The sequence below is a fragment of the Pedobacter sp. B4419 genome (assembly GCF_059693725.1).
Genome location: NZ_JCASSL010000002.1, coordinates 588,653 through 703,995, shown reverse-complemented (window position 1 = coordinate 703,995; position 115,343 = coordinate 588,653). Strand labels below are relative to the sequence as shown.

Here is a 115,343-nt window from a genome sequence, read left to right as displayed (position 1 = left end):
TTTAATAATACAACTAATGAAGCGCTTATTAATTCCTTTTTTTATCATGATTAGCCTAAAAGTATCGGCTCAAGAAACATTGCAGACTGTTACTGATAGGGGTAATGAAACTTCACAGAATTTGTTAATTGGAAATGTGCTTAAATTACGAGCCTCAGGGTTACCAAAGGCAGAATTTTCCTATGATAATAATATTCAGCAAATGTATGTCTTTGGATATGATCCGGCCTCCTTTTTCTCAGTATATACAGCTGGCACGAGAAAATTCGATATCACGTCCAATGGTAATGTAGGTGTCGGTATCACTGACCCAACAGATAAATTACAAGTAGAAGGTAATCAAGTCTCTCTAAGAAACTCAACAACCAATAATGGAATAATTTTCAATGTAAATACTTTTGGCCATCCTGCCATTATACCTACTAATGGAAATGGAACACTCGATAAGAGTTTATTACTAGCTCCCTTTGGTGGCAATGTTGGCATAGGCACTGTTACGCCAAACGAGAAATTAGCCGTAAACGGAAAAATCCGCGCCAAGGAAATCAAAGTAGAAACAGCCAACTGGCCAGATTATGTTTTTGAAGAAAATTATAAAATTGGAACGCTGGGAGAGTTGGAGCGTTACATCAAAGCCAATAAAAAACTACCTGAAATGCCAAGCGCCAAGGAGGTTGAAACGAACGGGATTGAACTGGGAGAAATAAATAAGCTGTTGCTTAAAAAGCAGGAAGAATTAACACTTCATCTCATTGAACAGAATAAGCAATTACAAAAGTTGATGGAGATGGTAGCCATGCAGCAAAAGGAAATTGAAAAATTAAAGTCAACAAACAAAAACTAAGATGAAAAAACTAGGCATTATTTTGTGCTTTATAAGCATGATTATTTCTACAAAAAGTCAAGCGCAAGACTACACATTTAAATGGAATGGGCTATCTCCCTATTTTACAAACGGTACAGCCAATTTAGTCTCCTATATAGATTTTGGTGAAGCGCTTATTTGGGGTAATGTAGAAATTTCAATAACAAGCGGTTATAGCTATCAGAACTCTACAGGGAAATATTCCAAACTCTATAACATTGGTAGGAACGCGGGTACGGCTGTCGGTTCGAATAGCTCAGAAGTATTAACCGCCTTTGGCCCGGTGGCAACACAGTGGAAACTGGGTGAATTTGAAGTAGATGGAGCAGGACACCTAAAAATACCAATCTATCACTTGGTGAATACCGGAAATTCAATTGTCGTTGATATTAAGGGCGTATCTGTGACACTTGTGAATACTTCGTCAATCCAAATCACAGAGCCACAGGTAATAGCCAATAGCCAAACGCGAGATTACCAATTTACAAACGAATCTATCGCTTTAGGAACAAATAAAGTTGATCCTGATACCAAACTAACTGTGGGAGGCAAAATGAGTGCGCGAGAAATCAAAGTAAGCATAAATGCAGGTGCCGATTTTGTTTTTGAGCCTGATTATAAAAACTTGAGCATCGCTGAATTGGAAGCTTTTTTGAAACAAAATAAACACCTGCCAGGGATCCCTGCTGCATCAGAAATGCAAAAATCAGGATTGGAAGTGGGCACCTTTCAAATTAAGCTGCTTCAAAAGATAGAAGAGCTCACCCTGCATCTCATCGAAAAAGATAAGGAGCTACAAAAGGAAAGAGCTCGAATAAGCAAATTGGAAGAAACAGTTAAACAGATTTTACAAAAAAAGATCAAAAAGAAATAATAAGAAGATGAAAAGAATATGCAAAGTATTTATAAGCTTAATACTACCATGCAGTGTTTATGCACAGGTTAACGAATTAAATTTTGTTCACCAAAGAATCGATTTCTCGGCTGCTCCAAGAACAACCATTAGCCCTATGTCTATAAAAATGTGGGATAATTACGGGAATGGTGGGCCAACAAATTATGGAACTGTATTGGAGTTTTATGGATTGGATAATCATCAAACAGGCCAATTGTATTTCGGAGGCTGGGATAGCTCTAAGATAAGATATAGGGAGGCATTTTATAATGAAAACGCTTGGTCAGATTGGATAACTTTATTGGATTCTAAAAATAATATTCAATCTGCTGGAAGTTTAATGGTAACTGGACAAGGGAACCATTATATAGTCAATGGCAATGTAGGCATAGGCACTACCACCCCAAACGAGAAATTGGCCGTAAACGGAAAAATCCGCGCCCGAGAAATCAAGGTAGAAGCTGCCAATTGGCCTGATTACGTTTTTGCCGAGGGTTACAAAGTTGGAACGTTGGAAGAATTGGAGTGTTACATCAAGACGAATAAGCGCTTGCCTGAAATGCCGAGTGCAAAAGAAGTTGAAACAAATGGGTTGCAGTTGGGAGAGATGCTAAAGTTACAACAGAAGAAAATAGAAGAACTCACCCTGCATCTCATCGAAAAAGATAAACAGTTAACAACACAAGCAACTATAATTGAGAACTATGGAAAACGTTTGCTTGAATTGGAGAAAAAACAAACGAATAAAAGAAAGTAATTCCTGAAAACAGCGATAAATGAAAAAAATATTTTTAATAACAGCTCTATTGGTATGTGTACGAATTGGCTATGCGCAGATCCACACAGATCCCGCTAATGGTAACGTTGGTGTCGGAACAACGAGCCCATTAAATAAATTGCATGTGAATGGAATTTTACGATGGGGTGGTGAAACTTCAAAATCAATTATTTCGGGAATTGACGCTTCTGGAGCATTCATTGAACAAGCTGGACAAAATTTAGCTGAAAGCAGAATGCGTTTTCAGACGTCTCGATTAGGGGACGGCATCAATTATTCATTTTTGATCATAGATCCAGAAAATGGCTTTCAATTTAGAACACTTGGGACAGGCAATGGAAATGTGGGGATTGGTACTGCGACGCCTAAAGAAAAGTTAGAAATAAGCTCTGGTGCTGATTATAATCAGTTAAGTCTAACTAAAAATACTATTGAAGGTGATAAAGGTGCTGGAATTCTTTTTAAGAATCTAGTGAATAATGGAACTCTTACTGAAATTGCAGGTGTTCAAGCAAAACTTTTGGATGGAGGAAATGCAAACGTTAAAGGTTCACTCAGTTTTTACACCAAATATAATGATGAAAAAATTGAAGCAGTAACAATAAATCCACAGGGTTTTATGGGCATCGGCACTACCACTCCAAACGAGAAATTGGCCGTAAACGGAAAAATTCGTGCCCGAGAAATCAAGGTAGAAGCTGCCAATTGGCCAGATTATGTTTTTGCTGATGGTTACAAAGTTGGAACGTTGAAAGAGTTGGAAAGTTACATCAAGGCGAACAAACGATTGCCTGAAATGCCAAGTGCTAAAGAAGTTGAAACAAATGGGTTGCAGTTGGGAGAGATGCTAAAGCTACAACAGAAGAAAATAGAAGAATTGACATTGCATTTGATTGAAAAAGATAAGGAGCTGAACAATGCTAATAAAAGATTAAGCAAAATAGAAAAAGAAAACAAGACCACTAATCAGTTATTGGAAAATCTTTTGAATAAAATCAATAAACTAGAAAACAAATAACCCACCTAATTATTTTATGAAAAAACTTTCCTTTTCTATTCTTGCGTTCTTTGTAGCAGGCTTGGCAATTGCACAGACCAAACTTGAGGTACAAGATACAAGGGCTACTCCAACACTGCCGAGTTCTTATATCCGTTCAGTAGAATCCCATTTTAAAGAGACAGCTGTGCTAGGGCTTTCAGCTGGCAATTACCATACTGTGTTGGGTTTAAGAGGTTGGTACGATGATTCCGGAGGGAGGGCACATGAACTGGCTTTTTCCGACGAGAGTAAAATTTACCTTAGATCGGGCTTCAACAGCACAGGTTGGGGAGCTTGGCGGTCTTTATTAGTGAGCGAAGAGAATGGCAACTTTGGCATTGGACTGAGTACCATGCCGAGTGAAAAACTTACCATTAACGGCAATATTAAGCTCGCTAGTCAGGGACAAGGTTACATGATCAGCTATGCTACTTTGTCCGAAAGTCATGGTGGTGCTTCAACGCTCCTAGGAAACAATGTAATGTCGGGTGTAGGAACAAATACAGTAAAAAAGATATATAGTGAAGCAGACCCTGGTTCGTTTGTCTCATTAAACTATTTATACGGCATTACTTTCCACACAGGTATAAGCGGAGCTTTAAATATTGACCATCCTGTAGAAAACAGCGAGAAGATGAGAATTACCCAAGCTGGGAATGTGCTAATCGGAAAAACGCAACAGATAAATAACGCGTATAAACTTGATATTAACGGAAAAGTCCGTGCCAACGAAATTGTGGTAAATACAACGGGTGCAGATTTCGTGTTTGAAAACGGCTATAAACTTCTTCCATTGGCAGAGGTGGAACGGTTTATTCAAAAGAACAGGCATTTGCCAGAAATCGCAACCGCGAAAACCATGCAAGAAGAGGGCGTGGGTGTGAGTGAGCTGCAAACTAGGCTGTTGCAAAAAGTAGAAGAATTGACTTTATACGTTATTGAGCTGAATAAGAAAAATATAGCACAAGAAGCCAGGATAAAAGAACTGGAGGCGAGGCAATTAAACAAGAAGTAATCTAAATTAAATATATCGATATGAAACATCTTTTAATCATCTTTTTTATCATTTCCAGTATAAAAGTACTTGCTCAAGAAACTTTGCAGAGTGTTACTGATAGGGGTAATACAACAACAAATTCGATTCAAGTAGGCGGAGGTTCTGTAAATGCCAATACTACCAAGGTTTTAATTAATAATCCATTTGGTAAAAATTGGGCGTTAAGTTCTGGAGCTAATATGATCAGTGAAATGGGGTTTCATATCTTTAACTGGAGCGATGATCAAGAAAAACCATTTTTTTCTATTTTGAATAATGGTAGTGTTGGTATTGGTACATTTTCGCCAGGACAAAAGTTGGACGTAAATGGAAGCATTAATGTTGGACAGTATACCTACCTTAAAAATACCGGAACTACAGATTATGTGGGTTCGTTTTTGCATAGGTTAAGAGCTGAAGATGGTTATTTGTTTATTGACGGTGATGCTGGAAGCTCAACTTATGTGCCTGCAATAAGCATCCATAGGCAAGGAAACGTAGGTATCGGAACAACCACTCCTAATGAGAAGCTTGCAGTAAACGGAAAAATCCGCGCCAAGGAAATCAAGGTAGAAGCTGCCAACTGGCCAGATTATGTTTTTGAGAAAGGTTATCAAATTGGAAAGTTGGAAGAGTTGGAACGTTACATTCAAGCCAATAAAAAATTGCCCGAAATGCCAAGCGCAAAAGAAGTAGAGACTAATGGGGTTGAGTTGGGGGAAATGAATAAGTTGTTGCTCAAAAAAGTAGAGGAATTAACCTTGCAATTAATTGAAATCAATAAAAAAGTTGATGCACAACAAAAGGAAATCAAACAATTAAGAAATAGAAATTAATTCAATTCATAAATAATTACAAAAATGAAAAAGATCATCTTATTAACCTCTCTATTAGTTGTTTCGGCAATAGTTAAGGCGCAACAAACCATTCAACAAGTACTAACATTAAGTAGTAATGGAACAAACTCGACAGAAATCTTGATGTATAAGCAAGATAATACAAGTTATTATGACATTCATGCCAATCTTAATGGATTTGGAGTCGCCAATAGTACCACTGGTCAAATTCCGTTTTTTATAAAGAATAATGATTTCGTTGGTATAGGCACTACAAGCCCTAATTATCAACTTGATGTAAGAGGACATGCCTTTGCTAATGGTTATTTAATCAGTTCAATAGCCGACGAAAATATTGGAGGTACTATTCAGATCCGTAATCCAGCCAAAACTGCAAGTGGTGCAGCAAATGATTGGAGAATATATAACATGGGCGGGGCTTATGGCAACAGTTTACAGTTTTGGGCATATGATGCAACTGGGTGTAACGGTGGTCTATGTGCAAGCAGGTTTACTTTAATGGACAATGGCAATGTAGGCATTGGTACTAGTACTCCAAACGAGAAGCTTGCCGTAAATGGAAAAATCCGCGCCAAAGAAATCAAGGTAGAAGCTGCCAACTGGCCAGATTATGTTTTTGAGAAAGGTTATCAAATTGGAAAGTTGGAAGAGTTGGAACGTTACATTCAAGCCAATAAAAAATTGCCCGAAATGCCTAGCGCAAAAGAAGTAGAAACTAATGGGGTAGAACTGGGTGAGATGAACAAATTGCTGTTGAAAAAACAAGAAGAGTTAACGCTTTATTTGATCGAGCAAAATAAACAGATTCAGCAATTGCTTAAAGAAGTTAAAGAGTTAAAACAAGAAAAAAACAAATAGTTGATGAAAAAGCTACTTTTATTTTACTGTTTATCCATGGCTTATTTATGTGCCGATGCACAAATGGATAATATAAGTTTGGACAATCAAAACCTCGATAATGTAAATCCTATTGGAAAAATGGTAGTTGGAAATGGCTACAACATGCTCAATGCGCCCTTCGGAAGCAATAATTATTGGCATATTTTGAGTATGAGACATGGTAATCCCAGTAATTTTTATGTCACCCAATTTGCTGGAGAGTTTTTTGGTAATCGCTTGGCCTTTAGAAATACGCAGGATGCATCAAACAGAGGTTGGAATGAAATTTATCATAGTGGTAACATCGCTGGATTAAAAGAAGCGTTGGGATACACCTTGAATGATATTGTTGCGAAAGACAGTAGTACTAACAAAAGTATTAACTTTTTAGGCACCAGCAAGCTTGGTATAAATTGGGCTTATGAGAGTGATGTTGCTTCATTATATTATTCTAATCCAGTCAATGGAAGTGGAAAATTGATGCTTGATATAGGCGATGATGATGCCCCAGCTCAAGGTTTTCAAATAAGAGGGGTAAAATATGATGGTTCTATCAGAGATATAGCCTATTTCAGTGCCAATGGCAATGTAGGTATCGGAACAACCACCCCTAATGAGAGGCTTGCCGTAAACGGAAAAATCCGCGCCAAGGAAATCAAGGTAGAAGCCACCAACTGGCCTGATTACGTTTTCGAAAACACTTACAAAGCTCCATCATTGCTTGAGATCGAAGCTTATATCAAAGCGAATAAGCGCCTGCCCGAAATGCCAAGTGCCAAAGAAGTTGAAGCTAATGGGGTTGAGTTGGGAGAAATGAATAAACTGCTGCTCAAAAAAGTAGAGGAACTCACCCTTTTGCTCATCGATCAAAATAAAAACAACGAAAAACAAGAACAAGCTATTGATGAGTTGAGAAAAGATTTAGAGAAAGTAAAAAACAAAAAATAGGCTTCCGAACAGCTCTTATAAGATGGGTATGGTCATGCGAATTGGCTTTCGCCTATCTTTTAATACCTAAGAATTCCGACTTTCCGATTCCTGACCTCGGACTCCCAACTTCTGCCTCCCCGCCTTCCACCCTCAACCTTTTTCCAACATCACCAAAAAGCAATAAATTGCTATGCATGCAGAATAATTTTCAAATGGAGTTGATGCAGAAAGTATAATTTATTAGATTTGATAACAACGAGTTTAAACAAATAATTCGTTGCAGCAGTTCCTGACCAAATTAAATTGCTATTTCATGTCTACAAACATCACACGGGTATTCGACCTCCTAAAATATAACCTCGAGAACTTTCCAAAAGAAGAATTCATTAGCGGAAAGATCAAGGGAGAGTGGAAAAAGTACAGCACGCAGCATTTTTGTGAAGTGACTGATCATTTGAGTCGAGGGTTAACCACTTTAGGTATCAAGAAGGGCTCTAGGGTGGCCGTGATGTCGCATAATCGCCCTGAGTGGAACATTTGCGATTACGGCATCATGCAGCTGGGCGCCTATCAAATTCCATTGTATCCCACGCTGGCCGAGCACGATGTGAAATTCATTATCGAAGATGCCGAAATCTCCATCGTATTTGTGAGCGATCAGGCATTATGTGAAAAGATTGGAGCAGTTTGCAAAGAAGTTAAACACGAAGTAAAGATTTATACCTTCGATGAGGTACAAGGTGCCCCCAACTGGCAGGAGATTGTTGATGCTGGAAAAACTGCAACTGTAGACTTAGAAAGTTATCGACAAGCGGTCACTGCCGAAGACATCCTCACCCTGATTTATACTTCAGGTACAACGGGCACACCCAAAGGCGTAATGCTTACCCACGATAACCTGGTGAAGAACTTCGAGAAATCGGCCATTATCTTTCCAAGAGAAATCAAGGTTTCCTTAAGCTTTTTGCCCCTGTCGCATATTTTTGAGCGGATGATTTCCTACCTCTATGCCTATTTCGGCGTTTCGGTCTATTATGCCGAGAGCATGGATACCATCGTAGCCGATATTCAGGAAGTAAAACCCAATGCTTTTTCTACCGTGCCGAGATTGCTCGAAAAGGTATATGATAAAATCCTTGAAAAAGGAAAAGACCTCAGTGGCATTAAACGCGGCATTTTCTTCTGGTCGCTAGCCTTGGCCGAAAAATTTGATGGCAACAACGGCTGGTGGTACAACTTTAAATTGGGCATTGCCCGTAAACTGGTATTCAAAAAATGGCAAGAAGCACTTGGCGGACGAATCGTAGTATTGGTTTCGGGCGGTGCAGCACTTAACCCACGCTTATGCCGTATTTTTTGGGCAGCAGGCATGCCGGTTTTTGAAGGTTATGGACTAACCGAAACATCGCCTGTAATTACGGTGAACCATTTTGGTGCGACCATGTTTGGAACTGTGGGTACAGTAATTGAAGGCGTGGAAATCAAGATTGCCGAAGATGGCGAAATTTTGGTGCGTGGCCATAACGTAATGAAAGGCTATTACAAACGCGACGACCTCACTGCCGAAACCATCGATGCCGATGGCTGGTTCCACACTGGCGATATCGGTGAAATATTGGAAGGAAAATTCCTGAAAATTACCGATCGTAAAAAAGAAATCTTTAAAACAGCAGGTGGCAAGTATGTAGCCCCACAAATGCTGGAAAACCGTTATAAAGAATCCCCTTTAATTGAACAGATCATGGTGCTGGGCGAAAACAGAAAATTCCCTTCGGCCCTGATTGTTCCAGCTTTTCCGGCCTTAAAAACCTGGTGTGGCAAAAAAGGCATCAATTATACTACCAACGAGGAAATGATCAAAAACGAGCAGGTGTTGGAAAAATATAATCGGATTATTGTAGCTTTAGGATCAGAATTCGGCAAGTGGGAACAGGTGAAACGTTTCGCCCTGTTGCCAAAAGAATTCAGCATTGATGGAGGCGAGCTTACCCCAAAATTGAGCTTTAAGCGCAAGGTGGTGCTCGAGAAGTATAAAGACATCATCGAAAAGATCTATAAAGATGCAGAAAACTATAAAGCGTAAGCTCGGCACAATAACCTTAAGTTTAATTTCAGTTAGCCTAATTTTTGGCTGCGTAGGCGGTCAGATAGGCAAGCGCAACAGTGAAGAATACCGCAATGGCATGGTGGTTTCGGCCAATGGCATTGCCTCGCAGGTAGGAATAGATATCCTTAAAAAAGGCGGCAACGCGGTTGATGCGGCAGTAGCTGTTCAATTTGCCTTGGCCGTGGTTTATCCAAATGCCGGCAATATCGGTGGTGGTGGCTTTATGGTTTATCGCTCGGCCAAAGGCGAAGCCAACACACTTGATTTCAGGGAAAAAGCCGCAGGCAGTGCCAGCAGAGATATGTACCTCGATGCGGTAGGCAATCCGATTGTAGATAAAAGCCTTTACGGACAATTGGCCGCAGGTGTACCCGGTTCTGTTGCAGGAATGGTAGAAGCGCACCAGAAATACGGCAGCCTGAAATGGGAAGACCTCATCATGCCGGCCTATAGATTGGCCAATGAAGGTTTCAAAATTACTGCCCGCCAAGCCAACGAACTCAATGGGCTTAAAGATAAATTAAAGACACTTAATCCCCTTGGAACAGCATTGATTAAAGAGGCCAAGTGGATGGAAGGTGATGTTTTGGTACAACAAGAACTGGCCAATACCCTTAAACTGATCGCCGAGAAAGGACGAAAAGGATTTTACGAAGGTGCAGTAGCCGATTCGATCGTGGCAGAAATGCAGCGTGGAGGTGGAATCATGACCAAGCAAGACCTGCAAAACTACCAAGCCATCTGGAGAAAGCCAGTTGTGGGCAATTACAGAGGCTATGAAGTAGTCACCATGCCACCACCTTCGAGCGGAGGTATAGCCTTGGTGCAGTTGCTGAAATCGGTTGAGCCTTATCCGCTTTCCAAATGGGGCTTTAATGCCGATTCTACTGTTCAGTTAATCGTAGAAGCCGAAAGAAGAGTGTATGCCGATCGTGCGGCACACTTGGGCGACCCTGATTTTTATCCAGTTCCCCAAAAGAAACTCATAGAAGATGCTTACATCAGACAACGAATGGGGTCTTTCAATTGGCAACAAGCCAGTGCCAGCGCAAGTGTAAGTGCAGGCGAGATTGCGCCAGCAGAACATGAAGAAACCACCCACTTTTCCATTGTAGACAGAGAAGGCAACGCAGTATCCATTACCACTACGCTGAATGGCTCTTATGGTGCTGCGGTTGTGGTAAAAGGAGCAGGCTTTTTGTTGAATAACGAAATGGACGATTTCTCGGTAAAACCGGGAGCGCCAAATATGTACGGCCTGGTTGGCGGAGAAGCCAATGCCATTGCGCCTAACAAGAGAATGCTCAGCTCGATGACACCAGCAATCCTCTCAAAAGATGGACAGTTGTTTATGGTCGTAGGTACGCCTGGTGGCTCTACAATTATTACTTCCGTGTTTCAAACCATCTTAAATGTGGTCGATTTTAACAAGTCTATGCAATCGGCCGTAAGCGCGAAGAAATTCCATCACCAATGGTTGCCAGATCAGGTTGATGTAGAAAAAGAAGCATTGGATAGCTTAACCACCGAAAAGCTAAAAGCCAAGGGCTATAAAATTGTACCTCGCGGGCCAATAGGCAGGGTAGATGCCATCCTCAAAACCAAATGGGGCTTTTACCAAGGCGGTGCCGACCCACGTGGTGATGATAGGGCTATTGGCTGGTAATATTGGACGCATTTATCTTGCTTCGATCTTACGCCTAATGATAAGTTTAACTTAATTAATACGATGAAGAAACAATTAATCGTTTGCCTGCTATTGATTATCAATAGTATGGCTTTTGCCCAGCAAGCTAACCTTAAAATTAAGTTTGTTGGCGCAAAAGAAAAAAAGGTAATGGTTCAGTTGCCAGTTAATGGCACCACTTTTTATCCGGCAAGAAAAGAAATGTGGTTCGATAAAGACAGTGTGCTCAACGTCAGTTTCAAGGTTGATCAGATAGCAAATATTTACCTTGCCAACAGCGGAAAAACATTTAATTTCTTTGTAGAGCCTGGCCAAGTATCTATTGTATTTAACTTAGGAAAGCAGCGAGAAGAGGCTTTCCAATATCAGGGTGCAAACGAAGCCGGACAATTGTTGCTCAATCAAAGGAAATATAATTTCTACCAAACAAGGGCTAACAAATATTACAAAGCAGATAGTACTGCCAATGGTATGATGGCGCTTTTGGCTGCAGACCAACAAAAAGAAATGGTACCTTATGATGAACTGTTAAAGGAAAATAAGATCACCAAAACATTCCATCAGCTTTTTAAAGAGAATTTAGCTAATGATTATGCGGCGATTGCCGCGCATGTACCTATTATGCTTTATTTTGCTACATTGAGGCCAGGCAGCAAAGCCATATTTAAACAAGAGTTTCAAGACCTGTGGACAAAAGTTTATAAAGAAAATCCAGTAAATAGCGGCAAAGGGCTCAATGCAGGCGATTTTTATTTTTATGCCCAGTACTATTCGAATAGTTATGTAGCTAAATATCTTTATGAGAAAAATGGAGGGACTGTAAAAGCAGCTGCTGGCGAAGAAAGCTATCTCAATGATTCCTATTCGGGTTTCGAAAAGAATTTTACAGGTAAAGTGAAAGAATACCTATTGGCGAGTTTTCTTTTTAACGAATTCTTTCAGAAAAAATACCAATCTACTCTGGTCGAACTCTTCAATAAGTTCAAAACAAGTTATCCTAAAAGTGCTTATACGCCTTATTTGCAACCCATGGCTGATGAAATACTCAATTTTCAGGAAAAGGCCAAAAAAGAATTTGCTGCCAACCAAAAGCTGATACCGAATTATGCTCAGGTAAACAGTTTAGACGAATTGATGGCTAAATTTAAAGGCAAGACGGTGTTTGTCGATCTGTGGGCTACCTGGTGCGGTCCATGCAAAGCAGAGTTTGAATATGGGCATGAGCTAGACAAGTTTCTCACAAGCAAAGGTGTCGAAATGCTATACATCTCTATGGATAAAGACGATGTTGACCAGCAATGGAAAGACATGGTTAAATACTATAAATTGGCTGGTAACCACATCCGGGCCAACCAGACCTTGCAAACCGATCTAATCAATAAGCTTTGGGACGGCAAGGGCTATGCTATTCCCCGCTACCTGATTTTGAAAGACGGCAAGCTCGCAGTAGCTAAAGCATTGCGGCCAAGTGATAAGGAAAAGCTTTATAAGCAGATTGAAGGCTATGTAGATTAACCCTGCAAATAGTTGCTATCTTTATACGTCGAAGGGCTTTCTTTGTTACAAATTTGCTAACCGATAGTCTAACTCAAAAGCTTTTGACACCTACAAAATGAAGAAGAGCGTATTAAATATTGCCCGAAACTACGCAGATCTGCCAGAAGTAGATTCGGCCATCTCTTTTGGGCCGTTTATCAAATACCTGCAACGAAAAATTGAAGAAGAAAAGACCGTAAAAGCGGCCATCTATATCAATGCCTTAAAAGAATTTAAAAAGCAAGGGGTTGATGACCAAGTAATAAAGCTCGAAAATATTGACCAGCACGAATTATTGCTGGAACATATCTATGCTTGCCTCTCTCCGGCACTTTTGGCAGAAGATCATCAGGCGTGGGGTCTTTGCGCGCCCATGCAGCCCATTACTTTTTATGGAACAGAGCTGATGTACGAATTGCTTGAGCAAGAAGAGAAGGACCAGAACAGCTTTGCAGGTTCAAAAACGGTGGAACAGCATCGGCGAGACCGCCTGCATTTCATCTATTCGTTTATCCTTAACGAGCTGTACACTTTTCATGCCCCATTAAAAGAAAAATACCACTCAGGCATTAAGGCAGATACCGCCTTGCCGGGCTATTTTCATATTGGTGTCAATACCAGTTTTATTGAGGTTAGCGCTAAAAAAGAATTGCCTGATTTGAGTTACCGCGAATTGCAGCAGTACTTGAGCGAAGAGGGTGGGCTGGAAAAAATGCAACAGGTTCTTCCGCTAGACCTTTTTGAGTTTAGGGGCATTGCTATCCTTACCATTACCGACGTTACCGCCAAGCAAGCGGTAGAAAACATCAAGAGCGTAAGATTGAGTCGCCTTCCAGGCAACGAAGGCGTAGCTTATACAGAGGTCATCCAGTCGCTTAAGATTTTAGTCCAAAATGCGAATATTCAGTTTGACCTTTTCCCTTTTGTAAGAGTGAACAATAAAATGGTTTATGGCTATGTGAAAGGTGGCAGTGGTTTGCTCTTCTCGGTTTGGGGCGAAGAAACTTTGAGCCCAGAAGCCTTTCAGCAGATCGCCGAAGGCTATGCCGCTAATCCCAATTCCTTTTACTCGCCAGATATCTGGGCCGAAAGCAGAGAGATGTTCCCTTGGCTGGAAAGGTTCAGGGAACTGAATGTCAAATCGATGGCGCTCCTTCCCGTGTTTCACAACCATGTATTGGTAGGAGTGCTGGGTATGCATACCTGGGTTGGCGAAACTTTCGACGAGAAAAAGATCACTTTACTGGAACCGGTATTGGCACCAATTGCCCAGCTGTTCCAGGTTTATATTGATGAATTCAATCTTGAGATCGAAAACATCATCAAAGAAAAATATACTTCTATCCAGCCGGCAGTGCAGTGGAAATTTAACGAAGCAGCCTGGCATCACCTTTACGATAAGAAAAAGAACCTGCCTTTACGTGCAGATAACATCAGTTTTACTGGTGTTTACCCTTTTTATGGCGCAATAGACATTAGAAACTCTACTATAGAGCGCAATGAGGCCAGCAAAGCAGATTTAAGTCTGCACCTGAGCATGCTCCGTGAAACTTTGGAGAAGCTCAGCAAAACCTATAGCGATGCCTTGCTGGTAGAAATTATATTTAACTGCAACAAGTGGAATGATGTTTTGCAGGGCGATGAACTGAATACCACCGAAGAGAACAGCCTCAATGTTTTTCTCAAGGAGGAAACCAGCGATTACCTGAGGCTCATTTCCCAATCGCATCCCCATACCCAAAAGGTGATCGATAAATACCTTGAACTGATTTCGGCACATCATGGCGAAGTTTACAAACACCGTCAGGCTTTGGAAACATCCATGCAGCTGATCAACACGGCCATTAACAATTATTTTGAAGTCGAACGTGAAAAATTGCAGGAGTCTTACCCTTGCTATTTCGAAAAGTTCAGGACAGATGGCGTGGAGTATGATATCTATATCGGCCAGTCTATTGCACCCGATCGGATTTTCAACCACTTCCACTTGAAAAACCTGCGCCTGTGGCAGCTTTCCTCAATGGCGGCCATAGCCAAAATGGTGCAGGAGCTCCAGCCTGAGATGCCCGTTAAGCTCGCTACCACGCAACTCATCTTTATCCACAACCATCCGATAGACATCAGTTTTAGGGTCGACGAGAGGAAGTTCGACGTAGAAGGCGCCTACAACATCAGGTACCAGATGATCAAGAAAAGGATCGATAAGGTACTCATCCGTAATTCGCAGGAGCGATTAACCCAGCCCGATAAATTGGCATTGATCTATTTCAACAAAAGAGACATAGACGATTACCTGCCATTCGTAAAATACCTGCAGGAAACTGGCGTATTGAAGTCCGAAACTGAAGACCTCGACCTGGAAGATTTGCAAGGATTAAGCGGCTTAAAGGCATTGCGCCTCACTGTTTTATAAGTTTCAGTTGTTGGTGCATCCAGTCAATAAATTGCCCGAACATTACAACAAGTTCCCAATTTGGCTTATAATATATCGCGGTTTCTTGAAAAGCAAAGACAGCATTTCATGGTTAGTCCTGCTTTCTGCTAAAGCTTTTCGCTTTGCTCAAAACTATCGCTGTCAATCAGGTTTGGGAGATAACAGGTTCTGCTGCTATGTGCTGTTGCACAGGCTTAGGTAGAATAGCCCAAATTGAAGCGGCATCCTTTTTTGCTGTTGGGCAAAAAAGATAGAGCTCAAAGTTGGACTTGCTTTAATTTGTAGCACAGACATTGCGCTTCAAAAAAAATAACTCTCATTGGCACTTTCGCTAGGAGCCAATGAAAGCTTGTTGGTGGAGCCGCAACAAACGAATAAGTTACAAGCGCTCCATGTAGCGAATACTTTGTGTTTTACTTATATTGCGTCAGCTAACCTAAAAACGCCCAACCGCTATGTGCAAACTATTTTCCCTGTTTTTGCTTTTAACAGCTGCCGTACAATTACAAGCCCAAACTAACGAAGCCAGCTTGGTAAGTCCGTTGATTAACCAATACCAATCAGACGAAACCATGCTGAACCGCAAATATACGCTCAAGCGATCGGAAGAATATTTTAAGAGAATGGCGCGTTTTTATACAGATTGGCATCAAAAATTAAAAGCATTGCCTTTTAACAAATTAACGGTAAACGAAAGGGTAGATTACATTTTGCTGAAACGTGATATCCGATCTGATTCGGCCAGTTTGCAACAAAACTATGCCGAGTTTAAAAGCAGCATCTTCACTTTGCCTTTTGCCAAAACGCTGTTGGATTTCGAGGCAAAGCGAAGAATTGGAAAACAGCAAGACGGTAAAGCCGTAGAGCAGCAGTTTACACAGTTGAAAGAAGACATCCAGAAAACCACAAAAGCTGTAGAAAACAAAGATTTGGCAGTTACACCAGTTCAGGCTTCTTGGGCGCAACAAAGCGTTAACCAATATTTAAGCGTATTTACCGAAGCCTATAAGTTTTACGATGGCTACGATCCGCAGTTTACCAAAGCCACCAAAGGGGTTTATCCCGAAGTAGTAGATGCCTTAAAGGCTTATGCTGCCGTGCTGGGCAAAATGGCCAAGCCATCAAATGCCAAAGACGATGGAAGTGGTATCATTGGCAATCCGATAGGCAGAACAGCTTTGCTCAGTAACCTGAAAGACGAAATGATTGCCTATACGCCTGAACAGATCGAGGCTATTGCCATGAGGGAATTTGCCTGGTGTGATGCAGAAATGCTCAAAGCTTCGCAACAGATGGGGTTTGGCAACGACTGGAAAAAAGCGCTAGAAAAGGTCAAAACCGATTATCCCGAATTGGGCAAGCAACCCGAACTGGTTTACGAATTGGCTAACGAAGCTATAGATTTTGTAGAAAAAAACAAGCTCATCACCATTCCGGCCATGGCCAAAGAAGGCTGGCGCATGCGGATGTTGAGCCCACAGGAACAACTATTTGCGCCGTTTTTCTTGGGTGGAGAGTCTGTATTGATTGCCTATCCAACAGAAGACATGAGCGAAGATGCCAAAATGATGACCCTACGTGGCAACAACAGGCATTTCTCAAGGGCGGTGGTTTTTCATGAGCTTATTCCAGGACATAACCTGCAGTACTTTATGCAGAGCCGTTACAAACCTTACCGCAGGGTTTTTGGTACGCCTTTCTGGACAGAGGGCTGGTCTTTGTACTGGGAAATGTTGCTTTGGGACCAGAACTTTCCAAAATCTCCAGAAGATAAAATCGGAATGCTTTTTTGGCGCATGCACCGTTGTGCGCGGATTATCTTTTCTATGAACTACCATTTGGGCAAATGGACACCTAAGCAATGCATCGACTTTTTGGTAGATCGCGTAGGCTTTGAACGGGCCAATGCCGAAGCCGAAGTGCGTCGCTCGTTTACGGGAGGCTACGGTCCGCTTTACCAGATTGGCTATATGCTAGGCGGTTTGCAATTCAGGGCATTACACAAAGAGCTGGTAGAAACTGGCAAGATGACTAATATCCAATTTCACGATCGTATATTGCATGAAAATAACATGCCTGTAGAAATGGTAAGAGCATTGCTCACCAATCAGCAACTGCCAGAAAATTTCAGTACCCAATGGAAGTTTGCAGGTGCCCTAAAATAGCCTTAAATAGAACATCGTTTCCATGAGTGCATTCGGGGTATAAATTCCGCTAAATGAAAATTTTGTATAGCAAAGTACACACTGGTTTTAACATTTTTTAACAATCTTCTATTTGGTTTTTTTAGATGTAACTATCTTTTATAGAGGTAATTGAAGCTTATTGTTGATTGTTTTCAATCTTTGGTACAGCTATTGACTAGTGTATGGAAACAAAAAAACGCTTATTAAAATCACAACTATGAAATCGAAACTTTTAAAATGTTTGCCAGTTGCATTAGCTGGTTTATTTATCGGTACGGTTGCACAGGCACAAGAGCCTGCAACTTCTTCGTCAACCTCATTTAGAACCTGGTCTATCGGTGTAAACGCTGGTGTACTTACTCCATTATCACCTTTGGGCGGCAAAAACGACTTTAGCAATAACAAGTCTGGATTTGGCTACGGTCTTTACATTAAAAAACAATTTACACCTTATTTCTCATTGCGCTTAGATGGGGTTAGAGGTAAATTGAAAGGCGATAATTCAGAGCCTTATGAAAGTGGTGTTGCAAACGGCAGTCCTGTAAGAGCATTCGATACCCAGTTGGAATATTCAGGTAGCTTAAATGCCGTAGTGAATATGTTCAATATCGACATGTTCAAAAAAGAAAATGCTTTACAATTGTATGCTTCAGTAGGTGCAGGTTTGGCTGGCTATAAACCAACTATTACTACAGCTTCTGGTACTTCATTGTATGCCGGTGACAAAACCATCAGCGAATTGATTATTCCTGTAGGTCTTGGTGCCAAGTTTAAGCTATCTGATGGCGTTAACCTTGATTTAGGTTGGACGATCAATTATGTAGATGGAGATAACTTGGATGGTTATTATGCGGGAAATAGTAACGATAAATACAATTATGGTTATGCCGGTTTAGAATTTGCCTTGGGCAAAGGAAAACAATTGGCTTTCCACAATCCGGTTGCAGCTACTTATGATGAAGCTGTTGCTGCAAAAAACACAGCTAACGCTTTAAAAGCTGATTTGGATGCGCAAAAAGGCGAAAATGCAAAATTGCGTTCAGAAATGAATGACTTGCTAAAAGACACCGATGGCGATGGAGTAGCTGATAAATTGGATAAATGCCCAGGCACTCCTGCAGGTACTGTAGTTGATGGTTCTGGTTGTCCAATCAAAATGCCAGCTCCTCAAGTAACAGAAAAAGTTATTGTTACAGAAGAAGATCGTAAAGTAGTAGCAGAGGCAATCAAAAACTTGGAATTCGATTTGGGCAAAGCCACAATCCGTTCTAAATCTTATGCTACCTTGAATAGAGTTGCGGCCCTATTGGTTCAGAAAAACTTTAGCTTGAAATTAGCTGGTCACACAGATAATACTGGTTCTGATGCATTAAACTTGCGTTTATCAAAAGACAGAGCCGAATCGGTTAAAGCTTACTTGGTATCTCAAGGAGCCAATGCCAGCAGAATTGAAGCTACTGGTTACGGAGAAGCACAACCAATTGCGACCAATAAAACAGCTGCGGGTCGTCAGCAAAACAGAAGGGTAGAATTTACCTTGTACTAAGACATCAATCTTTTAAAATAGAAAGCCTTTCCGAGCAATCGGGAAGGCTTTTTTTTTGCCCTTTTTGGGCTATTATGCCAGACACTGATCCGGCATCTAACATGCTGAACTCGCTTTGGGAAACCTATCTCTAGATAAGATCCCGGATCAAGTCCGGGATGACGACGGGAAGGAAATGGCTATGGACCAGTGACTAAAGCCTATGGATTAACCCATCTTCCATCTAAGCTCTTCCATTTTCCCGCTCTTCACCCCAAAGTCATTTCCAAAAAATATTTTAATATTCTACTTGCATCCTAAACTTTAATAGTTTAAATTTGTTATGCAAGCATAGTAATTAATGAAGCAACAGGAAACAGTAGATTATTTTTTAAAGGTAGTTTGGCAGAACATATCCAACACCTATAACCAAATTGCCTCAGGCTTTGGTATTACGCAGGCCATCGGTTATGTGTTGATCAATATAGAGGCCGAGGGTACTGCAGTATCTGCATTGGCAGGCCTGTTGGGCGTAAAAGCAACCAGTTTATCGCGAATGCTCAATAACATGGAAGAGCTTGGCCTAATTTACAGAGAAATAGCGGCCGGCGACAAACGTTCGGTCAAAGTTTTTTTAACGCCTTTTGGTGTAGAAAAAAGAAAGCTCGCCCGAAACGTAGTGGTTTCCTTCAACGAATACCTGAATGAAAAGCTTAACGCAAAAGAAAAAGAACAACTGATTGCAACGCTCATTAAAGTTAACCAATTAACCTTGGCTTATTCGCCCGCAAAAGATCATGATGAACAAAACAATAAATAAGGTAGCCGTTCTGGGCTCTGGCATTATGGGTTCACGTATTGCCTGTCACTTCGCCAATATTGGCGTAGAGGTATTGCTGTTAGATATTGCTCCAAAAGAATTAAATGCCGAAGAGCAGGCTAAAGGTTTGGCCTTAAGCCATCCGGCAGTTAAAAACCGCATTGTAAATACGGCATTGCAAACAGCGGTAAAAACCAATCCTTCGCCAATTTATTCGCAAAGCGTATTGCAGAAAATCAGTACGGGCAACTTTGAAGACGATATGTCGAAAATTGCCAATTACGATTGGATAATCGAGGTGGTAGTCGAAAATTTAGACATCAAGAAAAAAGTTTTCGAACAGGTAGAGCAATTTCGCAAACCAGGCACTTTAATTACCTCAAACACTTCGGGTATTCCGATCCATTTAATGGCTGAGGGCAGAAGCGATGATTTCAAGGCTAATTTCTGTGGCACGCACTTCTTTAACCCGCCACGATACTTAAGGTTGCTTGAAATTATTCCTACCCCTCATACCAAGCCAGAACTGGTAGACTTCCTGTTGCAATATGGCGATAAGTTTTTGGGTAAAACCACGGTACTCTGCAAAGATACACCGGCATTTATTGCCAATAGGGTTGGCGTTTATTCAATTATGGCCTTGTTGCACCTGGTAGAGAAAATGGATCTTACTGTAGAAGAAGTGGATAAATTTACTGGTCCGGCCTTAGGCAGGCCAAAATCTGCTACTTTCCGTACCACCGATGTAGTAGGCTTGGATACGATGATCAAAGTGGCCAAAGGCTTGTACGACAATTGTCCCGAAGATAAGGCTCATGATTTGTTTCAATTGCCAGGCTACGTAAAGAAAATGGAAGAAAACAACTGGTTGGGCGATAAAACCAAACAGGGTTTCTACAAAAAGACAAAATCTGCCGAAGGCAAAACCGAAATATTGGCGCTCGATTTAAAAACGTTGGAATATCGTCCGCAGGAAAAAGTAAAATCTGCGACTTTAGACCTCACCAAAAGCATCGAGAATGTAAAAGACCGCATGAAGGTTTTTGCAGCTGGAAAAGATAAAGCAGGCGAATTGTTCAGGGCTTCTTTCTTCGGCTTGTTCGAGTATGTGTCTGATCGTATTCCAGAAATTTCTGATGAACTGTACCGTATAGACGATGCCATGCGTGCCGGCTTTGGTTGGGATTTGGGACCTTTCGAGGTTTGGGATGCTGTAGGTGTTGCCGACGCGATTGAGGGCATGAAGAAATACGGACATCAGCCTGCTGCTTGGGTGAGTGAAATGTTGGGCGCTGGCCATACTTCGTTTTATAAAGTAGAAGACGGAATTAAAAAATATTACGATATCCCATCAAAAAGCTATAAAGAAATTCCAGGCACGGCCGATTTTATCATTTTGGACAACCTTAGGGCTAATAAAGTGATTTGGAAAAATGCCGGAGCTTCGATCATCGATTTGGGAGATGGTATTCTTAACGTAGAATTCCATTCGAAGATGAATACCATTGGTGGCGATACGCTGTCGGCGATTAACAAGGCGATTGACATGGCCGAAAAAGATTATCGTGGCGTAGTGATCGGCAACGATGGCGCTAATTTCTCGGCTGGTGCCAACGTAGGAATGATTTTTATGATGGCGGTAGAACAGGAATGGGAAGAGCTGAACATGGCTATCCGTTTATTCCAAAACACCTCTATGCGCATCCGTTATTCATCAATTCCGGTGGTGGTAGCGCCTCATAACCTGACCTTGGGCGGCGGTTGCGAGTTTAGTTTGCATGCCGATTATGTACAGCTCAATGCCGAAACCTATATGGGTTTGGTAGAGTTTGGCGTAGGTGTAATCCCAGGCGGTGGCGGTACCAAAGAATTTGCCTTAAGGGCTTCTGACGAGTATCATGCCGATCAGATCGTTCAAAATACCTTAAAAGATCGCTTCTTGACTATTGGGATGGCAAAAGTATCTACCTCGGCAGTAGAAGCGGCAGAACTTGGCTATTTGCAAAAAGGAAAATATGGCATCAGCATGAACAGAAGTCGTTTGATAGCCGATGCAAAAGCAAAAGCAATAGAATTGGCCGATGCGGGATACACTAAACCAGTACAGCGAAAAGACATTAAAGTGCTGGGCAAACAAGGCTTGGGAATTGTGTATGCCGGAGCCAACAGCATGTTCGCTGGCCATTATATTTCAGAACATGATAAAAAGATTTCAGAAAAACTGGGATGGGTAATGTGTGGCGGAGATCTTTCATCGCCAACAGAAGTAACCGAGCAATACCTGTTGGATTTGGAACGTGAAGCTTTCTTATCGCTCTGTAGCGAAAGAAAAACCTTAGAAAGAATCCAGTCTATCGTAACTAAAGGGAAGCCGTTGAGGAATTAGGGTTGGAGTATCGAGATTTGAGTATCAAGTATCAAGATGCAAATCCCGAAAATAAAGTAATATGTAAAATGAAGCCTGTACAAGTATCCCCACTTGATGCTCGGTATAGCTACTAATTAATATGCATAATTTCAAAGATTTAAAAGTTTGGCAAAAATCCATTGACCTTGCAGTTGATATTTATGAAGCTTCAGCTTCTTTGCCAAGCGATGAGAGATTTGGTTTGATTGCTCAAATGAAAAGATGTTCAATTTCAATTCCTTCGAATATTGCTGAAGGGAGTGGAAGAGGAAGTAATGCCCAATTTAAGTACTTTTTGAATATAGGACAAGGTTCTGCATTTGAATTGGAAACGCAGATTATTATCTCCCAAAGATTGAAATTGTTAGAAGACGAATTGTCAATCGAATTGGTAGAAAAGGTTTCGGAAGTTCAAAAAATGATCTATTCCTTAGAAAGAAAACTAACATGAAATTAAAATAAGCGATTGTCCGGCATCTTGATACTTGATACTCGCTACTAGATACTATAAAAAATGGAAGCATACATTATTGCAGGACTTAGAACAGCCGTAGGGAAAGCCCCTAGAGGCGTATTCCGTTTTACGAGAGCTGATGATTTGGCAGCCGATGTAATCAGGTCGTTGGTGGCCTCTGTTCCTAATTTGGATAAGGCAGAAATAGACGATGTAATTGTTGGCAATGCAACGCCAGAAGCGGAGCAAGGGTTAAATGTTGCCCGTATGATCAGCTTAATGGGCCTGGATACAGATAAAGTACCTGGGGTAACCGTTAACCGCTATTGTGCATCTGGATTGGAAACCATAGCTACGGCCGTGGCCAAAATCAAAGCGGGTATGGCCGATTGCATTGTGGCCGGTGGCGTGGAAGTAATGTCGGGGATGCCTTTTGGTGGCTGGAAACTGGTGCCAAATGCTACGGTTGCCAGAAATAACCCAGACTGGTATTGGGGAATGGGGCTAACGGCCGAAGCTGTAGCCAAAGAATACCAGGTGAGTCGCGAAGACCAGGACGAGTTTTCTTTTAACTCTCACCGCAAAGCTGTTGAGGCAATTAAAAATGGCCACCTTAAAGACGGCGTCTTGCCTATTACGGTAAACGAAAACTATTTAGATGCGAACCTGAAAAAACAGACCCGGTCTTATGTAGTTGACACAGACGAGGGACCGCGTGCAGATACAACTATAGAACGTTTGGCCAAGCTGAAGCCTGTTTTTGCGGCTGATGGTTGCATTACTGCAGGTAACTCTTCGCAAACTTCAGATGGAGCCGCTTTTGTATTGGTGGTTTCAGAAAAGAAAATGAAAGAATTAGGCGCGACCCCTATTGCCCGTTTGGTAAGCTACGGAATTGCCGGAGTACCACCTCGTATCATGGGCATCGGACCGATTGAAGCTATTCCGAAAGCCTTGAAACAAGCAGGAATGAAACAAGATGAGATCGATTTGATCGAGCTGAACGAAGCTTTTGCCTCGCAATCATTGGCTGTAATCAGAACATTGGGATTGGATCCGCAAAAGATAAATGTAAATGGCGGTGCAATTGCCTTGGGCCATCCACTTGGCTGTACAGGCGCAAAATTGTCTGTACAACTATTTAATGAACTGAAAAGGCAGAACAAAAAATACGGCATGGTTACCATGTGCGTAGGTACTGGTCAAGGCGCTGCTGGGATTTTTGAATTGCTTTAAAGAACAATGATAAAAGAACCAGGAATAAAGATTAAAGCAGGATGCATAATTTTAGGCAATTACAGATATGGAATGAAGCAATGAGAGCAGTTAAAGAAACATATATGGTTCTGAATGATTTTCCTGCAACAGAAAAATTTGGATTGATTGCTCAAATATCCAGATGCTCTGTATCTATTCCATCTAATATTGCCGAAGGTTCATCGAGATCCTCAAATAAAGAATTTGCACATTTTCTTTCAATCGCTTTGGGTTCATCATTTGAATTAGAAACTCAATTATTGTTATCGATTGAATTAAATTTTATTAAAGAAAAATCAGCTGAACAGTTGATAAAAGATGTGGTTCAGCTTCAGAAGAAAATAACAGCATTTAAAAAGACATTATTATAAAATATTGATTTCGGAGCTGGTCATTGTTCTTTGCTCCTTTATCCTTAATCCAAATTAAAATGGAAACTACAGAAAACAAAACAATAAAAGGTGGCGAATTCCTAATTAAAGAAACCCAATATCAGGATGTATTTATCCCTGAAGAATTTGATGAAGAGCAACAGATGATTGCACAAACCTGTCGTGATTTTTTGGCGGCCGAGGTGAATCCAATATTAGATAGGATTGATAGCCAGGAAGAAGGGCTGATGCCATCGTTGATGGACAAGGCTGGTGAACTAGGTATCTTGGGCGTATCTATTCCTGAAGAGTATGGCGGTTTCGGAAAAAACTTCAATACCTCTATGTTGGTAGCAGATGTTTGCGGTGCAGGCCATTCTTTTGCCGTGGCTTTGTCGGCCCATACCGGCATTGGCACTTTGCCAATCCTTTATTATGGCAATGAAGCCCAAAAGGCCAAATATATCCCTAAATTGGGTACTGGTGAGTGGAAAGCTTCTTATTGTTTAACCGAGCCCAACTCTGGTTCTGATGCCAATTCTGGTAAAACCAAAGCTAAATTATCGGCCGATGGCAAGCATTACATCATCAATGGTCAGAAAATGTGGATCACCAATGGTGGTTTTGCGGATATTTTCATAGTCTTTGCCAAGATAGACGACGATAGAAACCTGACTGCATTTATTGTGGAGAAGGAATTTGGAGGCATCACCATGAATCCGGAAGAACATAAAATGGGTATCAAGGGTTCTTCAACCCGTCAGGTGTTTTTTAACGATTGCCCTGTACCTGTAGAGAACATGCTTTCTGAAAGAGAGAACGGTTTTAAGATTGCAGTAAACATCTTGAATATCGGTCGAATTAAATTGGCGGCTGCGGCAATTGGAGGCTCGAAGGAGGTAGTTAGCCAGGCGGTTAATTATTCGAATGAACGGATCCAGTTTGATAGGCCGATTTCTAAATATGGTGCCATCCGATACAAATTGGCCGAAATGGCTACCAAAATCTATGCAGTAGAATCGGCAAATTATAGGGCTGGCCAAAATATTGACGATGCCTACGATGCCTTGATTGCTACAGGAATGGACGCCGGAAAAGCCAAATTGAAATCGACAGAGCAATTTGCAGTAGAGTGCGCCATTTTAAAAGTATGGGGATCGGAAGTATTGGATTATGTAACCGATGAGGGCGTTCAGATTTATGGCGGAATGGGCTTTTCAGCCGATGCGCCTATGGACAGGTCTTATCGCGATGCCCGTATCAACCGTATTTTCGAAGGCACCAATGAAATCAATCGCCTGTTAACCGTTGATATGATGCTAAAAAGGGCGATGAAAGGTGAGCTAGACCTCATGACTCCCGCCACAGCCGTAGCCAACGAGCTCATGTCTATCCCTGATTTTGGCGAAGAAGATACGACCTTGTTTGCTGCAGAAAAGAAAATCATCCAGAACCTGAAAAAAGCCACCCTAATGGTTGCCGGTGCTGCGGTACAAAAGCTGATGATGAGCCTCTCTAAAGAACAGGAGATTTTGATGAATATCGCTGATATGGCAAGTTATGTGTACGTAGCAGAATCAGCGATGCTCAGAACCGAAAAACTCGTAAGCCTTAAGGGAGAAGAAGCTTGTAAGGGACAATTGGATATGATGCGCATTTATTTTGTGGAAGCTGTTGACGGCGTACAAAAAGCCGGCAAAGAGGCACTTTGGGCATTTGCCGAGGGCGATGAACTGCGCATGATGTTGGTAGGTTTGCGCAGGTTTACCAAAATGGAGCCTTTTAACGTAAAACAAGCCCGTCAGAATGTTGCCTTGCAAATTATCGAGGCTAATAAATACTGTTTTTAAGGTTGAAGGAAATAAAGCAAAAAAGGTTTAGGGTTTGAAATCCTAAACCTTTTTTGCTTAAAATGATTGCTATTTACGCCTTGCGCCATCAATTTCCCTTCACCTTTCTGCTTTTGCCTTATACCTTCGGCATTCCCTCCTTTAGCCTTTATGAAGTGTTAAAATTGGTTAAAAATTGTGCCGTAGGCAATAAAAGCTTACTTTTGTACAATTATGTTTAAAACCAGGTTATTTTTAGGTTTCTTTTTGATAGTAGGAGCCTTTGCATCTTGTAAAAAAGACAGTTATGATGCAGAGAAACAAGCGGAGATAGATGATGGCCTGATTGTAGATTTTATAGCTAAAAACAGTATTGTTGCCGTAAAGCACAGTTCAGGAATATACTACCAAATCATTACACCGGGAAGTGGAGATGTTGCCATTGGTGCATCGTCAACAGTAGTGGTGAATTATGAAGGAAGACTGCTGAACGGAACTGTTTTCGATAAATCATCAGCTGCTACAAGCTTTGTGTTGGGTAATTTGATCCAAGGTTGGCAAATCGGCATTCCATTGATCCAAAAAGGTGGCAGAATCAGGTTGATTGTTCCATCTGGACTAGCTTACAAAAACCAATCGCCTAGCTCAGCTATCCCCGAAAATTCGGTTTTAGACTTTACCATCGATTTAATCAGCGCAAAATAAAATATGCTCATGCGTAAAAAACTTATCTTTCCGGCAATTGCTCTATTAGGCTTGTTGCTGTTGTTCAATTCTTGTAAAAAAGAATACGAAACTATCCAAAGCATTGATGATGCCAAGATCCAAGCCTATATCAAACAGAACAACCTGACCATGACGAAAGATCCGTCTGGATTTTACTATCAGGTTCTTGACCAAGGTACGGGCGGAGTATTGTTAAATAAAGATTCTGTTTTTTATAACCTGAACCTGAAATCTTTAAATGGAACAAATTATTATTCTACTGCGTCTTATGCCATAGAAGGCACTTATTTGGGATACATGAGCCCAGAAGCTTATAGAATAGCCCTAAAAGGTGTAAATAGGGGCGGAAAGGTAAGGATTATCTTGCCTTCTTACCTAGCCTATGGCAAAAATGGAACGGCAGTAGTGCCTGCCAATGAGGTAATCATGTCTGAGATTACAGTATCTCCTTTGGCAACTCAATGGGAAATTGATGACAAGGCTATCAATGATTTTGTAACTACAAATAGTATCGCAGCTGTTAAGCAGCCTTCGAGGGTTTATGTACTGTTGCGTACACCAGGTACAGGAACTACGGTTAGTGGCATCACTTCAACAGTTACGGTTAACTACACCGGAAAGCTCTTGAACGGTACCGTATTTGATCAGAATAATGGTTTGGCTTCAAGACTTGATGGATTGATCGTGGGATGGAGAAAAACGCTAGTAGGTTTAAACCAAGGTGCCAGGTTGAGGTTCTTTGTGCCATCTGATTTGGCTTACGGAACAACCGGAAGCAGAAGCCAGCTTACTGGCGAATACATTGTGCCACCAAACTCGCCATTAGATTTCGAAATAGAAATTACAGCCGTAACAAATTAATATAGAAGCCAGTTTTTAACTGGCTTTTTCATTTAATGCAGCTTTGTAAGCTTTAAGTACGCGATCTCTTGCAAACTCATGCGCTACTATTGGCACTGGAAATAAAGCCTCTTTGTATTCGGGTGCCCATTTATAAACATATTCCATTTTGGGGTCGAACTTCTTCAATTGCAGTTCGGGATTGAAAACCCTGAAATAAGGAGCCGCATCATTGCCCGAACCACAGGCCCATTGCCAGCCACCTACATTGCTCGCCTGTTCGTAGTCTAGGAGTTTCTCGGCAAAATAAGTTTCGCCCCAACGCCAGTCGATCAATAAATGCTTACACAGGAAGCTGGCCACCACCATCCTTACCCGATTGTGCATAAAACCGGTTTGGTTCAGTTGCCTCATGCCAGCATCTACTAATGGATAGCCAGTTTTGCCCTCGCACCAAGCCGTAAATTCATCTTCGTTATTGCGCCATTTGATAGTATCGTAGGCAGGTTTAAAAGCATGGTTGATAGTTTGTGGAAAATGCCATAAAATCATCATATAAAATTCGCGCCAAGCCAGCTCAGATAGCCATTTATTTGCTTTTTGAGCCAATGCTTCACCCGCAACAGCCCTAATGCTCAATGTGCCAAAGCGCAAGTGCAAGCCTATGTGTGTAGTTGCATCTAGCGCCGGAAAATCTCTTTTTTCATCGTATTGACTTAGCTTCTTTTCAAATTGTAGAGTGGGAAAGCTTTTGTTGCTTGCTTCAAAACCGAGTTCCTCAAGACTGGGAAAGGGCAAAGGGACTGTTTTGATCAGGTTTTTAAAATATTTTTCGGTTGGATAGGGTTTGATGTAAAAATCGTCAAGCTTTTGCAACCATTGCTTGTAGTAGGGCGTAAATACGGTATAAGGCTTCCCATCGGCCTTAACTACCTCCGATTTTTCGAAAACAACCTGATCCTTAAAGCTGAAAAAGCCAATTCCTTCGCTGTTAAGGTACTCGGCCAAGGCTCCATCACGCCGAGTTGCATAAGGCTCATAATCGGTATTGGTATAAACCGCCTTTATATTGTACTCTTTTAAGATTTTCGGCCAGGCCTTTTCCACTTCCTCATGTTTAACCAATAGTGCCGTGCCTTTTTGCTCGAGCTCATCTTTTAACTGGCGCAAGGTTTGGTGGATGAAATCTACCCTGGCATCAGCTTTATTGTTGAGCTTAGCTAAAATGTTTTGATCAAAAATAAAAAGACACAATACCTGATAACCGCTTTTTAGGGCATGATATAAAGCCGCATTGTCTTTTAAGCGCAGGTCTCTTCTCAGCCAGCAAATGCTGATTTCGGTTGGATTAGTGGATTGCATATTATTTAAGAGGCATAGATTGATTGGAGTGCGCTATCGAGGCTTAGGTAAGAGAACTTATAGCCTGCATCCAGTATTTTTTGTGATGAGGTATTGCTGCTCATTAAGGGCATGACGCTCATTTCGCCCAATGCCATTTTTAAGACAAAACTTGGTACATGGATAGGCCAAACAGGTCTGCCCAGTTGCTTTGCGATGCTTTTGGTAAATAGTTTATTGGTTACGGGCACTGGTGAACAGCCATTGTAAGCGCCCACCATTTCGCTGTCGTTTACGGCTTTGGCAAATATGTTTACCATATCATCGAGGTGTATCCAGGGCATCCATTGCTTGCCGCTGCCTAAAGGGGCGCCAACAAAATATTTAATGGGTTTTTCCATGGCAGCCAAGGCACCGTCTTCTTTGCTTAAAATGAGGCCAACCCTAATTTTAACTACACGAATACCCAAAGCAATGCCTTCGTTTACCGCTTCTTCCCAAAGCACGCAACAGTCTGCCAGAAAACCTTGGCCGGGTTCGCTGTTTTCGGTTAAGATTTCATCGCCTCTATCGCCGTAATAGCCAATGGCAGAAGCAGAAATAAAGCTATTCACCGGTGCTTTTGTGGCTTGGATAGTTTGGTAAAGTAAATGGGTAGATTGTACCCTGCTGTCTATCACTTCCTGTTTATGTTGGGCGGTCCATTTTTTATCGGCTATGGCTTCTCCGGCCAAGTGTACAACGGTATCAATGCCATCAAAAGCACGAGAATCAATGGTTTTTTGCTTTACATCCCAAAGGTAAACAGTGGCTCCTTCAATTGTGCTTTGCTTTCTCGACAGTACCACCACGCGATGGCCTTGCTGTACCAACGTTGGAACAAGCTTTTGGCCCACTAAACCAGTAGCACCAGTAATTAAAATGTTCTTTGCCATACTTTAAAAACCCCTTTGTTGCGCATTTGTTTTGTAGGCACCAAGATAGCAATATTTGATGTCGCTGGAGGATGAGTCATTAGTTTATCGGCTGATTAGTTATTGGTGGGATTGTTACATTGCTCCATTGTTAAAAGGGCAACTGAAAATTGCTAACCGAAATTCAGATTAAGGCCTTTTAACTTCAAGCAGAGTGTTACCGCTATGTAAAAAAGAAGATGTTAAACCCTGTAATTGCGATAAAATGTGCAATTTGCACCTCGATATAAAATGGCTACGGATATGAGCAAAAAGATTTTGGTTTGGTTTAGGAACGATCTTCGCATGCATGACAACGAAATGCTAGTAGAAGCCATCGCCAAATCGGACGAAATTTTGCCCGTATACTGTTTTGATCCCCGCCATTTTGAACCTACCCGCTACCATAGTATTAAAACAGGTGCCGTTCGTGCTCGTTTCCTATTAGAAAGTGTACAGGCCTTGCGTCGGTCTTTTCAGCAATTTGGTGGCGATATCCTGATTTTACAAGGGAAACCCGAAGAATTGTTGCCTCAATTGGTAAGCGAACATGACATTGCCGAAGTTTATCACCACAGAGAAGTAGCCAGTGAAGAAACTGCGGTTTCAGTAGCCGTTGAAGACCTTTTGTGGAAATTGCGCGTAAACTTGAAGCACTTTATCGGGCATACGCTTTACAACAAGGAAGACCTGCCTTTTCCAATCAAGGACATTCCTGATGTTTTTACGCAGTTTAAGAAGAAAACAGAGCGCGATGCCATTGTAAAACCTTGTTTTACTACACCAGAAAGCATTGCTTTTGCACAATTGGAAAACTGGGGCGAAATGCCTTCACTGAACGATTTGGTTGTGCATGAAGAACTGCAGGATCTGTCATCGGTTGCCGATTTTAAGGGTGGCGAAGAAGAAGCATTTAAACATCTATACGATTTTCTGCATACTGGTGAAGACATGGCCTTGGCCAATGCATCGCTCAAAAAGAGCGAAGTGGTTTCTAAACTTTCGCCTTGGCTGGCCTTGGGCTGTTTATCGCCACGCGAGGTATATTGGAAAATGAAAGAGGCCGAAGCTAATTATGGCCTCAAGCCTTATTTTAATCAGATTGTACTTGGCTTGTTGTGGCGCGATTATTACCGCTTCATGTTTAAGAAATATGGCAACACTTTCTTTAAACCAGAAGGTTTTAATAAAGATGCAAAAGTAATTTCCCTGTCTGATAGTGAGTTGTTGCATTCTTGGAAGACGGGAAATACCGGCCAGCCCTTGGTTGATGCCATTATGCAGGAGCTGAACCAGACTGGCTACATCAACAATGCATCGAGGTTACTGGTGGCAACCTACCTGGTTTACGAACTGAAGGTGAATTGGGTAATGGGAGCGGCCTATTTAGAAGAAAAGCTGATTGATTATTGTCCGGCTAGCAATTGGGGCAATTGGGCAAATCTGGCTGGAGTGGGCAACGATCAACGTTTAACCAGTGGCTTTGATTTTGAGAAGCAGCTAAAGGCTTTCGATCCCAAAGGGGCTTATGTACAGGCGGTTAGAGCTTAATCAAATTGTGCTTTTTTAAAAGCTTCTTAAATCTAACGGAATAGTTTTTTTGCCTTAGCTGATAGGCTATCAACCCCGATCAATTGAAATAATTGCCACTTCGTGTACCTAATGTTTTTTTTACCGTGGCAAGTTCATTTTATTGTGAAGTTTATTGCCATTTTATAAGGTAAAATCCTAATTTTGCAATACTTATCGTAACAAATACACAATGGATAATCTATCTTATCTTAATGGCGCCAATGCCGAATATGTCGAGTCTTTATATCAGAGCTATATAGCAGACCCGAATTCGGTAGAATTTGGCTGGCAGAAATTTTTTGAGGGCTTTGATTTTGGAAGGGGCGCAGGAGCCACCAATGTAAGTGCCGAAACTCCCGAACATTTTTTAAAAGAGATCAACGTTTTAAACCTGATTAACGGCTATCGTCAGCGTGGGCACCTGTTCACTAAGACCAATCCGGTAAGAGAAAGGCGCAAGCATTTGCCAACTTTGGCCATCGAAAACTTTGGCCTGGTGCAAGCTGATCTGGATACTGTTTTTAACTCGAGCATCGAGCTGGGCATCGGTCCGGCTAAGCTGAGCGATATCGTTGCCTTTTTAGAGCAAACTTATTGCCGTTCAATTGGTGCAGAGTACAAATATGTGCGTACACCAGAAATCTTGAAGTGGATAGAAACCAAGATGGAAACCGAGCGCAATACGCCAAAGCTTTCTAACGACGAGAAAAAGCGCGTACTGAAAAAATTAAATGAAGCCGTTATTTTCGAGAACTTTTTAGGTACCAAATTCTTGGGCCAAAAACGTTTTTCGTTAGAAGGTGCCGAATCGCTAATTCCGGCTTTAGACTCTGTAATTGAAAAAGGTGCCGATTTGGGCATTGAAGAATTTGTAATTGGTATGGCACACCGCGGTCGTTTGAACGTGTTGGCCAATATCATGCAAAAAACCTATAAAGATATTTTTGCCGAATTTGAAGGCAAGGGCTATAGCGCAGAATCGCCGTTTGGTGGTGACGTAAAATACCACTTGGGCTATTCGACCGATGTAAACACGAACAATGGCAAAAGCGTTCACTTGAGCTTGTGTCCTAATCCATCACACTTGGAAACTGTAAACGGTGTGGTAGAAGGGATGTCGCGTTCTAAAATCGATTTCAAATACGGTGGCGACAATAGCCGTTTGGCTCCGATATTGATCCATGGCGATGCTTCGGTTGCCGGACAAGGCATTGTGTACGAAGTGATCCAAATGGCAGGCTTAGAAGGTTACAAAACCGGCGGTACCATCCACTTGGTAATCAATAACCAAATCGGTTTCACCACCAATTATAAAGATGCCCGTTCAAGCACCTATTGTACAGATATTGCGAAAGTAACCTTATCGCCAGTGTTTCACGTTAATGGCGACGATGTTGAGGCTTTGGTTTATGCCATTAACCTGGCAATGGAATATCGTCAGAAATACAGAAACGATGTATTCATTGATATTTTATGCTATCGTCGTTTTGGACACAACGAGGCGGATGAGCCTAAATTCACACAGCCTTTGTTGTATAAAGCCATCGAAAACCACGCCAACCCACGCGATATCTATGTTGCCCAATTGATTAAAGAAGGCACATTGGAAGCAGGTGCAGCCAAAGAACTCGAAAAAGAGTTTAAAGGCATTTTGCAGGAGCGTCTGAACGAAGCCAAAGAAATCACCTCTACTTATCACGATGTGAAATTTGGTGGTGCCTGGGCTGATATGCGTTTGGCTACGGCTAAAGATTTTGATGTTTCCCCAGATACTTCGGTTAAGAAAAATACTTTGTTAGAAGTAGCCAAGAGGATTGCTACTTTACCAAAAGACAAAAAGTTCTTTAAAAAGATTGAAAAATTATTCGAAGAGCGTTTAAAAATGGCAACCACCACCCACGTTTTCGATTGGGCAATGGGCGAGCAATTGGCTTATGGTACTTTATTGGCCGAAGGCAAAAGAGTTCGTTTAAGTGGGCAAGATGTGAAGAGGGGAACTTTCTCTCACCGTCATGCGGTATTAACCTTAGAGGATTCGGAAGAAGAATATACACCATTGGCAAACATCTCTGAGCACCAGGCTCAATTTGATATTTATAATTCTCACTTGTCTGAATATGGCGTATTGGGTTTTGAATATGGCTATGCCATGGCTAACCCTAATGCATTAACCATTTGGGAAGCACAATTTGGCGATTTCTTTAACGGTGCGCAGATTGTGGTTGATCAATATATTGCAAGTGCCGAAACCAAATGGCAACGGGAAAACGGTTTGGTCATGTTGTTGCCACACGGTTATGAAGGCCAAGGTCCGGAGCACTCTTCAGCACGTATCGAGCGTTTTATGGAGCTTTGTGCCGATTACAACATGCAGGTAACCAACTGTACTACACCCGCTAATTTCTTCCATGCCTTGCGCCGTCAGTTTAAACGCGATTTCCGTAAGCCTTTGGTGGTATTTAGTCCGAAGAGTTTATTGCGTCATCCACTTTGTGTAAGCCCATTGGCCGATTTTACCAATGGCAAGTTCAAAGAGGTAATTGACGATGAAAACGTGAAGCCTGCAAATGTTAAACGTGTGATTTTCTGTAGCGGCAAAATCTATTACGATTTATTCGAAGCCCAAAAAGCCAACCAAAAAGGCGATGTAGCTTTGGTACGTGTAGAACAATTGTATCCAACTCCGGTTGAGCAGATGGAAGCCGTTTGCAAACGTTATAAAAATGCGAAAGATGTATTCTGGGTACAAGAAGAACCAGAAAACATGGGCGCATGGCCATATTTGTTGCGCAGGTTGCGTAAAACCGCTTTGAGCCATATTGATGTGATTTCTAGAAAAGAAAGCAGCAGTACAGCTACGGGTTATGCCAAGCAACATGCCAACCAGCAAGCCTACATCGTTTCTACTACGTTTGATGTTCCAGTAACAGAAAAGGTGAAAGAAATCGTAGCCAAGGCTTCAAAAAAATTAGTAAATATAGACTAGCGCTTAGCGACCTGCGTTTAGCGTTTACACAACGTCCGACGCTGATCGCCAAACGCCAAACAAAAAATATAAATAAATTAACGATTAGCGCTTAGCACCATAAACGCCATCCGCCAATCGCCAAACAAAAAAATATCATGGGTTTAGAAATCAAAGTTCCGCCGGTAGGCGAGTCGATTACAGAAGTAGTTTTATCACGTTGGGTTAAAAACGATGGTGATGTTGTTGAAATGGACGAAATCATTGCAGAGTTAGAATCAGATAAGGCCACATTTGAGCTTACTGCCGAAAAAGCAGGAACTTTAAAAATCATAGCTAATGAAGGTGATACCTTGCCAATTGGAGCAGTAGTTTGCTCGATTGAAGAAGGTGGCGCTGCTCCGGCAGAAAAACCAGCTCCAGCAGCAAGCGAAGAGCCAAAGGCCGAAGCTCCGGTAGCGGATAAAGTGAGCGCGCCGGTGGCCGAGAAATCAGGCGAGAGCTATGCTACAGGAACACCATCTCCTGCTGCAGGTAAAATTTTGGCCGAAAAAGGCGTTGATCCTGCATCGGTTAAAGGTACTGGCGTTGATGGTCGTATTACCAAAGACGATGCGAACAAGGCTGAAGCCGGCAAGAAAGCAGAAGCGCCTAAAGCGGCTCCTGCACAAGCAGCTACGCCACAAGTTGCGGGTGCAAGAAACGAGCGCAGAGAGAAAATGTCGCCATTGCGCAAAACTGTAGCTAAACGTTTGGTTGCTGTGAAAAACGAAACGGCTATGTTAACTACCTTTAACGAGGTAAACATGAAGCCGATCATGGATTTAAGAGCTAAATACAAAGACCAGTTTAAAGAAAAACATGGTGTTGGTTTAGGTTTCATGAGCTTCTTTACCAAGGCGGTTTGCGAGGCTGCCAAAGATTTCCCTGCAGTAAATGCACGCATCGAAGGCGAGGAAATCGTGTACAACGATTTTGTTGATGTTTCGATCGCGGTATCAGCGCCAAAAGGTTTGGTAGTGCCGATTATCAGAAATGCAGACAGTTTGAGCTTGGCTCAAATCGAGAAAACTGTAATCGAGTTGGCTACCAAAGCAAGAGACAGCAAATTGAGCATCGAAGAAATGACTGGCGGTACTTTTACCATTACCAACGGCGGTGTTTTCGGTTCAATGATGTCTACACCAATCATCAACGCGCCACAATCGGCAATTTTAGGTATGCACAATATCATTGAGCGTCCTATTGCAGAAAACAAAGAAGTGGTGATCCGTCCGATGATGTATGTAGCGCTTTCTTACGACCACAGAATTATCGATGGACGTGAGTCGGTAGGTTTCTTGGTGCGCGTTAAACAACTGTTAGAGGATCCAGCAAGATTATTATTAGGCGTATAGCCGATCTATAAGTTTTAATAAGCCTTAATGCCTTGCATTAGGGCTTTTTTATGAAATCCAGCAGGGTTTGCCGAGCTCAATAAGGGGGGCAAAGCAAACAATTTTTTACACCGGAAAACAAACAACCAATGAAAAAAACATTTTACATTGCCTTATTCCTTTTTTTAAGCATCAACCAATTGTCGGCGCAAACCGTTCAGCAAAATACAGGTTGGTTTGCCTTATTCAACACCACTAAATTTAACAGCAAATGGGGTTTGGCACTCGATATCCAGGTTCGCTCTGCCGATGATTGGGCATACGTGAGAAATACCTTATTCAGACCTGGCCTTACCTATTACATTAACGATAGAAACAATGTAACGGCCGGCTATGCACTCATTACCACTGATAATCAATTCTCTCCAATCCCAAATAAGCAAACCCTATTGGAACACCGGATTTGGGAGCAATACATCTTTACCCATAAAATCAGTTCTGTGTTTGTCATGCATCGCTTTAGGTTAGAGCAACGCTTTATCGAAACCAATGGAACAGACGATACCTTTTCCCAGCGTTTTCGCTATTTCTTTAGGCTGATCCAGCCTCTGCAAAAGCAACAAGATGGTTTTACCAAAGGACCTTTTGTAGCTTTGCAGAATGAGGTTTTTCTTAACCTTCAGAACAAAGGCAAACTTAACGGTAGCTTTTTTGATCAAAACCGTGCTTATTTAGCGGTTGGTTATCGTTTCTCTAAGAAATTTGATGCAGAAGTAGGTTATTTAAACCAAACCCAAAAGGCACTAAACAATACCGTAATGAATAATGTGGTACAGTTGGCGCTCTATACGAGATTCTAGGATTGCGATAAGAAAGTGGTTTAGGCGATAGCCCTACAATCCATTTGTTTACGCAAGAACCGACCTTGTCCAGCGCGGAAGGCAGGAATTGGCCCAAGCAATTGCATTGTAGCGCTGGGCGCAGTCGGCAACTTTTGGTCCTTTTGTTTGCACAAAAGGACTAGGCCGAGCCGGCCATGAGGCGATGAAAAAATATGATATTGTCTTTTCGACCCTCTTTGATTCTCCTGCCAGTGGGAGACACAAGATGCATCAATTTATGTTGGCAACTAATTCCAAATCCCGTTCATCTCTGTGAGGATGATCGGCGCAGAATCGGTAATCATGATGGTATGTTCATGCTGCGCAACAAATCCTCCCTTATTGCCTACCAAAGTCCAGCCATCAGGTAAGGTATTGGCCAAGGTAGATTTTGTAGAGATGAAGGTTTCAACCGCAACTATGCTGTTTTTCTTGAAGCGATTGAGGTTATAACGATCCCTAAAATTGGCAATCTCGCTGGGCGATTCATGCAGGCTTCGGCCGATGCCATGACCAGTTAGGTTTTTAATCACGGTATAGCCCGATTTTCTGGCTTCATTTTCTATCAGAAAACCAAGATCGGCAATTTTTAAACCACCTTTAATATTGGCAATCGCCTTGCTTAAGATCTGCTTAGAGGCATTTACCAAATGCTGATGGCCATGAATGTCTTGGCCTAATACAAAAGAGCCACCGTTGTCTGACCAAAAGCCATCCAGTTCTGCCGAAACATCGATGTTAATCAAATCTCCTTCTTGCAAAACCTTGTTTTGACTTGGAATGCCATGGGCAATTTCATTGTTCACACTGATGCAGGTAAAACCTGGAAAGCCGTAGGTAAGGAATGGAGCTGATTTAGCACCCATTTTTTGCAGGATATTGCCTCCAAATTGATCAAGGTGCAAAGTGCTCATGCCTGGTTTGGCATGCTCACGCATTTCTTTTAGGGTAAGTGCCACAGCTTCACTTACTTTTTTCATCCCTAATAATTCGTCATCAGTGGTTATTGACATGGCCTAGTACATAATGGTGTACACAAATTTAAGTTAATGGGCTAAATAAAAGCGTTAAAAATGGTTAAAAATCAAAAGATGACCAGCAATAGACCTTAGAGCTGTAGGTTTTACCATCAGAATGTAAAAATCATTTATTGGGCTTACTCAACAAGGTTTTTTGCTTTTTGCTTTCTGTATTTTTGACCACACACTAATTAGTGCTGCGATGGCACTGCACACAATGAAACGAATCCCCATCTTATTAATCACTCTATTTTTCGGACGAAAAGTAAGTGCCCAAGAAATTAACCCTCAACCCGAGCCAACTGCTAAAATTGGTAAAAGTATATTTGCTAACGAAATCAAAAGGAATTTTTCCCGTAAAGGAAACTGGTTTTTCCATTGGGGCTATAATTTTTCCTGGTATGATAAAAGTGATATCAATTTTAGAGGACCCGGCTATAACTTTACCTTAAAGGATGTAGTAGCGCATGATAGGCCGAAGCGCTTGTCTCTAGAATACCTCGATCCAACTTTGATTACCACGCCACAATTTAACTTCCGCTTTGGCTATTTTATCAAAGATAATTATAGCATTTCGATAGGTTGGGACCATATGAAATATGTAATGGACATTCCACAGACTGTAAATGTTGACGGTTATATCAATTCTAGTATTTCAAGTCCGGCAATTCCGACAGGCAATTATGCAGGTACCTACAACAACACGCCATTAAATGTAAAAAGCGATATGTTGACCTTTGAACATACCGATGGTTTTAACTATATCAGTACAGAGGTAGAGCGTTACGACGATCTTTGGGTAGCCCCATCGAGGGAAACATCCTTAACTTTTGAAACAGGTTTAGGCGTAGGCTTAATGATACCAAGAACCGACGTACGCTTATTTGGCGTGGGCAAAAACAACTTTTGGAACATTGCCGGTTATGGCATTTCGGCAAAGGCAGGGATCAAGTTTTACATTACCAAAGGCTTTTACCTCCAGAATACTACCAAAGTTGGCTTCACCGATCTTTCACGTATCCATACCACGGGAAGAAACGACTTAGACAAGGCTAGCCAAACCATTAGGTATGCTGAAAACCTCACCGTATTAGGTTATCAGTTTTAATGATAGCAGCACGCATAAAAAAGCTCCTCTCGAAATTTATTCGCGAGGAGCTTTTGCTTTTGTTGTGTGTTAAAAGCGTCTTATATTTTTCTTACTCTTCCAGAGCCCGATACTCTTTTCTGTACCGATGGATCGCCAGAATAGTTTACGCTACCCGAACCGCTGATTACGGCGTTGATCTCTTTTTCGGCATTTACATTAATATTGCCCGAACCGCTAATGGTGGTAGACAAAGTGCCTACGGAAAAACCTTTTCTGCTAAATGAGCCCGAGCCACTTACTACAATGCTGGCATCATCTGCACTGCCAGTAAAATTAAGTGCACCCGAACCACTGATTACCCCACTAAAATTGGTAACATCGGCACTGGCACTAATACTGCCCGAGCCACTTAGAACAGCAGATAGCGAACCGCCTTTGATATTGCCATTAACGCTCATTTTGCCTGAACCGCTCATGACAAGGTTTTTGATGGTTTTGGCACGGATATAGGCTACGATTTTTTTGTTTTCGTATTTTTTGCTCCAGCTTGTCCAGCTGATTTCTGGTCTGATGGTTAGGGTATTATTCTTTACTTCGACAACCAAAGAAGAAATAGCTTCGGCATCGCCTTCAAACCTGATTCCTTCGCTATCGCCTAATTGGATTATTACATCAATAGGGCCGCCTGCGGCAACGCCGTTATAATTTTTTACTTCCTGATTTTGTTTTTTGCCTTTGTAAGAACCAATATTGATTGGATATGCAGTTGCTAAAACTGGCTGTAAACTTAAGCTGGCCAATACCAGGACAAAGCTTAATGAGAATAATAATTTTTTCATCGATTTAATAAATTTGTTTTTTAAATAATGAAACTGACTTTTGGCGGTTTCATGGTCTATAAATTTGTTTTTTGGAAGTTCATTCCCTAGGTTCTAATTATAAGACGCAGGCCTTATATGAAAAGTTGCATGGCTGGAGAAAAAATTAACCGATCGTTCTCCAAGGCCTGATCCGAGAGCGGCGATTTTGTCATTCCGAGTGTAACGAGGAATCTACTCGAGGGTAGATCCTTCACTTCGTTCTGGATGACAAACCCTCCGCGATCTTACTCAACAGATCCTGAATCGGGGTTCAGGTGATGATAGAAGAAAAATTAAAAAGCTAATCTAGTTAACCCAGATTAGCTCTCTATTATGCACTGTTGGTGAAGTATACCAACAAAGGACTAATTACTCTGCTTTTTTAACTTTAACGTAGAAATTAGGTTCTGTTTTAAAGTTGTCCATATTTACAGAAGCGTCTATTTTAACAGTTTTCCAATCATTGGTTGGATTGATCAACGTATAATCATCAGCTTTTAATGAGACTTTCACTGGCATATCAAATCCTTTTACATCGGTAATCCAACGGTAAGACAATATACCGTTATTGATTTTGTACTCCAATACCGGGATATTCGAATACCTTAAATATTGGTCAAAAACCTTATCCAATTTGATGCCGCTTTGCTTCGAAATGTAATTCTCAATGTCGGCGGTGGTTACGGTTTTATGGTAGAAGGTCTGGTTCAAACCTCTTAAAATCGACCTGAATTTTTCGTCATTGTTAATCAGTTGGCGGATGGTATGGATCATGTTCGCGCCTTTTGGATACATATCTCCGCTGCCTTCTTTATTTACGTTGTAGGGGCCGATAATAGGAGAACGGTTGCCTATACCTTTGCGCAAACCAATGGCATAGGTGTCGCCGGCTTTTTTGCCTTGTGTAGATTCGGTAAACAAGGCCTCCGAATAGCTGGTGAAGCCTTCGTGTACCCACATATCGGCAATATCCTTGGTAGTAATGTTATTGGCAAACCATTCGTGCCCACTTTCGTGTACGGTGATGTAATCCCATTTCAACCCTAAGCCGGTACCTGACAAATCATTGCCCAAATAGCCTTTTTTAAATTGATTGCCATAAGCAACGGCACTTTGGTGCTCCATGCCTAAGTGTGGGGCTTGAACTAGCTTGTAGCCATCTTTATACCAAGGATAAGGACCAAACCAGTGTTCAAATGATTCGAGCATCGGTTTTACGTCTGCATCCCAATGTGGACGGGCTACTGCACTGTCTTCTTTTAATGCCCAATAGTCGATAGTTAATGGGCCTTTTTCGCCATTATAGGTGTCGGTCCAGTGGGCATATTTGCCGATATAGAACGATACGGTATAATTGTTAATCGGATTGGCAACAAACCAGTTGTGCTGTTTATAGCCATCAGGTTGATCTACTACACTACGCAGGCGACCGTTAGAAACTTCGTCAAGATCTTTAGGCACTGCAATACTGATCAGCATGCTGTCAACCTCATCGCTTTGATGGTCTTTGGTTGGCCACCACACACTGGCTCCCAAACCTTGGCAGGCCACAGAAACGAAGGGATTGCCCGCTTTGTCTTTTTTAAAGATAAAGCCACCATCCCAAGGCGGGTTACGGGCAACTTTTGGATTGCCGTTGTAAAATACCGTGAAACGATCTTTGCTGCCTTTTTTAATGGCTTTTGGGAAAGTAACAAATACAGCCCCAAATTCACGGGTGTAAGGAAGTTCGGCACCTTTGTAAACGATCTTGTCTATTTTAAGGTTTTCGAACAGGTCGAATTGCAATTTGGTGAAATCTTGAGTGGCTGTAAAGGCAAATTCATTGCTGCCGCTTACCGATTTTTCGTCCAAATTGATCTTCACATCCAGGTGATAGTAATTGATGTCGTAACAGGTGCGCAAAGGCGTAAGCATTCCCCTCAGTGTATCTGCACGGGTATAGGTTTTTTTTGAGGCCATTAACTGGGCATTTGCTGTAATACCGAACAGCAACAGGGAAAGGGCCGATAAAAGTATTCGTTTCATCTATTTTTTTATTTGTTTTTAGTGATCAGATGGAGCCTTTGACGATTAAAATAATTATTGCATTGTGTGTTAACAATTATTTTAATCGTGTCGGGTTCATTATATAGCTTATTATGGTTTTAAAACATTAATGGTAATAAAGGAACTGTTAAAGGTATCGTGATAAATTTTATGCGTTGCTTTCTGGAAATCCTTCGGCTCTGCCTGATAAATGTCCATAAATTGTTGCGGATTTCTATCGGCTAAAGGAAACCACGAGTTTTGGATCTGGATCATGATGCGGTGGCCTTTTTTAAAGCTATGGGCTACATCTGGCAAGGGATAATTCACTTTGGTGATGGCACCAGGCACAAAAGGTTCAGGCTTTTCGAAACTGTTGCGGTATTTGCCGCGCATAATTTCGCCTCTTACCAGCATTTCATAACCGCCCATTATCAGGTTTTTAGGATTTGGTTTAGGGTTAGGCGCATCTTCTGGATAAACATCAATCAGTTTCACTACATAATCGGCATCGGTACCCGTTGTAGAAACTACCAAATTGGCCAAAACAGGACCGGTTAGGGTGATGTCTTCAGTTAGCACATCAGTTTGATAGGTTTTTACATCTGGCCTGCGTGAGGCAAAGCGCTGATCGTCTATCATGTATTCGCGCGATCGACTTGACTGAATGCCATCCTGATAAGGCACCGGCTGATTGGGATCGCTTACATATTCATCCCAGCTATCGGTACGGCCAACTTTTTCGAAAGCCAATTTGCCGTTAGGATGCAGGTACAGGTTTTTGCTTTCTGTTTCGGCTGGTGGCCAAGAACTGAATTTTTTCCATTCGTTGCTGCCTGTTACAAAGATATTGGCCTCGGCTCCGTTAAAGCTGCCTTCGCCTTTGAGGTAATATTTAAAGAAAGGAAGTTCTAAGTTCTCCTGGTAGTACGTACTGGTGGCTTGGCCAAATTGGATATCGCCAAAGCTGCTGCCTGTGCTGCGCACCCAACCCCCATGGAACCAAGGTCCGGCTACCAAAATGTTTTTGGCTCCCGGGTTTTGTTTTTCAATGGCTTTATAAGTGGCAAAAGTACCATAAGCATCTTCGGCATCGAAAAAGCCACCCACTACCATTACCGCTGGCTTTACATTGGTTAAATGTGGTAAAATAACTCTTGCTTTCCAGAAGGTATCCAAGTCTGGGTGTTTAAATAAATCGTTCCAGAACTTAATGCTGTCGGCAAAATATTTGTCTTTAAGATTTTTAACGCTTCCTGCCTCTAAATAAAAGCGGTAGCTGTCTTGAATAGGAAATTTGAAGCCTTTCGGGCCTTTGTCTGGCGTAATCGGTTTTGGGCGAGGCACACCGAAGCTGCTCATAAAACTAAAGGCATCCTGTAAGAATAAGACACCGCGATGGTGAAAATCATCACCCATGTACCAATCGGTTACCGGTGCCTGTGGCGATACCGCTTTTAAGGCAGGGTGGGCATTGGGCAATGAAGTGGTCGAATAAAAGCCAGGATAAGAAATGCCATAGATACCCGCATTGCCATTGTTGTTTGGTATGTTTTTAACCAACCAATCAATCGTGTCGTAAGTATCGGTACTCTCGTCGATGTCTTTTTTGCCTTTTTTGGTGGTTTGTGGCCTTACATCTTCAAAATTACCTTCACTCATCCATCGGCCACGCACATCTTGATAAACGAAAATAAAACCTTCTTTCATCATTGCGGGGAAGTAGCCCAAGCTCAGTTTGTATTTGTCTTCGCCATAGGGCGCAACGGTATAAGGCGTACGGTTAAGCAGGAATGGATATTTTTTGCTTTGGTCTTTCGGAATATAGATAGACGTAAACAATTTAACGCCATCGCGCATTGGAATTTGCCTTTCTATTTTGGTGTAATGGCTACGCACATAAGCAGAATCTGTCTCTTGGGCAAAAACTGCAGCAGATAGGCAAACTAAAGCTAAAAATAGGATTGATTTAAGGTTTGTCATGGCTTATTTAATTACATCAACTTCGATGAAACTATCGTTAAATACGGTCTGTGTAGCTTTGATATAGTCGGCATCTGTTGCTTTATAAGGATTGGCTACAAACTTTTGCGGATTGCGTGCGAACAAAGGGAAAGCCGTGCTTTGTACCTGGATCATAATGCGGTGACCTTTTTTAAAGGTGTGCAACACATCTTGCAAACGGAAGTTCACGTCTGTTTTTTGGCCTGCCACCAAAGCCTCAGGTTTTTCGAAACTGTTGCGGAAACGAGCCGGCATAATTTCCGAACGTACCATTTGCCAATAATTGCTCAAGGTAATGTTCTTGTTCGGCATGTATGGGTTGTTTTGCTCGTCGGCAGGATAAACATCGATCAGTTTCACAAAGAAATCGGCATCGGTACCGGTAGTTGCAATTTTAAGGTGCGACATGATTTCGCCACCCAAGGTTATATCTTCTGTTAAAACATCGCTTTGGAAAACCAACACATCTGGTCTACGGCCGGCAAAACGCTGGTCCTCGCTCATGTAATTGTGAGGAGTAAAGCCAGTGGTAGTGGTGATATCTTCAGTATACGGAACCGGTTTTAACGGATCGCTCATATAAGAAACCGAACCAGCACTCTGCGCTTGGGTAAAAGTCAGCTTGCCATCGGCACCCAAGAATAATTTTTGCTTGCTGACATTAGTGGCTGGCCATTTATCGAATTTGTCCCATTTTTTTAAGCCGGTATCAAACATGTAGGCTTCTGGCAAACTCGAATTTTTGTCGCCATTACCTTTTAAAAAGTGGCTGAAGAATTTCGATTCGATCTCCCTTTGGTAAAAAGTAGCAATGCTGTCGCCAAAATATACATTGCTGTGCATGGTATGTCCGGTTTCGCTAGACCAGCGGCCATGGCCAAACGGCCCCATTACGATGGTATTATAGGCATTAGGATTTTTCTTCTCAATGGTTTTATAAATGTTCAACGGACCTGAAAGATCTTCGGCATCGAACCAGCCGCCAACCGTCATTACTGCGGTTTTTAAGTTTGGCTGGTAGTGTTTAAGCAAACCTCTTTTTTGCCAAAACTCATCATAGCTTGGATGGTTAACCGTTTCCTGCCAATAAAAATTGTCTTTGTAATATTTGTCGGCATTGGTTAAGGGGCCAAGGTCTAGGCCGAACTGATAACCATCTCTAGTACCAGGTCTAATCGTTTGGCTACCATACCAAGCGGTAGTTGTGGTATCTTTTTTCTGAACCCCGAATACCGGGAAAGTAAAGAAATAGCTTTGTAAGAAGGCGCCATTATGATGGAAATCGTCGAAAAAGAAATCTGAAATTGGAGCTTGAGGCGATGAGGCCTTTAGTGCCGGGTGATTGCTTAAAATACCTGCAGCGGTATAAAACCCAGGATAAGAAATACCCCATTGGCCTACATTGCCATTGTTGTTGCTTGCATTTTTGATCAGCCAATCGATGGTATCATAGGTATCAGAACCTTCATCAACATCGGTTTTGGCTTTTTTGTTATCAATAACCGGCGTCATATTGGTAAAAGTACCTTCGCTCTTGTAGCGGCCACGTACATCTTGGTATACAAAAATATAACCCTCTTTCATCATGGTAGCAGATGGACCTAAACGATTGGGATATTTGCCAACGCCATAAGGAGCGATGCTATAGCAGGTGCGCTGCATCATGATCGGGTATTTTTTCTGTGCCGAAGCATCTTTTGGCGTATAGATAGCCGTGAAAAGCTTTACCCCATCGCGCATGCTGATGTAGGTTTCGGTTTTGGTGTAATTGTCTTTCACATAGGTGTTTTGGGCCATGGTACAAGCAGACACCAATAGAAAGCCAACCAGTGTAGTGATCAATTTTAAGCGGTTCATAATTAAAGGATAGGTTATAAACTATAAATATAGAAAAAGCCCATTTCAAAAAGCGAAGTATTTAAAGAAGTTACATTTTTAGGCTAGGTCTGGAAGTCGGAGGTCAGGAGTCAGAAGTCCGGAGTCAGAAGTCCGGAGTCGGAAGTCGATAGTCGTGGGAGGTAAGAGGGAAGATGGAAGATGGAAGATGTGGTGGTTACGTAGCAAAGGAGTTGCTTTGAGAGCTATCAGAGCGGGAGGGCAGCGTGGAGATGGATAAACAAGATGTCAATCCTCCAATCGGCCATTGAACCACGGGAGTGTAACATTCCGAAAATCAGGCTCAAAACATTCAAACCTATTCCTTAACTTTGTGCCACAAAAAAAGATCTTTACTATGCAATACGATGTAGTTGTTATTGGCTCGGGACCGGGCGGTTATGTAGGTGCCATCCGTTGTGCACAATTAGGCCTAAAAACGGCCGTAGTCGAAAAATATAAAACTTATGGCGGTACCTGCTTAAACGTGGGTTGTATTCCATCAAAAGCCTTATTGGATTCTTCTGAGCATTACCACAATGCAGCGCACACGTTTACTACGCATGGAATCAATCTGAAAGATCTAAAGGTAGATATGAAGCAAATGATTGCCCGCAAAGACGATGTGGTGTTGCAAAATACTGCTGGTATCACTTACCTTTTCAAAAAGAACAAAATCGATGCCTTTGAAGGCGTAGGTTCTTTTGTAGATAAAAACACCATTTTGGTAACCAAATCTGATGGCTCTACCGAAACCTTGAGCGCTAAAAACGTAATCATTGCTACAGGTTCTAAACCTACAGCATTGCCGTTTTTGCCAATCGATAAAAAACGCATCATCACTTCTACCGAAGCCTTAAACATTAAGGAAGTGCCAAAAAGCATGATAGTAATTGGTGGTGGGGTAATTGGTTTGGAGCTAGGCTCTGTATATGCCCGTTTGGGAACCAAGGTTTCTGTGGTTGAGTTTATGCCGTCTATCATCAGTACGATGGATGCGGGCTTGGGCAAAGAACTGCAACGCGTTTTGAAGAAAAGCTTGGGCATGGAGTTTTACATGGGCCACAAAGTAACTGGCGCAACCACCAAAGGCAAAACCGTAACGGTAACTGCCGATAACCCGAAAGGCGAAGCCATTAAGCTAGAAGCCGATTACTGCATCGTTGCCGTAGGCCGTACAGCTTACAGCGAAGGTTTAGGTTTAGATAAAATTGGAATTACTGTTGAAGAAAGAGGCAAGAAAATTCCGGTTAATGATCATTTAGAAACTTCGGTTAAAGGCGTATATGCCATTGGCGATGTAATTAAAGGCGCCATGTTGGCCCACAAAGCCGAAGACGAAGGTATTTACGTGGCCGAAACCATTGCTGGTCAAAAACCACACATCAACTATAACCTCATTCCTGGTGTAGTTTATACTTGGCCAGAGGTTGCTTCTGTAGGATATACCGAAGAGCAATTGAAAGAGCAAGGCGTGAAATACAAAGCGGGTTCTTTCCCTTTCAAAGCAAGTGGCAGGGCCAAAGCGAGTATGGATACCGATGGCTTTGTTAAAGTATTGGCGGATGTTGCTACCGACGAAGTTTTAGGTGTACACATGATTGGTCCACGTGCGGCCGATATGATTGCAGAAGCTGTAATTGCAATGGAATTCCGTGCTTCGGCCGAAGACATTGCCAGAACTTGCCATGCACACCCAACTTTTACTGAGGCCTTAAAAGAAGCCGCCTTGGCTGCTACTGATAATAGAGCGATTCATATTTAGTCGGAAGTCTGTAGTTAGGAGTCCGAAGATATAATTGAACATCCCGTGGTTTTTGCTACGGGATTTTTTGTTTTTGGTGAGTTTATAATTTGTTAACAGAATGATAACGGGGCGCGAACAATTCTGTGTCAACGGCTAAATATTTTTGCCGTAAAACAGATAAGACATGAACTCAAGAAAATTATTTAACGCATTGTTAATTGCGACAGTGGCTTTTGCGTCTTGCAAAAAAGACAAGAAAACCGACGATCCAACTCCAGATCCTATTGTTGCAGAAGATCCGGCAAGTTTTAAGGAGACTGCCACTATTGATTTAGGTGGCGAGGCATCTACAGAAATCGCAGCCTATGATCCGGCAACCAAAAGACTATTCGTGGTTGATAACGAAACTACTGCCAAAGTAAACGTGATTGATTTAAGCAAGTATCCAACCGTAACCAAAATCAAAACCATCGATTTTGCAAACAGCAGCGCTGCAACAAGCGTTTCTATCTATAATGGTTTCTTGGCAGTGGCCTTAGGTGGCGCAACCAGACAAGATAACGGAAGCATCGCCATTATAAAAGCCTCGACCTATGAAGAAGTAAAAAGGGTAGCGGTTGGCGCTTTGCCAGATATGGTAACTTTTAGTCCAGACGGCAACTATATTCTTTCTGCAAACGAAGGCGAACCGAGCATGGATTACACGATCGATCCGGTTGGTTCAATCTCGATCATCAACGTAAAAGACAACTATTCGGTTAAAACCATGGATTTCTCTGGCTTCGAAAACCAAAAAGCAGCTTTAATGGCGAATGGCTTTAGGGTATACGGACCAAATGCTACTTTGGCCAAAGATACCGAGCCAGAATACATCAGCGTTACGCCTGATAGCAAAAAGGCATACGTAACCTTGCAAGAAAACAATGCCGTAGCCGAAATCGACATCGTTGCGGGCACCATCAACAAAATCATGCCTTTGGGCACCAGGGATATCAGCTTAGCAGAAAATGCTTTCGATGTAACAGAAGACAATAAATATGAGGCGAAAGCCTGGCCGTTAAAGGCTTATTATTTGCCTGATGCCATTTCTTATTTTACAGCTGGCGGTACAGGTTATTACGCTTTGGCCAACGAGGGCGATACCAGAGAATATGATGCCTACGAAGAGGAAACAACTGTGAAAAAGGTAAAACTCGATGCAGTTAAATTTCCAAATGCAGCTACGCTTCAGCAAGATGCCAACATGGGTAAGCTCACCATTACAAAATCTGCCGGCGATACTGATGGCGATGGCGATTACGATGAGTTGTATGCGGTTGGCGGAAGAAGCTTAAGCATTCACAACGCTTCTAATGGTCAGGTGGTAGCCAATATTGGAAAAGACCTAGAGCAACTTGTTGCCAATGCAGGTAAATACGATGATAAACGTTCTACCAAGAAGGGTGTGGAAGTTGAAGGTGTTACCGTTGCGCAAGTAAACGGACAAACCTTGGCATTTATTGGCATGGAGAGGGTAGATCAGATTGCAATTTATAATATAGACAATCCGGCTGCCCCAAAATTTGTGCAGTTGTTTACTACCGGTGATGGACCTGAAGGCCTTCTTTTTGTAAAACCAAAAGACAGTCCGAATGGCAGAAGCTTATTGATCGTTTCGGGCGAGTACGATGGAACGGTTAAATTCTATCAGCCAGATAAATTATAGGCTCATAATTCCCAACGTCATATCAAAATCAAAAGCCAGTATTTTTACTGGCTTTTTTTGTGGTTTTCTCGGCTAATTTGAAGAAATTTGCATTTCTATTTTCTATCCCTTAATTTCTACCCATGCCTGAAAATGCCGACCCCATTCTTGCTTCAACTGCAATAGTTCATCCTTATAGCAAGAAAAAAGTACGGTTGTCGGTCTCGCTTTTTTATTTCGGACAAGGCCTATGCTTTGCTTCTTGGGCCAGTAGAATTCCAGATTTAAAATCAGCGCTGCAGCTTTCTGATGCACAACTGGGCAGTATTTTATTGGCTCTGCCTTTGGGACAGCTACTTACCATGCCTATTTCTGGACGTTTAACCACCATTTTTGGCAGCAAACGCATGCTGACTATCGGTGCTCCTTTGTACGCATTGGCTTTAACCAATTTGGCTTTGGCCAATACGGGCTGGCAACTGGCACTGTTTCTGTTTCTGTTCGGCATTACGGGCAACCTCTGCAACATTGCCTTAAATACCCAAGGCGTAGCTGGCGAAACCTATTATGGCAAGCCTATCATGACTTCTTTTCACGGCGCATGGAGCGTTGGTGGTTTTTCGGGTGCACTGGTAGGCCTGCTGATGACAAGTTTGCATTTATCGCCTTATATGCATTTTTGCATTATTGCTATTCTTGCATTTGCACATATCGCCATTAATTATCGGTATTTGTTGGAGGCCAAAAAACCTACCCAAACCGAAAAACCAAAACTGTTTACCAAACCTCAAGGGGTATTGGTGCAATTGGGCATTATTGGGTTTTGCAGCATGGCCACAGAAGGAGCGATGTTCGATTGGAGCGGTGTTTATTTTAAGGAAATCGTTCAGGCGCCACATGCGTTGATCATTTTAGGCTATACTTCTTTTATGATCATGATGGCTACGGGCAGGTTCCTGGGCGATAAGGTCATTGCTGCTTATGGCAGAAAAAGATTGTTGCAGGTAAGTGGAGTAATCATTTCAACAGGCATGTTTTTATCGGTTGTTTTTCCTTACCTCGTGCCAGCCACTATTGGTTTTATGATGGTGGGAATAGGCGTATCGGGCATTGTGCCAATGGTTTACAGCATAGCTGGAAATAACACCAAAGTAGCTCCCGGCATTGCCTTGGCCATGGTTTCGGGAGTAAGTTATTTTGGCTTTTTAATGGGCCCGCCCTTAATTGGCTACATCTCGGCATTGTCTAGCCTGCGGTATTCTTACGCCGTAATTGGTTGCTTTGGTATTTGCATTAGCCTGATTGTGGCAAAGGTTAAGGCCATTAGGTAATTGGTTCATTAGTGGCTAGCTGATCAGAGGATTGGCTGATTTCTGGACTTGTCATGCTGGACACCGATCCGGCATCTAAACTCGAAAGGATCTTTTTCTATTGCTTTGAAGCGCAATACCCTTGTTTAGGTTAACGTCAGTCCAACTTTTCGCTGTATCTTTTTTGCCAGCAAAGGCAAAAAAGGATGCCGCTTCAATTTGGGCTAGTTTATGTAGGCAGGTGCAACCAACATAGTTGCTGCATTTGCCACGGCATGCTGCCGTGCTTTTCAAAAAACCTTCAAAATCGTTACCCCAGGTTAAAGGATAAATCTATCTCGAGGCAGATCCTTAGCTACGCTCTGGATGACAAATCAAAATAAAAAGCCCTTTAATCTTTTGACTAAAGGGCTTTAATTGTTATAAATTGAGGGAGTTTAGTGCGCTGGACTATCTGTTTCAGGGTGTACATCAATGTGCGCCTCTTTTGCAACAGGTTTTTTCTTGAACCAGCCTTTAATGGCCCTCGAATTTTTATCCATTACGATATACATACAAGGAACCAGAATCAGGGTTAAGAAAGTAGCAAAGCTCAAACCGAAGATCATTGTCCACGATAATGGCCCCCAGAATGCTACGTTATCGCCACCAAAATAAATGTGTGGATTTAATTCTGTAAACAGTTTAACAAAGTCGATGTTCAAACCTACTGCCAAAGGAATTAAACCTAGCATGGTAGCTGTTGCAGTAAGCAATACCGGTGTCATACGGGTACGGCCAGCTTCAATCACTGCATCTTTTACGGTACTTCCCTGACTAATCAATAGCTCGGTAAACTCTACCAACAAGATACCGTTCCTTACCACGATACCCACCAAGGCTACGATACCAAGCATCGACATCATTACCGAGAACGGCATGTTAAAGAGCATACAGCCACCCAATACACCAATCAAACTGAACAATACCTCTACCAAAATAATGATAGGCTTGCTGATGGAATTGAATTGCGTTACCAAGATGATCAAGATCAAACCAATGGCGGTTAAGAAAGCGGTACCTAAAAAGCCCATGGTTTCTGCCTGTTCTTCCTGGTCGCCGGCCATTCTGATTTCTACGCCTCTTGGTACCTTAAATTGAGCAACCTCTTGAGCCACATTGGCCACCACTTGATTAGGGTTGGCATCGCTCAATACGTTTGATGAAAGGATAATAATTCTTTTTTGCTGCTTGCGCTTAATGCCACCGTAGGTATTTACATAGTCGATATTTGTGAAAGAAGAGATTGGCACTTGTCTGATTTGCCCACCCATGGCCATATCGCGATAAGTCATCTTCATGTTGCGCAATACTTCCAAGTTGTTTTTCTGGTCGTCTTGAGCACGAACGTTGATTTCGTAATCCTCTTTGTCATCCCTAAATTTGGAAATTTCACGCCCATATAGAGCTGCACGCAAGTCAAGTGCAATTTGACCAGTGTAAATGCCTTCACGATTAGCCCTTTCTCTGTCGATATCAAAAATTACCTCAGGCTTGTTGTTCTGGAAGTCTGATCTCAATTCCTCCACACCGGCAATCTGCTTATTTACCAAATATTTCTTTAATTTTTCTGATGTGTTTACAATCGAATCCAGGTTATCGCCTGTAATTTCGATACTGATTGGCTTGGCTGTTGGTGGACCGCCTTGTTCTTGGGCTACAGATATCTGAGCACCAGGAATGCCCTTAACGGCTTCCCTTATTTTATCCAGATAGGTGGCCGTATTTACACCGTTACGCTTGCCAAATTCAACAAAAGCTACGGTCACTTTGCCCTTATTTGGATATTCGCCCTGATCTTCATCTTGTGGATCGGTTACACCTACGGTTACGTTCGAAATAATTGAGGTAACCACCGGATCTACACTGCCATTTTTAGTCAAAACTGCAGTAACTTTTTGTTCAACATTTCTTACTACTTCATTGGTATAAGCTTGGTCGGTACCTACCGGCAGACCTACATATACATACACGAAGTTTGGATCGGCAGAAGGGAAGAAGATGATCTTTTGTCGTCCACTGCCTACCAAGGCACCAAAAACAATTAGGGTTAAAAAGAACAAGCCGAAAGTTCCCCAAATTAGTTTTTTAGGATGCTCAACCGCCCAATGCAATACTTTTACATATCTATTTTGGAAACCAGGCCAAACCTTGTTCTGGAATGTTTTAACTGCATTAGTTAAGAAGAAATGGTTGAGCAGGTATAATAAGGCTAAGAAAACTACAAAGTTACCTACGCCAATATTAATCAGGTAACCTATAAGGGCAATACCGCCCATAATCAATAGGGTTTTTCTGGTCTTCTTGTCGAAATGTGGCTTTTTATTGGCCGAATGGTCGTCATGTGTCATAAAATCTACCGCAAATACTGGGTTGATGATATAAGCTACAATCAATGAGGCAAACAAGGTTACAATTAAGGTAACCGGTAAAAAGAACATGAACTTGCCAATAATCCCTGGCCAAAACAATAAAGGGAAGAAGGGAGCTAGCGTGGTTAAGGTACCTGAAAATACCGGAACGAAAACCTCACCTGCAGCTGTTTTGGCTGCCTTTACAATAGGCACCTTGCCATTGTCGAAAATACGGTGGGTATTCTCGATTACCACAATCGCATCATCTACCACAATACCCAATCCCAACAAGAAAGAGAAGAGTACGATCATATTCATGGTAAAGCTGAAGCCGAATAGCCCTCCCAAAAATGGCATTGCCAAGAAGGCGATGAACATGGAAAGTGGTACAGACATGGCCACAAACAGGGCATTGGTTACCCCCATAAAGAACATCAGAATGATGGTTACCAAGATAAAGCCAATGATAATCGTGTTGATCAAATCGTGTAGGGTTACACGGGTTTGGTCAGATTGATCGCCAGTGATTTTGATCTCTAAGCTTTTTGGCAAAGAGTGCTCTTTCATATCGGCAATAATCTGATTGATTTTATCAGAAGCTTCGATTAAGTTTTGGCCAGAACGTTTTTTAACGTTAAGTGTAATTACGTTCTTGCCATATAAGCGGGCATAACTATTTTGTTCTTTAAAGGCATCCTTTACTTCAGCAATATCTCTGAGGTATACAGCGGCGCCGGTAGGGGTTTTAATGACCAAGTTGGCAATCTGCTCTGCATTTTTAAACTCTTTTTTAATGTTGAGCGTACGGCGCAGGCCATCCATTTTTACAGTACCGCCCGAAGCATTAACGTTTTCGCCACCTACAGCATTGGCGATGTCTGTAAAAGTGATTTGGGCGGCAGCCATTTTGTTCATGTCAACCGTGATCTGGATTTCTGGATCCAAAGCTCCTACGATGTCAACACCCGAAATTTCTGGCAAAGCCTCAACTCGGTCTTGAATGTCGTCGGCATATTCTTTCAGTTTCTTCAAATCGAAATTTCCAGAAATGTTCAGGTACATGATCGGCAAATCAGATAAGTTGATGTCTTGAACTACAGGATCGTCTGGCAAGTCACTTGGCAAATCTGGTTTAGCTTTGTCAACCGCATCTTTTACGCGTTGTTTGGCGTCTTTAATATCTACATCTGTGCCAAATTCTGCAGTAATGATAGAGAAATCCTGATAAGAGTTGGAAGTAACTTTCTTCAAACCCTGTGTACCCTTGATTTCTTTTTCCAATTGCTTGGTCACCAATGTCTCCATATTCTCTGGGGAGGTGCCAGGATAAGTGGTTTGTATAAAGATTTTCGGAATGATTACTTCCGGAAAGTTCTCTTTTGGTGTAGAGTTGTAGGCAAATATACCTGCAATCGTAATCATGATAGTGATGATATAGATCGCCGTTTTATTATCGATAGCCCAACTCGAAGGTTTAAACTCTTTGTTAACGTCTTTCATTGTTCATGGTTTAGTTTTGAATGATTGAGTTTTGAATGTCAGAATGATTTCGACATGTGTCTATTTCCATTCACTATTCTTTCATTGAATCATTCCTTCATTCACTAATTAATACTTAACCGGATCGCCTTCGTTCAGGTCTTCGATGCCAGTTGTTACGATTTTATCGCCGGCTTTTAAGCCTGATAATACTTCGGTTTTGCCATCAATCGTTCTTCCAACCTTAATGGTGGTGCGTTGCGCTTTTCCGTTAACTACAGCCATTACATATTTTCCGTTCTCAGCATTTTGAATAGCATTAACAGGAACGATAATGGCATTAGGGTTGGAGTAATCCACAACCTTTAATACCGTAATCATATTGGCACGGTATTTTTTGTTCGATGGCAGGTTTACCTCAATGTTAAAGCTTCGCGAAGCCTGATCAACCACTTTTGATGCAAAAGATACTTTGGTGGTCAAGCTGTCTTGCAAGTCAGGGAAAATAACCCTTACATTATCGCCTTGGCCAACTTTGCCCAAATAAGCTTCAGCAACCTGTGCCTTGGCTTTTAAGGTGCTGGCATTGATGATCCTGATGGCTTGCATGCCAGGTGCAGCAGATTGGCCAACTTTCAGGTCCATTTGCTCTACGCTACCAGAAATAGGCGATTTGATTTTGTATTGAGCCAATTGAGTACGCAATACGCTCATCTGGCGCTCTAAACCTTCTTTTTGGCTTTTGGCGTTTAGGTATTGTACCTCGGTGCCGATTTTTTGATCCCAAAGGTTTTTTTGGCGATTGTATAGATTGGTTGATAAATCTAAGTCGGTTTGCATTTTCGCAATGTTCTGACGTAAAACATTATCGTCTACCTGCGCCAATACCTGGCCTTTGCTTACGGTTTGACCAATCTTGGCATAAACGGCAGTAACAATACCCTGTACTTCTGGGTTCACCTCTACGTTTTGCTCGGCATCGACTTTGCCTTGGATCTCTATGTAATTGTTAAAAGCTGCAGATTTAACATCATAAACCGTTACGTCTTTGGTTGCCGACGAATCCTTGCCTCCAACTTCTTTCTCCAGTTTGGCAATTTGGCCATCTAGCTCTGTGCGTTTCTGTTTTAGCTCAGCTAATTCTGCTTTTTTGTCTTTTGGCTTAGAGCAGGCGGCCAAAATTGCAAGGGCTGAAATGAATAATACTCTTCTCATTATGTGATGATTTTGTAAGGTTTAATAAATAATGTTTCCTAGGGCTTTATCCAGATTTACCTTGTTGATGAGCATATCGTATAAAGCATTGATATAGTTGTTTTGGGCTTCCTTAAGCGAACTTTCGGCGGTGGTTACCTCTAAATTTGAACCTACGCCTTGTTCATATTTGATATTGGTTACGCGCAATACTTCTTTAGCCAGTTCCATGTTGCGTTTTTGGTTGTCCAATGAACGCTGTCCATTTAGGAAAGTGGTTTGTGCCTCTGTAACTTCTAAGTTGATTGAGTTCTGCAAGTCGTAAATTTTGTTCTGCGTTTTAAGAGCCGCTAGCTTTGCATTGCGTAAATCGTATAATTTTTGTCCGCCAGAGTAAATAGGAATAGCCAGCTTTAAGCCAATAACCGTAGTAGGAAAGCGCGTGTCATAAAGGTTAGAAAACTTATCATTCTGGTATTGGGCAGAAGTGCTTCCGAAAGCTGATAATGTTGGCAAGAACAGGCTTTTGTAGCGTTTTACATCTAACTCATCCAATCTTTTTTGGGTTTGTAACAACGAATATTCAATCCTGCGCGAATAAGTGGTCGTGTCGTTTAATATTGCGGTCTTATCAATGTTCACGTCCCCAATTTTATCAGTTAAGATCAAATTGCTATTTACGCTCATGCCCATTTGAAATTTCAGCTGACTTAGGTTTAAGGCCAATAGCCTAATTACATTTTCCTTTTCAGTTAATGCGTTGTTGTAAAGCACACTTAATCTATCTGCATCGATTTTTTCTGAAAAACCATTTTTAAACATAGCCTCAGTATCGTTCAGCGATTTTTTCAGACGTACAAGATTGGCATCTGCCAAGGTTAATTTTTCGGCGCTAACCAAAACAGAATAATAAGCTTTGGTTACGGCTACAGCAGTTTCGATCCGCGTACGGCTGGTATTCTTAACCGAAAGCTCTTTATAGGTTTTAGAAGCTTTTAGGCCTACCAAATAAGAGCCGTCAAATAGAAGCTGGTTCACATCTAAGCCAACCGATGAATTGTATTTTACCCCAAATTTTACAGGAATAAAAGTGCCTGGCTGGTTAAAGAACTCTCCTGGCAATAAGCTGGTAGCTACTTTAAGGAAATCTTGAAAGTTGGCATTCGCGCTTACTTGTGGCAAACCAATCCCGATTGTCTTTTTAACCGTGTTTTTGGCTATCTGCTCGTCAATTTGGGCATTCAAAATGCTAACTTGATGTTGTTGCGCATAGTTGATCGCCTCTTGCAAGCTGAAACTGGCCGTTGTATCTTTTTGTTGGGCTTGGACTGGGATGATCCAACTTAAACAAAAGAGTAAAATGTAAAGTTGTGGTTTCATAAAATTATACTTGTGTTGTAGGTTTTTGTTTGTAAAAATGAATGAGTTCTACTCCTTTTTGGTTGCAAATTCCATAAAGGAAATGTTCGGTTATTTCTAGCATTACCTGAGCCAGATTGTATTTGTTCTTCGTGTAACTGTCATGCTGGCTAAAAAGAAGGTCTATCTGTTCCAAGCGCATCTGCGTAATGATGTCTAGTTTCATCTCGCTGCGGTAAAGTCCTTCTGCTATGCCACGGGCCAAATTGTTGTTAATCGCTGTTGTTAATGTATTTTCTTTAAACCCTTTAAATATCAACCAGGCTTTGGGATGATATTTTTGCAGGTCGTAAAAAAGTTTGGGGTTCATGTTAGACAGCAATTGGCTGATGTTTTCCATCGCAAAAAAGATTTCGTGAACCGCATTTTCCGAGTCTGAAGCACTTGCCTTTACTACGCAGTCTTGGTTGCCTATCTTTTCTTTGATCAGGATGTTTACGAGCTCATCTTTGTCACTAAAATGTTGATAAATGGTCTTCTTCGACATGCCCAAATGTTTGGCAATATCGTCCATGGTGACGCTCTTAAAGCCGAATTGGCAAAAAAGCTTGTCGGCCTCTTCAATTATGTATGCTTTGATTTCCAATCTGTAACCCTTCTGAATTTACATAATCAAAACTATGGAAACTTTTTTTAAACTAAAAGTTTCCGTCGAAAAACATTTTATTCACACATTAGTTTCCGCTCTCCCTTATTTTTTACTCGACAAAAGAAACCATTAATTAATAAGTAAAAATGATGTTGTCGGCAAACGGCGGTTTTGAGTAGGTGAATGGAGGGGTGGGTGAAGGTTAAAGGTTTAAAGGCCGAGGATAAAGGGAGATTGAGGAATGGGAAGTAGAGGATGGAAGATGGACGATGGGAGATGTAAGATGGGAAATGGAAAATGAAGGTTTTAGATATTGGCTCTTGTTGGTTTTGTTTGAAGCGCAATATTTCTACGGTTGTTAAAAGCAGTCCGGCTTTTCGCTCTATCTTTTTGCCATAACGGCAAAAAAAGATGCTGCTTCAATCCTGGCTATTTTACCTAGGCTTGTGCATTTAGTTGCAGTACCATTGTTCCTAAACTTGATTGAAACGAATCCCGATTTTATATCGGGAGCAGTGAAAAGCAGGAACAGCTTTAACTAAGAACCACTGTCCTTGCTTTCCAATAAGAACTAGCCACAAATTAACAGATTTCATATATGCCTAAGCATTTGGAACGATGTCGCATAAAAAAAGGAGCCGATTGCTCGACTCCTTTTCAAAACTAAAAGTATATAATTGGGATATTATATTAATGCTCTAAATCGTACTCGTGTACGTCTTTGTGCGTGTATGGCTCTACCATCATTTCGTCAATGGTTTTGCCTTTTTTGTTGAAGCCCAGTTTATCCAACATCATATCGAAGATCAGGTAAACTACTGGTACAACGATCAAGGTTAAAAAGAGCGAACTGGTTAAGCCCCCTACAATTACCCAGGCCAAACCGTTTTTCCATTCGGCACCGGCACCACTGGCCAATGCAATAGGAAGCATACCAAAAATCATGGCGATGGTCGTCATCAAGATTGGTCTTAAACGCGCATGGTTGGCTAGCACCAAGGCTTCGATAGTCGATTTGCCTTCTGCTTTCATGTGGTTGGTAAAATCGACCAGGATGATTGCGTTTTTCGCTACCAGACCCATCAACATGATCAATCCCAAAATGGTAAAGATACCAATCGAGTTATTGGTCAGGGCCAAGGCAAGGAAGGCACCGATAAAGGCCAATGGCAAGGAGAACATTACTACCAACGGATAGATAAAACTATCGTAAAGCGCCACCATAATCAGGTATACCAAAATTACAGAAGCCAATAAGGCGATACCCAAAGTACCAAAACCTTCAGCTTGGTTTTCTTGATCACCCGCCCAAGTGTAGCTTACGCCAACTGGAGCCTTTAATTTTCCGTTCTCTTGTAAGGTCTTCAGCTTTTCTTGAAACTCTGCTACTACCGTTCCTGTTGGCCTACCAACGGATTGAGCCTTAACAGATACTGAAGTAGATTTATTTAAACGCTCCAACTGACTTGGGCCAGAGCCTTCGGTAATTGTTGCAAACTGAGAAAGCTTAACTTGTTGGCCTATACCATTTACGAAGATCAGGTTACGAACATCGTCTATGTTTTTACGGTTGAAATCCTGATACTGGATGTTAATGTCATACTCGTATTCGCCTTTTCTGTACTTGCCGTCGGTATTGCCGCTAAATGCAGTTTGCATGGTTCCACCCACGGTTTGCAGGTTTAGGCCCAAGGCCGACATTTTATCGCGGTCTACTTTTACATTGATCTCTGGTGTTCCTTTTTCTACAGACAATTTGATCTCGGTTGCACCCGGAATGCCTGCCAATACCTTTTGGGCACCTTCTGCATATTTCAAAGCGCTGTCTAAATCAGAACCCATTACCACCAATTGGATAGGCGCGTTTTCTGCGATACCCAAAATACTGATCGGAACGGTTTTAACTTTGGCACCTACCAGTTCTTTTGCCAATTCACGGCTCATTCTGGTGGCGAAAATATCTGAAGATACACCTTCACGCTGATCGCGCTCTACCAATTTTACATTGATCTCAGATTTATAGGCCGTTGCCTGTGTTCCTCCAAAATCGCCGGTTGCCTGACCTACAGTAGTAATCAGCTGTACAATTTCTGGCTGTTTTTGTAAGAAGGCTTCGGCTCTTTGGCTGTAAAAGTTGGTCTGCTCTAGCGAAGCGTCTTTTGGCAATTCGATTTGTACCAAAAACTCGCCTTTGTCTGATTTAGGGAAAAACTCGCTTCCTATAAATCCGGCTCCAGCTAAATACATGGCGCCAACAAATAAGATTACAACCGCAGCAATGGTACGTCTTTTATGGTTTAAAGACCACGTTAAGATAGACGTAACCCAATGGGTGAATTTTTTAAGCTGTTTTTCGAACCATAAAATGAAACGACCAAACATGTTTTTGCCTTCAATATGCTCCAATTTACCAAACCTTGAGAAAAGCAAAGGTACAATGGTGAAAGAGGCCAATAACGAGATTAAGGTAGCCAAAATTACCACGATACAGAACTGGCGCAAAATGTTAGATACCAAACCTGTACTTACGGCAATCGGGAAGAACACCACCACGATTACGAAGGTAATGGAAACTACGGTGAAGCCGATTTCTCGTGTCGCATCTGATGCAGCCCTCACTTTGTTTTTGCCCATCTCCATGTGTCGCTGTATGTTTTCCAGTACCACAATGGCATCATCTACCAAGATACCTACCACCAATGATAAGCCTAAAAGCGACATCAAGTTTAAGGTAAAGCCAAAAAGGCTGATCCCGATAAAGGTTGCGATAAGGGAAGCCGGAATAGAAACCATTACAATTACCGCATTTCTGATGCTATGCAAAAAGAAAAGCATAACGAAGGCCACCAATACTACGGCCAGCATTAAATCGTGGATTACCGCATCTGCCGATTCCAAAGTGAAAATCGAACTGTCGTTTACTATTTTAATATCAAGCTTGTTGGCCTTGTATTCTTCTTTCAGCTTGGCAATAACGGCATGTACACCTTTACTAACTTCTACCGCATTCGCATCGCTTTGTTTGATGATCTGAATGGCGATAGCGCCCTTACGATCGATGCGTGCAATTTTCTCAGTTTCTTTTTGTGCATCCTGTACGTCGGCTACATCGCCTAAACGAATTTGTGCGCCGTCATTTCCGGTAGTTAAAACCAGGTTGCGCATTTCGTCAATGCTTTGGTATTTACCCGATAAACGGATCAATACGTCTTGGTTTTGTGTTTTAACACTACCCGTAGGGAAGTCAAGGTTAGAGGAAAGGATCATCTGTTGCACCTGAGGCACCGAAAGTCCGTAGCCTTGCAGTTTATTGGCATCTAATGCTACTTGGATTTCGCGCTCCGAACCACCAATTAAATTCACCTGCGCAATACCGCTTACCCTCGAAATTACCGGGGCAATACGTTTATCGATCAAATCGTAAAAGGTAATATCGTCCATATTGGCAGAAGCCGACATGGTGATTACCGGTAAGTCGTCTAAAGAGAATTTACTTAACGACGGTGTTTTAACGTCTTCAGGCAAATCGGCAAGGATAGCATTTACCTTACGTTGTGCATCGTTCAGGGCCACATCAATATTGGCCTTGTCGGTTAGCGTAATGGTTACGGTAGACAAACTTTCGAATGATACCGCGTTTAATTTTTTGATGTTCTCCATTGACGATACCGCATCCTCTATTTTCTTGGTCACGGTATTTTCTACCTCGTTTGGCGATGCCCCAGGGTAGATGGTAGAGATGGATACTACGTTGTTAGAGAACTTTGGCAATAGTTCATAGCCCAACGAAAAGTAACTCAATAGCCCCAGTAGGGTAAGCGCGGTAAATACCACAATTACCAGCGAGGGCCTTTTTATAGAAATATCTGTTATCTTCATTTTGTTTTAATAGTGCGTGCGTTGTGCGCAGGCTAATTCATAAATGTAATGTTTGGCTATTTCACTACGCTAACGGCAGTACCTTCGGCAAGGTTGATTTGGCCACTGATAATTACAGTTTCGCCAGCTGCAAGGCCGTCTAAAATTTCAACGTTCTCGCCCAAAATTCTGCCACTTGTTACATTGCGTACTTTTGCAGTATTATTGGTTTTATCCAATACAAAAACCTGGTTGCTGCTTACGCTGCCCACAAATGAAGTACGCGGAATAAGAATGCTAGGTGCCTGTTGAGGGAAGTTGAAAACAGCAGTGCCGTACATTCCAGCCTTCAAGCTGTTTTTGGTATTGTTGGCCACTTCGATTTCAATTGGGAAATTTAAGGTAGCATCTGCTTTAGGCGCAATGAAAGTAATTTTGCCATTGAATTTATCAGTAGGGAATACCGATGATTTGATATCGATCTGATCGCCTAATTTCAAATTGGCCACCTGCGATTCGTTTACGTTTACTTTCAGTTTCAATTTAGAAACATCAACCAATTCAAACAATTGGGTTCCTTGTGCAGTTACAAATGCACCTACTTCAATGTATTTTTTATTTACGATACCATTGATTGGCGATTTGATGCTCGCATCGCTCAATTTTCTTTGCGAAGCCTGTAAGCGAAGCTTGGCATTTCTGGTGGCCAATTTAGCCTGATCCAATTGTTGTTGGGTTACTCCGCCGGTTTGGTAAGAACTTTGGTACCTGGCTTCGTCTTTAAGTGCATTTTGATAAGTGGCTTCGGCAGTTTCTCTGTCGGTATTGATGATTTCGGCATCTATACGCGCTAAAACCTGTCCTTTGCTTACTCTATCGCCTTCTTTTACATAAATGGCGCTCACACGACCGGCATTTTCAGAAAGGAAGTTCAATTCTTGGTTGGCTGCAAAATTTCCGTTTACGTTGAAATCCAAGTCAACCACCTTTTTTTCTACAGTTGCTATACGAACAGCTACTGCACCGCCACCTTTGGCAATATAGGCAGTTTTAGCTTCGTTCTTCTTCTTGTTGTTGCTAAGAACCAGGGCTATTGCAGCAAGGGCAACAGCGATTACAAGGATTATGATAATTACTCTTTTCATCTCTTTTGTTATTGTACTAGCGATTTAATATTTCCGTTTGATTTGATTAATTGTATTTCGGCAATTTTATAGTTTAATAATGCCTGGTTATAGCTGTTTTGGGCTTGGGTTAACGAGTTTTCTGTTTCCAGCAAATCGGTTAGCGAAGCCAAGCCATTGTTATAGTTGTTCTGTGTACTTTTGTAGATCTCCTGGGCCAAATCTGCATTTTTGCGTTGTGCATTAATAGTGCTCAAGTTGTCGCGCAATTGGATTTTGGCATTCTCGTAAGCCAAGTTTAGCGAGTTGGTGGTGTTTGTCCTGTCTTCTTTTGCCTTTCTGATGTTTACATCTGCCTGGCGAATTTTAGAACGGGTTAAGAAACCATTAAAGATCGGCACCTTAAGCGTTAGGCCTATAGCCGAAGAGCCAAAGCCGATTGCCGTACTGTTCGAGCTTAAAAAATCAAAACCATTGCTCTGGCTAGAGTAGGTATAGTTTCCTGTTAGGGCCAATGTTGGATAGTATTCAGAAACATAGGCTTTTCTCTGCAACGACAACAATTTGTCTTGGTTGTTTAGCAATTTGATTTCGGTTCTGTTCGATAAATCAACTGCATCTACCAATTGTGGCAAAGTGCTTACTTGAGTAAGCTCGGTAGCGGGCAAGGTAATCGGTGTAGCCACCGGCATGCCCATGGCATATTTCAATTGGTTTTCTAATTGTGTAATGCCATTGATCGCCTGTTCACGTTGCGTATTCAGGTTGGTCAGGTTTACGTTGATACGATCTACGTCGATCTTTTTGGCCAAACCGTTTTTGTACTGATTGGCAACGATTTTTTCAACCACCTTCACGTTTTTGATGTTGGAGTCTAATACTTCCAATTGTTGCCTGTTTACGAGTACCTGATAATAGTTGTTGGCTACCAATTCTATAATCTGTTCTTCAGTTAACTGAGCAGTAAGGTTATAGTATTCTTCGCTTGATTTTGCAGCTTGCAAGCCTGTAAAAACCTGTTGGTTGAACAATTGCTGCGAAAGCTGAACGCCGGCAGATGAATTCCACTTTTGTCCGAACTTTAAGGTTTGCAGCTGACCACCAAAATCAACAACTTGTTGTCCGATAATGGGATTATAAGTTAAGCCGGCTGTACCTGTCAATTGTGGCAGGGCCTGTGCCCTTACTTCTTCAACCTTGTATCTGCCTCCTTCAATATCCAACCTCGACTTGCGAACATTGGTGTTGTTTTGCAGTGCAAAATTTAAGGCATCCTTTAAGGTAATTTGCTGCTGCGCGTTTACCATTTGTGGCAAAACCATCCCTGCGAGCAGGATGAAAATGAGTTTTGCCTTTTTTATTCTAAGCATGTTATAAATTGATTTTATTTTGGGTTTAATGAATTAAATTTAATGGCTCGCTGCCGGAGCTTCCGTTTGCAGCTTGAGCTTGTTTGCGTAAATATGGGCCAGGCCTGTGAGCGAGCATACGCCGTAAAGGAAATGTTCGGTGAGCTCTACCATAATCTGTGCAAGGTTGTACTTGTTGGTTGTGTATTGGTCATGTTGCGTAAAAATAAGGTCAACCTGATCCAGGCGAAGCTGCGTTAGGATATCGATGTTGATGTCGTCGCGGTATAGACCTTCTTTAATGCCACGCTCCAAATTCTTATAAATCGTTACACGAAGCGTTTTTTCTTTAAACTCCCTAAAGATCAGCCAGGCTTTTGCATGGTATTTCTGCAGATCGTAAAAAAGCCTAGGATTCATGTTCGCCAAAAATGTGTTGGTGCTTTCAATGGCAGCAAAAATTTCGTCTACCGCGTTTTCCGAATTCTCTGCACTGGCTTTGGCTACACAATCTTGTGTGCTGATTTTCTCTGCAATCAATATGCTTACGAGTTCGTCTTTGTCACTAAAATGCCGATAAATAGTTTTTTTAGACATGCCCAAATGTTTGGCTATATCGTCCATTGTTACGCTTTTAAAGCCAAACTGGCAAAAAAGCTTGTCGGCTTCCTCAATGATGTATGCTCTAATTTCCAAATCTTCTCTCCAAATAATAATACTTAGGAAACTTTTTTTAAGTCCAAAGTTTCCATTAGGACAAATTTTTAGCCCCAGCTAAGAGGCTATGTGTAAATTCCTCAAACTACGGCTTTCAAATCGACCGCAAAACTAAGGAAACTTTTTTTAATTCCAAAGTTTCCTGATTAAAATTTTTATTTCCTCAATGAGGGTCATTTCTGTATGTAATTCCATGAGCTTGTATGTTTAAATCCATGGCACAAAGAAAGGCAATAATCAAACGCAGGTCTAGCTTTTATCGGTGAACGGAGGTTTCGGGTAGGTGAAGAGAAGAGATTTTTGGTTTATCCAATAGTTCGTCATCCCGGACTTGATCCGGGATCTGTTTCGATATATGATCTGGATGACAATCTCAAAACATAGCAGCAAGAAACATCATTAGCTAAACCCGGTGGAAGCGGACACGAAGTAAAGCGGACAACGGGACTGTATTTGCCATAACATGTTGCAGGTGCTTTTCAAAAAAAGAGAAATACTGATAATTCATCCAAAAATGCGTCATGCCTGACCCAGATCCGGCCTGCCTGCGGTAGCAGGTATCTCCCCTTGATATAGACCCTGAAACAAGTCTAGGCTGACGATGGAATAAGGATTTATCGAAGGAGATTGCTTCTTGCGCTCGTCTGCTTGCGGTAGGCAGGCAATGAAGATTTTGGACTATGGACTATAGACTTTCGACTATGAACTTCCTTTCTTATCTTCGAACCACAAACTATTAACATGAAAAAAGGAAGAATAGAAGCATTTAGCGATGGAGTAATTGCCATTATTATTACCATTATGGTATTGGAACTAAAGGTGCCGCACGAAAAATTCGAGCTCAGAGACCTTGGTCCCCTATGGCCTGTTTTTTCAAGCTATGTGCTGAGTTTTATCTATGTAGGCATTTACTGGAACAACCATCACCATATGTTCAGCGCTGTAAATAAAGTAAATGGCGCAGTGCTTTGGGCCAATCTGCATTTGCTGTTCTGGCTTTCGATGATCCCTTTTGCCACCTCGTGGATGGGCGAAAATCATTTTGCACCCGCACCGGTAGCCGTTTATGGTTTTGTGCTGCTCATGAACGGTTTTGCCTACGTCATCCTGATGCTCTTGTTGGTTAAACACCATGGCAGCGATTCGCTATTGGCCAAGGCCGTAGGCAGCGATGTAAAGGGCAAAATATCTGTTGCCTGCTATTTGATTGCCATTCCTTGCGCATTCGTTTCCGTATGGATCTCTGGAAGCCTTTTTATATTGGTAGCCTTGATTTGGCTAATTCCGGATAAGAGAATTGAGAATGTGCTGCATGAGGCCGAGGATGAAATTTAATGCCCCAATGGGCTATTCGGCCTTTTTATATACCTTTGTGCTCTAATTCAGAACCATGTCCGTTTTTCAAGAAAATGTATCCCTAAAGCCCTATAATACTTTTGGCATCGAGGTGAAGGCCCGTTACTTTGTAGCGATTGCCAACCAGGATGAGCTAAAAACCGTATTCGCCGATCCATTGGCCAAAACGCAAAAAATATTGGTAATGGGCGGTGGGAGCAATATGTTGTTTACACAGGATTTTGACGGACTGGTTATTAAAATGGACATTCAGGGCATTAGCCATGAGACAGAAGGCAACGAGGTAAGGGTAAGTGCAGGAGCAGGTGTAGTTTGGAACGATTTGGTAAACTATTGTGTAGCAAATGGCTTCGCCGGATTAGAAAACCTCAGCCTCATCCCTGGTACGGTTGGCGCTTCGCCCATTCAGAATATAGGCGCTTATGGAGTAGAGCTGAAGGATGTTTTTTCCTGGTGTACTGCATTTGAAATCGCAACTGGACAAATCAGTACTTTCGATTATGCCGATTGCGAGTTTGGCTATCGCGATAGCATATTCAAAAACGAACTTAAAGGCAAATACATCATTACAGCGGTAGGCTTTCACTTGAGCAAAACTGCACAGCTGCATACACATTATGGTGCAATTAATGCAGAATTAGAAAAGAGAAACATCGTTGAGCCCAACATAGCCGATATCTCTGCGGTGGTATCGCATATCAGGGTAAGCAAGTTGCCAGATCCTAAAACAATTGGCAATGCAGGCAGTTTTTTCAAAAACCCAGTAATTGACAAAGTGCAATTCGAAAAACTTGTCCAAAAATTCCCCGAAGTGGTGCATTACCCGGCAGCCGAGGGAAAGATCAAATTGGCGGCAGGCTGGTTAATCGAACAATGTGGCTTTAAAGGCATAGTGGTTGGAAATACAGGTACATGGAAAAACCAGGCCTTGGTTTTGGTGAACCATGGCGGCGCCAGTGGACAAGAAGTGTATGGTTTTTCAGAACAGATTATCAATGAGGTGCAAGCCAAATTTGATGTAAGCCTTGAACGGGAGGTAAATATATTGTGACAAGGCTGTTTTTGCGTTAATTGATAAGTTTTTTCTTTAAAATAAAATAGGCTTTTCTTTTTTGGTATCATAGTTGTAAGACAAGATTTGATAAAAACAGTTGGCGAACCACTCTCCAAGCTTCTGTTTCTTTTTAAAACTTAAAACCTAAAAACTATGACACAGCTTCAATTTAACCACCAATTGCATGATTATTCTGGCTCATTACAGTCATTCGCTTTAAATTTTACAAAAGATATCGAAGATGCTAATGACTTGGTACAGGATACATTGTTAAAAGCGGTTACTTATTACAGCAAATTCAAAGAGGGAACCAATTTAAAAGGGTGGTTGTTTACAATTATGCGCAATACGTTTATTAATAACTACAGGCGCATGGTAAAAACCAATACTTTAATTACGCAGAGCGAAGATATCTCATCAGCCAATCTGCATTACAGTGCAACCAGAAATGCAGTGGAGAGCAAATTTGTGTTGGGCGATATCCATAAGGCATTGGCCACTTTGCAACCTGAGTATTATGTGCCTTTTATCAAATATTTTGAAGGTTACAAATACCACGAAATTGCTGAAGAATTGGACATTCCTATCGGAACAGTTAAAACCCGTATCCATGTGGCTAGGGGAATCCTAAAAAAATACTTAAAAACCTACGCCAAAGATATGGCTGCTACAGAGGTCTAACATACCTATCAAAACACGAAAAGGCTTCCCGTTTGGGAGGCCTTTTTTCGTTTCATGGCCTGCTGCAAAAAAGATACTGGTTAAACGCAGGCAAAATCCTACTTTTGACAATCGGAAATTAAACCCATTTGCATGAAGAACCTGTTTTTGTGTCTTGATATTTTTCTTTTTCTCGCACCATGGACTTTTTGTTTGGATGCCAAGGCATTTAAGCTAAAGAAATTGAACAAGGCAACTGTTCCTGCACTTTTAACGGGCATCATTTTCTCGGCCATTGCCATTGTATTTACAACTTTTGGCATTTGGGGCTTCAATTCCGAATTTCTGGTGGGTATTTATTATCGAGGTGTTCCGCTAGAATTTTTTCTTTTCTGTTTCAGCTTCAGCTTTTTGGGCATTAACGTTTATCAATACCTAAATGTGCGTTTTCCTAAAAACAGCCTGCAACAGTTCAGCCTTACATTCAGCAACCTGGTGCTCGGCCTTTGTATTGCCTTTAGTTTTTTTGGCTATATGCGCTGGTATACCATGGTGGTATTTGTACTGCTGTTTATCCTGCTGCTGTTTATCGAATACGTTAACAAGATCAGGTTCATGTATCGTTTTTACCGCGCCTTTTTAATGTGCTTGTTGCCTTTTTATATCTGTTTTGGCATCATGAGCAAACTGCCTATCTTGTATTATGCAACTGACCAAACCATAAAAATAAAAGTAATAGACATCCCGCTAGAAAGCCATTTCTATGTAATGACCATGCTTTTGTTGGGTGTTTATTTATTGGAATTCTTTGGCAAACGCGCAGCTAAATAATGGAATTGCCCACCTATACCAAATCTCAGCTCGCACTGCGCAATGGGCAAGACAAGCCCGAAATATGGGTAGCTTTTAAGGGGCTGATTTATGATGTGAGCGAAAGCCGCTTATGGAAAAACGGCAAGCATTACGAGCATTGGGCTGGCCAGGATCTGACCTCAGAATTGCCTGATGCGCCACATACCGAAACGGTTTTTGAGAAGTTTGTGGTGATAGGGATTTTGAGTTGAGAATCAATATATTTAGCTATTCATTTAAATTTTCAGGAATCACATTTTATGGAAATAGTAGATTTTATAGCGGTTCAAGACCTAGAAAGGCAATCCTTGCTTAAGCAGATCCATGATATAATTATCGAGAATGACCTCACTGTTGAACCTAAGGTTGACAGTATGATGGGTAAAGAAATGATCTTATACAATGATCGCGGCTTTTTCAAATATGGCTTGGCCAATACAAAAGCCCATCTCTCGGTACACGTGTTGCCAATTTACATGAATGCAACATTACATGAAAAATATGTGAATCTGTTGCCTAAAGCTAAATTTCAAAAAGGTTGTATCAACTTTAAAAGCGAAGAAGAGGTGCCATTGACGATTGTGGCACAACTTATTCAGGATACTGCAGGAATAGACCTGATTGCTATTAGAGAAGCTCAACTACAAAGCAGAAAAAAGAAAAAAGGCACCAGTTAGTCAATCGCACAAGATGATTCTCTCATCAGCCTACAGCTTTTAAGTTCAGTTCTTTGCGGTACTGAGAGGCACTTTTTCCTGTCGATTTCCTAAAAAACTTATTGAAATGGCTTTCGTCTGCAAAGCCCAATTCGTTCGAAATTTCATTGATCCGCATGTTGCTGAACCTGAGCTTGGCTTCAATCAGTTTAATGCGCAAGTTGGTGATGTACTGCTGTACGGTTTCGCTGGTATGCGTTTTAAAATATTTGCTGAGGTAGCTCTCTGAGATATCGAAATGCCTGCCCAGATTTTCTATTTTGAGCTTTTCTGGATGATAGATATTGGCCTGGATGTAATTGAGCATGGCCACTATTTTCTCTTCCGAATCTTCCTTCACGCTGGCCGGCATGTACTTGGCAATGTTGCGGGCTACAATTACAATGAGCGCATCGACCAGTTTTTTGATCAGCTCTTTGTTATAGAGGTTTTCGTTGTTGTACTCGCCAATTATGGCTTGGGCCAAAGATCTGACCAAAGGCTTATCGGCAAAGTTTTTAAGGATGCATCCCGGTTGGTGACTGGCATTCTGCAGAATAAATTCCAGTCGTTGCTGGTCATCGATATGCAAAGAGTTGGCTTTGAGGTAATGATCGGTAAAACGCAGAAAAAAGAATTCTGTAGTGGTGGCGATATCAAAAGAATGGCAATCTTCTGGCGTGATCAAGAACATATGATCCGGATGGTAATCGAAGTTGCTGTTATTGATGCATTGCTTGCCCGTACCCGATAGGATAAAGACCAATTCAAAAAACAAGTGTTTATGCTCGTTTTTTGGGCATTCGTCTATCTTTTTATAAACGATCTCAAAAGGTTCGTATAGGGTTTCTCTTTTCATGGCAGAAATTTACTGTAAAATCATCCGATAGTACCGAAGTATAAATGCATCGGTACCTCACCTTTGTAGGTACAAATAGAATTAAAAAAATGGGCTATCAATAGCTCCCGATTAAATTTTACACTACAAATATTAAACATTAATCAAATACAGATGAAAATCAAAAGACAAATTTTAATGCTAATTGCACTTACAGTTGGATTGGCATTGCCTGTAACGGCACAAATAAACGAAATACAAGCTCCGGTTTTAGAAGAAGTGGCCAAGTTGGATATCCGTCCTGGCGATGTGGCCGTATCGGCGAAGGGGAGAGTTTTTGCAACCATCCATCCCTTAGGAAGCCAGCAATGGCAGCTGGTAGAAATCAAAAATAAAAAAGCGGTACCTTATCCAAGTTTAACTTTGCAAAAGAATGGCGCCAAAGCCTCCGATGCCCATTTAGATGCGGTTTTAGGTTTGATTTTTGACAGTCAAGACCGCTTATGGGTAATTGATATGGGTTTGGAACTCGGCAAAACCCGATTGTGGTGTTTTGATATTGGGCAAAATAAAGTCATTGAAAAAATTGAATTGCCGACATCAGTTGCTCCCAAAGGCAGTTTTATGGAAGATGTGGCTGTCGATGAAAAAAATGGCTTTGCCTATTTGGCTGATATTGCCAATCTGGGAATTATCGCGTTGAACCTGAAAACCAAAAAAGCAAGACGGTTTAGTGGACATCGTTCGCTTCAGGCAGAGGATGTAGACATGCATATTGACGGAAAGCTGATTTATTTTCAAGGTAAGCCTGCTCGCGTAGCTATTGATCCGCTTACGCTTTCGGCCGACAAGGAAACCATTTATTTTGGGGCCATGAATGGTGTAACTTGGTATAAGGTTCCGGCCAAATTATTCAGAGTGGGGGCAAGCGACTCTACAATTGGGCAAGCCATTCAGAAAGCAGGCATAAAACCGATTAGCGATGGAGCAATTACCGATCGACAAGGCAACCACTACTTTACCAATTTGCAGGAGCATGCCATTAGCAAATTAGGCACTGATGGGAAATTGACAACTGTTATTCAGGATACTAAACTGCAATGGCCAGATAACGTTTATTTGGGTCCTGACGGCTGGTTTTATGTATCGGTTAACCAACTCAATACTACGCCGGCATTTACGGGTGGTACCGATGAGGGAAAGGCTCCCTTTTATCTCTACCGATTTAAATTAAAGAATTAATGAAAAAGGCTCCTCATTGGAGCCTTTTCTATGTTTATTGTTGCTTATTCTTGAGTGATCTCGAAACTGCTTAAGCTTACGAATTCCTGCAGGCGTGCAGCAATTGTTTTTTTATCGAGTTCCAGCAAGCGTTCTATTCCGAATTTTTCTACGCAGAAAGAGGCCAAGGCCGAACCATAGATCAAGGCATTTTTCATGTTGTTGAAGTTCACTGTGCCAACTTGAGCTAGGTAACCGATAAAGCCTCCCGCGAAAGTATCGCCGGCACCGGTTGGATCAAATACATCGGCTAAAGGCAGGGCAGGGGCCGAAAAGATCTTGTCTTCATGGAACAACAATGCGCCATGTTCGCCTTTTTTGATGATCAGGTATTTTGGACCCATGGTTAAGATTTTGTTGGCTGCTTTTACCAAAGAGTATTCCCCAGATAATTGGCGGGCCTCCGAATCGTTAATGGTCAATACATCGATCATTTTAATGGTTTCCAGGAGGTCGTCCATCATAATGTCCATCCAAAAATTCATGGTGTCCAATACAATTAGTTTTGGACGGTTTTTTAGGCGTTTAATTACGGTTTGTTGAACCTGTGGCGTTAAATTGCCCAGCATCAAATACTCGCAGTCCTGATAACTGTCGGGAATGATGGGGTCAAAGTTCTCCAATACGTTCAATTCGGTAACCAAGGTGTCGCGACTGTTCATATCATTGTGGTATTTTCCGCTCCAAAAGAAAGATTTTTCGCCTTCTTTAACCTGCAAACCTTCGGTATCTATTCCGTGTTGGTTAAGGATGTCGATGTTGTCTTGCCCGAAATCATCGCCTACTACGGCAACAATTTTGGTTTTGTTATATAAGTAAGCTGCGGCCAAACTGGCGTAAGTTGCGGCGCCGCCTACAATTTTATCTGTTTTTCCGAATGGGGTTTCAAGGGCATCGAATGCCACAGTACCTATGATTATCAGGCTCATATGTCTTTTGTTGTAATTTTTTTAAAATTTTTTCACTGCAAATATTGCATAAATAATTTAAAAGCCCTAATATTGCATTCCCAAAACAAACAGGGGTATATGTTCAAAGCATATACAACAAGGCGTTTTTGGACAACCGGTACTCCCGAATAGCTCAGCCGGTTAGAGCATCTGACTGTTAATCAGAGGGTCGCTGGTTCGAGCCCAGCTTCGGGAGCTTTAAAGCGGATAACGAAAGTTATTCGCTTTTTTTGTTTAACTGGGCGAGAAGTTTACCCAGAGCATAGCGAGATAAGCCCAGCTTCGGGAGCTAAAGCCTCTAGTAATAACGCTAGAGGCTTTTCTTTTTTTGGATGTTTTTCGATCATTGTTTATTATGATTTAAAATGGGTTTTTGGTTTAAGCCCTCTTTCTGTCTTGATTTTTTAATAGGCTTAAGGAAGTCATCATTTACCGCTTTCTAGGTTTTGAATTTAATTCTTATTGCCTGGGTAATGCATCTGGGCTACTGCCAATGGATTACCTTTCGTTTTTCGCGGCCGGCCGCTTTGCGGCACTGGTCGCTGCAGGATACCTTGTCGATCCTGCCTTCAAAAGTTCTTTTGCAACCTGAATAGCTGCGTATCCAGTCTATGGCTTGACGGATGGCAAATTATCTTTTTTGGTTCGCAGCGTTATATCCGATTTAAAAGCGCTTAGAACGGGTCAGCTAATATACGACCGGCTAATTGTTTTTCAATGGCGAAGTTTGTTAACATGTTTAATACAAAAGGGTTATGAGAAACAATACAATCGCTACCGAAGCTTTTTTCTCAGGGAGGAAAAGCTTTTTTCTGGACTTCGGCCTAGCAAAGAACAACACGAACTATATTACTGTCACCAGCCGGATCGAGGAAAAAGACGGTTCGGAGAGGACTGCCCGACTTTTTATCTGGGAGGAGGATTTTGAGCTTTGGATTTCGGCTTTTGCTTCGCTTTTCCGCTCTGCGGTGGGGACGTTGGAGAAAACGCCCAATCTTTTCAGCCAACTTGGCCCAAAGGGCGAAGGAGGCATCAAATCATGGGAAAGCGATTTAAGGCCAAGGGAAAGGTTTGCCCAGTATGGTGCAGGCGCATTAAGGGACCGGGAACTTGTTACAATGCTGATCGGCTCAGGCAGCGAGGACGCCAGTGCAGTTGATCTTGCCGGGAAAATACTGGCTTCAGTAGGCGATGATCTGAAAAGGCTTTCTTCATTGAGCCATACAGATCTGGCCAGATTCAAAGGGGTAGGGCTGGCAAAATCGAGCTCGGTGCTGGCTGCTCTTTTGCGAAGCAAAAGGAGCCTTTCTTCAGGGTTATTGATGAAGGGGTAATAGAGGGGTAACAAGAATCTGATGTTCCCTGAGAGGATCTATGCGGTAAGCCTCAGACTACAAATCCATGGTGCCTACTGAACAGTTTGGAACGTACAGGGATGGATAGTATTTCCGAAATACACACTATTGGCATCACTATTGTTACTGCTATCAATACTATTATTATCATTATTGCTATAATTAAGATTATTAGCATTATATTTGTATTAATTAATAACAAGAGTAATTACAACAATGGCAACTCCAATAAAACCAACACCAATTCTTTCAGGATCTTCTTCAAGAAGATTCAACAGAGAGCTTACGGCTGGTCAGAGTGTAAAAGCTTCTGCTGCCGAACGAGCCCGTATTACTGATCTTGTTAGTAAAATCTTAGGGAAAAACTCGGGTAAATAAGCTTGAAACTTGCTGATCTATCATTTTCGTCCTTGAACGAAAATTCTGCTATTAAGACTTTTGATTGCGGGCTGGAAGATATAACGGCTTTTTTGCATGATGATGCGCTAAATTATCAATCGGAGAAGATGGCCAATACTTATCTTTTCAACGATGATGACGGAAAGGTAATGGCATTTTTTAGCATTTCTAATGATTGCCTAAATGACACAGGAGTCGATAACGGATTTACAAATACGGTTTGGAATCGTCTGCATCGTTTTTTAGGTCTTTCGAATGCAAAGAGAATTCGCCAGTATCCGGCTATTAAAATTGGAAGACTTGGTGTCCACAAGGATTTGCACGGCTCAGGTGCGGCATACGAACTTATGGATTTTATTAAGGGCTGGGCATTGATTGATCATAAACCCGCCTGCCGATTGTTGATACTAGATGCAATTAATAAAGAAAAGCAATTAAAATATTACGACAGGAACGGATTTAAGTTTCTGCTTGCCGCCGACGAGAAAAGCAAGACAAGAATAATGTATTACGATCTGGAAAAGCTTTCTGAGTAAATTTTAAAGAAAAAAATTTCCAAAAGGCCAATGACATGTTAGCGGCCTTTAAAAATAAATTCTAAATTCGCTATTAATTAAAAACCGCTACAAATATTTAACGGGATTTTTATATTTGTTTGTAATCGATTGATTAAGATATAGTTAGAAAAGGGTGGCGCCTGTCTGTTAATCAGAGGGTCGCTGGTTCGAGCCCAGCTTCGGGAGCTTTAAAGCGGATAACGAAAGTTATTCGCTTTTTTTGTTTAACTAGTCGAGAAATTTATCCCGAGCGAAACTTATTTCTCCAGCTTTTTGATCTGGTTTACGATGTCTTTTCCTCTTTGAATGGAGACTGTCGACAACATTGAATACCCGTTGAGCGACGTGATGTAATCATTATAAAGATATCGATACAATTTAGTCGTGGTGAAGCCTTCCGGATGCGAATTGATTTCATACAGAATTTTTTCCTTAGCTTTCTCCAGCTTTTCTTTTGCTGTATTGACTGCAGGAAGTAAATCCTGATAATATCTTAGAATTGCGTTCCGCAAGGTGTTATCTTCTATGAATGCGATCTTCCCACTAGACTTAAAACCTTCAAAACTAGAATTCATGTTATAAAATGTATATTTACCAGTGATGATCTGCGTGATTTGGTCAATATTCGTAATATTTTTAGTTTCTCGTTCTATGGGCGATAATTTGCTGATTTCGAATTGCTTTTCTCCGATCGTCTTATTTATTTCTATTGTAAGATCTGCCATAAATTCCCTGACTTCCTTCTGCTGATGCCGATGCTCGCTCCATTCATGTAGCCATATCGACAAGCTTAGCGCAAAAACAATGATAATGATCTCTACAATAAACTCTCCCGCCTTGTGCCACAAACTGTGTTCTTTGCTACTCAAGATTTTATGCGTTTTTTTAACATGTTTAATGACTTCCTGATCTGCCATAATATTTTAATTAGCTACTGAAAAACCTTTATTTAAAGATATAAAAAAGATTGTACATATTGTATTTCAGTGAATTATGGCGCAAAGCACAGCGTTGCATCGGGATCAGCCTTTGTTTAGATTACATATGTGATATGGGTAAGCGAGAATAAGAAAGATCAGTCATTTTAGCGCGCATAGGCAGCGATAAAATCAATACAGTATTTATGGATGATCCTGTACAGAATTTGAGCGATATAAACGTATTATCCTTAGTAAGCTGTCAATCTTTTATTTATATCGATATTTTCCAGTGGCGAATCCCAAATCGTTGCAATACTATTAAGGTCAGTAAAGAGATTTTTCGGAAAATATAGCGTCTCGGGAGCTTTAAAAAGCCACGACGAATTCGTGGCTTTTTTTATTGCTATTGAATGAGTTGCCTGATCAATGTACCTGCGCAACACAAAGGTTGCCTAAAGTTTCTCAATAATTTTCGAAGTAGATAGTTGGGCATAGATGAACCAGCCGCTTGGTACACCCCAGCCATTCGGAATGGTCAGCTGTGAGCCAGAGGGCAAGCCATCATGACGGGTAATGGTCAAATAACCAGGACTCGAAGAATTGGTAACTATCCAGCCCGTTGGCACACCCCAGCCACTTGAAATTATAATGCTAGAGCCTGGAGCCATTCCATCAATCCTAGTAATGGTCAAATAGCCTGGGCTTGTAGAATTGGTAACCACCCAGCCACTTGGTGCCGTTTGTCCGCTTTTGATAACCAGTTCATAACCAGTGGGCAAGTCGTCATATTTAGTAATGGTTTTGTACATACCATCAGCAGACCTCCATGTGATAATCCAGCCCAATGGGGTTGGCTGGCTGCTAGGTATGGTTTGTGTTTCGGGTTCACCAGCTAATGTATTGTTCTTTTGTGCAGCAGCAACAGCTAAAGCAGGAATGTTCGATGTGGATTGGTCAATAGAGGCTTCTTTTTTACAACCAGATAGGCTTATTCCTATTAACAATGCAGCGAGGGAATATGATCTTACGTTCATAACAATTGGTTTTGAGATTGATGTTAATTTATTTATGATTCTAGGGTGAAATTTATAGTTATAAGTCTGATAACAAGATAATTATATAAATCTAAAAAAAGATGGTTTGTATGTTAAATAATCGTAACATTTTTAAGTCCTTCATAAAATAAAAAGCCCATCTCTGTTAATAGAGATGGGCTTTTAGGTATGATAGCTTTTTCTTTTTAAGATTAATCGAGCAATGTCCAGGTTTTTCTTGCTTGTACCTGTTGCACCACTTGTTGTTCGGCAACCACAATATTTTCCTTTCTCTGGCCGATGTATTCCAATCCGCTCAATTTATTCCAAAGGCCAACCAATACGGTCATGAATTCGTTTACGGTTTGAAAGGATTCATAGATTTTTTTATGGTCGTATACAATCTCAATGGTTCTGGAAAGCAGCTCTTCAAAATTGCCTGGTGTTACATCTTTCCATTCATAGAAGTATTTCAATAGCTCTTCGCGTTCGTTAGATGCAATCAGTTTAATGGCGGTAAAAAAAGTATGGGCCAAGCTTGAAAAATAGCCAATCAATACCACTGGCGATTCCTTATAGGCAATATTTCTGTAATCATAGAAAATGCCGGCAATATAATCGACCATTTTTTCTGAAATCAGGCGAATGTTCTTCCCTAATACGCTTACGTTTTCCTTTCCAGTTGTTTTGTCTATGATCTTAAAACTAGCCAGCTGCAGGTCGTTCAGCAAAAGGCTAAAGGTTTCGTAATAACGGATAAGCGCAGAATGACTGGTGAGCGTAGAGCTAGGCGGGATGTAATTTCTATTGAGGGTTAATTTTCCATTTTCATGATAAACCTGCCCAATGGTGAGAAAGTAACTGTCTGATAGCTGCGCTGCGATTTCATTTTCCGGTATCACCACAATGGAATAGGCCTTCGCTAATTCTGGATAGCGCAATGGACTTTCTTCAGGATCGGGAATGCCAGCCGGTACACGCTTAAATGGATTAACAACCAGCAAAATCAAATAATTTCTGGGCTCCGATTGGCCGAAGTAATGATTGTGCGTCAATATTTCTCCCGAATCGCTTGGGGTAATGTCGATGTGGCAGCCCTCTGGCGTAATCGCATTGCAAAGCTTTACCCTGATTTCAATCTGATTGGTCGCCTTTTCGATAATGTCGATATCATGCGAGGTCTGATAGCCTGCAAATGGAGGAAGCAGTCCGTAATTGCTGTTATTGAGTCGCAGCGAAGTGGCGTTCCTTACAAAATCTTGTAAATAAAGATCATTGGTCACAAAATGATCGCTAGAAAGCTTCATTCCATTGATCCAATTGATCGGGTTATATTTTAAAGGCTTTATCATGGCTAGAGATTTTAAATAGAGATTTAGATGAATATAGCACTTTCTCCAATTTCATTTGGCTTATTTGCATTTTCAGAAACCCTTTTGGCATAAATGGTTACTTTTTCGGTAATGCCGTTTTGCTTGATGTCCAAATCTGGATCGATGAATAAGTTGCGCTTGAAGAAAGAGGTTTTGATAAAGAAAATCCAACTGTAGCTCTCTTGGTCTACATTTTTGAATTCCACGGGATTCTTGGCAAATTTCAGGTTATAATCGTCGATAAACTTGTGGAACCATACGCCAAAATTCATGTTTTCTGGAGCTTTTACCTTAACCTTTAAAGGCTCTGGATCTGTACTTTTTTTATAAAGTTCCAATTCCAATACCAAGAGGTTGTCAAAATCAACATGATCCATATTGATGTCCAATGGAGTAGGCGGATATTTCCAGATTTTGTAGATTTCCTGCGGAATGCTCAACAAGGAAACATAGGCCCACCAAAAGATCAGCGGTACAAAAAAGACTGCAATGGCGCCTGCGGCCCACCATCCAAAATCGATGGAACCAAGCCAGTTGAAGAGCAACTGAAAAAGGTATAGGCCCAAAACAGCCGAAATCAATGTAGCGAAAAAGATAAAGACTTTTCGCTCCAAAAGCGGATGGGGATAATATTTGGTCAGCAAAAACACATACAAAATTCCAAAAATGATGTAGGTGAGCTGGCAAATGATATAGCCCCAGGGCATAAAATTAAAATCTAAAAATCCGAGCGCGCCCGGAATCGCAAGAATAATTCCAAGAATCAGAACACTTACAATTAGTTTTTTGTTGTTTAAAAACTGGTTCTTCTTATTATATAGCGAAAGTATTGCTGTCGATATTAAAAAAATGAGAGGGAACAGCAGGTACCTGATGAAAAATGATTTGACGTCCATTTAGTTGGGGAATGTTTTATACAAATATAGTATCTTTAGTATTTGATGGCTTGGTTAATTTTCGGGCAATATAAATCTTGTTGATAACAAATAGACAATCTTAAATGTTTAACGAAAAAGGAAAATTGATAAATAACGATTTATTTAGTGACTATAAGGCTGTTACAGTGGCTGCCGCACTGATAGAAAATGGTGCTGTTGACATTGAAGATGTAGAAATAATGCCCAAAGGGGGCGATAAACGCGCATTTGCAAAAGATATCGGCCAATCGTTAAGCTATTTTTCTGAACTGAGGCTTAAAGACCGGCTCAGGATCGAGACCAACCGCGAAGGTTTATATGACATGTTGCCCGAAGGTTTATTCCATCGTGCGCCAAAGGGCAGTGCTTCTTTAGATGAAGAAGGCATGATGAAGGATATTCGGGAACGGAGAGAAGAAGAAAAACAGGCCCGGTTATTTTTTAGCCCCTTCGACCTCGAGCTCAACCATGTGCGCATACTCGCAGCGCTTTATGAAGATCGGCTAGATAAAAAAACAACCTACGCAGAGCTTAGCCAGATTTTTGAATACAATTGGGACGAATTTAAATTGCTCAATAAACAACAGGGCATTATATGGATGCACCTCCTGCCCGAAATCCAACAAAAGAGAAACGACCTTGATTTCATTGCCAAGGTTTTGACCGCGCTTTTTAATGTAGAGATCGCCTTGGTTGATTCTTCCCTAAAAATTAAGCCTCAGGCCATCAACCAAGCGCAACAAATTTCGTTGGGTGCCGGAGCGCTCGGCATCGATACCATTATTGGAAATAACTTTTTGCCGGAGAATGACCAACTTGCCATTAAGATTGGTCCAGCAACGGCTGAGGAGATCATCAGCTTTATGCCTAATCAGAAAAACAGAGAGATCCTCGACATGGCCTTGGATTACCTGGTTCCTGTAGGTACAGATGTAGAAATCGAGTTTGTATCTGGTGCTGAAAGCATGAACACCACCCTGCAGGAAGGTGGTGCCAACGTTTACCTAGGCTATACGGTATACCTTTAAAATGCGTTTTTGAGCAACATCCGAAAATGCAGGTCAAGCGTACTTCTTTGCTTCAGTTTGGCAGTAGTTAATTCCAGCAACTCATTCCAATCCTCAGCGCTGAGCTTCAGGTTTTCCTTTGGCCTAATCACAATGTCGGTGGTTCTCACAAAACCCGAGTTTGGCTTGCTGCCCATCATCAGCCCTTTTTCTAACGTAATCTCTTTTACCTTTTCGCCTAGTTCGTATTTACAGAAGTTGATGATATCGGCTTTGGTTACAATTCTGTCTGCAGTAGTTAATCCATATTTATAGGCCTGTACCCGATTGGTTGCATTCAGCCTTTCGCGTCCGCCTTTGGTTTGGGTAAGCATAACCAGGCTGTCGGGATAAAGCTTGTTGTTTTCGTAGAGTGAAAGTTTGCTGCCTCCCACAATCCTGTTTGCCTCATCGCCTTGGGTAATCCAGATATCTAAAAACATGATGTCGGCATTGCCAATAGGTTTCACCACCACATAACTTGGAAGCTCTTTGATCGATTTTAAAGTGATCCTGCTCTTCTGCTCAATTAAAGAAATGTTTTGCTCGAGGTTTTTGAGAGCCGTATTTAAGAAATCTGGTCCATAAGCCGAAAATGCGGCTTTTTCATCGCGTAGCAATTCAAATAGGTAATCTACAATTTCTTTGGCGCTACGCGAGTCGAACCTTTCGGTGCCGCCAAACCTGATCGAATAAGAACCATCGCCCTTGTCGTTTTCGTTGGTATAAGGAATTTCGTTGTAGCTCTTGCCATTGTTGTCCTGCAGTTTTTCTATGGCCAGCAACTGCTCAAAGTCATCGGTTTTAATGGGTACAATATTATTCATCGTTTTAAGGCGATGTTTAATCTGGTACATTTTTTTGTTCACCACCGGAAAGGCATTGATATGGATGTAAAGCTCGTTCAGCATTTCCTGGCTAATGGCTGCCGGAAACACAATTTTTAACCAAGTGATGTGTTCATCCAAACGATTGAGTATATCGGGCTGGAAAACAGACTTGAATAGCGCAGGATGCTTCTCGCTCTCGGTTCGTTGAAGATTTTCTGATTGGTCTAGCGTAATAAAGCGACTGCTATAATATTGCAACACATCAGCCTTGATCAGGTTCAGCAATTGTTTGTTCTGAAATGGTGCACTGTTGCTAAGAGCCACTTCTTCATCCATAAATCTGTCAACAAAGCTTGGCACCAGTTTTTCGTCCAAGTAACATCTGCAGAGCGAAAGCAGTTCATAGGTTTGATCTGGAATAGCAAAATTCTTCCAGTCGAAGAACAGATTCAGGCCACCAAGGTCTTGGGTATGTTCAAAACCGCTCAAGCCAATATAGATGCTGTTCTGTTCCAATGAAAATCCAGGCAGGGTTTGGGCAATGGTCGATTTTGTTGTAGGGCCTACCAGGGAAAGCGACTTGCCTGTTGCCAAGTATTTCAGCTCTGCCTGATACACTTTGACTTTATGGAGCGGACTAAAAAAAAGTTCTGTTTTTTTGGAGTCGTCTTTGGTTTTCTTAAACGAAAAATGGGTTTGTGGCGAAATGTAATCGGTTTTTTCAAGTGACCTGGCATGCATAATCGCATGGGCAGGCAGGGCCGAAGTCAAATGATCGGGTGCCAAAATCCTACTTAACTTATCAAAAATTCTATTTTCCAGGTTTTTGACGTCGTTTGATATGTTGAACAGTTCGTTGCCCAGTGCCTCAATAATCAATTTGACCAGGGGATCAAAATCGCTGCTGTTCTTAATGTTCCAAAAATCTTGGGCATTTTTTAATATCCTATTTCTGATCTCCTCTTTTGATGCGTAAAAAACTGGCTTCATATGTAGCTTTTAATGGTCGGTTGTTAGGTGGATAGGGGGCTAAGAAACAAAGCGGTATTAAAAAAATATTTTTCTCCCGTGGCTTTGATCAGGGCCCGTATGGTAATATCTACTTTTTTTTTGATTTCCGTAATCTTACGCAATGGATAAACGTTCTCTACTTCGGTTATTTTAACTTCTACGTCGGTATTATAGATTCTTTCCTCATAATCTGTAATGGATTTGAGCAATGATTTTCGAAATTTTTCTTCCCAAAGCGATTCGCTTACGATGAGTTCGAAATCCAGGTCCCAAATTTCGCATCCAAAGCTCGCATTGTGCCTATTTTCTCCATAGCGCGTAAAAATGATGAGCTCGATGTGGTTGGAAATCGATTTTCCAATATCGGATCCATGTAGCTCGTTGCCGGCAAAGATGGTATGAAATCGGAAGGGCTTATTGTAAAAATGATCAGGCATTTTGCGATTTGGCTTAAAGTTTGTTAAAAATAAAAAGAAAAACGCTCAGCTATAAAACAACGAAAACAAAAAATTGTTATGTAACTGGTTTAATTTAAAGTTAAATGAAGGAATGATGAGTGAGTTGGCTTTAAATTGGCCTTAATCCCCAAACCAAACAATTAATTAGGCTATGAAACCAATTAATGCTTTCGAAATAAGAAAATCTTATAGGGTTTTTCTATTGAACTTTCTGTTCCTTTCTGTTTTTTCTATTGGCTGCATCTATCTTTTTTTCTTTGCATCAGACAGAGAATACATGCTTTTGGAAAATAAAGCATCCGAAATAGAAAAACTTTCTGGTCTGCGTAAAGAGATCAACAATAAATTCGACGTAATCGCCTTGCGCTTTGTTGAGCTTTCCAAATTTAAGATCTACGACGCCGACGAACTGAGCAAACAAGCCATCCTTTTAGGCGATATCCAAGATGCAAACGCCAAGCTGAAAGACCTCATTGCCAAAGGCCCAAAAGGCAGTCCGAGTTTCGAACTCTATGAGCGCCTTAATAACAATGTTAGCGCAATGGCCAGCCAAACAGATTCGCTGTCTGATACCCGTTTCAGCATAGAAAGCTACCGCGAACAGTTAAATAACTGCATGCGCGTTAATCGCGAAGCGGCCAATAGAATCCGTAACGGAAGATTTGGAAAATAATTTCATCCCCCATCATGATTAAACTAAGCATTAAAGAAAGAAGAGTCCAGTTCCAGTTTTTTCTGGCGCTGTTTCTGGTAACAGTTGGACTGTTGAGTTTTGGCATATTCTATAATTCGCAGGCAAAATACACCATATCCAAAGATGAACTAGAAACCAAAATAAAGGAAAACAAGGCTTTTGAAGATATCGTAGTAGAAACCAGGCCAACAGTTGATACCACTTTTAAAAGGATTATTGCCTATAACCCAAATGTACAGGCCGTATTCTTGCAGAACGATATCCATACCGCACTGAGTTCTGTAAAATCAGCCTATGAAAGAAAGGCTTACGATTACCGCTATAAAACTTTCCTTCAAACCTCGCAGCTGTATAACATCCTTTTCATGGACAGGCAAGAGTTGAGGGGGAATTTGAAAGACATCGAGGATGTTAAAAGATCGCTTGATGATTGCGTCATCTCTCGCAGGCAATTGCAGCAAACCATGGCTTCACAATAAAATCATTTCTATAAACCAATAAATAACGTTAAAAATGCCTAATACAGATACTAAACAAGTCAGCTCCAACTCGCAGGGTTATGTAATTCTCTACATTTTGTTGGCCGTATTATTACTTACCGGTCTTATTTTTCTCTTTAAAAGCTCCTTATTCGAAAAACGGAAAGTTGATGCCCGGTTATTAAAAAGCGAAATTTCTCTCAACGAAAACCTCGTGTATACAGATAATACTCCCGGTGCAAAGAAATGGGTTTGGGAATTTGGTAACGGCGCCAAATCTAATGCTCAAAATGGTTCTTACCACTACGATAAGCCAGGGTCTTACATTGTTAGGATCACTGTTGATGGCGAACTGCGCGAACAATTTCCGTTAAACGTAATCGATACAGTTAAAACATTGGTTGATAGTGTATTGACCATTAGCGGGCCAACTGCCGGTTTGGTAAACGAAGAGGTAAGGCTAGAAGGCGAAGGACAAGGCAGAAACTTCGAATGGTCTTTTGGCGAAACCGGAAGGGTAGATGTTAAAGGAAAATCAGCGCTTTACACTTATAGGGCACCAGGAAAATACATCATTAAACTAAGGTCTGATAAAAGCAGGGTACCGGTATACCATACCATTTTAATTACAGATCCAAATGCCGAAATCGTTGAAGATTTGGTAGCACCTGGCGATGGAGAAAGAAAAACGATTGACGATATCAGGGCCAGGCTGCAAGCTATAGCCAATGGCGCCGATTTTAACTCTAATTATTATTATCTCATTAACAAATACATGTGCGGCAATGAAAAAGTGAGCGTAAATGTGGATATGGCTGGAAAGAAAAAGCAGACAGATTTCTATTCTTACTGCATGGGCTTAACCTTTGGTGGCGAAATTGCCATAGACGAAGCCCAACTAACCATTAAGCCCAATTCAACCTGCGCAAGCCTAATCAACATCAAACAACATTCTGCATCAGCACAGCCTAACGCGAAAGAAGCCGTTGCAAGTACCAATAACTAAACAGACCAAAACAAAGATTTCAACCCAAGCGATCCACATTATGAAAAGATATTTTGCACTCTCTATACTGATGCTTTTAGGATTTCAATCCGTACAGGCGCAATCTCCACTTTCCTTTAGTAGAAAGGTAAAATATATGCCAAAAGCCTATGAAAGACCAGCCGAAAGCATAAATATTAACGACAACTCAAGCAACAGCAGCCTGCCATGGATCGTATTTTCCGACAGATCGGATAATTTTACAACCACCGCACCTGGTGGTAGCTTAATCATGAAGAAATTGAACTTCATGGAACCTTTTTATGTATCGAAAGAAGAAAACGGTTACCTAAAGCTGATCAAGTACAAAGCTGGAATGGTAAGGGGCAGAAAGATAAACGACAAAAAAAGCGCAATCAGCTATGGCTGGATCCCCAAATCCAAGCTCCTGTTATGGCAGCGTTCGTACTCTAACCAAAAAACCGGATATCCTCAAAAAGCATTGGGTATTATCAATGGAAAAAATCCACTAACCGAACCTAGGTTTTATTATGACAATACCGATTCTATTTTGGTTTACAATACGCCAGAACTTAAAGACAAGCGAACAAAAATTCGCCTGCATGAAATTGCTTACATATTTAAAAAATCGGAAGACGGAAAAACTTACCTGGTTGGTTCTGATGATCAGCTAGTGGCAGATACCGCATTGAAAAGCATTTACGGATGGGTTTCTGCAGAAGCCATTCATGGTTGGGGAGATCGACTATACATCGTATCGAGAACACCGGGCAATTATGACAGCGACGATTCTACCTCATTGGCAATGAGCAAAGGCTTTGCCGTTGATAGGCAATTCAGCATCGATCCCTTATTGCCTTCAAGCAATATCATCCTCAGAAGCTTGCCTGTAATTGACGATAATACCGGCACTTATGCCGTTGGAGTTGCCAATGATGTGTACAACAAAAAAGATAATAAGATTTTAACTATTAACGGTTCGTCTTTATCTTATCAGGACTATTTGGATTTAAGAAAAAACAAATCGAAGATCAATGTCGTTTTTGTAGTAGATGGCGGAAGTGCGATGACCAAATATTATTCAGGATTGACCAATACCATACAGTCGTTTGAAAACCTGTTTGGCAGCTTCGATCCGCAAAAAACAATTTCATACGGAGGTGTGGTGTATAGAGGCGCTACGGGTTGTTTTGCCCAAGGAATTTATACCAGCACCATAAAAAATGATTATAGACAATTAATGTCGTTTTTCGCTACACAGACAGCCAGCGTAAGCCGCTGTGATGGACAACCGAACGAACAGCCGGTACTACAGGCGGTAAAGGCAGGTTTAGATTTGTTTAAAGGCAAAAAGAACCAAACTAACCTTATTGTATTGATCGGAAGTACAGGGAATAGTGGTGGCACAAACAATTACCTAATTAATGAACTGAGCGAGCAGATAGGCCTTGCAGATGCGAGGATTTTAGCGCTTCAGGTTTACAGTGATTTTGACCAGACCTTCAATAACTTTGTTATCCAGTCTAGAAAGCTGGTTTCCGAATCAGCCATCAAAGCAGCCGAATTCCGTAAAGGTACCATGGTAAAAGGCGAAGGTCTTAAGAATTTTCAGCCTTATAACACTTCTTTGCAGGACTCGATTTCTTACTACCTCGATTATCCAAATAACAGCTTAATCCAGGGCGGGGTTGTATTTCCAACCAAAGGATCGGTTAATTCCAATCAAAGCATGACCATCGCCTTGCGTCGCTTCTTAAGACAAACCAATCAGGATATCTATTCGCAGACAAGTTCTTTAGACAGTGCTTTTAGGTTGACCGGAATTTCGCATAAAAACCTAAGTCCATATGTGGAAGCATTATTGCCAAAGCCGATTACAGAAGAGGTTGCCGACCATATGCCACATAATGCATTCAAATATTATTCAGCGGCCAACTTTTCTCCAGATGTGGTGAAAAACAATCCAGGCAACTTGCAGTATGCACTTGTTTTAAATGCAATGGAATACAAGCAGATTATGGATGTATTCTCGCAGATGTTGGGCGAAAACCTGCAGCAAGATCAGTCTTCTTTTAGGAAAAAACTAGTTAAAAACTATACGCTGATCCCTAAACAGTTACTTGGGCTCAAAATTTCGTCGGGTGATATCAAATCGATGACTCTAGCCGCATATATCAAGTTGGTGACTGGACTTCCAATTAATAACGAGCTTTTAAACCAATCTACGGTTGCTGATTTAAAGAACGATTCGAAAATGCCGTTGCCACAATTTGAAAATTACATCAAGTTATTGGCGCAGTCTGTGCAGCAAATTAAACGGGCCACCCAAATAGAACAGCAGTTTATCTCAAACGGCAAAACTTATTACTACATTACCGAAAGCAATTTCAATCCTGCACCTCAGGTTAAAACAAATTAATTATGGCGATAACTAATTTAAGCGAATCGGTAAAAACGGCAATCCATGTTGCTCAGTCGCTGGCAAAAGAGTATGGAAATGCCACGTTTACCCCAGCGCATCTGCTTAAAGGACTGATGCATAAAGACGTTGGACTGCGGGCCTTCCTTACTTCTATCCAAAAAGATGAAGAATACATCAGTGAATGGGCGGAAGTGCGCATAGACGAATTGGGCAAGTCGGCCAATGTTGACGATACTGTAAAAGGCTCGCCAGAAATTGCGGCCATCTTTGAAGAAGCCGACAATGTGCGAATCAAATTGGGGCTAGACCTGATTACGCCGGTTTGCGTATTGACCGCTATTGCCAAACCTGGTGTAGGTTTTCAGGCCGATCAGCTCAAATCTTTTCCGATCAAGGAACGGGAGATATTAGATCTTTACGTAAAGGATGAGGAAATTAGTCGCGTGGTATCGCCCAATCAGCAACAAGAAACAACAGAAGGTAAAAGTACGGGCAATGCCCTTTATAAATATTGTTTAGACCGCCTACAAATGGTTCGCGATGGGAAAACGGACGAGATCATTGGCCGCGATAAGGAAACGCGGATGATGATGGAAATCCTGTGCCGCAGAACGAAACCTAATGTGATCCTAACAGGAGATGCAGGTGTGGGCAAAACAGCCATTGTTGACGGCTTTGCACACGATGTGGTAGACAAAAAAGTTCCAGAAAGCCTGAAGGATATCCAGCTCTTTGAATTGGATTTGGGTGCGCTGATTGCCGGTGCATCGTATAAAGGCGAGGTAGAAGACCGGTTAAAAAACATCATCAAGGAAATCAAGCAGTTTGATAAGGCGATTTTGTTTATCGACGAAATCCACACCCTTTTGGATAGCAAAGGACCAGTTGGCTCTGGCATAGGAAACCTGCTGAAACCTGAACTGGCCCGTGGAGAAATTACGGTGATCGGTGCAACAACGATGGATGAATATCGAAAGATTATCGAACCCGAACAGGCTTTTAACAGACGCTTTGAAGTGCTTCAGGTAAATGAGCCAAATGAAGAAAGCACCCTGAAAATGTTGCAGAAGCTATCACCTAAATATGAAAAGCACCATCAGTTAGAAATTGATGCCGATGCATTGGTTGATTGTGTTCGCCTGGCTAAAAGATACCTCAAAGATAGACGTTTGCCTGACTCAGCATTCGATTTGCTGGACAGGACCATGGCGGCCATGAAAATGATGAACGATACCTCAGATCAGGTGATCGAAACACTCGAAAGTGACTTGGCCACACTTAAGACAGCAGAAGGGAACGAGGGTACAAAACTGGCCGATTATAAATGGCAGCTTTCGTTGCTTCAAAATAAATTAAGCCCTGTGCTTTTGGGCAGGCTAACAGACGAAACACAAACCGATGCCTTCGAAACGATCGAAGAATTTGATGTCTATATCAGTAAAAGCCTTGAAGAACTCAAGATTTTTGCAGCCGATAAAAGCAATCGGATCAGTAAGCAAGACATTGCATCGGTAGTAGCTTATAAAACCGGAATTCCAATGGGCAAGCTCCAAGCCGGAGAAAAGGAAAAACTCCTTAACATGGAGCAATACCTGAAAAAGCGGGTGGTAGGTCAAGATCAGGCATTAAAGGCCGTTTCGGATGCGATTTTGGAATCGAGAAGCGGACTCAACAAAAAGGGTCAGCCTATTGGGTCGTTCTTTTTGCTTGGTCCTACCGGAACAGGTAAAACCGAATTGGCCAAGTCAATTGCAGAATTTCTGTTCAATGATGAAAAGGCCATGATTCGTTTCGACATGTCCGAATTTAAGGAAGAACACAGCGCCGCATTGCTTTATGGCGCGCCTCCGGGCTATGTGGGTTACGAGGAAGGTGGTTTATTGGTGAACAAAATCCGCCAGCAACCTTACTCCGTACTGCTTTTTGATGAAATCGAAAAGGCCCACCCATCGGTATTTGATACCTTTTTGCAAATTTTGGATGAGGGTCATATGCACGATAGGCTAGGAAAAGAAGGCGATTTTAGCAATTCGCTGATTCTTTTTACCTCTAATATTGGCAGCGAGTGGATTGCAGAACAAATCAACAAGTCTTCTATTCCAACCTCAAACCAATTGATGGAAGTAATGGCTGGTCATTTTAGACCGGAATTCCTGGCCAGGATCTCAGAAATTGTTCCTTTTGCGCCAATAAGCGAGGCCAATGTGGTGAACATTTTCGATATCCAGCTGAGAAGCCTCATCGAATCATTGAACAAAATGGGCATTACATTTGAAATTGAAGATGATGCCAAAAAAATGATCGCATTGGATGGCTTTACGCCAAAATATGGTGCCAGACAATTATCGGCAGTGATTAGAAACCTCTTGCGCAGGCCCATCTCCAAATACATTATTTCTGGCGAACTAAAAAAAGGCGCCAAAATTATTGTGAGCAAAAATAGTAAAGAACAAAAGCTGGATTGGAAAATAGTTGCGCCCGATCCTGTTGTTTTGGAACAATATTTGAAATAAACCGTTAATTATTAAATGAATAGACGCCCAAAATTTATCATACTTATTAACCCTTAAACCTACATACTATGTTTAATTATGAAATTGGTGGTAACGAAAGAAAAATTGATACCTCTGAAGCCTTTGCAGATATTGCCTATAATAAAACCCTTTTTGTACAAAAATTAACCGATAACGAGCCCATCAAGCCAGAAAAAGTAGAAGGCTTGAAAACCGTTGACGAGGTTTTTGAACACTTTAAACCAAATGTGAAGGTCGCATTCGAAAAACAAGATGGCTCAACGGTTTCAGAAAACCTGCATTTCAACCATATGGGCGATTTTGGTGTAAAAAGCATGATCAACCAGAGCAATTATCTGACCAATGTAAACATCGAAAGAGAAATGTCGCTCAATGTGATCAAGCAGCTTAAATCCAACAAAACATTAAAAGCTACCCTAGATGATGAGGAAACTAAAACTGCCTTCATCAATGCCTTGAAAAACTTTGTTGACGAACTAGAGCAAAACAAATAATCGAGAACCACTGTAAAACCTAAAATATGGCAACCCCTCAAGAAGAACAAATTAACCAGAATAATTCGCAGCCAGGTTTTAAACCAGCTGATGAAAAAACAGCAAAAAAGACCTCTCTAAAAGATAATTTAGAAAAATTAGCAAGAGTTGGTGGTTTTGATTTATTAGAAGCTACCGTTGATGGTCTGCAAAACCTTAATCCCGAAAGAAAAGCCAGAAAACAGATCTTTTTAACGGGCGATGAGAAGAAAAAAGAAAGAGAAGAACTGAAGAAAAAGATCCAGCTTTGGATTGATGTGCTCGAATCGTCGACTTCTGTTGCCGATATGGTAGAGCAAAGCACAAACAAGCTGAATGCTGCCGAAGAAAACCTAAATAAGAACATTGCTACAGCATTGGAAAGCTCCAGGGAGCTGGAACAAGCTTACCGTACCGTGCATTTGTTCTATAAAAATACAGAATCCGACAAGCTGAAAAATGTGGTGGTTTTAAATGCCTCAATGGATCAGATCAAAGATTTGGATAATCCGCGTTTCATCGAATATGTGGACAATGAATTGAAGCAGAACTATGATCGACTGGATTTACGCCAAAACTATTCGTTAATGGTGGTGCCTGGTTATATGGGCTCTAATAAGGTAATCGAGCGTTGGGGTAAAATTGCGCACAGCAACAAGGCGATGCTCGTTACGGATTTTGCTGATCTTGATCAGCCAGATGATGTACTTGACCTATTCACTGCTGCGAACTTAACAGGTGCAGATGCTTTTCGCTCAAACGTAATCATGACCTGTAACTGGCTTGTTGGTCGTGGCAAAATTGCCGAGGTTGGCGAAGAAGACGATTTAACCGTTCCGGGTTCAGCAGCACTTGCAGGTAAAATGTATTATACCTTAATGTCGCAGGTAACTGCCGGTAAAAAACATGGTGCAATGAATGAGGTAGATGGAGTGAAATTCGATCTGAAGAAAAGTGAAATCTCTCACTTGGAGCGTGTTGGATTGGTGCCAATGGTAAACGAATACGGTAAGGTAATGGCTTTCTCGGCTAAAACATTGTTTAACGGTGATAATATTGGCTTGCAGACTTACTCTGTAGTACGTGTTTTCGATTACATCACCAAAGTATTGTTCGATTTCTTGAACAGAAGGGCTTTTGAAAACTGGACCTCAAAAACCGAACAGGACTTAAGGGGACAGATCGTTAAGTTTTTAGATGGAATTCAGGGTGCCGACCGCTTGATAGAACGATTCAAGATCATGCGTTTTGAGCGAGATGAACAGCAAAAAGACAGGATCCACTTGGATATCCACATCACGCCTTATTTTCCGGCTAAAAGTTTTGTAGTAAAACTAGATGGCCATAAAGGCGAAGATGAGACCACTACCTGGGCATCAGAATATAATCAGCAATAATCTAATCAATAAAATAGCATTACAATCAAACCCGACCTCATCGTCGGGTTTTTTTGTGCCAAGCTATGGGCTATTAACAAAAACTTTATAATTTTGTAACACATCTATTACTTCAATAGCTAAAAAATCTATAAATGAAGCGAATACTTATCCTGAATGGGGATATAGAAAAAAAGTTGTCTACTAGTGTTTTGATCAATGCCTATAAAAAAGGGGCTGAAAGTGCTGGTGCAACTATTAAGGAGCTTGCCATTATAGATATGATCTTTAATTCAAACAAGCTGTTTAACAATAGACAAATAGCAGAACTCGAACCAGATTTGCAAAAGGCACTGGCTGCCATAAGAGAATCGAATCATGTGGTATTGTTTTGTCCAGTTTATGTAGACCATATTCCGGCAAAGGTGAAGGGTTTTTTCGATAGGCTGTTTATGCCCGATCAGGTTTTCAGCAATCCTTCGCAAGGACTCAATAATAATTTCAGCGGCAAGTCTGGGCGTATCGTGTCTATATTGGACGAGGCTACATTTAAAGAATGGAAAGCCAACAAGAAAACAACCTATCTCTCTATCAAAAAGAACGTTTTCGAAAAATGCCGCATCAATCCGGTGCTGTCTAATACCATCGGGGAGCTCCATTCATTGGATAACCACTATAGCCAAAAATGGGTGGCTAAAATGGAAAAATTCGGAATGCAGCTGATTTGATATTTCGGTGTCTGTTTTTTGATACTTGGTGTTCGTGCCAACCGACATTTTCCTTAAAATTAAACAATGCCAATTTTTATGAAAAGGCCAAGATGGGAAAGATATGCTTACTCTCTTTTGGTGTGCTTTTTTTTTCGTGCAATTAATCTTCGTTTGGTTTAGCAATAAGGGGTTTTTTAGCTCTTTATTTTCTTGGATATAAGCATAGTAGTTAAGTTTTTGGCTTGATATTTGGTCGATAATTGAACCAGCGGATGCTGTTTTATTAATCAATTTTTCACCTTAAAATTTTAAAACTATGGCTTTCAAAGCTAGATTAAATTTTTCAGGCAAGGAGTACGATGTGCTCCATTGTGCCTATTCGTTAAACCGCGATGTAGATGCTAAAGGAAGACCTTCTTCCGGAGTTTACGGCGGTACCATTGACATTGAGATCGAATCCACTGAGGATACCTCAATCATCGAAGCGATGGTAAACAACCAATACAAACCAATTACGGGAAATCTTCTGATCAAGAAAACGGAAGAAGATGCAAAAATGAAAGAAGTCCTATTCGAAGACGGCTACATTGTTAAATATTCCGAAGGAATAAACATTGTAGGCGATCATCCGATGACCCTGAAGTTTCAAATTTCGGCGAGAAAGCTTAAACTTGGAAATGCAGAGCATTTAAACGATTGGCCAAAGGCCTGATAGGCTGGGCATAAGCCCGATTTTATCAAAATTATTCATTTTTAACATTCAAAAAACGTAATACAATGGCATTTAAAACCAGATTAACTTTAGGATCAAAAGAATTTGATGTCCTTCAGTGCAGCTTTTCATTAAACCGCGATGTTGACGCAAAAGGTCGTCCTTCTTCAGGTGTATATGGTGGAACAATCAACATCGAAATCGAATCGACAGAAGATACTTCGGTTATCGAATCAATGGTAAACAACCAGTACAAACCACAATCAGGTTCAATCATCTTCAAAAAAGGCGAAGAAGATGCAAAAATGAAAGAATTGACTTTCGAAGATGGATATATCATCCAATACAATGAAGGTATTGCCGTAAATGACAATACACCAATGACTTTAAGTTTCGTAGTATCAGCCAGAAAGCTGAAGCTGGGCAACGCCGAGCACGAAAACGATTGGCCAAAGGCATAAGAATAGCATGGGGCGTAGGGTTACGCCCCATTGTTTAACCAATATAAACAGGGCAACTGTTGCATTTTTCCACACATTGTAGAGAAAGTCTACACATGCTATCCTGATTAAAGAAGCGTAATTTTTTTCAAAAAAATAATAGGCTACATTAAAGACGGTTGGCTTTTTGATTTTGTTGCATGCACAATAAAATGGAGACTGTAGCAAGTGCCCTATTGATTTGCGAATTAAGTTTGTTGCCTAAGCCAGTAAATTATTGCCTGGCTTTTAGCACGAATAATGACTAATCATGGTGATCGGATAGCTGCAGCATATGGATGCCTATTCCTGCAAATAAATTCGGTTAACCTTTAATAATGCTCAAAAATATTTAAAACGCTTTTAGCACTCTTTAATCCGACAGAAACGCTTGCAAATAAACATCCAGCCTCGATCGGGAAGATTTCTAGTGTGAGCTAGAATTAAAGCTGTTATAAAAATGATATTTGAATAGGCTTAGATTTTCTTTAGTTGCCCAATGTAGGCTTGCTAGAGGAAATAAACTCGTCAATTATGGAACGGAAACTCATAACAGAGATCAATATAGAAAATAAGGCGATTACCCATTTTGCCTCTTTCAGCCTGAAACAATCTTTCAATAACCATCACTATTTCGAATTGTGCTTTAACCATGACCAAATGGGACTGCCTGGTTTGATTACGCTTGATGACAGTAGGGAGTTTGTAGGCAAAACATTTACCGCATCTTTTGGCTATTCCAATGACAGTCTGCAGAACTTTACAGGAATTGTAACCAAAGTAGAGCTTTCGCAAAAACATGGCTACCATGGCGTGCTCATAGTTAGCGGTTATAGCCCTACTATTTTAATAGACCGTGGCGCCGACTTGGGTTCTTATTTAGACAAAACCCTTGATGATATTGTGAAGCTTGCCTGTAAGGACGTTGCTGAAAACGACCTGAACATTGTAAGCAAAGCGACCCGAAAAACGCCAATTGATTATTTAATCCAGTACAGGGAGAGCGACTTCGAATTTTTGAATAGGCTTTCGGGCCAATATTTCGAGTGGTTCTTTTACGATGGAACAAAACTCAATTTTGGTAAGCCTGATGAACAAAAGGAACTGACGCTTTACTACGGTCGCGACGTTAACCATCTTCAATATGCAATTGAAGTGGCGCCGATCAATAAAAAGAGATTTTTTTACGACCCTAAGCAAGATGAAATACTAGCCGGCCAAAGCACAGGAAAGGTGCAGGGTTCATCAGAAGACCTTAGCCATGTGGTAAAGGCATCAAACGCTGTTTACAGCAAAACCTTTAACCAGCCATCGTCCATCCGTTTGGATAATGGCGACGAGATGAAGGATTATGTAAGCAATGAAGAAAAAGCCAATGTAAGCGAATTGCTGAAAATTAATGCCACCGGCGATAATGCCGCGCTGGCCATTGGAACCATTGCCGAAATCAACATGAGCCTAAGACAGGAAATGGCCTTCAATACACAAAGTATGGGCAAATTTCTGGTCACCAGCATCCACCATGAAATTGATGGCTTAAACAGGTATAAAAATTCTTTTGAAGGCTTGGTTTCTACCACAGAACGCTTATTGGTAAAGAATTTCAAACAGCCCAATCCCGAGATGCAGCTTGCCGATGTGATTGATCATGAAGATCCGAAAAAACAAGGCCGTATCAAGGTTAAGTTCAAATGGGAATGTTCAACAAATGATGTAACCGAGTGGCTCAGGGTAATGACCCCAAGTGCAGGTACAGGCGATCGCGGATCAAACAGGGGCTTTTTTGCCGTTCCAGAAATCGGCGACCAGGTTGTGGTTGGTTTTGAAGAAGGAAATGTAGCCAGGCCAGTAGTAATGGGAAGCGTGTATAACAGCAGCAATGTAGACAGCAGTCCACAAATTGTGAACCACCTCAAAAGCTTAACTACGCGTAGCGGGCACCTCATAGAATTTGATGATAACGAGAGCTCGCAAGGGATCAAGATTACCGATATGCACGCCAATATCATCCATATCGATACCAATGGCAACAATATTACGATTACGGCACTCGAAAATATGAGCTTGAATTGCAAGAACATGCAGATCAACGTGCAGGAAAACATGACGCTGCAGGTTGGGGAAAACCAATCTACAAACGTTGGAAAAGACATTGCAACAACCGCTGGAAATAATTATTCGCTGAGTGCAGCAGGCGATGTTTCCGAGGCATCAAACAATAGAACAGAACTGGCAACGAAGGACTTTAAAAGAACTTCGGAAACCTCAAACGAAGTTGCTTCCGAAATCAGCCTATTTAGTGCAAAAGAGAATATGACCATGCAAAGTGGCAAGATTGTAGAACTAAACAGTGCAGAAAAATCTAACCTCTTCTAGTTATGGCAATCATCAAGCAGGCTAAGAATATCAGTATTGAGGTGATCCAAAAATACGAACTCCGTGTTGGCGTGAAATTGGAAAAAATAGCCCAGGTTATGAATGTCGAGGCTACTTCACGAAATTTATCGTTGGCCAGCAACAAAAAAATTGTATCAAGTGGCAACAAATCATGAGATTAAAAAAAAACAGGTATGTATTGCTTTCGTTTATTTTATTGGCGATAACCAGTTGCAAAGGACAAAAAATGGAAGAAAAATTTAAATGGACGGGAACCGTTTCGGCGCCGCAAGAATATCCGGTCGAAGTATATGAAGGTGCAATCATTGCATCGGATTTTACTTATGGCTTTGACGCCATTTGGGGAACGCAAAATACTGGATGGGGCAATTTGGGTGGCGTAATGAGTGTGGAGCAGGAACAGATGGAAGCACCTGATTCATTAGATTTTACTTGGTTCTCGATCGTAGAAAAGAAATTTTATACTGGCGAATGGAAATTGGATAAGGATAAGATTGCAAGGCTCTTCCGCGAAGGCTTTATAGACGATGTGACCAAAAAAAAGGATACCTATAACCTGATCAAAATAGGTTTGGCCCCCAAAGGAAAAGTTGTGGTGTGGCTAAGCGGTGCAGGTTTCCAGACTGAGGTTGGCTCGTTCGAAGCGAGAGACACCACCATTACCAAAGACATGGCTTATGATAACGCCAAATACATGTTTAACGAAGGTTATGTAGAACGTACGCTAACCAACGATATGATCATGAAGCCCGAAATCAAAGCCAGAATAGCAGCGAAAGGGTATCCCAATCCCGGTATTTACGAACAATATCGAGTAAAATACAATTGGCGCCCCAAACTCGAGCTACCTGAGGGTGGAAAGTCTCTGCTCGTTTATTATAGCTTTTTAAATGGGGAGGAAGAAAACCGCTTCGGAGAAGATTTGGTGAAAAACGAGTACAGCAACAGGGCTTGCCCTAAGGTCATCTCTTTGGTGTGGCAAGATGCAAATGGAAAGAAAAATGGACTCGCTGTACAGCCTTTTGATGAACAGGAAGTAATGGAGGCTTTCCATACTTTAGGCACGGCATCGCCAATTGATTTAATTATCAAGATAAGTGCAGACCACAAAAGCGCAAAGGTGTCGGTAGCAAACCAAAACAAAGAAATTCCGTTAAACAAAGGTAATATTGAAATAAGTGAAAATTTGAATTGATATGACTAGCGTTAAACTCAATAATTATACGCCACCGAATAATTTAGTCAAAACTTTCGACTTGAATTTTGGTATTTTTTTCGACGGCACTAAAAACAACAAGACCAATAGCGACCAAAGAGTTGCTTTTGAAAAAGGGAAGGGAGGTGCTGCTTATGCCAAGTACGGAACAGAAGAAGATAGCAGCTACCAAAACGACTGGTCAAATGTGGCTCGTCTTTGGAGTACTTACGATAAGAGTAAATGTGTTTATATAGAAGGAATTGGAACCGAAGACAAACAAGAAGATAGTTCTATGGGCTATGCTTTTGGTACAGGTACAACAGGAATTAGAGGCAAAGTAAGGAAAGGTTGCGCAGAGCTGATAAAATTGATCAAGCCTTTAATGAAATCGTCTAATAACGCAAAACTGGGCTATTTAACGCTCGATGTTTTTGGGTTTAGCCGAGGTGCTGCAGCAGCCAGAAATTTTGTGTACGAGATTGGCAAAGCGGCCTATAAACATAAAATGATATTTATTCCGGATTCGCCACCATTGATTACAGATGACGATGGCTATTCTACCACGCTTGATGTATTGCCGGCAGGCGGCCATTTTGGCTTGCTGCTTTCTGAGGCAGGAATAAAAATCGAACTCAGGCAAATCAAGGTAAGGTTTTTAGGGATTTTCGATACTGTTTCTTCTTATTCGAAGAACTTTAGTGTTAGCCCTAATTTTAACGACGTTAAGGAATTGCACCTCAACGAAATAGGCAGAGCCGAAACAGTAATCCATTTCACTGCCGAAAACGAACATCGAAAAAACTTCTCGCTCACCCATACCCACGTTGGTAAGGAAAAAAGTTTCCCCGGCGTGCATAGCGATATCGGAGGAAGTTACATGACCGGACCCGAATGTGTGAAAGAACTGGAAACCTCATGGACCTTCAAAAGCAATCTTGACGATTTTAAAAAGAAACTGATTGATGAAGGCTGGTACAAGGAACATGAGCTGAGCATAAAGGGAGGCAACCTTTACTGGGCGCTTCAGGGCGATCGCACGCTGCAAAAAGAATACAGTTATATCCCTTTGCAGTTTATGGCCAAGTATGGCAAGGACAAAGGTTTGCCAATCGATTTGTCTGGATTGGAAAATGATAAATACAGCATCAAAAACGATTCATTTTTAGTTGGGATAAAGGCCAGACTCCACGACTATGTGATGGGCAATGGCCAACCCTATACGTTCAAAAGCCTGGCTTCGATTGATGCAAAATATAAGGGTGCAAAAATACCCGAACAACGTTATGCCGATTACCAAAGAGAAAAAAAGGAACGCGAAGATTTGAAGAAGCTGCGTAATAAATATCTCCATTGGTCGGCTACAAAAGTAAACGCTTATGGGGTTGTACAGCCTATGGCTCCAAACTCGGATGGTAAACGGGTTTACTATTGATGCTTGTGCTTATGGAAACGTTAAAATCGGTAATCGACCCCATTGCATTCAGCCCTAAGCCAAAAAGCAATCGCAGCTATGGCGTTAGCATCAAATATTTTGATGGCGAAGCACAAGAGCCGAATAAAAGATTGGATTTCCAAATCCATCTAAGGGTGGATCAATATCGGGATCTGCCAAATACCTGGCAGCTCTGTTTTAGCAAAGATGAGCTATACATTGACCAACATGAGCCAGATTTGGTTGCCGAGCAATTGGCAGCTAGGGCAATGAAAGTACTTTATCCAATTAAAGTTGATGTAAATGGTAAGAACGAACCGATTAGGGGTATTGCCAACCATAACGAAATAATAGAGCGGTGGGATAAAGAGAAGATCGAGATCCGAAACAAGTATGAAGGAGACTTTCTCGAAATGTTTATCGATAAGATGGAAAAGCAAATTGCCAATAAGAGAGTGCTCGAAGCTTCGTTGGAATACGATATGTTTTGGTCGGTTTTTTTCCATCCGCAATATGCTGCTTATGGAGGAAACAAAACAAAAGAGGCTGTTTTCGACTTCCCGATCATACCTTATTCCACTTATCGCTTTAAGGGAACGCAAACCCTGCAGGAGGCTTATACGGCTTACGATACGTACCAGGTAAATTTTGAAGCGGTTGAAAAGCTGCCGAAAACATTCGAAAAATTCGGGCCAAGCGCAAACATGAGGCTCGACGCACAGTTCGACTTGGACCAAACAGATGGGGTACTGAAACACGGCGTGGTAAACTGGGGCATTTATAGCTACGATGGCCAGGTTTGCCATAAACGCATCAGGTTTTCGGCTTATGAGATCGAGGACTTGGCGGCAAAGACGGCCACAATAGCACCGGCTCGGCAAGAGCTGAATGAAACTACAGCCCCAAAGAAAGGCTTTTGGGAGCGAATTTTAGGATAGGTATTGGCTTTAATCAAATACAGCTATGTCACAAAAAGAAATAATTGTTCAGGGAGCCGTTTGCCAATGTCAGTTTGGATTTCAAACCGACAAGCTGAAGGTATTAACGCAACAGAAGCATTATATTAATGATAAAGATGGAAGCGAGAAGCTAATTGCTTCACATGTGGATATCGGGATGACGTTTGAGAAAAACACCTTCGGGCAATGTAAGCTCCAGCCCTCTGGCGGAGGATACCTGCCCTGCATACCTGCATTAACCGAGTGGAAAGAGCAGTACAAAGATATGGTACTGATTAACGACGGCCAGGTGCTGGTAGAAGACAGCAAGGGCGTATGTTCCATTAGTGGCTCTCCGTGTATCTCTTTTGTGCAAACCGGCCAAAAAGGGCAACCCTCTCAACAAAACGCAGAAAATGCAGACGAAGAACAACAATCGCAGATCAATCCCTTGGTGAATCTAAAACAAATGGATATACCGTCGCCTTATGAACACTTAAACGCCAAGTAAGATGAAAAAAATCAGAAGTTGTTATTACGAAGTTAACGGTAAGAAATATGTTGTTGGCGACAATTCTGCAGTGTTGATGCAGATAGGGCAAGAGCATAAGTTTTTTGTGGATTTTGAAACCAATGAGAATTTTGATCCTGGTTTCGTACCTAAAAAAGAAACAGCCAGGGCTAAAGTAAAATGGGCGTATATTTTAAGTTATAATTTCTCTAAACTTGAAGCCAATAACGCCAAGCAAGATGTATGGGGCTATTTCATCAAGGAAAACGGTACAGTTCCGGTAAAGAAATACGGAATTGACAAAAACTATATCCAGGCAAATGAAATTTCTTTTTCTCCCACTTCTCAGGAAAAAGAGGTTTGGGAAGGCGTGGGGTATATGTTGCTTGTATTTGTGGATGACCCTGAGGATGGCATCGCTTTTCCTTTTATGACAGTGGAACAGGCTCCCAAAATCAGGGGACACTATTTTGATGAGCAAAAGAACATAGACAAAGATCCAGAAGTTGGAATTAATGATGGTTTTTATAATTACAATACCACCATCAAGCTGTATTTCTCTACCCACATGCTTCCCGTTGAGCTTCCTAAAGCCAGGACCAATCTTATTTCAGATGGCGTTAATGCAGATGTATCGGCACAATGGGAAGATTTGAGCCTTACTGTCGAACTAATGGATGATGCTTACGATCCCCAATCAACGGCCAGCACCGTGGCAAGGCCATACAACTGCGGGACGAATTATAAGTTTATCTTAGACAAGCCATTGGTTGAAGGCGAATTAAGCAAATACCGTACAGGCCAATCGGGTACAAACGCAAATATTAGTTTTGAATTGCCCATTACCATAGCATTGGATTGGAAGGATAAATTTCATACAGATCATAAGGCTTATCCCACAAAGAAGTATTATGTGATGCTGATCATTAAAAATAAAAAAAATGGCAAAATCTATGAATCTCTTCCCATAATAGGGAAATGGGTCGAGCCCGTTGATAATAAAATACAAGAAATGGCAACCAGCCATTTTTTCGCGGTAAAGTACAATAGCTTGGATGTAATCCTCAAGGAACTTGAAATTGCAAAGAACAACCAGATCCAATACATTGGTGATGTACAGTACAGCAGAAAAGAGTACGATCCTTGTGGCTATTCGATGATCGAAATCGCTGATGGAGCAGAGAAAGACAGAAAACCCTATGTTGTTTTCGACGAAAACAAACTGGCAGAAAGTGGAGATAAGACTAATCAGCCCTTCGATATTATTCGGGGCGACGCCAGAAAAGACGTCACGATTTCCTTAAAAGACCTCCATACCAAAAACGTAATGTGCGAAGGGGTAATGCTGCCTAAAAAACAAAAGCACAATGTGAAGGAAAATGTTTTCCTGATGAGCAGCGTGTTGGCGGCCAAAAGATTGGGAGACGATTTTGAAAGGGTGGAAGACAAGAGCCATAAAAAGCAGCTGCGAAGATCGGGCACCCAGGTAACCTCAGAAAACGAAAACGATACCGATGTGGTTGTTGACGAGCAAAAAACGGCAGCTGATGTAGAGAAAGTGCAAAATCTTGTTGCCGACACAGACTACGAATACGTAGGCGAAGACAAGCTAAAGCTCAAGCTTAAATATATTTACAACAAAAGCTATGATAATGCCATCCTCAAACTCATAGGCTACGAAATCGATGAGCAGTATTCTGCCGCCAACCTCAAAGTTAAAGAAGTAGCCTGGGTGGCCAGGTATATTTTTTGGAGAGATTATTATGTTCAACAGTATTTTGTGCCTGTATCAACTTGCAGGTACCCCAACCAATTGGTAAGAACAAGGGTTTTTCCTAATTTGGAATGGTGGGTTAATGTAAAATACGAGACGAAAGAACCAGTATATGTAAGGCAAACTCCTAATTACAAACATCGCGAGTTTTTTACGGAAAAGGGTCAAAATAAGAAGCTTAAAGAAGCCAGGGAAAAGGAAAAGGAAAAAAACTGGAAGATCAAAAAATATGAACTAGATTTTGAAGCCGGTTTTAAAATTGACGGTCAAGAGAATCCCCTAATTCCCGGAGATGGATTCCCGCTTTTAAATGCCATCAATTTCTTATTGAAGGCCTACGAAATATTTAAAGCAATTACTTTTGCCGATGAAGCAAAAGAAGGAGAGGCCGCTATTGGAACCGGAACTGCAAAAACTACAGATGGCTCGCCTTCCAGTAAAAAGATGGCGGCACGTTGGAAGCTGAGGAAAGGAAGGGGGCTGCCATTTAGAATAGAAGTGTCTACGCCCTCATTTAGTGGTGGCATACAAGGCAAGTTTGCCCAAAGTAAAACTAAACCAAACGAAATTGGAGCGTTTTATTTTTTAGAGTTTGCCGCCAAACCGCTTTTCGGAGTCAAAGGCGAATTAGATTTGTTGTTCTTTGCTCAGTTTATCGGGCCCATTGGCCAAGCGATGTATAGGCTGTCACAAATAGTAAAAAAAGTAAACTATCTGACTCTAGGAGCCGTAAGGATTGATTATTATATTAATGTAGGTGCAAAAGTTGATTTTAACGTGGAAGTTAAGGCGTTAGAATACCATAGTGTTGATGGTTGGGGTGGCGGTGAAGTGCAAGTCTATATTCCTATAGAAGTATATCTCAATGCAGGTGTTGATGTAAATGCGAGTATAGAAGGAATTGGTTCGGCCTCTGCCGAAGCACGTATCGAAGGAAAAGCCAAATTTGAGGTGAGGGCAACCCATGATAGAAGAAATAACAAATGTCCGGCCTTGATTACATTTGAAGGGCTGACCGGTAAAGTTTGGTTAAAGTTTAGTGCGAAAGACAAAACTAAACAAGACTCGGGAGAACCAGAAGACGAACCTGATCATAAATTCTCAATAATAGATCCTAAAGATCCATGGAAAATAGATATCATATAAAAATTAGTTTAGCAGTACTATCAATTCTAATGGTTTTTTGTAATTGCAAACAAAAAACACAAAATAAGATTAACCCCAACGCCGAAAAAATGGATATACAAGAAAGCGCTCCTTCAACAACAGGTAAAATAGGTTATGTAGCTCATGTTAATGCGCTATCTCCTTATGAACTTTATTTGGATGATATACTTATTGATTTCTATTACGGAAATAACATAAGCAATACAACCGAATTGAACCCTTATTTATTAGGAAATGGAAAACATACCTTAAAAATCAGGTTTCTTCCTAAAGAAGATTCAGCTGATCAAATGGTATTGCCAAAAGATATCATTTTTAATGAAACCGCAAGATGGCACGTTTATTTTTCCAAAATTGTTCCAGACAAAGATGCTGCTTTAGGCTATTCAAATAGTATAGATTATGCGAAAAGCGAGTTGAAGCTTCAAGCTCCTCCACAAAAAGTTCCTTTCTGGGAGCAAATTTGGGAGGTAGAGGTTAAAGATTTGCCTTATCAGGTAAAAGGCTGGAGTGAAAGTCAAGATTTGAAAAAAATTGATAAAGATGTCTTACGAAAAGAGGTAGTTGAATATTATTCTTATTTAAAAGATTTGCTCGATAAGGGAAAAATTGATGAATTCCTTAAATTGTGCAAAAAGGAAGATGAAGAATTGGACATTGTTACCTATACCACACCGGAGGATTCAAAAATCGATTATCAAAACAACAAAGAAAAAATGCTGAAACTATGCCCTGGAAATATGCAGCCTTTGGATAATAGTGAAATGAAAATTTATGGAAATGGCAAGTTAGTTACACTGCTTATACCCACTGGTAAGTACAAGAACTGGAATGCTTTGATGAGTAAAACACCCAAAGGAAGGGTAACAACTTGGGGAGCAATGCTGCATAAGCCTAAAGGCTCAACTACTTTCGAAATCATTAGAAAATAGCGCAAAAATAGAAACGAACCAAAAAGAATAAACAAAGGCCATTTCCAATTTCGGAAATGGCCTTTGTTGTATATGTTGTTTTTTGACTAAAAGAAAGCTCTGTTTGAATACTGGCTTAGCCTTAATGATTTCTTAACGAAAAGATAACCAATAAACCATTTTCCCATTGGCTAATTTTGTCGCGTTCTTATTCAGGGCGCAATGGTGAAACAAAGGATTGATAGTGAAATGCAACAATGGTTGGCAGGCGATGAGCAGGCCTTCGGAAGGATCCTTGATTTCTACTATCCGAGGCTTTTGGCGTCGTCGATCAAAATAGTTCACCATAAGGAAGATGCCGAAGAGCTGGTGATGAATGCCCTGTTGAAGATTTGGCAATATAAGCTCCGCCTGTCTGAGGTGCGCCAGTTTGACGACTACTTGTTCGGCATACTAAGGCAAGAAGTGGTTAAGCTTTCGCGTAAACGAGTGTTGGCAACAGAAGATATAGCCGATCAGCCCTTAGGCAGTCTAGGTTTGGTCCAACATCCCGAAGTTGACTTTAAGGAAGCCCTTTTTCGGTATCAAGCAGCACTTGATAAGCTTAGTCCAAAACAGCGGCAAGTATTTCTCGCCCTGCGTGAAGAGGACAAGAGCCGCAAAGAGATTGCCGAACAAACAGGCATGTCTATCAATACGGTTAATAGCCACATGAACTCCGCATTAAAAATACTTCGACAGGAAATGAAAGAATTCCCGGAAGTAATGGTCTGCATGCTGATCAGCAGTTCCTTTTTTCTATAGTTCATATCCTGTCAATAGTTCAATCAGTTGCTGTGTTTTGAGATTAGGCCAAGGTTAACAAATCCTGTCCAATATTAACAAATCATGAATTCGCATTTTGCGCCTAATTATAAAATTGCTTTCATGCATTCTTTATACTAGAGGCCATGGTATGGCCTTGCAAAAAGAAGAACATGGAGCGACCATCAAAAAATACGTTGATCAGATACTTTCGTGGACAATGCCTGCCACAGGAGATCGAACTGGTAGAACTTTATTTAGCGCTGGGGCTAGATCAGGAGCTTGTAGCCGACTGTATGAAAACGGCCTGGCTCGATGAAGAGGATCATTCCCATCTGGATGTAAGCGATGCTGATCTGTCGGATTTTAAAAAACGGTTTTATGCCCAGCAAAGTGCACTCAGTCCTTTGCCACCATTAGATGGGCAAAAAGCTAAGCGTAGCTTGCCATTCAGGCTTCCCGTATGGGCAAAAGCAGCAGCAGTATTCATCCTGGTTGGTATAGCACTGTTTTTCTATAACAGGACACGCCATGTTGCCAAAGAAGAGCTGATGGTGCACAATATAGAAGTGCGTCCAGGAGGGAATAGAGCCCTATTAACCTTGGCCGACGGTTCGGTAGTTTCTTTGTCTGATAAGCCGGCAGGCGAGCTTGCGGTACAGGGTGGGTTTCAGGTAGAGAAAACCGGGGATGGCGAGATCGTGTACAGTATCAATCATCAGGCAGCAACTATTTCCAATGCAATGAATACCATTGCAACCCCTAAAGGCGGACAATACCAGGTTACCCTTCCTGATGGCACAAAGGCTTGGCTCAACGCCGCATCATCGCTCAGCTATCCCCTGCGGTTTGAGAAAGATGGAAGGCGGGTAAAAATGACCGGCGAGGTTTACTTCGAAGTTGCCAAATCCATACAGCCCAATGGTAAACGCTTGCCCTTTTCTGTAGAAACCGATAAACAGGTAGTGCAGGTTTTGGGTACCCATTTCAACATCAGCGCCTATGAGGATGAGCCGGCAGTAAAAACAACACTGGTAGAAGGGAGTGTAAGAATAATTTCCCATAATGACTATACCGCACTTTTACGGCCTGGGCAGTTGGCTATAGTCGACAAGGATATTCGGGTAGAAGATGCCACTGTAGATCAGGAGCTGGCATGGAAGAACGGCGATTTTATATTTAGGGGCGAGACTTTGGAAAGTGCCCTGCGCCAGGTTGCCCGCTGGTACGATGTAACGATAGAATGTCCGCCACGTCTTGGCAAGTTGCGCTTCAACGGTATGATTTCACGTAAGCAGCCACTCTCTACTATCATAGACATGATACAATTAACAAAAATGGCAAAAGTAACGGTTAAGGAAAGGAGGCTCATCGTGACAGACTAATACTTATGAGCACGAGGCCGAAACAAAAAGCCAAGGGTGGTGGAACACCCCTGGCCATAAGTTAAAGCTGAAAAATACCTTGTAGCAACAATAGCATCAAACATTTTAACATTAACAAAAATATGAATTTTTATCAATGCATGCGTGTTATGAAAATCACCATGATATTATTAACCTGCTTCCTCCTGCAGGTGAGTGCGGCAAGTTATGCCCAGCGTGTTTCTATCAACAGACAGAACAGCAGCATACATGCCGTATTGGAAGAGATCAGGAAGCAGACCCAGTATGATTTCTTTTACGATACGAACCTCTTCACTAAGGCAAAGCCAATTAGCATCAATTTAAAGAATGCCACTATAGAAGAAGTGCTTAATACCTGCTTTGAAGACAAGCCTTACCAGTATGTGATCAAAAACAACATGGTTGTGATTACTGCCGTTAAAATGCCGGTTAACAAGCAGCAGCTCGGACGGATAGCTGGCAAAATCATCGACGATCGTGGCGAACCGCTTCCTGGTGCCGGGATTAAGGTGTTACAAGCCGATAAATTAATCCAGAGCAACGCAGATGGCGGTTATAGCCTGAGTATTTCTGAGGGAACATACACCTTGGAAGTCAGTTACATCTCCTTCCAAACAAAGCGCGTAACTGAGGTGATTGTAAAAGCCGGACAACTGACCTCGCTCGATATCGTATTGAACGCCACAACCAATAAATTAAATCAGGTAGTGGTAACCGGATCATTTAAGAACGAAAGTACCAATGCACTTTATGTCCGCCAAAAAAACGATGCATCTATTTCTAATGGCATTAGCAGGGAGCAGATGGCTGCTTTGCCCGACAAGAACATTGGCGAAACGCTGAAGCGTATTTCGGGCGTAAGCACCACAGATAACCGCAAGGTAGTGGTACGTGGTATTGCAGAACGTTATAATGTGGCCATGATGGACGGTGCCACATTGCCCAGCACCGATGTACAAGTGCGCGACTTTGAGTTTGATATCATTCCAAGCAACCTGGTTGACAATGTGGTTGTTTCTAAAACGGCTACACCAGATATGAGCTTTGGCTTTGGTGGCGGTTTGGTACAGGTGAATACGATGGCTATTCCCAGCCAGAATTTCATTTCATTCAATATCGGCAGCAAATATATTAACGGAAGCACCGGCAAGGATTTTTTGGGCTACCAACGTGGCAAGAACGACTACCTGGGTTTTGACGATGGCGGTAGAGACCATTTTCCAAAGGATCTCTTTTACTTAACTCCGGCTAATTATAACCCCACCAATCCGTCTGCCACAGCGCCACCTGCAGGCATTCAGAAAATTACGCCTGAGATGATTGCCGAACAGAACAAAAAGATAGGAGGGCTGGAAAGATTGGGTACTCGAATCTATCAAACGGCTCCCGGCCAAAACTACCAATTTAGCTTGGGCAGAAGCTACGGATTAAAGAACAGCCGTTTTGGTTTTGTAGGTTCATTAAGCTACCGCAACGAGCAGGCCATTGATGATATTGCCCACTTTGAGCGTGGTGCTTTCAATAAGCTCAATGAAAATAACTATGATCCGAACACCCATGAAGAGTTCAAACAGTCGGTTGCGCAGCAATATAATTTTACCACCAGTTTGGGCGCATTGCTTAACCTGGGCTGGGCCAGCAAAAACCATAAGCTTACTTTGCGTAATTTTTATTCAAGGTCATTTGCCAACCAGTTCTTCCGTATTTCGGGTTGGGGTGAAGATTTGGGTTCTGGCGAAAATCCGGCAGTGCGAGAATATGACCGTCCGAAATTTATCGATCTGTTACAGAACAAGATCAGTGGCGAGCATACGTTTGGCAAATTGAGGCTCGACTGGGGCCTTGCTCGCAATAAGATCAACAACCACGAGCAGGATGCGGTAGATGCGAATCTGTTTCCTACGGTAACATTCAATGGGGTAACTTATAATTATGGGCCTGGTGCTACTACTGGAGGCGCCCTTAATCCGGGACCATTAAGTCGTTCTTCTTACAAATATGCCGAAACCAATTGGATGGCCGACGCTGCCTTAAGCTATAAATTCAATATTGGAAAATCGGTACAGGTATTCAAAACCGGATATCAATATCAGGATAAAAAGGGGGGCTATGATTGGAACGTTTTGCCAATAGGTGCGGCAAGTGGTTTTAATGGCGCATATACGCCAATCCAACAATGGAGTCCCGATTTTAATGATCCCCTGCATGATTTTTACTATTTTCCTGCTGGATTCAATAACAAAAGCTATATCGGCAAAAACAATAATCAGGCTCTATACGGGATGATGGATAGCCGTTTGGGTACTTGGCTGCGCCTGGTATGGGGCATGAGGGCTGAGTACTACAAATACGAAAAGGTATTGGATGCGGCTGCAGACAAAATAGCGCAAGCCGACTTGGATAATGCAGCTAAGCAACGGTTTGTAGACCCCGAAACAGGTAATCTGGTACACCGCACCCATGATGCCAGCTCCGAGGAAAAGAAATGGCTCTACATGCCCTCGGCAAACCTGACGATTACCCCGTTTAGCGATTTCAATATCCGTGCTTCTTATGCCAAATCGGCCGTTAGGCCAGCCTTAATCGAGAATTCGAGTTTCTCTCGCTTCAACTACCTGTATGGACGCATACAGCGGAATACAGGGGTGATTTCTACCCTCATTTCGCATTACGATCTGAGATTGGAATGGTATCCGGCTGCTGGTGAGGTCATCTCTGCAGGCTATTTTAAAAAGCATTTCAAAAACCCTGTCGAAATGTATCTTGATGTTACCTCAACCAGTGGTGCAGTAGACCTGCTTACGGCCAACTCCGACTACGCCGATGTTAATGGCTGGGAGCTAGACCTGCGCAAGAGCCTCGGGTTTATCAGCAGCGACTGGAAATTTTTGAGCAATCTTTATTTCAGTGGTAACCTTACCCTCCAAAACTCAGAAGTGCAGGCCAGTTCATTTGTTTATAAAGGAATGGCGGCATCAGATGACAATGATGGTAATACCTATTCTTATCGTACCAAGACCTATCTGCGCGAAAAGCGTCCGCTGTATGGTCAGGTGCCGGTATTGTACAATCTTGGCTTGCAGTATGTGGGCGAACGTTTAAGCGCCAACGTCGCCTTTAACCACTCAGGCTATAAAACCTTTACGGTGGGCATGTTGCCCCAATATTCGGAAATGGAAAGGCCACGCAACCAGTTAGATGCACAATTGAGCTATAAATTCCTCAAAAGCAAAAAGCTGGAAACCAGGCTGAATATGGGCAACTTGCTGAACAGTCCTTACCGTTTCTTCATCAATGGCAAAAACACCTATAAAATAAAGCCCGGTACAGAAAGCATGAATATGAAAGAGTGGTCTGATGTGTATGAGTGGAAGTATGGATTTTCAGACAAATACGAAGAAGGCTATTATGAAACAGACAGCGAAGGAAAGACCAGGCGCATAGGTGATACGGATTCGTTTATCCGTAAGATCGGCTCTTCATTCAGTTTGAGCCTAAACTATAATTTTTAATCAATTAAAAATGAGTACAATGAAATTGAACAAACGATACCTGGCTTGCCTCAGCATAATGTTGCTGGTACTGGCCGCCTGTAAAAAAGGCAATGAGAATTTTTTCTATAAGGGAGGCGTGATGCCTATTGCTATAACCGGCTTTAACGGCAGTGCAGAAGAATTGGTAGTGAAGGTAGACACCTTTAGCTTCCCTGCTACATTAGGGCCAAATACCAGTTTCCAACAAAGCAATTTCTACACGTTTAAAGGGACTCAAAACCAGGTGAAGCTTACGGTGAACGAAAAAAAGACCGGAAAACTGGTGTTGGAAAAGGAACTTAAAAAAGAAGATGGCACTGCGAAAATAAGTTTCCTCTATATGGACGGCAAGATTGTTGCAATGCCAGATAAACCCGCGTTAGAGAACGAAAAGATCAGTCTCATCTACATGTTTCAGCCTACAGCTACGAATTATACAGAACCTGTTGATTTTGTAGTAGGGAAATATTATGTAACACCACAGGTTTTTGAGGAAGTGGTAAGGGCCAAAAACGTAAAGCCTAATGAGTTCAGTACGCCTGTAAAGCTGTCGACATTTTCTACCGCCAGGCAGGATTACAATGGGGTAATGACATCAGTTTTGTTTATTGTACGCATTTGCAAGGCCGGTACAAATATTCCTTACACCGATGGCACAGCCTATAGCTGGAATTTACTGTCGACCACCGCACCAAAGCCCTCTTCTTCTGTTGCGGCTTCGAAGCTTTATATATTCAATGAACTTCCTGCGGGAAGTGTAATGAGGTTTAACACCCGTTTAGAACAATAAAATCAAACAATGAAACAAATCATTATAACCATCAAAAAAACAGTTTTTTTCGTCATCTTGCTACTGGGATTTACGGCCTGTAATAAGGAAGGCGAGCGCATGAAAGCAGTTAGCGTACAGCTGGCAGGCTATAACATTGGAAACAGCGAGCTAGAGGTTTCGATAGATGAAGTAACTTATGACAAGTTCAGGACGTCAGCAAATAAACAGCTGAACTTTAGAAAGGTTTATACCTATCCATCCAGCAAAAGCCAAGCCTTATTGAAAATAAAGGATATTACTTCTGGAAAAGAAGTATACCAGCAACAGTTGAAACTGAACAGTGGCGAGCTGGAAATGTTTTTTCCGTTTGTGTTCTTCAATGGCAGTCCGCTAGCGATTGCGCCTACGGCAGCCGATCCCTCAACCAATAAGATCGCCTTCTATCTTTATAATACGCAAAGTAGCGATGCGGTTGACATCTTTCTGAAAAATGACGTTGGACAGATTTCATACATTGCCAAAAATGTGTTGCCTGCTACTTGGGCCTATTCAAATTACATAACTCCCGAGGGATTTAAGGAACTGGATAAGATTACGCTCTATTTTACCAAAGCCGGTACTACAGACCAGTGGGCATTTAACAATAGCGAGCTGTTGAGTAAAGGCTCTTTAGGAACGCTTCTTCTTCCTAAGTTTGGAGAGAAAGGTTCGGTTTGTACTTACTTTGCAACGCCAGGAAATAACCAGTTAGATATAGTTCGTCTATTTAAAGGATCGAACTAGGGCATTTCGTTGCAACTAGATTCCAATAACGCTCAAATTGAAGCAGTTCTTTTCAGAACTGCTTTTTTGTTTAAATCATTTATTGCTACAGTTAATTTTAGGCTGTAAATTTTATATTTGTGTATGTCCACCTCTCCATTAGCGATCTGCCGACGTAAAAAAGGATTAAGCCAAGAGCAACTGGCAACTCTTTCGGGCGTGAGCGCCAGAACCATCCAGCGCATTGAAAAAGGAACAGTAGAAGCGCATTTAGCCACACTCAAGTTATTGGCCGAGGCTATGGATGTAGAGACCGAACTCCTTTTGGAAGGAAAGCCAGACGCCCTTGCTCCAATAGTTGAAAAGGCAGATAAATGGACCCCCATGTTCCATGCTTTGGCGCTGATCGGCTTGTTTTTTCCTATTCTCAATATTATTCTTCCGGGGTTTTTATGGTGGTTTAAAAGAGACGAAAATCCCGAATATGATCGGCAAGGCAAACAGGTTGTCAACTTTCAATTGACCATGTCTTTTGCTTTTGTTCCTGCTGTTGTGCTACTGGTTTTCTTCTTCCCTTTGGGTTTTCCTTTAACTATATTGATCTACTTTTATACCCTGGTTATGTGCGTAATCAACCTGTTCAGGTCGATCAATCAGCAAGCCGTTCGTTATCCCTTGGCTTTTGCTTTTTTGAAGTAAACAGCCTTTATGGCTTAGAAAGGGCGAAATGGCGTGAAGGTGTCGGTAAGGTGTCGTTGAAAGAAATGAGTCTGTATGCCTAATTTTGGATTAAATAATTTAACGATGAGACAACAATTTTTAGCCCTTGCTTTTACTCTCTACCTGCTTCCATCATTCGCTCAGCATGCTGTACAAATTAAACAACTCAACGGCCAATCGGTTCGCACCGAAGCCCTGCAAAAAAGACTGGCGCATATCGTTGACAGCGCCAAACTTGCCGGTTTGCAGGTAGCCATCATTAACAACAACAAAACCGTATGGACCTCGAGTTTCGGTTATAAGGATATCGAAAACCAAAAAAGCCTAAACGACAGTACGGTAATGTACGCAGCCTCCTTAACCAAACCGGTTAGTGCCTATATTTTGCTGCGTTTGGTTGATAAGGGCATATTTAACTTGGATAAGCCCGTACGTGCCTACCTGAAAAAACCTATTGGCCAGTACGATAAATGGAAAGACTTGGCTACTGATACAATCTCGTTTAACCGCATTACGCCAAGGATGTTATTGGCCCATAGTTCGGGCCTGCCTGTGTTGCGCCAATTGTACGGCAACAAAACCAACCTGATTGCCAAACCTGGCGAAAAATTTTATTACTCGAACGAAGGCATCAACCTGTTAGGTTTAATGATAGAGGAATATACCGGAAAGCCACTTGAGGTGATTGCTCGGGAAGAAGTTTTTGGTTCTTTGCAAATGGCGCAGACCAGTATGATCTGGGAAAAAGCGTTTGAAAACAACTTTTCATATGCTTATTTCAAAGACGGGCAGAAATACGGTTCAGAAAGACGGCAAAGCAGTCGCGCAGCGGGTTCAATGTCGACTACCGCAACTGATTATGCCCGTTTTTTCATTAACCTGATGACAGAAAAGGGCTTAAAGAAAGCCAGCTATCAACAAATGCTGTCATCTCAAATTGCAGTAACCAGCAAACGAGGCTTTGGCCCTTTGAGGGATAGCATAACCCATGAAAACGATGCCATTAAACTAGCCTGGGGCTTGGGTATTGGTTTATTTCAATCGCCTTATGGCAAGGGGTTTTTCCATACCGGGCATGGCGATGCCAACCAAAATTATGCGGTGGCCTTCCCCGAAAAAGGAATTGCAGTGGTTTTGTTGAGCAACAGCGAAAACTTTGAAAACGTGAGTGCCCAACTTGTAAAAATCTGCATAGGCGATACCTATTCACCGTTTAAATGGCTGGGACATTTGGATAATTGAATCTCGTATTCGAACGAGAGGAGAACCACTCTTTTCGATGTTGGAACAGATTTTGTACACGTTAGGCTAACCCGATTCTAATTAACCTATTGTGATGGAACGACCAGATGAGCATACTGTTTCAGTACGGTACCAATTTTTGCACCGTGCTTTTATCTTTCCGATGTTCTTCACCATCGGATTACTATCAATTTTGGCCGGATGCGCATCTTTGGAGCAGTCGAAACAGACTGGCATAAAGCAAATCACCAGCCTTAACGCATTTAATGGTGTTTATTCAGAAAAAGACAGTACGGCAGGTACATCCGCTTCGCTGTGGTATCACTTGAATTTGAAGGATAAACCTGATTTCTCACAGGCTCCTATTACATGGATCAGGCTTGAAGCCGTTGCTTCGAACAGGCTGAAGGCGAGCTGGAAGCGTAGCGATGGACAAGATGAGGAGGTAGAGCTGAAAGGAAAGCTGAAGGATAACTACTTTGTATCAAAGCACCGTCGCAGCGCAATTCCTATCCCACTGATTTATGGAAATTTCAGCAACAACCAATTCCAACTTTCCTTAAATGAAGGCAATAACCTACGGGTTGATAGGATGGAGAACAAATGGGGCTGGGTATTCGTATTTCTGGCCAGCAATAACAGCACAAGAACCTATAATTATAAACGCGATGAGGCTAAGCCCTAAAACCATAAAAATAGCTAGGGTATTGCAGTTAATCGTTGCGCTATTCGTAACAGCCTTGCCGTTTGCAGATGGATATGCCCAAGAGCGCAGCATCACGATGCGGAAAAGTTATTATGATTCGTTCGGCAAAAATAACCTGACGATAAAAGTTACGAATCCATGTAATGCAGACTCGTCAATATTCGATGGTTCGATGACCCAAATAGAGGCTTCGCTAAAAAACACCAAGACGACCAGAATGACTTACAACTATCCTTATGCGCAGATGTCGTTGATCTATTTTGTAAAAGAGGAGGTTGCCGTCAAGGAATTCGGAGGACGCAAGGCCGTGATCATACCGTTCTATTATTGCGGGGGATATGAGGAATTTGACAGAAAAGTATCCTATATCGTCCTCTTTGATAACAAAAAATACATCTTCCATCTTGATTATTACTGCAAGGTTGAGCAGGACTGCAAACCTGTTAAAAATCTTGAAACCTTACTTAAAGACCTTCCAGAGCGTATCAAACCATACCTCATCGGCTACCTCAACAGTAAACATAAGTACAAGAAGAGCTTCCATCAAGATTAGGAAGAGGAACAATCATTTGTAGGCACTGGAATAAACAGTAGCCCAATATTTATCGTACAGTGCATCAAAAGCCTTATCGTTACCAGTTCTGGTACTAAGTTGAAATCCGAACAAGGGAAGCTGGTAACTATTAAGCCAAGGCTACCCAACTATTATTTTTGATCAATGGGATTGGCTAAGTTAAGTTCTGCTGCATTGTGAAGTTTTTGTTAACAAAATGATAATTTATGGTTATCTTAATGTTTCCTAATTTTGTGGCATGCAAATAGCAACCTATGTGATCTATGAACTGCTGATCAGGATCAAGGAACTGAACCCCGATGTTGGGGATTTCGTTTCCTGCAGGAAAACAGACCGAGGAGTTTATGTACAGACAACCTCAGGCCATGTAACCATCCCCGAAAGCGTTTATCATCAGCAATTTGAAGATCCAACCAAAATTTCAGCAAGCGAACTGTTGGCTTTGCTTTAGCTTTATTAGTTCATTAGTCATTAGTTCATTGTGTAATTAAAGGATTGATTTGCTTGATTAGGCTTGTCATTCCGAGTACAAAAAGGAGTTTAACTCGATAACAGATTCTTTTCTGTTTATTTTCCACCCTGCCTTTGGTTTCTTTGCGGTTAAATTATGAATTGAAAACTGCCAATTGAAAACCGAATCATGTTAATTTCCTTTATTAAAATGCCAATCTCCATAATCCTTGATGCAGTATCTTTAAATGATCAACGCTGTTGATTGTATAAATGGACCATTAGGATTTTAAAATGAACAGACAGACAAAAAATGTTTCTGAGTTTTTTAGGTTAACGCTTTGTTCATTATTGTTTTTGGTATCCTCGCTTCATGCTAATCTGGGCTTTTCGCAAACCGAAAAGAAAAGCGAAGTTTCATCCCTGCTTAACCCGCCAAGTCTGCCCGCCCAAAAAGCCTATCTCCAAACCGATAAGCCCAATTATATGCTGGGCGATACTCTTTGGTTCAAATCTTATGTGTGGAATGCCAACTACCTCAATAATCCAATTGCAAAAGAGGTACTCTACCTGGATATTGTTAATGAAAATGGAACCCTCATCAAGCGTCAAATGGTTTTCCAATATTATGGCATGGGCATCGGCAATATCGATCTCAACGGAGCCATATACAAGGCAGGCAATTATAGGCTAAGGGCCTATACCAATTGGATGAAGAACTTTGATTCACAATACCTTTTCGAAAGACCCTTTGCCATCGCAGATCCTGCAGAGAACGAATGGCTGGTTGATTCTAAAATGGAAATACAACAACAAGGATCAGAAAAGCTGCTCGACGCTACTATTGCATTGAGCCAGACAAATGGAGCGAAAATTGGCCAAAAGGATATAGAGGCCAGCTTATTTGATGGCGAAAAGCTGAAGAAAAAAACAACAGTGCAAACCGATGCAATAGGAAGGCTGAATCTGAAATTTCCGCTTCTTGGCAACGATAAGCCCAAAAACCTGACTATCCAGTTAAAAACAACAGGCAATAATCCACAGGGAGTAAAGTTTCCAGTGCTATTGAAGCAAGAGCAAAACATCGACCTGCAGTTTTTGCCCGAATCAGGCAACTTGGTTGTTGGATTAAAAAGCAAAATTGGCTTTAAGGCAATTAACGAGCAGGGCTTGGGCACAGAAGTTTCGGGAACGGTTTATAATAACCTTAAGCAAGCTGTTGCCCAATTGAAAAGCAACCGTTTGGGAATG

The 115,343-nt window shown here is 41.5% G+C and carries 92 protein-coding genes and 1 tRNA gene (1 of these 93 cut by a window edge); 70 read left to right on the top strand and 23 right to left on the bottom strand.

The window, feature by feature from the left end; genetic code table 11:
* The first annotated feature begins 16 nt into the window (after positions 1 to 16).
* The 22 genes from AC570H_RS14620 (at position 17) to AC570H_RS14515 (ending at position 27,479) form a co-directional block, all read left to right on the top strand.
* Complete coding sequence (locus AC570H_RS14620; protein WP_497356068.1) at positions 17 to 844, top strand: hypothetical protein; 828 nt, start codon at positions 17 to 19, stop codon at positions 842 to 844.
* A gap of 1 nt (position 845) precedes the next feature.
* Positions 846 to 1,739: a hypothetical protein gene (locus AC570H_RS14615; RefSeq protein WP_497356066.1), complete on the top strand. Its 894-nt coding sequence runs from the start codon at positions 846 to 848 to the stop codon at positions 1,737 to 1,739.
* A gap of 7 nt (positions 1,740 to 1,746) precedes the next feature.
* Positions 1,747 to 2,517, top strand: a complete 771-nt coding sequence (locus AC570H_RS14610) for a hypothetical protein (RefSeq protein ID WP_497356064.1) — start codon at positions 1,747 to 1,749, stop codon at positions 2,515 to 2,517.
* A gap of 19 nt (positions 2,518 to 2,536) precedes the next feature.
* On the top strand, positions 2,537 to 3,556 hold the full coding sequence (locus AC570H_RS14605) for a hypothetical protein (RefSeq protein WP_497356062.1): 1,020 nt from the start codon (positions 2,537 to 2,539) through the stop codon (positions 3,554 to 3,556).
* 16 nt (positions 3,557 to 3,572) lie between these two features.
* A complete protein-coding gene (locus tag AC570H_RS14600; RefSeq protein ID WP_497356060.1) occupies positions 3,573 to 4,592 on the top strand; it encodes a hypothetical protein in 1,020 nt (339 codons plus the stop codon).
* A 20-nt stretch (positions 4,593 to 4,612) separates the two neighbouring features.
* Positions 4,613 to 5,449 carry a hypothetical protein gene (locus tag AC570H_RS14595; protein WP_497356058.1) on the top strand — a complete coding sequence of 279 codons (837 nt, stop codon included), beginning with the start codon at positions 4,613 to 4,615 and terminating at the stop codon, positions 5,447 to 5,449.
* A 24-nt stretch (positions 5,450 to 5,473) separates the two neighbouring features.
* Complete coding sequence (locus AC570H_RS14590; protein WP_497356056.1) at positions 5,474 to 6,328, top strand: hypothetical protein; 855 nt, start codon at positions 5,474 to 5,476, stop codon at positions 6,326 to 6,328.
* Positions 6,329 to 6,331: 3 nt separating this feature from the next.
* Entirely contained in the window at positions 6,332 to 7,297 is a 966-nt protein-coding gene (locus AC570H_RS14585; protein WP_497356054.1) for a hypothetical protein, read from the top strand.
* 295 nt (positions 7,298 to 7,592) lie between these two features.
* The gene (locus AC570H_RS14580) at positions 7,593 to 9,362 is read left to right on the top strand and encodes an AMP-dependent synthetase/ligase (RefSeq protein WP_497356052.1); all 1,770 of its coding nucleotides are present in this window, start codon (positions 7,593 to 7,595) and stop codon (positions 9,360 to 9,362) included.
* Positions 9,340 to 11,052, top strand: coding sequence for a gamma-glutamyltransferase (gene ggt / locus AC570H_RS14575; protein WP_497356050.1), 1,713 nt, complete (start codon positions 9,340 to 9,342; stop codon positions 11,050 to 11,052). The genes AC570H_RS14580 and ggt overlap by 23 nt, the downstream gene beginning before the upstream one ends.
* Before the next feature lie 63 nt (positions 11,053 to 11,115).
* Complete coding sequence (locus AC570H_RS14570) at positions 11,116 to 12,588, top strand: TlpA family protein disulfide reductase (protein ID WP_497356048.1); 1,473 nt, start codon at positions 11,116 to 11,118, stop codon at positions 12,586 to 12,588.
* Between the two features lie 97 nt (positions 12,589 to 12,685).
* Positions 12,686 to 15,022 carry a GAF domain-containing protein gene (locus tag AC570H_RS14565; RefSeq protein ID WP_497356046.1) on the top strand — a complete coding sequence of 779 codons (2,337 nt, stop codon included), beginning with the start codon at positions 12,686 to 12,688 and terminating at the stop codon, positions 15,020 to 15,022.
* A 476-nt stretch (positions 15,023 to 15,498) separates the two neighbouring features.
* Complete coding sequence (locus AC570H_RS14560) at positions 15,499 to 17,208, top strand: DUF885 family protein (protein ID WP_497356044.1); 1,710 nt, start codon at positions 15,499 to 15,501, stop codon at positions 17,206 to 17,208.
* A gap of 238 nt (positions 17,209 to 17,446) precedes the next feature.
* Entirely contained in the window at positions 17,447 to 18,775 is a 1,329-nt protein-coding gene (locus AC570H_RS14555; protein WP_497356042.1) for a DUF6089 family protein, read from the top strand.
* Between the two features lie 340 nt (positions 18,776 to 19,115).
* Complete coding sequence (locus AC570H_RS14550) at positions 19,116 to 19,574, top strand: MarR family winged helix-turn-helix transcriptional regulator (RefSeq protein ID WP_497356040.1); 459 nt, start codon at positions 19,116 to 19,118, stop codon at positions 19,572 to 19,574.
* Positions 19,555 to 21,960: a 3-hydroxyacyl-CoA dehydrogenase/enoyl-CoA hydratase family protein gene (locus tag AC570H_RS14545; protein ID WP_497359157.1), complete on the top strand. Its 2,406-nt coding sequence runs from the start codon at positions 19,555 to 19,557 to the stop codon at positions 21,958 to 21,960. Before AC570H_RS14550 ends, AC570H_RS14545 begins: the two co-directional genes overlap by 20 nt.
* A gap of 121 nt (positions 21,961 to 22,081) precedes the next feature.
* Complete coding sequence (locus tag AC570H_RS14540; RefSeq protein ID WP_497356038.1) at positions 22,082 to 22,432, top strand: four helix bundle protein; 351 nt, start codon at positions 22,082 to 22,084, stop codon at positions 22,430 to 22,432.
* Positions 22,433 to 22,495: 63 nt separating this feature from the next.
* Positions 22,496 to 23,671, top strand: coding sequence for an acetyl-CoA C-acyltransferase (locus AC570H_RS14535; RefSeq protein ID WP_497356036.1), 1,176 nt, complete (start codon positions 22,496 to 22,498; stop codon positions 23,669 to 23,671).
* 41 nt (positions 23,672 to 23,712) lie between these two features.
* Complete coding sequence (locus AC570H_RS14530; RefSeq protein ID WP_497356034.1) at positions 23,713 to 24,063, top strand: four helix bundle protein; 351 nt, start codon at positions 23,713 to 23,715, stop codon at positions 24,061 to 24,063.
* Between the two features lie 59 nt (positions 24,064 to 24,122).
* The gene (locus tag AC570H_RS14525) at positions 24,123 to 25,913 is read left to right on the top strand and encodes an acyl-CoA dehydrogenase FadE (protein WP_497356032.1); all 1,791 of its coding nucleotides are present in this window, start codon (positions 24,123 to 24,125) and stop codon (positions 25,911 to 25,913) included.
* A gap of 213 nt (positions 25,914 to 26,126) precedes the next feature.
* The gene (locus tag AC570H_RS14520) at positions 26,127 to 26,597 is read left to right on the top strand and encodes an FKBP-type peptidyl-prolyl cis-trans isomerase (protein WP_497356030.1); all 471 of its coding nucleotides are present in this window, start codon (positions 26,127 to 26,129) and stop codon (positions 26,595 to 26,597) included.
* A 9-nt stretch (positions 26,598 to 26,606) separates the two neighbouring features.
* The gene (locus AC570H_RS14515) at positions 26,607 to 27,479 is read left to right on the top strand and encodes an FKBP-type peptidyl-prolyl cis-trans isomerase (protein WP_497356028.1); all 873 of its coding nucleotides are present in this window, start codon (positions 26,607 to 26,609) and stop codon (positions 27,477 to 27,479) included.
* A gap of 15 nt (positions 27,480 to 27,494) precedes the next feature.
* Here AC570H_RS14515 and AC570H_RS14510 read toward each other — a convergent pair whose 3' ends face one another.
* On the bottom strand, positions 27,495 to 28,820 hold the full coding sequence (locus AC570H_RS14510; protein WP_497356026.1) for a cryptochrome/photolyase family protein: 1,326 nt from the start codon (positions 28,818 to 28,820) through the stop codon (positions 27,495 to 27,497).
* 5 nt (positions 28,821 to 28,825) lie between these two features.
* A complete protein-coding gene (locus tag AC570H_RS14505; protein WP_497356024.1) occupies positions 28,826 to 29,734 on the bottom strand; it encodes a TIGR01777 family oxidoreductase in 909 nt (302 codons plus the stop codon).
* Positions 29,735 to 30,016: 282 nt separating this feature from the next.
* Here AC570H_RS14505 and AC570H_RS14500 point away from each other — a divergent pair, with 282 nt between their 5' ends.
* The 4 genes from AC570H_RS14500 to AC570H_RS14485 all read left to right on the top strand — a co-directional run bounded on the left by AC570H_RS14500 (position 30,017) and on the right by AC570H_RS14485 (position 36,525).
* A complete protein-coding gene (locus AC570H_RS14500; RefSeq protein WP_497356022.1) occupies positions 30,017 to 31,303 on the top strand; it encodes a DASH family cryptochrome in 1,287 nt (428 codons plus the stop codon).
* Positions 31,304 to 31,514: 211 nt separating this feature from the next.
* Positions 31,515 to 34,310 carry a 2-oxoglutarate dehydrogenase E1 component gene (locus tag AC570H_RS14495; RefSeq protein ID WP_497356020.1) on the top strand — a complete coding sequence of 932 codons (2,796 nt, stop codon included), beginning with the start codon at positions 31,515 to 31,517 and terminating at the stop codon, positions 34,308 to 34,310.
* Positions 34,311 to 34,447: 137 nt separating this feature from the next.
* Positions 34,448 to 35,686 (top strand): 2-oxoglutarate dehydrogenase complex dihydrolipoyllysine-residue succinyltransferase, encoded by a 1,239-nt coding sequence (gene odhB, locus AC570H_RS14490; protein ID WP_497356018.1) that lies wholly within the window; start codon positions 34,448 to 34,450, stop codon positions 35,684 to 35,686.
* A 128-nt stretch (positions 35,687 to 35,814) separates the two neighbouring features.
* Positions 35,815 to 36,525, top strand: a complete 711-nt coding sequence (locus tag AC570H_RS14485) for a DUF2490 domain-containing protein (protein WP_497356016.1) — start codon at positions 35,815 to 35,817, stop codon at positions 36,523 to 36,525.
* Between the two features lie 269 nt (positions 36,526 to 36,794).
* Here AC570H_RS14485 and map read toward each other — a convergent pair whose 3' ends face one another.
* A complete protein-coding gene (map, locus tag AC570H_RS14480) occupies positions 36,795 to 37,559 on the bottom strand; it encodes a type I methionyl aminopeptidase (protein WP_497356014.1) in 765 nt (254 codons plus the stop codon).
* 208 nt (positions 37,560 to 37,767) lie between these two features.
* Between map and AC570H_RS14475 the strand changes: the two genes are divergently transcribed.
* Positions 37,768 to 38,673: a hypothetical protein gene (locus AC570H_RS14475; RefSeq protein WP_497356012.1), complete on the top strand. Its 906-nt coding sequence runs from the start codon at positions 37,768 to 37,770 to the stop codon at positions 38,671 to 38,673.
* A gap of 80 nt (positions 38,674 to 38,753) precedes the next feature.
* Here the strand turns inward: AC570H_RS14475 and AC570H_RS14470 are convergent, their stop codons facing one another.
* The 4 genes from AC570H_RS14470 to AC570H_RS14455 all read right to left on the bottom strand — a co-directional run bounded on the left by AC570H_RS14470 (position 38,754) and on the right by AC570H_RS14455 (position 45,404).
* Complete coding sequence (locus tag AC570H_RS14470; RefSeq protein WP_497356010.1) at positions 38,754 to 39,494, bottom strand: head GIN domain-containing protein; 741 nt, start codon at positions 39,492 to 39,494, stop codon at positions 38,754 to 38,756.
* A 390-nt stretch (positions 39,495 to 39,884) separates the two neighbouring features.
* Positions 39,885 to 41,543, bottom strand: a complete 1,659-nt coding sequence (locus AC570H_RS14465) for a M1 family metallopeptidase (RefSeq protein ID WP_497356008.1) — start codon at positions 41,541 to 41,543, stop codon at positions 39,885 to 39,887.
* A gap of 111 nt (positions 41,544 to 41,654) precedes the next feature.
* Complete coding sequence (locus AC570H_RS14460; protein WP_497356006.1) at positions 41,655 to 43,526, bottom strand: CocE/NonD family hydrolase; 1,872 nt, start codon at positions 43,524 to 43,526, stop codon at positions 41,655 to 41,657.
* Between the two features lie 3 nt (positions 43,527 to 43,529).
* A complete protein-coding gene (locus tag AC570H_RS14455; protein ID WP_497356004.1) occupies positions 43,530 to 45,404 on the bottom strand; it encodes a CocE/NonD family hydrolase in 1,875 nt (624 codons plus the stop codon).
* 376 nt (positions 45,405 to 45,780) lie between these two features.
* Between AC570H_RS14455 and lpdA the strand changes: the two genes are divergently transcribed.
* From lpdA to AC570H_RS14440, 3 genes are all read left to right on the top strand, one after another.
* Positions 45,781 to 47,187: a dihydrolipoyl dehydrogenase gene (lpdA, locus tag AC570H_RS14450; RefSeq protein WP_497356002.1), complete on the top strand. Its 1,407-nt coding sequence runs from the start codon at positions 45,781 to 45,783 to the stop codon at positions 47,185 to 47,187.
* Between the two features lie 166 nt (positions 47,188 to 47,353).
* Positions 47,354 to 48,874, top strand: a complete 1,521-nt coding sequence (locus AC570H_RS14445) for a choice-of-anchor I family protein (RefSeq protein ID WP_497356000.1) — start codon at positions 47,354 to 47,356, stop codon at positions 48,872 to 48,874.
* Positions 48,875 to 48,996: 122 nt separating this feature from the next.
* The gene (locus AC570H_RS14440) at positions 48,997 to 50,184 is read left to right on the top strand and encodes an MFS transporter (RefSeq protein WP_497355998.1); all 1,188 of its coding nucleotides are present in this window, start codon (positions 48,997 to 48,999) and stop codon (positions 50,182 to 50,184) included.
* A 416-nt stretch (positions 50,185 to 50,600) separates the two neighbouring features.
* Here the strand turns inward: AC570H_RS14440 and AC570H_RS14435 are convergent, their stop codons facing one another.
* From AC570H_RS14435 to AC570H_RS14400, 8 genes are all read right to left on the bottom strand, one after another.
* A complete protein-coding gene (locus AC570H_RS14435; RefSeq protein WP_497355996.1) occupies positions 50,601 to 54,056 on the bottom strand; it encodes an efflux RND transporter permease subunit in 3,456 nt (1,151 codons plus the stop codon).
* Positions 54,057 to 54,164: 108 nt separating this feature from the next.
* A complete protein-coding gene (locus AC570H_RS14430; protein WP_497355994.1) occupies positions 54,165 to 55,250 on the bottom strand; it encodes an efflux RND transporter periplasmic adaptor subunit in 1,086 nt (361 codons plus the stop codon).
* A gap of 21 nt (positions 55,251 to 55,271) precedes the next feature.
* The gene (locus AC570H_RS14425) at positions 55,272 to 56,609 is read right to left on the bottom strand and encodes a TolC family protein (RefSeq protein WP_497355992.1); all 1,338 of its coding nucleotides are present in this window, start codon (positions 56,607 to 56,609) and stop codon (positions 55,272 to 55,274) included.
* A gap of 4 nt (positions 56,610 to 56,613) precedes the next feature.
* Entirely contained in the window at positions 56,614 to 57,234 is a 621-nt protein-coding gene (locus AC570H_RS14420; protein WP_497355990.1) for a TetR/AcrR family transcriptional regulator, read from the bottom strand.
* Positions 57,235 to 57,927: 693 nt separating this feature from the next.
* Positions 57,928 to 61,116, bottom strand: coding sequence for an efflux RND transporter permease subunit (locus AC570H_RS14415; RefSeq protein WP_497355988.1), 3,189 nt, complete (start codon positions 61,114 to 61,116; stop codon positions 57,928 to 57,930).
* A gap of 56 nt (positions 61,117 to 61,172) precedes the next feature.
* Positions 61,173 to 62,240: an efflux RND transporter periplasmic adaptor subunit gene (locus AC570H_RS14410; protein ID WP_497355986.1), complete on the bottom strand. Its 1,068-nt coding sequence runs from the start codon at positions 62,238 to 62,240 to the stop codon at positions 61,173 to 61,175.
* A gap of 8 nt (positions 62,241 to 62,248) precedes the next feature.
* The gene (locus AC570H_RS14405) at positions 62,249 to 63,589 is read right to left on the bottom strand and encodes a TolC family protein (RefSeq protein WP_497355984.1); all 1,341 of its coding nucleotides are present in this window, start codon (positions 63,587 to 63,589) and stop codon (positions 62,249 to 62,251) included.
* Between the two features lie 39 nt (positions 63,590 to 63,628).
* The gene (locus tag AC570H_RS14400; protein ID WP_497355982.1) at positions 63,629 to 64,264 is read right to left on the bottom strand and encodes a TetR/AcrR family transcriptional regulator; all 636 of its coding nucleotides are present in this window, start codon (positions 64,262 to 64,264) and stop codon (positions 63,629 to 63,631) included.
* Between the two features lie 762 nt (positions 64,265 to 65,026).
* Here AC570H_RS14400 and AC570H_RS14395 point away from each other — a divergent pair.
* From AC570H_RS14395 to AC570H_RS14370, 6 genes are all read left to right on the top strand, one after another.
* Positions 65,027 to 65,620 (top strand): TMEM175 family protein, encoded by a 594-nt coding sequence (locus AC570H_RS14395; protein WP_497355980.1) that lies wholly within the window; start codon positions 65,027 to 65,029, stop codon positions 65,618 to 65,620.
* Between the two features lie 55 nt (positions 65,621 to 65,675).
* Positions 65,676 to 66,692, top strand: coding sequence for a UDP-N-acetylmuramate dehydrogenase (gene murB, locus AC570H_RS14390; RefSeq protein ID WP_497355978.1), 1,017 nt, complete (start codon positions 65,676 to 65,678; stop codon positions 66,690 to 66,692).
* Positions 66,693 to 66,848: 156 nt separating this feature from the next.
* Complete coding sequence (locus tag AC570H_RS14385) at positions 66,849 to 67,376, top strand: RNA polymerase sigma factor (protein ID WP_199137766.1); 528 nt, start codon at positions 66,849 to 66,851, stop codon at positions 67,374 to 67,376.
* A gap of 132 nt (positions 67,377 to 67,508) precedes the next feature.
* Positions 67,509 to 68,186 (top strand): lycopene cyclase domain-containing protein, encoded by a 678-nt coding sequence (locus AC570H_RS14380; RefSeq protein WP_497355976.1) that lies wholly within the window; start codon positions 67,509 to 67,511, stop codon positions 68,184 to 68,186.
* Entirely contained in the window at positions 68,186 to 68,419 is a 234-nt protein-coding gene (locus tag AC570H_RS14375) for a cytochrome b5 domain-containing protein (protein WP_497355974.1), read from the top strand. The genes AC570H_RS14380 and AC570H_RS14375 overlap by 1 nt, the downstream gene beginning before the upstream one ends.
* 48 nt (positions 68,420 to 68,467) lie before the next feature.
* Entirely contained in the window at positions 68,468 to 68,884 is a 417-nt protein-coding gene (locus AC570H_RS14370; protein ID WP_497355972.1) for a DUF1801 domain-containing protein, read from the top strand.
* 25 nt (positions 68,885 to 68,909) lie between these two features.
* Here the strand turns inward: AC570H_RS14370 and AC570H_RS14365 are convergent, their stop codons facing one another.
* Entirely contained in the window at positions 68,910 to 69,761 is an 852-nt protein-coding gene (locus AC570H_RS14365) for an AraC family transcriptional regulator (protein WP_497355970.1), read from the bottom strand.
* A gap of 153 nt (positions 69,762 to 69,914) precedes the next feature.
* On the opposite strand from AC570H_RS14365, the gene AC570H_RS14360 reads away from it, so the two are divergent.
* On the top strand, positions 69,915 to 70,982 hold the full coding sequence (locus AC570H_RS14360; protein ID WP_497355968.1) for an L-dopachrome tautomerase-related protein: 1,068 nt from the start codon (positions 69,915 to 69,917) through the stop codon (positions 70,980 to 70,982).
* 44 nt (positions 70,983 to 71,026) lie between these two features.
* On the opposite strand, the gene AC570H_RS14355 is transcribed toward AC570H_RS14360, so the two are convergent.
* A complete protein-coding gene (locus AC570H_RS14355) occupies positions 71,027 to 71,950 on the bottom strand; it encodes a PfkB family carbohydrate kinase (RefSeq protein WP_497355966.1) in 924 nt (307 codons plus the stop codon).
* Positions 71,951 to 72,093: 143 nt separating this feature from the next.
* On the opposite strand from AC570H_RS14355, the gene AC570H_RS14350 reads away from it, so the two are divergent.
* The 3 genes from AC570H_RS14350 (at position 72,094) to AC570H_RS14340 (ending at position 74,261) form a co-directional block, all read left to right on the top strand.
* Positions 72,094 to 72,167 (top strand) — tRNA-Asn (locus tag AC570H_RS14350).
* 559 nt (positions 72,168 to 72,726) lie between these two features.
* On the top strand, positions 72,727 to 73,305 hold the full coding sequence (locus tag AC570H_RS14345; RefSeq protein WP_497355964.1) for a UPF0758 domain-containing protein: 579 nt from the start codon (positions 72,727 to 72,729) through the stop codon (positions 73,303 to 73,305).
* Positions 73,306 to 73,736: 431 nt separating this feature from the next.
* Complete coding sequence (locus tag AC570H_RS14340; protein ID WP_497355962.1) at positions 73,737 to 74,261, top strand: N-acetyltransferase; 525 nt, start codon at positions 73,737 to 73,739, stop codon at positions 74,259 to 74,261.
* A gap of 278 nt (positions 74,262 to 74,539) precedes the next feature.
* On the opposite strand, the gene AC570H_RS14335 is transcribed toward AC570H_RS14340, so the two are convergent.
* The 4 genes from AC570H_RS14335 to AC570H_RS14320 form a co-directional block, all read right to left on the bottom strand.
* Positions 74,540 to 75,199 carry a hypothetical protein gene (locus AC570H_RS14335; RefSeq protein ID WP_497355960.1) on the bottom strand — a complete coding sequence of 220 codons (660 nt, stop codon included), beginning with the start codon at positions 75,197 to 75,199 and terminating at the stop codon, positions 74,540 to 74,542.
* A 455-nt stretch (positions 75,200 to 75,654) separates the two neighbouring features.
* A complete protein-coding gene (locus AC570H_RS14330) occupies positions 75,655 to 76,236 on the bottom strand; it encodes a hypothetical protein (RefSeq protein ID WP_497355959.1) in 582 nt (193 codons plus the stop codon).
* A gap of 212 nt (positions 76,237 to 76,448) precedes the next feature.
* Positions 76,449 to 77,588, bottom strand: a complete 1,140-nt coding sequence (locus AC570H_RS14325; protein WP_497355957.1) for a hypothetical protein — start codon at positions 77,586 to 77,588, stop codon at positions 76,449 to 76,451.
* A gap of 23 nt (positions 77,589 to 77,611) precedes the next feature.
* On the bottom strand, positions 77,612 to 78,505 hold the full coding sequence (locus AC570H_RS14320; RefSeq protein ID WP_497355955.1) for a TssN family type VI secretion system protein: 894 nt from the start codon (positions 78,503 to 78,505) through the stop codon (positions 77,612 to 77,614).
* Between the two features lie 104 nt (positions 78,506 to 78,609).
* Between AC570H_RS14320 and AC570H_RS14315 the strand changes: the two genes are divergently transcribed.
* Entirely contained in the window at positions 78,610 to 79,554 is a 945-nt protein-coding gene (locus AC570H_RS14315; RefSeq protein ID WP_497355953.1) for a type VI secretion system baseplate subunit TssG, read from the top strand.
* On the opposite strand, the gene AC570H_RS14310 is transcribed toward AC570H_RS14315, so the two are convergent.
* Both AC570H_RS14310 and AC570H_RS14305 read right to left on the bottom strand, forming a co-directional pair.
* Positions 79,551 to 81,392, bottom strand: a complete 1,842-nt coding sequence (locus tag AC570H_RS14310; protein ID WP_497355951.1) for a type VI secretion system baseplate subunit TssF — start codon at positions 81,390 to 81,392, stop codon at positions 79,551 to 79,553. The two genes, AC570H_RS14315 and AC570H_RS14310, sit on opposite strands and share 4 nt — an antisense overlap.
* Positions 81,393 to 81,415: 23 nt before the next feature.
* Positions 81,416 to 81,850, bottom strand: a complete 435-nt coding sequence (locus AC570H_RS14305) for a GPW/gp25 family protein (protein WP_497355949.1) — start codon at positions 81,848 to 81,850, stop codon at positions 81,416 to 81,418.
* Between the two features lie 172 nt (positions 81,851 to 82,022).
* Between AC570H_RS14305 and AC570H_RS14300 the strand changes: the two genes are divergently transcribed.
* From AC570H_RS14300 to AC570H_RS14160, 29 genes are all read left to right on the top strand, one after another.
* Positions 82,023 to 82,544, top strand: a complete 522-nt coding sequence (locus AC570H_RS14300) for a hypothetical protein (RefSeq protein WP_497355948.1) — start codon at positions 82,023 to 82,025, stop codon at positions 82,542 to 82,544.
* A gap of 14 nt (positions 82,545 to 82,558) precedes the next feature.
* Positions 82,559 to 83,044, top strand: a complete 486-nt coding sequence (locus AC570H_RS14295) for a type VI secretion system transmembrane protein TssO (RefSeq protein ID WP_497355946.1) — start codon at positions 82,559 to 82,561, stop codon at positions 83,042 to 83,044.
* A 34-nt stretch (positions 83,045 to 83,078) separates the two neighbouring features.
* Positions 83,079 to 84,050 (top strand): PKD domain-containing protein, encoded by a 972-nt coding sequence (locus AC570H_RS14290; protein ID WP_497355944.1) that lies wholly within the window; start codon positions 83,079 to 83,081, stop codon positions 84,048 to 84,050.
* Positions 84,051 to 84,090: 40 nt separating this feature from the next.
* Entirely contained in the window at positions 84,091 to 86,469 is a 2,379-nt protein-coding gene (gene tssR / locus AC570H_RS14285) for a type VI secretion system protein TssR domain-containing protein (protein WP_497355942.1), read from the top strand.
* A 2-nt stretch (positions 86,470 to 86,471) separates the two neighbouring features.
* Positions 86,472 to 88,985 carry an ATP-dependent Clp protease ATP-binding subunit gene (locus tag AC570H_RS14280; protein ID WP_497355940.1) on the top strand — a complete coding sequence of 838 codons (2,514 nt, stop codon included), beginning with the start codon at positions 86,472 to 86,474 and terminating at the stop codon, positions 88,983 to 88,985.
* A gap of 68 nt (positions 88,986 to 89,053) precedes the next feature.
* Positions 89,054 to 89,500: a hypothetical protein gene (locus AC570H_RS14275; protein WP_497355938.1), complete on the top strand. Its 447-nt coding sequence runs from the start codon at positions 89,054 to 89,056 to the stop codon at positions 89,498 to 89,500.
* A 26-nt stretch (positions 89,501 to 89,526) separates the two neighbouring features.
* Positions 89,527 to 90,915 carry a DUF5458 family protein gene (locus AC570H_RS14270; protein WP_497355936.1) on the top strand — a complete coding sequence of 463 codons (1,389 nt, stop codon included), beginning with the start codon at positions 89,527 to 89,529 and terminating at the stop codon, positions 90,913 to 90,915.
* 134 nt (positions 90,916 to 91,049) lie between these two features.
* The gene (locus tag AC570H_RS14265; protein ID WP_497355934.1) at positions 91,050 to 91,622 is read left to right on the top strand and encodes an NAD(P)H-dependent oxidoreductase; all 573 of its coding nucleotides are present in this window, start codon (positions 91,050 to 91,052) and stop codon (positions 91,620 to 91,622) included.
* A gap of 298 nt (positions 91,623 to 91,920) precedes the next feature.
* The gene (tssD, locus tag AC570H_RS14260) at positions 91,921 to 92,316 is read left to right on the top strand and encodes a type VI secretion system tube protein TssD (RefSeq protein WP_497355932.1); all 396 of its coding nucleotides are present in this window, start codon (positions 91,921 to 91,923) and stop codon (positions 92,314 to 92,316) included.
* A 65-nt stretch (positions 92,317 to 92,381) separates the two neighbouring features.
* Positions 92,382 to 92,777 carry a type VI secretion system tube protein TssD gene (tssD, locus tag AC570H_RS14255; RefSeq protein ID WP_497355930.1) on the top strand — a complete coding sequence of 132 codons (396 nt, stop codon included), beginning with the start codon at positions 92,382 to 92,384 and terminating at the stop codon, positions 92,775 to 92,777.
* A gap of 552 nt (positions 92,778 to 93,329) precedes the next feature.
* Complete coding sequence (locus AC570H_RS14250) at positions 93,330 to 95,171, top strand: type VI secretion system Vgr family protein (RefSeq protein WP_497355928.1); 1,842 nt, start codon at positions 93,330 to 93,332, stop codon at positions 95,169 to 95,171.
* A gap of 2 nt (positions 95,172 to 95,173) precedes the next feature.
* Positions 95,174 to 95,347 (top strand): hypothetical protein, encoded by a 174-nt coding sequence (locus AC570H_RS14245; RefSeq protein ID WP_497355926.1) that lies wholly within the window; start codon positions 95,174 to 95,176, stop codon positions 95,345 to 95,347.
* Complete coding sequence (locus tag AC570H_RS14240; protein WP_497355924.1) at positions 95,344 to 96,387, top strand: DUF2931 family protein; 1,044 nt, start codon at positions 95,344 to 95,346, stop codon at positions 96,385 to 96,387. Before AC570H_RS14245 ends, AC570H_RS14240 begins: the two co-directional genes overlap by 4 nt.
* A gap of 1 nt (position 96,388) precedes the next feature.
* The gene (locus AC570H_RS14235) at positions 96,389 to 97,822 is read left to right on the top strand and encodes a T6SS phospholipase effector Tle1-like catalytic domain-containing protein (RefSeq protein WP_497355922.1); all 1,434 of its coding nucleotides are present in this window, start codon (positions 96,389 to 96,391) and stop codon (positions 97,820 to 97,822) included.
* An 11-nt stretch (positions 97,823 to 97,833) separates the two neighbouring features.
* Positions 97,834 to 98,760: a hypothetical protein gene (locus AC570H_RS14230; RefSeq protein WP_497355920.1), complete on the top strand. Its 927-nt coding sequence runs from the start codon at positions 97,834 to 97,836 to the stop codon at positions 98,758 to 98,760.
* A gap of 25 nt (positions 98,761 to 98,785) precedes the next feature.
* Positions 98,786 to 99,271, top strand: a complete 486-nt coding sequence (locus tag AC570H_RS14225) for a DUF4280 domain-containing protein (protein WP_497355918.1) — start codon at positions 98,786 to 98,788, stop codon at positions 99,269 to 99,271.
* Position 99,272: 1 nt separating this feature from the next.
* A complete protein-coding gene (locus AC570H_RS14220) occupies positions 99,273 to 102,191 on the top strand; it encodes a hypothetical protein (protein ID WP_497355916.1) in 2,919 nt (972 codons plus the stop codon).
* Positions 102,170 to 103,144, top strand: coding sequence for a hypothetical protein (locus tag AC570H_RS14215; protein ID WP_497355914.1), 975 nt, complete (start codon positions 102,170 to 102,172; stop codon positions 103,142 to 103,144). Before AC570H_RS14220 ends, AC570H_RS14215 begins: the two co-directional genes overlap by 22 nt.
* Before the next feature lie 201 nt (positions 103,145 to 103,345).
* On the top strand, positions 103,346 to 103,927 hold the full coding sequence (locus AC570H_RS14210; RefSeq protein WP_497355912.1) for an RNA polymerase sigma factor: 582 nt from the start codon (positions 103,346 to 103,348) through the stop codon (positions 103,925 to 103,927).
* Positions 103,928 to 104,100: 173 nt separating this feature from the next.
* The gene (locus AC570H_RS14205; protein ID WP_497355910.1) at positions 104,101 to 105,312 is read left to right on the top strand and encodes a FecR family protein; all 1,212 of its coding nucleotides are present in this window, start codon (positions 104,101 to 104,103) and stop codon (positions 105,310 to 105,312) included.
* Between the two features lie 149 nt (positions 105,313 to 105,461).
* Positions 105,462 to 108,845 carry a TonB-dependent receptor gene (locus AC570H_RS14200; RefSeq protein WP_497355908.1) on the top strand — a complete coding sequence of 1,128 codons (3,384 nt, stop codon included), beginning with the start codon at positions 105,462 to 105,464 and terminating at the stop codon, positions 108,843 to 108,845.
* A gap of 10 nt (positions 108,846 to 108,855) precedes the next feature.
* Positions 108,856 to 109,656 (top strand): hypothetical protein, encoded by an 801-nt coding sequence (locus AC570H_RS14195; RefSeq protein ID WP_497355906.1) that lies wholly within the window; start codon positions 108,856 to 108,858, stop codon positions 109,654 to 109,656.
* 9 nt (positions 109,657 to 109,665) lie between these two features.
* Positions 109,666 to 110,421, top strand: a complete 756-nt coding sequence (locus tag AC570H_RS14190) for a hypothetical protein (RefSeq protein ID WP_497355904.1) — start codon at positions 109,666 to 109,668, stop codon at positions 110,419 to 110,421.
* Between the two features lie 123 nt (positions 110,422 to 110,544).
* Complete coding sequence (locus AC570H_RS14185) at positions 110,545 to 111,099, top strand: magnetosome magnetite crystal formation protein family (RefSeq protein ID WP_497355902.1); 555 nt, start codon at positions 110,545 to 110,547, stop codon at positions 111,097 to 111,099.
* A 105-nt stretch (positions 111,100 to 111,204) separates the two neighbouring features.
* Entirely contained in the window at positions 111,205 to 112,362 is a 1,158-nt protein-coding gene (locus AC570H_RS14180) for a serine hydrolase domain-containing protein (RefSeq protein WP_497355900.1), read from the top strand.
* Between the two features lie 94 nt (positions 112,363 to 112,456).
* Complete coding sequence (locus AC570H_RS14175; protein WP_497355899.1) at positions 112,457 to 113,047, top strand: hypothetical protein; 591 nt, start codon at positions 112,457 to 112,459, stop codon at positions 113,045 to 113,047.
* On the top strand, positions 113,031 to 113,621 hold the full coding sequence (locus AC570H_RS14170) for a hypothetical protein (RefSeq protein ID WP_497355897.1): 591 nt from the start codon (positions 113,031 to 113,033) through the stop codon (positions 113,619 to 113,621). Before AC570H_RS14175 ends, AC570H_RS14170 begins: the two co-directional genes overlap by 17 nt.
* Before the next feature lie 259 nt (positions 113,622 to 113,880).
* A complete protein-coding gene (locus tag AC570H_RS14165) occupies positions 113,881 to 114,093 on the top strand; it encodes a hypothetical protein (protein ID WP_497355895.1) in 213 nt (70 codons plus the stop codon).
* Positions 114,094 to 114,386: 293 nt separating this feature from the next.
* Positions 114,387 to 115,343 carry the start of a hypothetical protein gene (locus AC570H_RS14160; RefSeq protein WP_497355893.1) on the top strand. The gene runs 1,809 nt beyond the window's last position, so 957 of the gene's 2,766 nt are visible here — the first part of the coding sequence; the start codon lies at positions 114,387 to 114,389; its stop codon lies off the right edge, out of view.

What these genes read in the sequence shown, in the direction of transcription:
- AC570H_RS14620 (WP_497356068.1), top strand. Translation starts at nt 17, where the DNA reads ATGAAGCGCTTATTAATTCCTTTTTTTATCATGATTAGCCTAAAAGTA.
- AC570H_RS14615 (WP_497356066.1), top strand. Translation starts at nt 846, where the DNA reads ATGAAAAAACTAGGCATTATTTTGTGCTTTATAAGCATGATTATTTCT.
- AC570H_RS14610 (WP_497356064.1), top strand. Translation starts at nt 1,747, where the DNA reads ATGAAAAGAATATGCAAAGTATTTATAAGCTTAATACTACCATGCAGT.
- AC570H_RS14605 (WP_497356062.1), top strand. Translation starts at nt 2,537, where the DNA reads ATGAAAAAAATATTTTTAATAACAGCTCTATTGGTATGTGTACGAATT.
- AC570H_RS14600 (WP_497356060.1), top strand. Translation starts at nt 3,573, where the DNA reads ATGAAAAAACTTTCCTTTTCTATTCTTGCGTTCTTTGTAGCAGGCTTG.
- AC570H_RS14595 (WP_497356058.1), top strand. Translation starts at nt 4,613, where the DNA reads ATGAAACATCTTTTAATCATCTTTTTTATCATTTCCAGTATAAAAGTA.
- AC570H_RS14590 (WP_497356056.1), top strand. Translation starts at nt 5,474, where the DNA reads ATGAAAAAGATCATCTTATTAACCTCTCTATTAGTTGTTTCGGCAATA.
- AC570H_RS14585 (WP_497356054.1), top strand. Translation starts at nt 6,332, where the DNA reads ATGAAAAAGCTACTTTTATTTTACTGTTTATCCATGGCTTATTTATGT.
- AC570H_RS14580 (WP_497356052.1), top strand. Translation starts at nt 7,593, where the DNA reads ATGTCTACAAACATCACACGGGTATTCGACCTCCTAAAATATAACCTC.
- ggt (WP_497356050.1), top strand. Translation starts at nt 9,340, where the DNA reads ATGCAGAAAACTATAAAGCGTAAGCTCGGCACAATAACCTTAAGTTTA.
- AC570H_RS14570 (WP_497356048.1), top strand. Translation starts at nt 11,116, where the DNA reads ATGAAGAAACAATTAATCGTTTGCCTGCTATTGATTATCAATAGTATG.
- AC570H_RS14565 (WP_497356046.1), top strand. Translation starts at nt 12,686, where the DNA reads ATGAAGAAGAGCGTATTAAATATTGCCCGAAACTACGCAGATCTGCCA.
- AC570H_RS14560 (WP_497356044.1), top strand. Translation starts at nt 15,499, where the DNA reads ATGTGCAAACTATTTTCCCTGTTTTTGCTTTTAACAGCTGCCGTACAA.
- AC570H_RS14555 (WP_497356042.1), top strand. Translation starts at nt 17,447, where the DNA reads ATGAAATCGAAACTTTTAAAATGTTTGCCAGTTGCATTAGCTGGTTTA.
- AC570H_RS14550 (WP_497356040.1), top strand. Translation starts at nt 19,116, where the DNA reads ATGAAGCAACAGGAAACAGTAGATTATTTTTTAAAGGTAGTTTGGCAG.
- AC570H_RS14545 (WP_497359157.1), top strand. Translation starts at nt 19,555, where the DNA reads ATGAACAAAACAATAAATAAGGTAGCCGTTCTGGGCTCTGGCATTATG.
- AC570H_RS14540 (WP_497356038.1), top strand. Translation starts at nt 22,082, where the DNA reads ATGCATAATTTCAAAGATTTAAAAGTTTGGCAAAAATCCATTGACCTT.
- AC570H_RS14535 (WP_497356036.1), top strand. Translation starts at nt 22,496, where the DNA reads ATGGAAGCATACATTATTGCAGGACTTAGAACAGCCGTAGGGAAAGCC.
- AC570H_RS14530 (WP_497356034.1), top strand. Translation starts at nt 23,713, where the DNA reads ATGCATAATTTTAGGCAATTACAGATATGGAATGAAGCAATGAGAGCA.
- AC570H_RS14525 (WP_497356032.1), top strand. Translation starts at nt 24,123, where the DNA reads ATGGAAACTACAGAAAACAAAACAATAAAAGGTGGCGAATTCCTAATT.
- AC570H_RS14520 (WP_497356030.1), top strand. Translation starts at nt 26,127, where the DNA reads ATGTTTAAAACCAGGTTATTTTTAGGTTTCTTTTTGATAGTAGGAGCC.
- AC570H_RS14515 (WP_497356028.1), top strand. Translation starts at nt 26,607, where the DNA reads ATGCGTAAAAAACTTATCTTTCCGGCAATTGCTCTATTAGGCTTGTTG.
- AC570H_RS14510 (WP_497356026.1), bottom strand. Translation starts at nt 28,820, where the DNA reads ATGCAATCCACTAATCCAACCGAAATCAGCATTTGCTGGCTGAGAAGA.
- AC570H_RS14505 (WP_497356024.1), bottom strand. Translation starts at nt 29,734, where the DNA reads ATGGCAAAGAACATTTTAATTACTGGTGCTACTGGTTTAGTGGGCCAA.
- AC570H_RS14500 (WP_497356022.1), top strand. Translation starts at nt 30,017, where the DNA reads ATGAGCAAAAAGATTTTGGTTTGGTTTAGGAACGATCTTCGCATGCAT.
- AC570H_RS14495 (WP_497356020.1), top strand. Translation starts at nt 31,515, where the DNA reads ATGGATAATCTATCTTATCTTAATGGCGCCAATGCCGAATATGTCGAG.
- odhB (WP_497356018.1), top strand. Translation starts at nt 34,448, where the DNA reads ATGGGTTTAGAAATCAAAGTTCCGCCGGTAGGCGAGTCGATTACAGAA.
- AC570H_RS14485 (WP_497356016.1), top strand. Translation starts at nt 35,815, where the DNA reads ATGAAAAAAACATTTTACATTGCCTTATTCCTTTTTTTAAGCATCAAC.
- map (WP_497356014.1), bottom strand. Translation starts at nt 37,559, where the DNA reads ATGTCAATAACCACTGATGACGAATTATTAGGGATGAAAAAAGTAAGT.
- AC570H_RS14475 (WP_497356012.1), top strand. Translation starts at nt 37,768, where the DNA reads ATGGCACTGCACACAATGAAACGAATCCCCATCTTATTAATCACTCTA.
- AC570H_RS14470 (WP_497356010.1), bottom strand. Translation starts at nt 39,494, where the DNA reads ATGAAAAAATTATTATTCTCATTAAGCTTTGTCCTGGTATTGGCCAGC.
- AC570H_RS14465 (WP_497356008.1), bottom strand. Translation starts at nt 41,543, where the DNA reads ATGAAACGAATACTTTTATCGGCCCTTTCCCTGTTGCTGTTCGGTATT.
- AC570H_RS14460 (WP_497356006.1), bottom strand. Translation starts at nt 43,526, where the DNA reads ATGACAAACCTTAAATCAATCCTATTTTTAGCTTTAGTTTGCCTATCT.
- AC570H_RS14455 (WP_497356004.1), bottom strand. Translation starts at nt 45,404, where the DNA reads ATGAACCGCTTAAAATTGATCACTACACTGGTTGGCTTTCTATTGGTG.
- lpdA (WP_497356002.1), top strand. Translation starts at nt 45,781, where the DNA reads ATGCAATACGATGTAGTTGTTATTGGCTCGGGACCGGGCGGTTATGTA.
- AC570H_RS14445 (WP_497356000.1), top strand. Translation starts at nt 47,354, where the DNA reads ATGAACTCAAGAAAATTATTTAACGCATTGTTAATTGCGACAGTGGCT.
- AC570H_RS14440 (WP_497355998.1), top strand. Translation starts at nt 48,997, where the DNA reads ATGCCTGAAAATGCCGACCCCATTCTTGCTTCAACTGCAATAGTTCAT.
- AC570H_RS14435 (WP_497355996.1), bottom strand. Translation starts at nt 54,056, where the DNA reads ATGAAAGACGTTAACAAAGAGTTTAAACCTTCGAGTTGGGCTATCGAT.
- AC570H_RS14430 (WP_497355994.1), bottom strand. Translation starts at nt 55,250, where the DNA reads ATGAGAAGAGTATTATTCATTTCAGCCCTTGCAATTTTGGCCGCCTGC.
- AC570H_RS14425 (WP_497355992.1), bottom strand. Translation starts at nt 56,609, where the DNA reads ATGAAACCACAACTTTACATTTTACTCTTTTGTTTAAGTTGGATCATC.
- AC570H_RS14415 (WP_497355988.1), bottom strand. Translation starts at nt 61,116, where the DNA reads ATGAAGATAACAGATATTTCTATAAAAAGGCCCTCGCTGGTAATTGTG.
- AC570H_RS14410 (WP_497355986.1), bottom strand. Translation starts at nt 62,240, where the DNA reads ATGAAAAGAGTAATTATCATAATCCTTGTAATCGCTGTTGCCCTTGCT.
- AC570H_RS14405 (WP_497355984.1), bottom strand. Translation starts at nt 63,589, where the DNA reads ATGCTTAGAATAAAAAAGGCAAAACTCATTTTCATCCTGCTCGCAGGG.
- AC570H_RS14395 (WP_497355980.1), top strand. Translation starts at nt 65,027, where the DNA reads ATGAAAAAAGGAAGAATAGAAGCATTTAGCGATGGAGTAATTGCCATT.
- murB (WP_497355978.1), top strand. Translation starts at nt 65,676, where the DNA reads ATGTCCGTTTTTCAAGAAAATGTATCCCTAAAGCCCTATAATACTTTT.
- AC570H_RS14385 (WP_199137766.1), top strand. Translation starts at nt 66,849, where the DNA reads ATGACACAGCTTCAATTTAACCACCAATTGCATGATTATTCTGGCTCA.
- AC570H_RS14380 (WP_497355976.1), top strand. Translation starts at nt 67,509, where the DNA reads ATGAAGAACCTGTTTTTGTGTCTTGATATTTTTCTTTTTCTCGCACCA.
- AC570H_RS14375 (WP_497355974.1), top strand. Translation starts at nt 68,186, where the DNA reads ATGGAATTGCCCACCTATACCAAATCTCAGCTCGCACTGCGCAATGGG.
- AC570H_RS14370 (WP_497355972.1), top strand. Translation starts at nt 68,468, where the DNA reads ATGGAAATAGTAGATTTTATAGCGGTTCAAGACCTAGAAAGGCAATCC.
- AC570H_RS14365 (WP_497355970.1), bottom strand. Translation starts at nt 69,761, where the DNA reads ATGAAAAGAGAAACCCTATACGAACCTTTTGAGATCGTTTATAAAAAG.
- AC570H_RS14360 (WP_497355968.1), top strand. Translation starts at nt 69,915, where the DNA reads ATGAAAATCAAAAGACAAATTTTAATGCTAATTGCACTTACAGTTGGA.
- AC570H_RS14355 (WP_497355966.1), bottom strand. Translation starts at nt 71,950, where the DNA reads ATGAGCCTGATAATCATAGGTACTGTGGCATTCGATGCCCTTGAAACC.
- AC570H_RS14345 (WP_497355964.1), top strand. Translation starts at nt 72,727, where the DNA reads ATGAGAAACAATACAATCGCTACCGAAGCTTTTTTCTCAGGGAGGAAA.
- AC570H_RS14335 (WP_497355960.1), bottom strand. Translation starts at nt 75,199, where the DNA reads ATGGCAGATCAGGAAGTCATTAAACATGTTAAAAAAACGCATAAAATC.
- AC570H_RS14330 (WP_497355959.1), bottom strand. Translation starts at nt 76,236, where the DNA reads ATGAACGTAAGATCATATTCCCTCGCTGCATTGTTAATAGGAATAAGC.
- AC570H_RS14325 (WP_497355957.1), bottom strand. Translation starts at nt 77,588, where the DNA reads ATGATAAAGCCTTTAAAATATAACCCGATCAATTGGATCAATGGAATG.
- AC570H_RS14320 (WP_497355955.1), bottom strand. Translation starts at nt 78,505, where the DNA reads ATGGACGTCAAATCATTTTTCATCAGGTACCTGCTGTTCCCTCTCATT.
- AC570H_RS14315 (WP_497355953.1), top strand. Translation starts at nt 78,610, where the DNA reads ATGTTTAACGAAAAAGGAAAATTGATAAATAACGATTTATTTAGTGAC.
- AC570H_RS14310 (WP_497355951.1), bottom strand. Translation starts at nt 81,392, where the DNA reads ATGAAGCCAGTTTTTTACGCATCAAAAGAGGAGATCAGAAATAGGATA.
- AC570H_RS14305 (WP_497355949.1), bottom strand. Translation starts at nt 81,850, where the DNA reads ATGCCTGATCATTTTTACAATAAGCCCTTCCGATTTCATACCATCTTT.
- AC570H_RS14300 (WP_497355948.1), top strand. Translation starts at nt 82,023, where the DNA reads ATGAAACCAATTAATGCTTTCGAAATAAGAAAATCTTATAGGGTTTTT.
- AC570H_RS14295 (WP_497355946.1), top strand. Translation starts at nt 82,559, where the DNA reads ATGATTAAACTAAGCATTAAAGAAAGAAGAGTCCAGTTCCAGTTTTTT.
- AC570H_RS14290 (WP_497355944.1), top strand. Translation starts at nt 83,079, where the DNA reads ATGCCTAATACAGATACTAAACAAGTCAGCTCCAACTCGCAGGGTTAT.
- tssR (WP_497355942.1), top strand. Translation starts at nt 84,091, where the DNA reads ATGAAAAGATATTTTGCACTCTCTATACTGATGCTTTTAGGATTTCAA.
- AC570H_RS14280 (WP_497355940.1), top strand. Translation starts at nt 86,472, where the DNA reads ATGGCGATAACTAATTTAAGCGAATCGGTAAAAACGGCAATCCATGTT.
- AC570H_RS14275 (WP_497355938.1), top strand. Translation starts at nt 89,054, where the DNA reads ATGTTTAATTATGAAATTGGTGGTAACGAAAGAAAAATTGATACCTCT.
- AC570H_RS14270 (WP_497355936.1), top strand. Translation starts at nt 89,527, where the DNA reads ATGGCAACCCCTCAAGAAGAACAAATTAACCAGAATAATTCGCAGCCA.
- AC570H_RS14265 (WP_497355934.1), top strand. Translation starts at nt 91,050, where the DNA reads ATGAAGCGAATACTTATCCTGAATGGGGATATAGAAAAAAAGTTGTCT.
- tssD (WP_497355932.1), top strand. Translation starts at nt 91,921, where the DNA reads ATGGCTTTCAAAGCTAGATTAAATTTTTCAGGCAAGGAGTACGATGTG.
- tssD (WP_497355930.1), top strand. Translation starts at nt 92,382, where the DNA reads ATGGCATTTAAAACCAGATTAACTTTAGGATCAAAAGAATTTGATGTC.
- AC570H_RS14250 (WP_497355928.1), top strand. Translation starts at nt 93,330, where the DNA reads ATGGAACGGAAACTCATAACAGAGATCAATATAGAAAATAAGGCGATT.
- AC570H_RS14245 (WP_497355926.1), top strand. Translation starts at nt 95,174, where the DNA reads ATGGCAATCATCAAGCAGGCTAAGAATATCAGTATTGAGGTGATCCAA.
- AC570H_RS14240 (WP_497355924.1), top strand. Translation starts at nt 95,344, where the DNA reads ATGAGATTAAAAAAAAACAGGTATGTATTGCTTTCGTTTATTTTATTG.
- AC570H_RS14235 (WP_497355922.1), top strand. Translation starts at nt 96,389, where the DNA reads ATGACTAGCGTTAAACTCAATAATTATACGCCACCGAATAATTTAGTC.
- AC570H_RS14230 (WP_497355920.1), top strand. Translation starts at nt 97,834, where the DNA reads ATGGAAACGTTAAAATCGGTAATCGACCCCATTGCATTCAGCCCTAAG.
- AC570H_RS14225 (WP_497355918.1), top strand. Translation starts at nt 98,786, where the DNA reads ATGTCACAAAAAGAAATAATTGTTCAGGGAGCCGTTTGCCAATGTCAG.
- AC570H_RS14220 (WP_497355916.1), top strand. Translation starts at nt 99,273, where the DNA reads ATGAAAAAAATCAGAAGTTGTTATTACGAAGTTAACGGTAAGAAATAT.
- AC570H_RS14215 (WP_497355914.1), top strand. Translation starts at nt 102,170, where the DNA reads ATGGAAAATAGATATCATATAAAAATTAGTTTAGCAGTACTATCAATT.
- AC570H_RS14210 (WP_497355912.1), top strand. Translation starts at nt 103,346, where the DNA reads ATGGTGAAACAAAGGATTGATAGTGAAATGCAACAATGGTTGGCAGGC.
- AC570H_RS14205 (WP_497355910.1), top strand. Translation starts at nt 104,101, where the DNA reads ATGGAGCGACCATCAAAAAATACGTTGATCAGATACTTTCGTGGACAA.
- AC570H_RS14200 (WP_497355908.1), top strand. Translation starts at nt 105,462, where the DNA reads ATGAAAATCACCATGATATTATTAACCTGCTTCCTCCTGCAGGTGAGT.
- AC570H_RS14195 (WP_497355906.1), top strand. Translation starts at nt 108,856, where the DNA reads ATGAGTACAATGAAATTGAACAAACGATACCTGGCTTGCCTCAGCATA.
- AC570H_RS14190 (WP_497355904.1), top strand. Translation starts at nt 109,666, where the DNA reads ATGAAACAAATCATTATAACCATCAAAAAAACAGTTTTTTTCGTCATC.
- AC570H_RS14185 (WP_497355902.1), top strand. Translation starts at nt 110,545, where the DNA reads ATGTCCACCTCTCCATTAGCGATCTGCCGACGTAAAAAAGGATTAAGC.
- AC570H_RS14180 (WP_497355900.1), top strand. Translation starts at nt 111,205, where the DNA reads ATGAGACAACAATTTTTAGCCCTTGCTTTTACTCTCTACCTGCTTCCA.
- AC570H_RS14175 (WP_497355899.1), top strand. Translation starts at nt 112,457, where the DNA reads ATGGAACGACCAGATGAGCATACTGTTTCAGTACGGTACCAATTTTTG.
- AC570H_RS14170 (WP_497355897.1), top strand. Translation starts at nt 113,031, where the DNA reads ATGAGGCTAAGCCCTAAAACCATAAAAATAGCTAGGGTATTGCAGTTA.
- AC570H_RS14165 (WP_497355895.1), top strand. Translation starts at nt 113,881, where the DNA reads ATGCAAATAGCAACCTATGTGATCTATGAACTGCTGATCAGGATCAAG.